The sequence below is a fragment of the Halorubrum distributum JCM 13561 genome, from assembly GCF_000337395.1.
In the GTDB taxonomy this organism is placed as follows: domain Archaea; phylum Halobacteriota; class Halobacteria; order Halobacteriales; family Haloferacaceae; genus Halorubrum; species Halorubrum distributum.
Map to the genome: position 1 here is coordinate 1 of NZ_AOJF01000038.1, position 111,442 is coordinate 111,442.

Genomic DNA, 111,442 nt, shown 5'->3' on the forward strand with positions numbered 1-111,442 from the left:
ATTCCCGGCTCGAAGGGGGTGTTGGCGGGTGTCAATCTCGTTGAAGACGAGAGTTGACACACCATTGCATTGGTCTGTGTGGTGTCCGGCGCATCCAACGGCTTGGATGACACCGAACGACCACGGCTCACATCAGATCACCGCTTACGCCGGAGCGCAGGGGGCGTGATCCTCATCCTTCGCGGACCTGAACGTACCGGACGACGGGTCATAAACCCATCGGAACGGTACGGGTCCAGCGAAACCGGGCCGAGTTGAACGGCCCGAGTCCGCGATGCGTTCTTCGCATTTCTTCGAATGGCCGGGTTGTATTTAACCCCGTCGAACTACCGACGCCACGTCATGCGATTTCATGCCGAGAGCAGCGGCCCAACTGACCGGATCGAGTCGAGACGGAAGCAATCCTACCCGGGACAGTAGCTCTGTGGCGACAGGGTGATCAACTCCGAGACATTCCGGCCGGTCGACGGAGAAAACGAGAGATCGGAACCGGCGGCCCGAGCGTTACTCGTCGTCGAGGTACTCGATGCCCTGCTTCGAGACGTTGGCCTTGGTGATGTCGTCGAGGTCGTTGAGCCAGAAGTCGTCGTCCGCGTCGTCGACTTCGGGAGCGCCGTCTTTCCAGGCCCATCCCTCGTACTCGTGGACCTTCTGGGTCCCCTTCTCCCGGAGACGAAGCGTCGTTCGCTCCGCCTCTTCCTCGGAGGGTGCCGGCTCAAGGGTTCGAGCCGCTTTGAGCGCCGCCTGACGCGGCATGTTGCCCGAGAACTCGCTCGGTTCCGATCCGTCTTCCTCTCGCAGGGCAAAGTTTCGCTTACCGTCTTCACGTACCATGGTTTTGCCTCCGTGTGACACCAGCACACAGTGTGTATTAAATATATCGGGGAAATGAAAGCTGTGCGCCACAATTTTTATATATCACCTCGGCGGCGGCTGGCGATTTGGGGCATCAAAGCGGGAGCGAAACGGTCTATCTGCGACGATCGGCGGAGCGTTCAGCGCGCGCGACACGCCGATTCGGGGTTCGGACGGCGATTTCGGCCGCAGCTCGTGGACGGATCGGTCCCGGCTCCCGAGGCCGTTCATCCCGCGGATCGGCTCTGTTGGTCGCGCCGCGCGCACGCACGATTCACCGGCGGGGGAGTACGCGTAAACAACACTTATGTGTCTGCTATGGCGAAGGGCGACAAGCACACCCGCGATGGTCCGCAAAAAGAAGCTCAGCCCCAGTGGCGCCAAGGACGACGACGGGGAGTACCACAACGTCCACGTGAACCTCCACGAGGACGAGCTCGCCGTCGCCGGCATGGAGATCGGCGACGAGGTGTTCGTCCGGGTCAGAGACGGGAAGATAATCATCCAGAAAGCGGACGCCAACCCGGAGCAGCTCGAACACGACTTCTGACGCGGACCGCGGGAGTTCGACGTATTTTCGCCGCCGAGCGGCCGCGATACGGGCCGCGGTCGGCGGATTGATTGTCGCTCGTGACGAGGCCCAGACGATGGGCGCGTACGACCTGTTGAAGCCAGCACTGTTCCGGCTGCCGCCGGAGACCGCACACGGACTGATCCACCGACTGCTCGGCCGCGTTCAGGGGACGCCGATCGCCGACGCCCTCGCCGAGCGGTACGCGGTCGACGACGATCGGCTCGCGGTCGACGCGTTCGGGTCGGCGTTCCCGAACCCGGTGGGCGTCGCGGCCGGGTTCGACAAGAACGCGCACGTCCCGCGAGCGTTGGCGTCGCTCGGGTTCAGCCACGTCGAGGTCGGCGGCGTCACCGCCGAGCGACAGCCCGGGAACCCGCGCCCGCGACTGTTCCGGCTGCGCGAGGACGAGGCCCTCGTCAACCGGATGGGATTCAACAACGAGGGCGCCGACCGGGTGGGCGAGCGCCTCGACCGCGACCCCCTCCCCGAGGTGCCGGTGGGGATCAACATCGGGAAGTCGAAGTCGACGCCGCTGGAGGACGCCCCGGACGACTACCTGTACACGTACGAGCGCGTCGCGGACGCGGGCGACTACTTCGTGGTCAACGTCTCCAGCCCGAACACCCCGGGCCTCCGCGAGCTACAGAACCGCGAGGCCCTGGAGGGGATCCTCGGGACGCTCGCCGACGCGGGGGCGGACCCGCTGCTCGTGAAGCTCTCGCCGGACCTCCCGGAGCCGGCGGTCGACGACGCGCTCGGCGTCGTCGACGACCTCGACCTCGACGGCGTCATCGCGACCAACACGACGACCTCCCGGCCGGACTCGCTGCGGAGCCACAACCGGGCCGAGCGCGGCGGGCTCTCGGGGAAACCGATCGAGTCGCTCGCGACGGAGCGTGTGCGGTACGTCGCGGAGCGCACCGACGTCCCGGTGATCGGTGTCGGGGGGATCTCCGACGCCACGGGCGCCTACGAGAAGATACGGGCGGGCGCCTCGCTGGTCCAGCTGTACACGGGCCTCGTCTACGAGGGGCCGGGACTCGCGCGCGACATCAACGAAGGACTCGTCGAACTGCTCGAGCGCGACGGGTTCGACTCGGTCGAGGACGCCGTCGGCGCGGACCTGTGACCGAGGGAGAAGCCGAAGGGAGGAGGGAATCTACGCGTCGTTGCGGACGATGACGACGACGTCGTCCGCCTGAAGCAGTTCGCCCTCGCCCCGGTACTGCCGCTCTTCCTCGACCGCGAACTCGTCGCCGACGAGCGTGACGCCCGCGACGTGAAGCTCGTCGCCGTCGATATCGTACTCCTCCTGCGCGAGGGCGGCCTCGATGTCGCCGACTTGGTCGCCGTACTTCGGGCCGACGGTGGCGTAGTCGAGGTCGATGCCAGTGATCACCGTCTCGACGGGCGCGTCGCCGTCGGGGTGGACCGCGAGGTCGTCGACGTGCATTACGCCGGTGATGTCGTCCTCGAAGCCGCGCACGTCGGCGTACACCTCCACCGCGTCGAGCGCGGCGGTGAGGGGGAGCTGGTTCTCGCTCTTGTACTTCCGGAGGGCGCCGACGACGGCGGTCGCGGCGGTCCCGGCGTCGCGGTCGGCCTCGATCCCCAGCGGCTCGGGCCAGTCGGCGAGGTGGATCGAGTCGCCCGCGCCGTCGGCGAGGCCGGTCTCCTCGGCGTCGGCGGAGTCGGCAGCGCCGGCGCCCGCGTCGGGCACGGCGTCGGCGTACATGTCGTGCCACAGCTCCTCGGTGACGTGCGCGAGGAGGGGCGCGAACAGCTTCAGGAACCGGCGGTGCGCGGTCCGGAGCGTGTACGCGGCCGCGTCGTCCTCGCGCTGTTTCGCGATCTCGAGGTAGTCGTCGCAGAACGTGTTCCAGAAGAAGCTCCGGAGCTCGTCCCGGGCCTTCGAGAACGCGCGGTCGTCGAGCAGCTCGGTGAGCCGTTCGACCTCGGCGTCGAGCTCGGCGAGGAGCCAGCGATCGAGCTCGCGGAGCCCGCCCTCGGGCTCGGCCGGGAACGGCTCCGGCGCGAGCGACTCGACGAGCTTCGAGGCGTTCCACAGCTTCCGGATGAGCTTCTCGCCCGCGCGGAGGTCCTTCTCCTTGAACGGGAAGTCGTCGCCGACGGCGGTGCCGGCCGCCCAGTAGCGCGTGGCGTCGACCGGGAACTCCTCCAAGACGGCCTCGGGCTCGACGACGTTGCCGACCGACTTCGACATCTTCTCGCGGTTCTCGTCGAGGACGTGCCCGTTGATCATCGTCTCCTCGAACGGGACCTCGCCGGTGTGCTCGTAACACTTGACGAGCGTGTGGAACAGCCAGAAGCTGATGATGTCGTGGCCCTGCGGGCGGAGGTCGAACTGATACAGCTCCGGATGCTCCATCGTGAACTCCTCGGCCTCCTCGTCCCAGTCCCAGCCGGCGTTGATGAGCGGCGTGAGACTGGAGGTGGCCCACGTGTCGAGCACGTCGTCCTCCGGTTCGAATTCATCGTGCCCGCACGCGGGACAGGCGTCGACCGGCGGGTCGTCGGAGAGCGGGTCGACTGGCAGGTCGGCCTTCTCGGCGATGACCTCCTCGCCGCAGTCCTCGCAGTACCACACGGGGAACGGGATGCCGGAGGAGCGCTGGCGGGAGATGAGCCAGTCCCACTGGAGCCCCTCGACCCAGTGCTCGTACCGGGTGAACATCTTCTCGGGCGACCACTCCATCTCCCGGCCGACCTCGAGGTACTCGTCCGTCTTGTCGAGCATCTCGATGTACCACTGCTCGGTGACGAGGAACTCGACGCTCGTCCCGCAGCGCTCGTGGACGTTGACGGTGTGGGTGATGTCGCGGCGGTCGAGCAGCGCGCCAGCCTCGTCGAGGTCCTCGACGATGGCCTCGCCGGCCTCGTCGGCGTGGAGCCCCTCGTACCCCTCGGCGACGTCGGTCATGTGGCCGGACTCGTCGATGGCGACCCGCAGGTCCAGGTCGTGGACCTGGTACCACTCGATGTCGTTCTGGTCGCCGAACGTACAGCACATCACGACCCCGGAGCCCGTCTCCATGTCGACGCGCTCGTCGGCGATGATCGGCACCTCGTGGCCGAACAGCGGGACCTCGGCGGACTCGCCGACGAGGTCCTGGTTCTCGTCGTCGTCCGGGTGGACGAAGACGGCGACGCAGGCCGGGAGGAGTTCCGGGCGCGTCGTCGAGATGACGAACTTCTCGGGGTCGTCGCCATCGCCGTCACCGCCGCTTTCGGCGACGGAGAAGGCGATGTCGTTGAAGTGGCTGGCCTGCTCGTCGTCCTCGGTCTCGACCTGCGAGATGGCGGTCTCGCACTCGGGACACCAGATCGCGGGGGCCTTCTCGCGGTACTCGCGGCCCTGGTCGTACAGATCGACGAAGGAGAGCTGGGAGACGCGCTGGACGCGCGGCTCGATGGTCTGGTACGTGTGGTCCCAGTCGACCGACACCCCGAGCGACTGGACGTTCTCGGTGAACTGCTCTTCGTACTGCGCGCAGACCTCCCGGCACTTCGCTTGGAACTCGCGCCGTTCGAACTCCTGGTGGCGGATGTCGAGCTCGTCCTCCGTCAGCCGCTCGGAGGCGATCCCGTTGTCGTCGTAGCCGAACGGGAAGAACGTCGTGCCGCCGTTCATGCGCTCGAAGCGCGCGACGAAGTCTTGGAGGGTGAACCCGTACAGGTGGCCCATGTGGAGGCTCCCCGATACCGTCGGCGGCGGGGTGTCGATGGAGAAGACGGTGTTCGGGTCGACCGGGTCGTCGGCGGAGTAGGCGTACGTCTCCTCGTCGACCCAGCGCCGCTGCCAGCGCGGCTCGACGGCGTCGGGGTCGTACTCACCACTGGGCATTTCGGTCACACGTTCCGCCGGTTCCCCCTTAACGGACTCGGTTGTGTGGGCCGATACGACGGTGGTATCCCTCAGACTGTGTCGTCGAGGTCGTGTTCGGTCGCCATCTTCGACGCCTCGGACGCGAACCGCTCGACCTCGTCGGCCGGGCTCTCGCCGAGCGCGCTCTCGTCGACCACGCGGCCGGCGGTGATCCCGTCGCCCGTGACGAGCCGCTGTTCGGCCAGCTCCTTCGTGTGCATCCGCTCGCCGTCCTCCGTGGCGTAGGTGAGCCGCACGAGCCCCTTCGAGTCGAACTGCCGGTCGACGAGCCAGACGGTGGGCATGCGCGAGGATGGGTGCCTGCGACGCTTAAAAAGGACGGTCGCGCTGTGGGAAGTGGGTGGCGAGGGGCGATTCCGGAGCGCGGTTGCGGTGGCGCGTGCCGACGAGCAGCCGTTAGGCTGCGAGTCGCACGCGCGAGGTCGCCGGCGCTACGCGCCGGCTGCCAGAGGGACCTCCGGTCCCTCGCTGGACGCGGCGACCGGAGCGAAGCGGAGGGAGCCGCGAGGCTGGGGAGGTGTGAGGTGCGGTCGCGGGGCGGGACTCGAAGGGGCGGCCGGGAGAAGTTCGGAGGCGACGCAAGCACCGCAGCGAAGGAGCGGAGCGACTGAGCGAGGCGCGCAGCGAGCGTCCGGACTTCTCCCGGCCGGGGCTTTGGAGGAAGTCATCGCCGATCGCCTTTCAGAGCCCCACACCTCTCGTCGTCACCGCTTTGTATCGGCTCATCTAACCGAGAGCCATGTACGTCGAGTTCGACCGCGACACCTGCGTCGGGATGTACCAGTGCGTCGCCGAGTGGGACGCCTTCGAGAAGAACCTGAACGACGGGAAGGCCGATTTAAAAGGGAGCGAGGAAGCAGACGAGGACTTGTTCGTCGTGGAAGTGCCCGACGGCGAAGAGCTCGACGCGAAGTTCGCGGCGCGCTCGTGTCCGGTCGACGCCATCGAAGTGTACGACGACGACGGCGAACAGGTGGTGTGACGGGGTCTGGACGGTGGGGTAGCTGTTTATAAATTGGTGCTGCTGGATCGGTCCAGAGAACCGCCTCCAAAGCCCCGGCCGCGAGGACTCGCGCGACTCGCTGCGGTCCTCTGTCGGTCGCTGGCGCTCCCTCCTTGCGGTCCTTGCGTCGCCGGGCTTCGCCCTCGCGGTCGCCCCTTTGAGTCCCGCCCCGCACAGCAACCGCACCTCTCACCTCCCCAGCCTCGTCGGTGGTCCTCCGCTGCGCTCCGGACCACCGACTCCCTCGCACGCGCTGCGTCGCGGCCGCCGGGGGCGGCCGCTCGCAGGCGCGCGCCGGGGTAAATGGTTGAGGGGACGCGTCTGCGAGCGACCGACTCTATTTATAAGTGATCGGCCACGTCCTCGGCGAAATAGGTAATGATGAGGTCCGCGCCCGCGCGCTTGAGCGCGGTGAGCGACTCCAGCGCGGTCGCCTCCAGGTCGAGCCACCCCTTCTCCGCGGCGGCGTGGAGCATCGCGTACTCGCCGGACACGTTGTACGCCGCGATGGGGCGGTCGAACTCCCGCCGGAGGTCGCCGACGATATCGAGGTACGGCAGCCCGGGCTTCACCATCAGCACGTCGGCGCCCTGCTCGGCGTCGAGCCGCGCCTCCCGGAGCGCCTCGCGGCGGTTCGCGGGGTCCATCTGGTAGTGCCGGCGGTCGCCGAACTCGGGCGCGCCGTCGGCGGCGTCACGGAACGGGCCGTAGAAGGCCGATTCGTACTTCGCTGCGTAGCTCAGGATGGCGACCTCCTCGTGGCCCGCGCCGTCGAGCGCCTCGCGGATCGCTCCCACCTGCCCGTCGGTCATCGCCGAGGGGGCGACCACGTCCGCGCCCGCGTCCGCCTGCGAGACGGCGGTCCGAGCCAGCAGGTCGAGCGTCTCGTCGTTCTTGACGGTGAGCGTCGGGTCCGACTCGGCGGTCTCCTCGATGACGCCGCAGTGGCCGTGGTCGGTGTACTCGCAGAGGCAGACGTCGCCGATCACGGTGACGTCGGTCTCGGCGGAGATCCGGCGGATAGCGCGCTGGACGACGCCGTCGTCGGCGTACGCCCGGCTCCCGGACGCGTCCTTCGACTCGGGGACGCCGAAGAGGATGACGGCCTCGACGCCCGTCTCGCGGATCTCGGCGACGCGGTCGACGGCCTGATCGACCGGGACGCGCTCGTGGCCGGGCATCGTCTCGATAGGCACGCGCTCGTCGGTCGTCGCGTCGACGAAGACGGGCGCGACCAGGTCCGACGCCGAGAGGTCGGTCTCGGCGACGAGCGGGCGAACGCCGTCGGTCCGGAGGCGGCGGGGCCGGTCCTTGAGGTCCATGGAGGGAGTTGGCCCCGCGCGGCCTTTTACCGTTCGTCTCGCACCGACTGGGTCGCTCGGCGGAGGGAGGGGTCGGCCGAGGCGGCTACTCCGAGGACTCGATGTCGATCCGGTCGCGGAGCTCCGCGAGCTCGTCCGACTCCGCGAGCTCCTCGACGCGCTGTTTGAAGTGGGACTCGCAGAGCCCGACGACCACGCCGCCCTGCTCCGCCTCGTACGTGGCCTCCCGGTCGCAGTAGTGACACCGCATGCGTCGTACTCCGTTCGGCGCCGGCTTAATCCTGTTCGTCGGGCTCCGCGCCGGGGGAGGCCCCGACCGCGAACGCCTCGACCGAGACCGGTTCGGGCAGCCGCTCGCGGACGGGCGCGAACGCCGATTCGGTCAGCCCGGCGACCCCGAGCGTCCGCTCGTGGGCGTCCGTCCCGCCGGTTCTGAGCAGGTCGCTCTCGGCGGCGAGGCGGTCGATCCGCGCGTCGTCGACGGCGCGGCCGTACGGATAGAAGCGTTCGATCGCGTCGATGGCCGGCGCCTCCGCGGCGACCCCGAGGGCCTCGTCGACGCGGTCGTAGCGGAACGGGTGCGCGAGCCCGACGAGCGCGCAGGCGTCCGCGAGCAGGTCGAGCCCCTCGTCGAGCGGCGTCACGTCGCGCGCGACGTAACACGGGCCGTCGTTCCCGATCAGCTCGTCGAAGGCCCCGGCGTAGTCGTAGGGCGCGTCCAACGCGTCGATCGCCCGCGCGATGTGGGGGCGCCCGAGCCCGGCGCGCGGTTCCACGTCGAGGTCGACGCCGAGCCGCTCCTCGACGCGGTCGAGGATGGCGGCGCCGCGCTCCCGGCGGTCGCGCTGGAGGCGATCGACCTCCGCGTCGAGCGCGTCGGTGTGCTCGACGCCGTAGCCGAGGAGGTCGAGGCGCTCGAAGCCGGCGTCGACGCGGAGCTCGATCCCGCGGACGACCCGGACGCCGTCGCGCTCGACGACCGGCGCGTCGAGCCCCGGGTGGATCCGGTCGTGGTCCGTGACGGCCACCCAGTCGACGCCGGCCTCGCGGGCGGCCGCGGGCACCTCGCTGAGCGTCAAGGTCCCGTCGGAGACGGTCGTGTGTGCGTGGAGGTCGGCGACGATAGGGTCGGCGGGACGTGCGGAGTCGACGGGGTCACCGGAGGCGGCGGAATCGTCGGAATCGGCGGGCATAGGGGCGAATAGCTGCGCCCGACACTAAGCCGCGGCGGTTCCGAGAACCACCGGAGGCGAACCGATATAAGGCGATATAAGGAATCCCCTCCGACTAAGGTCGTACATGGACAATCATTAAGAACCATCGGCGGTTTCCATCTGTTGATGCGCTTGAACGGCGTCGACGACCGACTCGAACGGCACCAGTACCCGACCACCTCTGAGGAGATCATCGCGGCTCACGGCAACGCGACCGTAGAGCTCGCGAACGGGTCCGAGCGGCTCGGCGACGTCTTGGAGCGGTTCGGCGACCAGACGTTCGAGAATCCGGAGGACGTGTTCACCACGCTCCGGGCCGGCGTCTGCCACCGCGGCGTCGGTCGCCGGTTCTACTCGGACCGCGACCCGACCACCGACGCGGAGGAGGGACCCTCGCCGGTCTCGTTCTGACGCGCCGAACCGCACGGAGTCCATACCCTTTCTTTCGAAACCCGACCGCGGAGAGCCGCAGATCCGCCCAAACCGGGAGCGGCTACGTCACCGCAGAGCGACGCGGCTACGACACGCCGTCGACGACCCCGGAGAGGTCGAGCGGGACCGACCCCTTCCGATACCCCTCGATCGAGCTGTCGGGCTCGGCGCGGTAGACGACCGCGGGCTTGTGACGGACCGCGGGTTCGGCCTCGCGCACGGCCTTCCACTCGTCGGCGGGGAACGACGAGCAGTCGACGAACAGCGTGACGCCGCCCGCGTGGGCCGCGAGCTGGCCGCTCGTCTTCGTCTCGGCGGTGTCGCGGACGGCCGCGACGGGGTCGTTCGCGGAGCGGCCGGCGGTCGGCTGCGGGCGCGTCACCTCGACGAGGTGGCCGGCGCCCGTCTCCGGGTCCGTCGCGCGGAAGTCGAGCGAGTGGCCCGTCGTCACCTCGATCTCCGGGGTGACCCCGTACCCCGCGTCCGTGAGGATCCGGGCCGCGGTGAACTCGGCGATGGCCGCACTCATGCGGACGAGGTCCCGCGAGGCGGAGGTGCCGAGCTTCCCGGCCATTACCTCTCGGTGGTCGTCCAGCGTCCCGGGCCGGAGCGTCTCCTCGACGAACCCGGTGCCGGCCTCCCGGGTCGCGTCCGGGAACCCGGCCGCGTGGTCGCGGAAGAACGCCCGACTCGTCTCCGCGCCGTCCTTCGAGCAGAAGACGGGCAGGAAGTACCACGAGACGTGCGGGTAGTCGGCCAGCCACGGCTCGTCGTCGTGGAGCCCGGCGAGCAGTTCGCGCTGCGCCCACCGCGAGACCGGGTACGGCGCCTCGTCGAACCCGTACTTGTCCGTCCGCCAGAGCTCGCTCGGCGTCTCCGTGTTGCCCAGCCAGTACCCGGCCGGCCCGCCGTCGGCGCCCGGCGGGGGGTCCGCGTCGTCGTCGGTCCAGCAGAACAGCGCGAACGACCCGTCGTCCATGTCGAACCGGCGCGCCTCGTACGCCGGCGGCGGCGCGAACCACGGGTCGCCGGCGATCGCTCCGAGGTTCTCGTCGAGTGGGCGACCGATCTGGGACCGGACGCGGTCCGCGGTCCACCGGTCGGGCGAGCGCCTGAAGCGGAGCGGTTGTGCCACGGGCGTTCGGTATCACGCCGCGGGATTAATCGATTCCGGTGGACCGACCCGATCGTTCACGGTTTATGATACCTTTGCCGACAGGTATATAACAGGAAACGGCCAAGTGTAGTCGTACCATGTCAATGGGTGCCTATGATGAGGCCGAACACGAGCGTCGCGAGAAGAAGACCAGCGAAGTCGACGCCGACTTCGACGCGGAGCGCCCCGAGTACTCCGGATCGCTGACCTACGACTCGGGCGACTCCACGGAGGCACTCCTCGACAAGTTCGAAGAGCTTCAGGGCAAGTGACGCGGCCGCGGCGACGCCGCGCCTTTTAATTCCATCCTCGACGCCGGTAGCGACGGGTAACGGTCGCGACAGCGATGAACGACCGTCCGAACGGAACCGAGAGCTCAGGTGAGTAGGATCGCCGCCGAACAGACGACCGCGACCGCGATGACGTGGCCGACCACCGCGCCGAGCAGCACGGGCTCAGTGAGGAGAAACGGCACGAGTGCGAGCTGAACCGCGGAGAATCCGATGTTCTCGGCGTCGAGCCGCCGGACGGTCGCCCGCTCCTCCGGCGAGAGGTCGACGTGGACCGCGCGCCACAACGCGACGACGGCGCTCCACCAGGAGGTACCGATGCGGTACGTCAGGTCCCAGAGCACGAGCAGCGTGAGGTAGACGACGGGGAGCGGCGGCTCCGGCCCGAACAGCCGGTCGATGAGCGTCGTCCCCACGGCCCCGTCCCACGCGAAGAGGTACGTCACCAGCGCGATGAACGCCAGCACGCCCAACACGATCTCGATGCTCGACCCGAACAGCAGCCGCTTGTGTTCCGGCGGGGTCCCGAGCAGCCGGTTCTTCTCGCCCAGGCGGTGCATCTCGACGCTCCCGACGGCGGCGACGACGACGGCGACCGTGCCCGCGGCGACGGCGTTCCACGTCCCGTAGTACCAGCCGAGCCCCACCACGCCGACCTCGAAGATGAGGAACTGGAGCGCGACCGCCAGCGTCCGCGAGATCCCGAGCCCCGGGATCCCGCCGACGAGGCTCTCGTACACCCACGTCTCGCCGTACTCGCGGCTCACGGCGAAACCCCGGGGAGCGCGCTCAGTCGCGACCCCTCGTCGTCCCCCGACTCGGCCAGCGCCCGCGCGACCGCGAGCTCGAAGGGCGTGCGCTCGACGGGCACGAACTCCCGGACCCGGTCGTCCTCGACGATCACGGTGTTGCGGAGCCCCTCGACCAGCGACCGGGCGAGGTAGGGGTTCACGTCGGTGACGAGGCGGAGCCACCGGGCCGACAGCTCGGGGCTCAACACCGGCACCCTGACGATCCGGAGGCCGCCGCCGAGCTGTCGCCTGGTCCGCCGGAGGATCTCGGCGTAGGTCAACACCTCGGGGCCGCCGATCTCGAAGGTCTCGCCCGCGGTCTCGGGGACGTCGAGGACGCCCGCGAGGTACGCGACCACGTCGGCTATCGCGATCGGCTGACACAGCGTGTCCACCCACTTCGGGGTGACCATCACCGGAAGCCGTCGCGCGAGTCCGGCGATCACCTCGAAGCTCGCGCTGCCCGCGCCGATGATGATCGCGGCCCGAAGCGTCGTGAGCGCCGGGTCGCCCTCGCCGAGGATCCGCTCGACCTCGCGGCGGGACCGGAGGTGTTCGGAGAGCTCCTCGCGGTCCTCGCCGAGCCCGCCGAGGTAGACGATCCGGTCGATCCCCGCGTCGGACGCGGCCGCGGCGAAGTTGGTCGCGCAGTTCCTGTCGCGCTCCTCGTACCCCGGGCCGCCGTCCATCGAGTGGACGAGGTAGTACGCGGCGTCGACCGTCTCGCCGTCGAGTTCGAAGGCGGGCGGGAGCGACTCCGGTTCCAAGAGGTCCCCCTCGACGACCGAGACCCCCTCGGGCGCCGCGTAGCCGTCGGCGTCCCGGACGAGCGCGACCACGTCGTGGCCGCGCGCGCGCAGCGTCGGGATGAGTCGGCTCCCGACGAACCCGGTCGCGCCGGTGACGAGCACTCGCATACCGTCCCCTCGGGCGGCGCGACCATAAGCCCCGGCCCGCGCGGCCGACCTCTCCGGGTTCCGAGAACGCCGCGAGCGCCGAGGTCGTCGCGAGCGCCGGGGGCGCGGACCGATCGCTAGAAGTGCCCCCGGGTCCCTCCTCCGGTATGCGCGCTGGCGAGTTCGAACCGGTTCGCGGCGTCGAGGACCTGTACGTCCACGACACGGGCATGTTCGACACCGACGAGTACGGCGCCGTCTACGTGTACGACGCCGAGCGACCGATCGTGATCGACACCGGGACGGGGGCGAACCGGGAGGCCCTCTTCGAGAGCGTCGAGGAGATCGGGATCGGCCGCGAGGAGCTCGCGTGGATCCTCCCGACCCACGCCCACCTCGACCACGCCGGGGGCGCCGGCTACCTCGCGGAGCGCTATCCGAACGCCGAGGTCCGGGTGCCTGAAAAGGGGGTCCGCCACCTCGTCGATCCCGAGGCGCTCGTCGCGGGCACCAAGTCGGCGGTCGAAGAGCAGTGGGAGCACTACGCGGAGCCGAAGCCGGTCCCCGACGACCGGATCGAAGGCGTCGCCGAGGGCGACCGGATCGACCTCGGCGACCGCGAGCTCGTCGTTCACGAGGCGCCCGGCCACGCGCCCCACCACGCGGTGTACCACGACCCGGAGGCGGACGTCGTGTTCGCCGCCGACGCCGCCGGCATCTACGTCCCCGAGATCGACGCGGTGACGCCGACGACGCCGCCGCCGCAGTTCGACTTCGAGCAGTGCCTCGACGACATCCGGCTGATCGAGGACCTCGACCCGGACACGCTCTGTTTCGGCCACTTCGGACCGCGCGACTGCGACGCGGACCTGCTCGGCGAGGCGAAGCGGGCGTACGTCGAGTGGGTCGAGCGGGTCCGCGAGAAGCGCGCCGACCTCGACGACGACGAGGCGGTCGTCGACCACTTCGAGGCGGCGAGCCGGGACATCGACTACTGGAACCGCGAGCGCGCGAAGGCGAACACGAGCCTGAACGCCCGCGGCGTGTTGACATACCTCGACCGCGTTGACGACGAGGAGTGACTCGCCGGCGAGACGGGGCGGAGCCGTCGAGCGGCCGGCGGAACGCGACGCGGACCCGCCGAGAGAAACGCCCTAAACCCCGCCGCACGTAGGGGCGAGCAGATGGGCATCTTCGACACGATCCGGGCCGTGCTCGGGACGAGCGCCGAGACCGACGCGACCCGCGAGGCGGATCCCGAGGACCTCTTCGGGATGTCGACCGCGTACATGACGATGGAGGCGGACCTCCGCTACGACCACTGCGGCGAGGCCGCCCTGTGTTTCTCCGGGATGGACAGCACGCGCTTCGACGAGGCGGTCGAGACCGTCGAGGCCATCCTGGAGGCCGGCGAGATCGACACCGGCACCGGGTTCCACCGGTACGAGGACGACCACGGCTACCAGTGGTTCGTGCTGGAGGACGACGACCCCGAGGACCTGGTGACGAGCGTCCACTTCGCGGCCGACCAGTTCATGGAGGAGGGGTTCGGGTCGCGGCTGCTCGCGGCCGTGTTCGGCTTCGAGAACGACGACGGGCCGGTGTACTGGGTCTACTCGTTCCGCCGGGGCGCCTATTACCCGTTCGCGCCGCGAGGGACGAACGACCGGAACCAGCGGGTCGAGTTCAAGCTCCAGTCGGTCCTCGACGGCGAACTGGGCCTGGAGGACGACGAGTCGTACTGGTACCCGCTGTGGCCCGACGCGCCCGGGAACCACCCGTGGGAGTGAGCGCGGGTGACGAGATGAACGACGGCTCTGACTCGGATGTTTCCGGGCGAAACACGCCGAAGAAGCGCTTGCTCCGCGGAATTGCGATCCAGACAGCGGCCGTCGCCGCGGCGGTCCACCTGCTGTGGGCGTGGTCGCGCCTCGGATCCCCGCCGGACGCGCGCCCCTACTTCTTCGTCGCCGGGAGCGCGCTCGCGGCCGCGGTCGCCGTCGCGACGCTGCGGGGCGGCGAGTACCGGCGGCTGTACGCGCTCGGCGCGGGGACCCTCGGGGCGTTCCTCGGCGGGTTCCTCGCGTGGCACGGGGGCGACGCGGCCGCCGCGCTCGCGGCGGAGCCGCTGGCGGTCGCGGCGGTGATCGTCGAGGTCGTCGGGGTCGGCGCCTTCCTCGGGCTGTACCGGCTCGCGCCGCCGACGAGCGTCGCCGTCGCGCGGCGGCGCGAGGGCGAACCGGACGAGAAGGGACGGAACGAAGCCGAGGAGGGAGCGCCGTGACGGACGCGTACCGGACGGTGGCCGAGCGCGCGACCGCGCGGTTCGAGGTCCAGGGCTCCGAGTTCCTCGGCCACGTCGCCCCCGTCGACACGGTCGAGGCGGCGGAGTCGTTCGTCGAGGAAGTTCGGGGCGAGTACGCCGACGCGACCCACAACGTGCCCGCGTACCGGGTTCCCGCGGGCGAGCCCTCCGAGCGGGCGCCGGGGTCGGAGCCGATGCTCAGGGAGTACTCCTCGGACGACGGCGAGCCGACCGGCTCGGCGGGCAAGCCCGCGCTGAACGTCCTCCAGCAGCGCGAGGTCCGGAACGTCGTCGCGGTGGTGACGCGGTACTACGGCGGGACGAACCTCGGGGTCGGGGGACTCGCGCGCGCCTACTCGCGCGCGGTGAAAGACGGCGTCGACGCGGCCGGGGTGCTGGAGGAGCGGCCGCACCGGAGCCTCGTCGTCGAGACCGAGTACGACGACTCGGGGGCGGTCCGGGGCGTGATCGAGTCGACGGGCGTCGAGTTCGACGCCGACTACGGCGAGCGCGTCCGGTTCGACCTCCGGGTGCCGGTCGCCGAGGTCGAGGAGCTCCGGGAGCGCCTCAACGACGCGACGAGCGGGCGGGTGGAGATCGGTCGCTGACGCGCCGCCGGTGGGGTACTACGAGAACTTCCGGACGGTCATGTCGAGGGTGTCGAGGTCGAGGATCGGCGCGTAGCCGGCGTCGGGGTCGATGTTGACGGACTTCTGGAAGTCGGTCTGGGCCTGCCAGCAGCCGGAGTTGACCGCGAGCACGTTGTGGTACTTCCCCCAGCCGAGCTTGTGGACGTGGCCGGTGTGGAACACGTCGGGCACGTCCTCCATCACGAGGTAGTCGCGCTCCTCCGGCGCGACGCGGGTGTGGCCGCCGAACTGGGGCGCGACGTGGCGCTTCTTCAACAGCTGGTACATCGCCTTGTGGGGCTCGTCGTAGCTCGCCTTCTCCTCGGGGAGCTCGGCGATCACCTCGTCGAGCGAGACGCCGTGGTACATCAGCACCTCGACCCCCTCGACGGAGACCGTGGCCGGATTCGAGACGATCCGAGCGTCGTGGACGTCCAAAATCTCCCGGATCTCGTCGTCGAACCCGGGCTGCGGCTCGGCCAGGCGGACCGCGTCGTGGTTGCCCGGGATCATCACGACCTCGGTGTCCGCGGGCACCTCCTTGAGGTGTTCCGCGAACGCCTCGTACTGCTCGTAGATGTCGACGATGTCGAGCTCCTCGTCCTGGTCGGGGTAGACGCCGACGCCCTCGACCATGTCGCCCGCGAGCAGGAGGTACTCCACGGGGTCGGCCTCGGGCGTGTGGAGCCAGTCGGTGAAGGAGTGCCACGCGTCGGCCATGAACTCGTCGCTGCCGACGTGGACGTCCGAGATCAGCGCGGCCTGAACGTGGCGGTCGGCCCCCCCGGGGTGATGGGTGCGGGGGACGTCCGGGAAGTGGAGCGAGTCCGCGAAGAGGATGCCGGCGTCGTCCGCGAGCGTCCCCTCGACGGCGACGCACTCGTCCAGCAGGATCTCGTCGACGACGTCGGCGAGGCCCTTGTCCTTCATCACGAGGGCGGGGAAGGTTCCGGTGGTGTCCTCCAACTCGATCAGCCAGTGGCCGGACTTCGTGGAGCGCACGTCGTTGACGAGGCCGATCATCGCGGCGTCGCTCCCGCCCGGCATGTCCGCGATCGCCTCGGCGGGCCGGTGGTTGACGCGCCCGCGGAGGATCTTCGAGAGGCGCTCGTAGCGGTCGCGGAACGTCGTGACGAAGTCGGCGTACTCGCCGGTCCCGGTGCTGCGCCCGGTCATGTCGTTGCCGACCTCTATGTCGCGCAGGTCGGGGTTCCGAGGGGAGTCCGAGTCCCGGGAACTGTCGGCGTCGACGGAGGAGCGGTCGTGATTTCGAGCGGAGTCGGGGCCGGCAGACGAGGGGCCGGAGTCGCCGACCGCCGACTCGGGACCCGACTCGATCTCGCCCGAATCCGGACCTGAAGACCCCTCTGTTTCGACTGGAGATTGTCCGGGTTCGTCCGGAGAGGCGGCCGATCTGTCGGTGTCACCGATCGCCTCGCGGACGTGATCGGCGGTGATCCGGAGGGCGTCGTCGGGGGCGCGATCGACGGCGGCCGCGACGGCGGCGGTCGGATCGGGCGCGCCCGCGAGCAGGGTGACCGCCTCGCGCTCGGCGTTGTAGCCGCGCTCGGCGAGGGCTTTGGCGATCCGGGCGTTCGACTCCAGCGGCACGATACCCGAAAGGGGGGTCGCGGGCAAAACCGTTCCGGAGGCGTCGGCCGGGGCCGGCGGGCAGCGTCGCGAGCGAGGCCGGAGCCCGCGCGACCCGGAAGCTTATGAACGGAACTCCCCAAAGGCGACCTAATGGACGAAGGGGATCGGCCGACGGACACCGACGGGTCGGCCGGTCGAGACGAGCGGGCCGAAGACCAGTCCGAGGCGACTTCCGAAAGGTCGGACGACGAGATTCTCGGCGGGTCGGACGACGAGGTTCTCGACGGGTCGGACGACGAGCTTCCAGACGAACCCGACCGCGTGGCCTCGGGTGGACCGGGCGACGAAGCCGATACCGACCGCGAAGTCGACCTCGGGGACGAGCCCGAATCACCCGGGGAAGCAGACGAGTCCGCTGAGTCCGGCGAATTCGATGCTGGGGGCGACGCGGAGACCACACCGGAGTCAGTAGGGGATCCCGGGTTCGAGACGGCGGAGACGACGGCGGAGACGACGGCGGGGACGACGGCGGACGAGTCGCTGATACACCGGTTCCGTCACGACCGAGAGGGCGCGCTGATGTGGATCCGGGAGATGCTGGCGAGCGTCGCCGTCGTCCTCCTCGTCGGCCTCCTGCTGTTCGGCGTCAGCGGCGTGTGGCCGCCGATGGTCGCCGTCGAGTCGGGAAGCATGGAGCCGAACATGCAGGTCGGCGACCTCGTGTTCGTCACCGAGCCCGGCCGGCTCGCGCCGGACGCGGCCGAGAACGGCGTCGGCGTCGTCACCCACGAGGTGGGCCAGGAGGTCGACTACCGGACGTTCGGGTCCTACGGATCGGTGATGATATACACGCCCCCGGGGCGGACCGGGTCGCCGATCATCCACCGGGCCATGTTCCACGTTACCGAGGGAGAGAACTGGTACGACCGCGCCGACCCCGAGCACCACAACGCCGTCGACTGCGGGTCGCTCGCCAACTGTCCGGCGCCCCACGACGGGTACATCACCCTCGGCGACAACAACGGCGCCTACGACCAGGCCAGCGGCCTCTCGCCGCCCGTCAGGGCCGAGTGGGTGAACGGGGTCGCGCGGCTCCGAGTCCCGTATCTCGGGTACATCCGACTGATCGCGACGGGACAGGTGGAGCTGAACGAGGCGATAGCGGGTGCGGTGGGGAGCGGTCTCCCGGCGACGACGGAGGGCGGTCTTTCTGGGGAATCGCCCCTCGATTCGTCCCCGCCGGCGGCGTAATGGGCGCCTCGACGGCGCGCCTCCGTTGTCGAACTGGGCTTAGTTGTCGAACCGCGCCTGGACGAACGGCTGCGCGTTCTCGATGTCGCCGAGCCGCGAGTCCGACAGGAGGACCGCCTCCGTCTCCTCGACCGGGACGGAGAGGCCCATCTCCTTCGTCCGGCCGTAGCGGCCCTTCGAGACGACGACGGCGTTGACGATCCCGAGCATATCGAGCTCGCTGATGAGGTCGGTGACGCGCCGCTGGGTCAGGACGTCGGCGTCGATCTCCTCGCAGAGCCGCTTGTAGATGTTGAACACCTCGCCGGTGTTGATGTTGTGGACGCCGTTCTTTTCGAGGAGTATCACGGCGAACAGGACGATCTTGCTCTGGGTCGGGAGGGTGCGGACGACCTCGACGACGCGGTCGAGCTCGATCTTGTCCTGTGCCTGCCGGACGTGTTTCTCCGCGACGATCTCGGCCTGCGAGCGCTCGGCGAGCTCGCCGGCGGTGCGGAGGAGGTCGAGCGCGCGTCGCGCGTCGCCGTGTTCCTGCGCGGCGAACGCGGCGCACAGCGGGATCACGTCGTCGGTGAGCGCGTCGGGCTTGAACGCGGTGTCGGCGCGGTGCTGGAGGATGTCGCGGAGCTGGTTCGCGTCGTACGGCGGGAAGACGATCTCCTCCTCGCCGAGGCTCGACTTGACGCGGGGGTCGAGGAAGTCGGTGAACTTCAGGTCGTTCGAGATCCCCATGATCGAGATGCGCGAACGGTCGAGCTCGGAGTTCATCCGGGAGAGGTTATAGAGGGTGTCGTCGCCGCTCTTCTCGACGAGCTTGTCGATCTCGTCGAGCATGATCACGACCACGCGCTCGTGGTAGTCGACCGCCTCGAAGAACGTCGAGTAGACGCGGTCGGTGGGCCACCCCGTCATCGGGACCTCCTCCATCTCGTCGGCGTCGTCCTCCAGCGTCTCGATGCGGTCGTCGAGCTCGGCGACCGAGTCGAACTCGGTGTCGGCCAGGGCGGCCGCCGCGTCGCGACCGGCCGTGTCCTCGGCGTCCGTCGCGTCCTCCCGGAGGGCTTCGAGCCGCTCCAGCCGGTCGGCGATCACCGCCTGGTTCTCCTCGATGAACGTGTTCGCGAGCTGGGCGAGGACGCGGTACTGGGTGTCGGTCACCTCGCAGTTGATGTACTCGACCTCGCAGGGGACGTCGTACTTCTGGGATGTGGACTCCAGCTCCTGGGAGACGAACTTCGCCGAGGCGGTCTTTCCGGTCCCGGTCTTCCCGTAGATGAGGATGTTCGATGGGGTCTCGCCGCGGAGCGCGGAGACGAGGATGGTCGCCATCCGGTTGATCTGGTCGTTGCGGTGCGGGAGCTCGTGCGGGGTGTACGAGGGGCGGAGGACCTCCTTGTTCTCGAAGATCGGCTCGCCGGAGAGGAGGTCGTCGAACAGCCCCTGGTTGTCCTCGTCGTCGTCGAGGACGACGCCGTCGAAGTCGACGTCGGGCGACGACCGGTCGCGACCGCCGTTGTCGATCCCCGCCGTTTCGGGTCGAGCGTCGGCCGAGAGGGAAAGCGTGTCGGCGTCCGATTCGATCGATTCGACGTCCGGCGTATCGTGACTCGTTCCGTCTTCGACGTCGAGGGCGGTATCGGGGTCGGATCCAACTTCGGCGGACGTGTCGGCCTCCGTTTCGGGTCGAGCGTCGGGGTCGGCTTCAGTCGAACCGTCGCCCTCCGTTTCGGTTGGAGCATCGGGATCGAAATCCTCGATGTCAGGGTCTTCGGCTTCGGGATCTTCGGCTTCGGGGACCGCGGCTTCGGGAACTCCGTCCTCGGAGTCGTCGGTTTCGGAGCCCTTGACGGCGAAGCCGTCGGCGTCGGGAGCCGAAGAGCGACTGGGCGACGAGTCCTCGGAGTCGCTACTGTGGTCCGATTCGTCGCCGTCGTCCGGGTCGATGCCGCCGTCGGCCCGCGGTGTGTGTTCGCCTTCGTCCATGTGAACCCCTCTGTTTCAGGTGGAGACGGTCGGTCATATCGCTTGAGACGTCGTCTCCCGCCCGAAATACGCATTCGCGGTCGGATTCGAGACCGACCACGTCCAGTTGATACAGTCGAACCAGATGAAGAGACGGTACAAAAGTGTTCCTCTCTGGAGTTGAAACGACCCCCTCACACGGGATGTCGGGGCGATCGAGAGGCGGTTCGGACCGATCGACGGGACGGTCGAACCGGTCAAGTAGTCGAGAGAATGGGAACGACGAGCGTGGATATCTCGAGTCTCTTTGACAAGGCTACGCCGGTGTGGCGGGTTTTAGACACTAATGCGACGTATCCGTCAGAGTCTTGATCGGGCGTGACTACCTGTCCTCGGACTGGCAGTTCCGTTCAGCGGTTCCGTCGCGTGGGCTTCGCCGCTCGTTTCCCGGCTCCGTCGAGTCGACTTGATCGGGGAGACCCCCACACCCCTTTGTTTCGGGTGGAACGAGAAAACAGGGTGGTGGGGGTGGGAGGCGGGATTTTGGTACCGGTGGTTTTATTACCACAAGATTTGAATAGTGCCCTCGACAATCCCTATTAGAATATATTGGAGTTATTGTGGTTGTTTTATTTAGATCCAAACGCAGAATTATCTGAGAGGATCCGGATCGACCTCACACACCCGACCCACCCCCCGACAGCTTACGCGGTTCCACCCGAAACGAAGGGGTGGGGGGCTCCCGAACAACGACCGGTATCCCGTCGACTCGTCCTGCCAGTCGGCTCCCGACCGCCGGACCGTCCCGTCCAACTCCACCGGACTGTCCCGTCTAACTCCGCTGGACCGTCCAGTCCGACTCCACCGGACTACCAAATATCACGGTCGACGCCGATAGTTTTACCACCTGGTAAGCAAACCGTACACACAGCAATGAGAGGATTCCGAATTCCGGACGAGGTGGTTGGATGACCGATACCGACGACACGGGCTCCGCGGGCTCCCCGGGTAGCGGGCGGATCCTAGACGGCGTCACCGTCCTCGACCTCTCGACGTTCGTCACCGGCGGCTTCTGCTCGGCGATGCTCGCGAACCAGGGCGCGGAGGTCGTCAAGATCGAACAGCCCGGCTACGGAGACGCCGTCCGGCACTCCGGGCCGCCGTTCATCAAGGGCGAGTCGCCGTACTACTGGACGCTGAGCTACGGGAAGAAGAGCCTCGAACTCGACCTGAAGAACGACGACGCCAAGGAGGCGCTGTATGAACTCGTCGAGGAGGCGGACATCTTCATCCAGAACTTCCGCCCGGGAACCGCGGAGCGGCTCGACGTCGACTACGACACGCTGTCCGAGCACAACGACGACCTGATATACCTCGCGATCTCGGCGTTCGGCCAGACCGGTCCGTGGCGCGAGCGGTCCGGGTACGACCTCCTCATTCAGGGGATGAGCGGGATCATGAGCGTCACTGGCGAGGCGGACCGGCAGCCCGTCAAAGTGGGTCTCCCGATGACCGACCTCATCACCGCGATGTGGGCCGCATTTGGCGCGACGACGGCCCTCTACCGCAGGGAGCGGACCGGCGAGGGCGAGTACATCGACCTCGGGATGCTGGAGGCCACCCTCCCGTGGCTCACCAAGCAGGCCGGCATGGTGTTCGCGGGCGAGGAGACGAAGCGCATGGGGACGAAAGACCCCGTCCTCGCCCCGTACCAGACGTTCGAGACGAAGGACGGGTTCATCAACATCTGTATCCTCAACGAGAAGCTCTGGGGCGAGCTCTGCGAGGCCCTCAACCGACCGGACCTCCCCGCAGACGAGCGCTTCGAGATGAACGCCGACCGCGTGGAACACCTCGACGAACTCGAGGCCGAGATCGAGGCCACGCTCGCGGACAAGACGACCGACGAGTGGATCGAGGTCATCGCCGAGGACGCCGGCGTCCCCGCCGGCCCGGTGTACAGCGTCGAGGAGGCGCTCAACAGTGAGCAGATCGACGCCCGCGGCACCATCACCGAGATCGACCACCCCGAACTCGGCGAGGTGCCCGTGATCGAACACCCGCTCAAGTTTCGCAACGCCGAGAGCGGCTTCGAGCTCCCGCCGCCGCTGCTCGGCGAGCACAACCGCGAGGTGTTCCGCGAGCACGGCTACTCGGAGGCCGAGATCGACCGCCTCGCGGAGCTGGGGGTGTTCGGCGACGCGGACGACGCCGACGAGGGCGACGCCGACGAGGGCGACGCCGACGCGGACGACGCCGACGCGGACGACGCCGACGCAGACGACGCCGACGCGGACGACGCCGACGAGGCGGACGATACCGACGCGAATGGCGACTGAGGTCCGCGTCAGCGGCGTCGGCATGACCCCGTTCGAGGGCGACTCCCAGCGCCCGCTCGCCGACCTGGCCGCCGCGGCTGCCGAGAAGGCCCTCGCGGACGCCGGGGTCGACCCCGCCGACGTCGACGCGCTCCACTTCGGCAACGCCCTCGCCGAGGCGCTCGACGAGAGCGCGGGCCTCGCGAACGCACTGGCGGCCGCCCTCGGCCTCGACGGCGCGTCCGCGGACCGCGTCGAGAACACGAGTGCGACCGGGGCGAGCGCCTTCCACCGAGGCGTCGACCGCGTCGAAAGCGGGACCGCCGACGTCGCCCTCGTCGTCGGCGCCGAGAAGATGTCCGCGGGCGACACCCGGAGCGTCACCGAGGCGATCAGCCGGCTCGTCCACCGCCGCGAGTACGCGCAGGGAGTCACGCTCCCCTCCTTCGGCGGTCTCGCCGCCGGTGCCTACCTCGACTGCCACGACGCGCCCCGCGAGGCGCTCGCCGCGGTCGCGGCGAAGAACCACCGGAACGCGGTCCACAACCCCGTCGCGCAGTTCCGCAAGCCGATCGACGTCGAGGACGCGCTCGATTCCCCGGTCGTCGCCGCGCCGCTTCGACTGTACGACTGCTGTCCGATGTCGGACGGCGCCGCGGCGGTCGTGCTGACCCGCGCAACCGACGAGGACGACGACGGGCACCCAGCGGGCCCGCGCGTCGCAGGTACCGCGAGCGCGACGGGAACCCACGCCGTCGCCGAGCGCCCGGACCCGCTCTCCATCGACTCAGTCCGGACCGCGGGCGAGCGCGTCTTCGACCGGGCCGGGATCGCCCCCGACGACGTCGACGTCGCCTGTATCCACGACGCGTTCACCGTCCTCGAACTGATCGAACTCGAAGAGCTGGGCTTCTACGACCCCGGGAACGCGTGGGTGGCGACGCTCGACGGCGGCACCGCGCTCGACGGCGACCTCCCGGTCAACCCCGGTGGCGGGCTCAAGGCCCGCGGTCACCCCCTCGGCGCGACCGGCCTCTCGCAGATCGTCGAGCTCGTGTGGCAGCTCCGGGGCGACCTCCCAGAGAGCCGCCGCGTCGACGGCGCGGAGACGGCGTTCGCGATCAACGTCGCCGGGTTCGGGAACAACAGCGTCTGTACGGTGTTGCGCGCGTGACGGGCTCAAACAGCGGAGTCCCGGAAAACGGCGCCGCCGCGGACCGCGACCTCCCCGCGGACCGCGCCTTCGCCTGCGCTGACTGCGGGCGACGCTGGTACTACGACCGCCGCCGCTGCCCGGACTGCGACCGGTCGGCGGCGGACGCCGCGTCGGTTCGACTCGAAACGGGGGCGGTCGTCGCGACGACGACGGTCGAGACCACGCCGCCGGACGTCCGCGCGCCGAACCACCTCGCGCTGGTACGGTTCGACGAGGTCCAACTGATCGCGCAGGCCGCCGACGCCGACCTGTCTCCCGGCGATCGCGTTCGATTCGACGGCTCCCACCGGCTTCGCGACGGGCGCGACCGGACGGATCCGCGGCTCGTCGCCGTCGAGGAGTCGTAGCGATCGCAGAAACGCGGTCGGGGGTTCGGTTCGGTCGATTTCGGTGATCCCGGCCTACTCCGTCCGCTCCAGCGACTCGAAGATGAACTCGTCCATCGCCTTCCGGGCCTCTTCGGGCGCGTCCTCGTGACCCAGCGAGATCCGGCGCCCGCGCGCGGCGTGGATCACGTCGGTCACCAGCTGGCCCATCCGCTCGGCGTCGACGTCGCGGAAGACGCCCTCCTCGATCCCCTCCTCGACGACCTCGACGATGCTGCCGCGGAGGCGGTCGTAGTGTTCGTTGAACACCTCGCGGTGCTCGCCGTCGTTCTGCGCCTGCGTGTACAGCTCGTGGTACACCTTCATCCGGTCCCAGTGGCTGAACTCCTCGAACTCGGGGCCGAACAGGCACTGGTCGACGCGGGCTCGAAGCTCGGTCCGCGGGTCCGCGTCGCCCTCGACGACCACGCTCCCCTCGTACTGGTCGATGATGTGTTCGAGGAACGAGGACATGAGGTCGTACTTCCCGTCGAAGTGGTAGTGGATCACCTGCCGCGTGAGGTCCATCTCCTCGCCGATGTCGCGCATCCGGAGGTCCTTGTAGCCGTGCTTGCTCAGCGCGCGGAAGGTCGCCTCCATTATCACCTCCTTGGTGTCCTTGGAGGAGACCGTTTCCTCGCCGGACTCGCCGGACCCGTCGGAGGAGGTCTCCGTTGGAGGGTTCCCTTCGGAATCACCCGTTCCAGCGTCGGCGCCGTCGGTCGGGGACTCGACGGATTCGCTCGCCGATCCGTCCCGTGATTCGCTCATACGGGTACTCTACGTGTGAGGTACATAATACGGTTGCCTCTCCGAGCCTACGGTCGCCGCCATCGACCTTTACCGCCCGGTAAAGTTTTAACCTCTTGGTCAAACCCTATTATCGAACATGACACAGACGATCGTGCGAAACGGGACCGTGGTCTCGCTCGACCCGGACGTTGGGGAGTTCGAGGCGGCCGACGTCCTGATCGAGGACGGGGAGATAATCGAGGTCGGTACCGGACTGTCGGCGTCGAACGCGGAGGAGATCGACGCTACCGGGAAGATCGTCGTCCCGGGGTTCGTCGACTCGCACATTCACCTCGCGCAGACGCAGATGCGCGGCATCGCCGGCGACTGGTCGCTCATGGGCGAGTACTTCGACCACATGCTCGGCAACATCACCGGGCTCTATCAGCCCGAGGACATGTACCTCGGCGGCCTCTACGGCGCCTTCGAGAAGCTCTACACCGGGACGACGACGGCCCTCGACTGGTCGTACCCGAACACGCTCGAGCACGGCGAACGCGCGGTCGACGCGCTGCAGGACACCGGCCTGCGCGCGGTGTACACGTACGGCCCGCCGGGCGACGACGCGGCGAAGTGGTGGTACGAGAGCGACGTCGGCCTCCCCGAGGAGAAGATCCGGAGCCTCCACGAGGAGAAGATCCGCGACGACGACCTGCTCAGCCTCGCGCTCGGGCTCCGCGGCCCGGACTTCTGTACCCCCGAGACCGCCCGCGCGGACCTCGAACTGGCCCGGGACCTCGGCGCGCTCTCGACGATCCACATGGGCGCCGCGCTGTGGCCGTCCTCCGAGTACGGCGACGATTATCAGGGCTTCGGCGCCATCGAGGACATGCTCGGCCCCGACGTCAACGTCGCCCACGGGAACCACTTCACCCAGGAGGACATCGACCACGCCGTCGAGCAGGGCGTCTCCTTCTCGTCGACCCCCGAGGTCGAGATGCAGATGGGCCACGGCATCCCCGTCACCGGGAAGGTGCTCGAGGCGGGCGGCCGCCCGGCGTGGGGCGTCGACGTCTGCTCGAACGTCAGCGGCGACATGGGCAGCCAGATGCGGATCGGCTTGCAGCTCCAGCGCATGTTCGACAACCAGGCGGTCTTGGAGGGCGACGAGGAGGTCACCGAGGTGAGCATCTCCGCGCGCGACACCCTGGAGATGGCCACCATCGAGGGCGCGAAGGCGCTCGGCCTCGACGACGAGATCGGGACGATCACGCCCGGCAAGCGCGCCGACCTCGTCTTGTTCGACGCGGACGACTTCATGACCGCGCCCTGCCACGACCCGGTCCAGACGGTCGTGTTCCAGACCGACCCCTCGCACATCGACACCGTCCTCGTCGACGGCGAGGTCGTCAAGCGCGACGGCGACTTGACGAACCCGAAGGTCGACGAGGAGTTCGACCGCTTCGTCGCCTCCGGCGAGCGCCTGCTCGACGAGGCCGGGATCGACCTGTAACGCCGCGGACCGACAACACCCACATTTCACATGCGAATCGGACAATACCGTACGACGGACGAACAGACACCGTGGCCCGGCGTCGCGACCGACGACGGCGTCGTCGACCTCGCCGAGGCCGGCGCCGCCGCCGGGATCCACGTTCCCGACCGAACCAGCGACCTCCTCGCCGACTGGGAGTGGCGCCGCAAGGCCGACCTCGCGGTCGAACACGCCGCCGAGACCGGCGTCGGCGTCCGCGACTCGGCGGACCTCGACCGCGCCGCCCCCGTCGACGACCCGCAGAAGGTCGTCTGCGTCGGGCTGAACTACCGCGACCACGCCGAGGAGGGCGACAACGAGATCCCGGACGAGCCGGTCCTCTTCTCGAAGTTCCCGACCTCGGTCGTGGGTCCCGACGATGCGGTCCGCTGGGACCCCGAGTACACCGAGAAGGTCGACTACGAGGCCGAACTCGTCGCCGTGATCGGCGAGCGCGCCCGCCGCGTCGACCCCGACGAGGCGATGGACCACGTCGCCGGCTTCACCGTCGGCAACGACGTCTCCGCGCGGGACCTCCAGCACGGCGACGGCCAGTGGGTCCGCGGGAAGAGCCTCGACACGTTCGCCCCGACCGGCCCCGACCTCGTCACGACCGACGAGGTGGGCGACCCCCACGACCTCGACATCTTCGCCGAGATCAACGGCGAGCGGCTCCAGGAGTCGTCGACTGAGAACCTGATCTTCGGCGTCGACGAGCTGATATCCTTCTGTAGTCAGGCGTTCACGCTCGAACCCGGTGATCTGGTCTTTACCGGCACCCCGCCCGGCGTCGGCGTCTACCGCGATCCCCCGGTGCTGCTCGGCGATGGCGATTCGGTCACTATCGGCGTCGAGGGCGTCGGCGAGCTCACGAGCGAGTTCGAGACGGAGTAGGATCCTCGCCTCCTCGGGGTTTATAAGAGATTACCGACGTGGCGGCTTCGTCGAAATCGCATTCTTCGGACTCGCTCGTACATCGCTAACTAACCTACAAGTGTCCTCGCGCTGTTACATCGCCAATGGAGGATCTGTACCTCTACACCGGCTCATTCGCCGTTATCGGAACCTCAATCGGAGGGCCAGCGGTAGCGTCGGTCGTCGCTGGCGATCGCAGCATCGCGATACTGCTCATGGCGATCGGTGGGGCTGGAATGCTCGCCGTTGCCGGCTACGAATCCCTTCAAACTGACCCAGAGGAGTTTACTGCCCCTCCTCTCGTCCTTCTGGCGTTGGTCGGTGCCGCCTGTCTGACTCTTCTCGGAACAGTACTCCCTGCGGTGACCGGGTTCTAAATGGCTTGGACCGACCGGAATCGGAATGTCTTCTCTGTAGAGAATCTCAACGGAGCCCGTACAGTGAACTTCTCTACAGCTCCGGCCGTTCACTTATAAATAGCTGATTACAGATCGGCGGTGAGTACCTCCAAAGCCCCAGTCGCGAGGGCGACGTACGCTCGCTGCGCGCTTCACTCGGTCGCTCACTACGTTCGCTCCCTCGTTCCAGTGCTTGCGTCGCCTACGTCGCCCTCGCGACTGCCCCTTTGAATCCCGCCCCGCCCGCACAGCACCCGCACCTCACACCTCCCCAGCCTCGCGGTTCGCGCTCTGCGAGCGCTCACCGCGTCCCTCGCGGGCTGGCTCGCAGCCGCCGGTGGCGGCCGCTCGCAGGCGCGCCACCGCACCGCCTGCCATTTATAGACGCTCGTCGCCGTCGCTCGCCTCGTTCGCGACTCTCCCTCGCACACCGTCGTCTCACGGTCGCTGTCAGCCACGCACGGAATCGCAGTACGTCTCTCGGAGGCTGCGGCAGAGCCACCGGCAACGCCACCGCGACCCCGCGGACCGATTTGAACATCCTACTCCGCCAGCCCGAACACGTCCCGCGGGTTCTCGTACACGACGGTCCGGATGTCGTCGACGTCGATGCCGTAGCGGTACAGCTCGAATATCGCGCGCTTCACCGCGTAGGGGTCCGTGCGTAGCACGTTCGCGGTGTCGGTGTCGATCATGATCCGCTCGGGGCCGTACTCGTCGATGGCGTTCGCCACGTCGGCGGCGTCGACGCCCACGAGCCACGAGTGGCCGATGGTGTAGCTCAGATAGCAGTCCGTCTCCGCCATCAGGTACGCGGTGTTGTTCGCGTCCGCGTGCGAGGCGACGACGCGCTCCTCGTCGAGGCCCGCGTCGCTCGCGGCCTCCACATCGCGTTTCACCGCTTCCAGCGCCGGGTTCTCGCCGTCGAGGACGGGCTCGGTGCCGAGCCCGGCGTTCTTCTCGTAGCCGGGGGTGACGCCGAGGTCGTCGCGGTACTCCCGTTTCGCGTCGGGCGTGGTGTTCGGCGTGTGGAGCAGGACCGGGAGGCCGTGGTCGTCTGCGAGCTCCATCTGCGCCTGAACGACCGCCTGCTGTGCGTCGACGTCCCAGCGCTCGACGTGCTGAGTCGGCGTCACGCCCGTCTCGCCGACGGCGACCACCTCGTCGAGCGCGCAGTAGTCGTCCATCGCGGCCAGCAGCTCGTCGGGGTCCTCGATCCGGACGCCGGTGTGGACGCCGAGGCTCAGCTTCGCCTCGAAGAAGTGGTTGCGCTCGATCGCTCGGCGACGGTTGACCGCGTCGTCCCACAGGAACCGGATGTCGCTGGCCTCGACGGGCTTGTAGGGTGTCCAGTGGTATCCCGACGACACCATCACCATCGACCGGCAGCCGGAGAGGGCGTACCGCTCGCGGTCCTCCCACGAGAGCGTGTGCGCGTGGTTGTGCGGGTCGATCCACGGCAGGTTCAGCAGCTCGGTCGGGAGGTCGGCGGCCGACTCGTTCAGGTGGTCGGCGTCAGTTGGGCGAACGGTGGCGTGAGGTGCGGGCATGGATTCCCCATCGCCCCCCGGACACTTAGCGTTTTACAGGTTGGTAAAACTTTATTGCCCCGCCGACCGACGCCCGAATATGACACTGTTAATCGGGACAGACTCCGGGCTGTACCGAGCCGACGACGTCCCCTTCGAGCGCGACGAGCTCGACCACGTCCTCGACTGCGGGGTCGTCACCGCCGTGAAGTCGTGGGACCACACCGAGGGCGTCTTCGTCGCCTCCTCGACGGGCGCGTACCGCTCGGTCGACGGCGGGGAGACGTGGACCGACCTCGAAGTACCCGTCGGCGACCGCTTCTGGCACGCCGGGCAGAGCGAGGTCTGGTCGATCCTCGCGACCGCGGACGGCGCGCTGTACGCCGGCACCAACGACCCGTACATCTTCCGCTCGGTCGACGGCGGGGAGACGTGGACCGAACAGAAGGGGTTCCGCGAGCTCCCCTCGCGGGGCCACTGGGAGTCGCCGATCGATCCCCACTACGCACGCCTCCGCGCGCTGGAGACGGTCCCCGGCCGTCCCGACCACCTGATCGCGGGCGTCGAGGCCGGCGGGATCCACGTCAGCCGCGACGGCGGCCGCACGTGGTCCGACCACCGGGACGCCATCGTCGACGACGTTCACCAGATCCTCCCCGTTTCGGAGGACGTGTGGCTGGTCGCGACCGGGTACCTCGACCACGACCTGGAGAACCTCGGCCTCGGCCACGCGGTGGGCGAGGGCGGCCTGTGGCGGACGACGGACGCCGGCGAGTCGTTCGAGCGGATCGACACCGGGAACGACTACTCGTACATCCGCCGCGTGTTCGTCCACGACGGGCGGGTTATCTTCTGCGGCGGCGAGGAGGCGCCCCCGGCGTGGGTGAACGACGACCACGGAGTTGCCCTCTTCGAGTCCACCAACTTCGGCCGCGACTTCGAGCGCGTCGACTTCCCCGGCGAGCCCCACGAGGTCATCGAGACGTGGGCGGTCCACGACGGCGACGCCCTCTGCGGCTCCGGCCTCTTCGACGTGCCCGACGAGCGCGACGACGTGGAGGGCCGGATCATGCGCCGCCTCCCCGGCGAGGAGGACGAGGGTCCGACCTACGAGACGGTGGGGCGCGTCGACGCGAACGTCAGCCGGATCGAGGTGGTCTGAATGGCCGCCGACACTGATTCTCCCGACGGGTCGGACGCGGACCGGGGTCGCGACGCGCCGTCGCTGCTCGGCCGCTCGCTGTACGGCGGCGTCCTCGCGTACATGGCCGTCGACGGGTTCAAGAACAACGACAAGCGCGTCGCCGTCGCCGAGGAAAAGGGCGTCCCGATGCCCGACGTCCTCGTTCCGTTCGTCACCGGAATGCTGCTGGTCGCGAACCTCGGGATCGTCCTCTGGCGGCTCCCGCGGGCGGCCGCGGGCGCGATCGTCGTCTTCTTCCTCGGGACGACGCCCGCTATCCACGACTTCTGGACGATGGAGGGGAAGGAGCGCCACGGCAACAAGATCAACTTCCTGAAGAACCTCGCGCTGCTCGGCGGGGCCCTCGTCTTCCTCGACGCCGCGAGCGGGGGCGACGAACCGTAGTTCTGTCTCCCGATTTCGCGTTCGTCCGGCGCCGACGCTCCGGATCGGCGATGTCTGACGCAGTTCTTAAGTGACCGCGGCGTGGATGCTACCGTAATCCCCCGAACGGGCGTCGAGCGTCGGATCGAACGGCGTCGCGGAAACGAACGCGGTGTTCGGGAAAACCACACGGACTGGAGGTCAGGATGGGACTGCTCACGAATCTCAGAGACAGCATATCGCGGGTCACGGACGGCCTGTTCGCGGCCGACGAGCCCAAGCGGATCGGGATCTACGGACCGCCGAACGCCGGTAAAACGACCCTCGCAAACCGGATCGCACGCGACTGGACGGGTGACGCCGTCGGCCCAGAGAGCCACATCCCCCACGAGACTCGCCGGGCCCGCCGGAAGGAGAACGTGGAGATCGAACGCAACGGGCGGACGGTCACCATCGACATCGTCGACACCCCCGGGGTGACGACGAAGGTCGACTACAAGGAGTTTCTCGACCACGACATGGAGAAGGACGACGCCGTCCGCCGGTCGCGCGAGGCGACCGAGGGCGTCGCGGAGGCGATGCACTGGCTCCGCGAGGACGTCGACGGCGTCATCTACGTGCTCGACTCCACGACGGACCCGTTCACGCAGGTGAACACGATGCTGATCGGGATCATCGAGTCGCAGGACCTGCCCGCGCTCATCCTCGCGAACAAGACGGACCTGCCGGGGTCGGACGTCCAGCAGATCGCGAACGCCTTCCCGCAACACGAGACGATTCCGCTGTCCGCGCTGGAGGGCGACAACATGGACGAAGTGTACACCAAGATAGCGGAGTACTTCGGCTGATGCCCGGCCCGAAAGCCAACGTCGACGCGGCGGACGACCCCGACGACGGCGACGACGGCGTCCGGATCGACATGATAAGCGGCGCGCGGATGGAGGGACTCACGAGCATGGAGAAGATCCGGCTCATCCTCGACGGCGTCCGCGAGGGCAACATCGTCATCCTCGAAGAGGGGCTCTCCCCGGACGAGGAGTCGAAGCTCATCGAGGTGACGATGACCGAGATCAGTCCCGACGACTTCACCGGCATCGAGATAGAGACGTACCCGAAGGCCGAGGCGGGCGACCAGAGCTTCCTCGACAAGCTGATGGGCCGCGAGTCCACCCAGAAGCTCACGGTGATCGGCCCGGCGAACCGCATCGAGACCCTCCACAAAGACGAGAATCTCATCAGCACGCTCGTCTCCCGCAAGTAGATGCCCCATCAGTGTACCACCTGCGGGCGGACGTTCCCCGACGGCTCCAAGGAGATGCTGTCGGGCTGTCCCGACTGCGGCGGGAACAAGTTCCAGTTCAAGCCCGCCGGCGCGACGGAGGACCCGACTGCCGACGAGGCCGATCAGGCGTCCGGCTCCCCCGCCGGACCGTCCGACTCCGCCGTCGACCCGTCCGACAGGACGCCGCCGGCCCCAGCCGACGAGCCGGCGCCCGACGAGAGCGCGGCCGACCGTCGTCCGAGCGAGTCCGCGGACGAGACGCCGAACGAAGCCGCCGCGAGCGCCGACTCCGCGAGCGAAGCCGACGGCACGGAACAGATCGCGGACCGGAGCGACGAGGACACCGCGCAGGCGAGCGCGCGCTCCGAGGTGGTGTCGCCGGACGAGCTCGACCGCGCGAGCCGCGACGTCGAGCCCGCCGACGCGCCGCCGGCCGAAGAGGAGCCGAAGCCCGGCATCGACGCGCTCCGCGACGAGCTCAACGACCAGTTCGAGAGCATCCGCATCGTCAGCCCCGGGCAGTACGAGCTCAACCTGATGGAGCTGTACGACAGACAGGAGTACATCATCTCCCTCCAGGAGGACGGCCGCTACGTCATCGAGATGCCCGACGCGTGGGGCATTCAGGACGAGTAGCGCCTCTATCCGTCTTCCCTGCGCGCGTCCCTCCGTCCGTCTTCCCTGCGCGTGTCCCTCCGTCCCCTGCGCGCGTCCCTCACACACCCCGACCTCTGATTCCGAAATGCGCTGATCGTTCGTTTCGTTTTCACCCGCTCGCAGCCGCCGATTCGTGCGGTTCTGCGATTCGGGCGACCCTTGTCGAAGAAGATACTGTTATCCGGCTTCCTCCGCTACGGAGTCGCATGTTTACCGATCGCTTCCGCCGACCGGGCCGGGACTCCGGCGTCGGTCCGGACCCCGCCGTCGCCCTCGAACCGCCTCGACCGTCTCTCGGAGACCGACCCGCACGGACGCGGAACGGAGTAGCCGCATGCGCGTAATCGCCAAGTTCGGCGGCACGAGCCTCGGGAGCGGCGACCGGATCGAACGCGCCGCCGACTCGGTGGCGAGCGCCGTCGCGGCCGGCCACGAGATCGCGGTCGTCGCGAGCGCGATGGGGTCGACCACGGACGACCTCCTCGACGACATCACCTTCGAGACGGACGACGCCGACCGCGCGGAGATCGTCTCGATGGGCGAGCGCACCAGCGTCCGCATGCTGAAGGCCGCGCTCTCCGTCCGCGACGTCGACGCCGTCTTCCTCGAACCCGGACACCCGGACTGGCCGGTGATCACGGACGAGCGCGGCGAGGTCGACGTCGCGGAGACCAAGCGTCGGGCCGAGGAGATCGCCGCCGACATGGACGGCGTCGTCCCGATCATCACCGGGTTCCTCGCCGAGGACCACGACGGCAACGTCACCACGCTCGGCCGCGGCGGGTCGGACACGACCGCGGTCATGCTCGGCAACTACATGGACGCCGACGAGGTCGTCATCGTCACCGACGTCGAGGGCGTGATGACGGGCGACCCGCGGGTCGTCGAGGGCGCGCGCAACGTCGGCCAGATCACCGTCGACGAGCTTCGCAACCTCTCTTTCCGCGGCGCCGAGGTGGTCGCGCCCTCCGCGCTCTCGTACAAGGACGAGGGGCTCGACGTTCGGGTCGTCCACTACCAGCACGGCGACCTGCTCCGGGGCGGCACCCGGATCGAGGGCGAGTTCGAGAGCCTGATCGACATGCGCGAGGAGCCGCTCGCGTGTCTCACCATCGCGGGCCGGGCGATCCGCAACCGACCGGGGATCCTCTCGGAGCTGGCGAACGCGCTCCGCGCCGAGGAGATCAACATCGACGCGGTCGCCTCGGGGATGGACTCTGTCACCTTCTACGTCGACGTCGACGTCGCCGAGACCGCCGAGGCGCTGCTCCACGAGGCGGTCGTCACCGACGAGGCGCTCTCCTCGGTCACCGTCGCCGACCCCATCGCCGTGATCCGCGTCACGGGCGGCGAGCTTCCCAACCAGTCCGGCGTCATCCAGGAGATCATCGCGCCCATCGCCGAGGCCGGCATCAACATCATCGACCTGATCACGAGCGCGACCTCCGTCGCGGTGTTCGTCGACTGGGACGACCGCGAGGAGGCGCTCGAAATCGTCCAAGACCGCTTCGACTGAGCGACCCGCCCGCGGGAGACGGTTCGGTCCGGCGAAACGTCGCCCCTGACCACAGCGACCGCGTTCAACACGCCACGGGAGACACCACGGGGGTTGACACGCGATCGACCGCTCGGCCGACGCGTAACGCGACTCCGTGAGCTATTTCGCATTTTAGCGTGATACGCCGAGTATGACCGAGGAGACCCTGTACGAACGTCTCGGTGGCCACGAGGGGATTCGGAGCGTGGTGGACGACTTCTACGACAGGCTTCTCGACGACGACGAGCTGGGACCGTTCTTCGCCGACGCGGACATGGAGACGCTCCGACGGACGCAAACCGACTTCCTCTGCGAAAAAGCGGGTGGCCCGGAGACTTACGACGCCGCGCCAGTCCGCGAAGCGCACCTTCACGTCCCCTTCACGCCCGATCACATCCAGAGAGCGCTCGAGCTGTTAGACGAGAGCCTCGCGGAGTTCGACGTTCCCGAACGGGACGCGGAGGCAGTCGTACAGGCGGTCGCCGAATACGAACAGGAGCTGCTGGCACGCCCGGACAGCACCGATCGCTGACGGGTGACGGATCCGGCCCGATCGGCCGACACGCGCGCGGTGTCCCGAGGCGCCGCTCCCGCGCGTCGGCACCGGCGGGTTTCGACCGGGCCTCGGATTCGGCGGTCACCGTCTCCGACCTTCACCCGCCCTCCTCCGGATCGAACCGGTACCGCGCCGTCGACGCGCCGTCGATCCGCGGTCCCGAGCCGACCGCCGCGAACCCGACGGCCTCGGCCGCGTCGACCGCGGTTCCGTCGGTCGGGAGGACGGCCTCGACCGTCATTCCCTCCCGGGTCGCGAACCGCACCGGCTCCTCGAACAGCCGCCGGACTGCCTCGGGGTCGCCCTCGACGTTCGTCACGTGGACGACGCCGTCGCGCACGTCGAACGCGACGAACGCCGCGACCGCGTCGACCGGGGTGTCGTCGTCGGCGCTCCGACCCGCCGGGTCCGCCCCGTCGCTCGCGTCGTCGCGCCCGGTCGCCTCGTCCGTCACCCCGACGCGTACCGACCGGTCGTGGATCATGTTTCGGACGACGCCTTCGGGCCGGCCCGTCATCGACCCCAGGGCCGCGGCGTCGGCCTCGACCGCGTCACGAACTCGCATACCTCCGTACTCTCGTCTGGCGACATAAAATCGCCGCACGCTTGCCGCGGACCGGATGATTTTAACGACCGGCGGACGCACGAACGCGCATGAAGAAATCGACTCAGATCGTGGTTGGTACGGTCGGCGTCTCGGCCGTCCTCTCGGTGCTAATCATCCTCTCGTACGTCTTCGCCTGATGTTCTCGCCCCGGTCGCTCGACGACGACCTCGCGGCGGTCCGCGACCGGTACGCGCCGGGGTCGCCCGTCCTCGACGTCGACTCCGACTTCGAGACGCTCCCGCCGGCCGCCGCGGAGGACCTCGGTCTCTTCGTCGACGGGCTCGGCCCCGCGTCGTACCCCGCCGACTGGCTTCCCGAAGCGGTACCCGACCTGCTCCGGAAGCACGCCGGCCCGGCGTTCACCGTCGGGCTCCCCGGGGACGGGACGGTCGTCCGGACGACGCAGACCGACCCGGCGACCGTCCTCGTCAAGCGGCGCGCTGAGGGGACCCCGGAGGACTTCCTCGCGTTCCTCATCGCCGAGCGGCTGGTCCAGATCGGGTGCGAGCCGGCGCCGGGCGCAGTCGGCGGCGACGCCTCGTCGAACGGTGACGCCGCGAACGGCGGCGATTCGTCCGGTCTTCCCGAGTCGTTCCTCCCGTTCTTCGGCGAGCGCTATCGCGACCTCGACGCCGCGATCCGCCGTCCCGACCCCGAGACGGGCGAATCCACGACCGGGTTCGGCCCGACCGACGTCTTCCAGGTCGCGAACGCGCTGTTCGACGCGTGGGTCGGGCTCCACGCCCGCGACGAGTTCGCGTCGTGGGAGGGCGAACACCCCCGCCTGTTCGACGCGTGGGTCGACGCCGGCGAGCGACTCTCCGGCCGGCTGGGCGGCCTCTCCGGCGAGGTCGCACGCGGCGACACCGACTTCCCGAGCGCGACGGAGTACGCCTGCTCGGCGGTCAAACACGGCCTCGACCTCCCGGCGCCGTACGGCGCGCTCGACACGACCGCGTACCGAGAGCGCGGGGCCGACTACGCGGTGGCGTGGGCGGAGAAGACGTTCGCGGCGCTCGTCGACGAGGAGTGAGGAGTCGCGCGTCCCGCGGCGAAGCGGCCGCTCAGACGTCGACGACGACGTTACCCTCGCCGTCGAGGTCGATGACGCCGTCGAACAGCTCGCGGAACCGGTCGAGCGTCGCGACCTCGTGGACCTCCTCCGAGAGGTGGAAGATGCCGACCGCGTCGTGCTCGTTGAGGAGTTCGAGGATCTCGGCGGCGGCCTCGTACACCGCGTCGTCGTCGGCGTAGTAGGCCATCTCGGTGAGCGAGTCGACCGAGACGCGCCGCTTCCCCTCGTTCTCGGTGAGGAACCGCTCCACGCGGTCGACGACGCCGTCGAGGTCGTCCGGCGCGGAGACGTAGTAGACGTCGTCGGCGGTGCGCCGCGAGTACCCGCGCTCGACGGAGAGCGTGTCGAGGATGGTCGCTTTCGTCTCGTCGACGTCGTAGTACTCCAGCTTCTGTTCGACCTCGCGGGCGGTGGTCCGCGTCGAGACGACGAGGAACGCGTCGGTGTCGGTCTTTAAGAAGTCCGTGTCGATCCGGTCCGTCTCGCCGATGCTCGGGTGGACGAGGAGGAGTCCGGTCCCGCCCGGTATCGTCTCCGGCCCGTTCTCGACGGCGAGGGAGTAGTCCATGGGATCGGAACTCGCCCGATGGACTTAACGGTGCGGGCCGGAGCCGTCCGAGACCGTCGGACGCGGCCGGGTCGCTCCCGTCGCGCTCGGTCGGCGTCGTGTCCGTGCGCCACCGACCCCACCGTTTCGTTTGGAGATACAGACACTTATGGGACGATCGCTCCCCGAACCGCTCACGGGCGCTCGCGGACCGACGGCGGTCGCCGCGCGCGGCGGTCGGTTTTTTTGCCCCGCCCGCCGTCGGTGCGTTCGATGCCCGGGCACGACTCCGCGCGCGACATCTATCGGCAGGCGCTCCCGGTTATCTCCGTCAGCCTGATCGCCGGGCTGTTCGCGGGGACGATACTCGCCTCCGACACCATGCGCGCGAACATCGCGGAGGTTCCCGGACTCCTCCTCCTCCTGCCGGCGTTCCTCGCCACCCGGGGCGGGGTGTACGGCTCGCTCGGCGCCCGGCTCTCGACCGGGCTCCATCAGGGGCTCATCGAGCCGCGGTTCCGGCTGGACCGCCGGCTCACGAACGCGGTCGTCGCCTCCTTCCTCAACGGGATGACCGTCTCCGTGTTCATCGCGGTCGTCACCTATCTCACGCTCGTCCTGTTCGGCGACGGCGGGAGCCTCTTCCAGCTGGTCGGCGTGATGGTCGTCGCCGGGTTCCTCTCGGCGGTGCTGATGATCACCGTGCTCATCTCGGTCATCTTCGTCGGCTACCGCCGCGGGCTCGACCCCGACAACGTCATCGGGCCGGTCGTCACGACCCTCGGCGACGTGTTCGGCGTGTTCTTCCTCCTCGTCGGGGTCGCCGCCGTGGGGGCCGTCTCGTGACCGAGCCCCGGTCGACGGCGGTCGACGAGTGGTCGGTCCGCCGGATCGTCCGGACGATGATCCCGCTGCTCGCCGCGCTGTCGGTGCTTCAGCTCGTCTCCGGGACCGTCTTGGAGACCTACGAGGCGGTGCTCCTGCGGTACCCGGCGCTGCTCGTCCTGGTGCCGGTCCAGATCGGGACGGCCGGCAACCTCGCGTCGATCACCTGCTCGCGGCTCACGACCCAGCTGTATCTGGGGACCTACGAGCTCAGTCCCTCGAACCCCGCGCTCCGGGCGAACGCGGGCGCGGTGTTCGCGCTCGCGGCGACCGTCTTCGGCGCCGTCGGCGTCGCGGCGTGGGCGATCGGACTCGCGCTCGGCGGGTCGCTCGCGCTCGGCCGGGTGCTGCTGATCTCGCTGGTCTCCGGGCTGTGTCTCGCCGTCCTCGTCGTCGTCGCCAGCGTCGCCGCCGTCGAGGCGTCCTACCGGATCGGGCTCAACCCCGACGACACGACGATCCCCGTGGTGACGAACCTCTGTGACATCGCCGGCGTGCTGATCCTCTTCGCGGTCGTCTCGGTCGTCCTCTGACTCGGACCGCGCGGGCCCGGATCAGAACACGCTGTCGGCGGTCGCGGCGCCGACGACGCTGAACACCGCGCCGAGCGAGACGGCCTTCGCGGACGTCGCCACCACCGCGCCGTCGCCGATGCCCCCCTCGACGAGGAACGTGTGCGGGGCGTCGAAAAGCAACGCCAGCAGGAGGACGGAGCCGAACGCGACCGTCATCAGCGAGACGAAGCGGGTCGGGATCCCGACCAGCTCCGGCTCCTCGTCGACGTCGCGGCCGGTGTCCGCCCGGTACAGGGCGGCGTACCCGATCAGCCCGACGAGCGCGGCCGTCACGCCGGCCTGAATCCAGTTCATCCCCGCGGCGAGCACCCACACCTCCTCGGTGACGACGAACGGGCCCGCGAGCAGGAACCCCCCGACCGACTGCTGGGCGATGTCGGCCACCCGGAAGTGCGGGCGGCGGAGCGCTCGCGGTCGCTTCATACCCACGAGCGGGAGCGGAGCCGGTAAAACACCGCCGTTTTTCACCGCTCTCCTCCTTCGGCCGGTATGAGCGTCCGCGAGGAGTTCGACGAGTGGGCGGCGAGCGGGAAGGACCGCGGGATGGAGGACCGCCACTGGCACACCGCGAAACACGTCTTGGCGCGGATGCCGGTCGAGGCGGGCGACGCCGTCCTCGATCTCGGCACCGGCTCCGGCTACGCGCTCCGCGCGCTCCGCGAGCGGAGGATCGGGCGCGGGTACGGGCTCGACGGCGCCCCAGAGATGGCGACCAACGCCCGCGGGTACACCGACGACGACGCGGTCGGGTTCTTGGTCGGCGACTTCGACGAACTCCCCTTCGCGGACGACTCGCTCGACCACGTCTTCTCGATGGAGGCGTTCTACTACGCGGCCGACCCCGTACACACGCTCGAAGAGGTCCGCCGCGTGCTGAAGTCGGGCGGCACCTTCTACTGCGCGGTGAACTACTTCGCGGAGAGCGAGACGACCCACGCGTGGCAGGAGAACATCTCGGTCGAGATGACGCTGTGGTCGCGCGAGGAGTACCGCGAGGCGTTCCGTGAGGCCGGGCTGTACGTCGCCGAGCAGGACGCGATTCCCGACCGCGAGACCGAGATTCCCGACGCCTCCGAGTTCCCCGTCGACGGCTACGAGACCCGCGAGGCGATGGTCGACCGCTACCGGACGTGGGGGACGCTGTTGACGGTCGGCGTCGCTCCCTGATCTGCGTTTATAAACAGACGCTGTCGACGCGGTGGCTCTTTCCAAAAACTACGTAATCCGTTTATAAATGGCTGATCGCAGATCGGCGGCGAACACCTCCAAAGCCCCAGCCGATTGCTTATAAATCGCTGATCGTGGGTCGGCAGAGGCGACCTCCAAAGCCCCAGCCGTGAGGGCGGCGCACGCTCGTTGCGCGCTTCAGTCGCTCGCGTTGCTCGCTCCTTCCAGTGCTTACGTCGCCTGCGCCGCCCTCACGGCTGCCCCTTTGAGTCCCACCCCGCACCGCTCCGCACCGCACCTCACACCTCCCCAGCCTCGTCAGTCGCCTCCGCTTCGCTCCGGCGACTGACTCCCTCGCGCGTGCTCCTCGCGGCCTCCGCTTCGCTCCGGCCGCTCGCAGGCACGCGCCACCGCGGATCTGTTTATAAATAAGCGTCGTCGGCGGCGGTCGCGTCCGCGCTCGCTCTTTCCCGCCACCGCCCTGTTCCGACGGTTTAAATCGGGTCGGGGCCCAGACTCCGGTAATGGAACCGAGTTCGCTCTCCGGGCTCCCCGCGGGCGTCGGCGAGGCGCTCGAAGCGGAGGGCGTCGCGGAGCTGTACCCGCCCCAGCAGGCGGCCGTCGAGGCGGGCGTCGTCGACGGCGAGAGCCTCGTCGCGGCCGTGCCGACCGCGTCCGGCAAGACCCTTATCGCCGAGCTGGCGATGCTCTCCTCGATCGAGCGCGGCGGGAAGGCCCTCTATATCGTCCCGCTGCGCGCGCTCGCCAGCGAGAAGAAGGCGGAGTTCGAGCGCTGGGAGGAGTTCGGCGTCACGGTCGGCGTCTCCACGGGCAACTACGACTCCGACGGCGAGTGGCTCGCGAGCAGGGACATCATCGTCGCCACCTCGGAGAAAGTCGACTCGCTGATCCGCAACGGCGCGCCGTGGATCGACGACCTCACCTGCGTCGTCAGCGACGAGGTCCACCTCGTCGACGACTCGCACCGCGGACCAACCCTCGAAGTCACCCTCGCGAAGCTCCGCAAGGTGAACCCCGGCCTCCAGACGGTCGCGCTCTCCGCGACCGTCGGCAACGCGGACGTCATCGCCGACTGGCTCGACGCCGAGCTCGTCGAGTCCGACTGGCGCCCCATCGAGCTGCGGACGGGCGTCCACTTCGGCAACGCGATCAACTTCGACGACGGGAGCCAGCGCGAGGTCCCCGTCGAGCGCGGCGAGGACCAGACCGCGAGGCTCGTCGCGGACGCCTTGGACACCGAGGAGGACGGCCAGGGCGGCTCCTCGCTCGTCTTCGTCAACTCCCGGCGCAACGCCGAGTCGTCGGCCCGGAAGCTGGGCGAGGTCACGGCGCCCCGGCTCACCGGCGACGAGCGCGACCGCCTCCGCGAGCTCGCCGAGGAGATCCGCGGCGTCTCCGACACGGACACCTCCGAGGACCTCGCGGACGCGGTCGAGCAGGGGTCGGCGTTCCACCACGCCGGCCTCGCGAGCGAGCACCGAAGCCTGATCGAGGACGCGTTCCGCGACCGGCTGATCAAGTGCGTCTCCGCGACGCCGACGCTCGCGGCCGGCGTCAACACCCCCGCCCGTCGGGTGATCGTCCGCGACTGGCGCCGCTACGACGGGGAGTTCGGCGGGATGCAACCCCTCGACGTCCTCGAGATCCACCAGATGTGCGGCCGCGCGGGTCGGCCCGGCCTCGACCCCTACGGCGAGGCGGTGCTGCTCGCGAACAGCGCCGACACCCGCGAGGAGCTGTTCGACCGGTACGTCTGGGCCGAGGCCGAGCCGGTCCGCTCGAAGCTGGCGGCCGAGCCCGCCCTCCGGACGCACGTCCTCGCGACGGTCGCGTCCGGCTTCGCGGCCACCCGAGACGGGCTGCTCTCCTTCCTCGATAACACCCTCTACGCGACCCAGACCGACGACGAGGGGCGCCTCGCCGCGGTGACCGACACCGTCCTCGACTACCTCGAAGTCAACGGCTTCGTCGACCGCGACCGCGACGGCGGGAGCGAGGGCCTCGCCGCGACCGGCATCGGCCACACCGTCTCTCGGCTCTACCTCGACCCGATGAGCGCGGCCGAGATACTCGACGGCCTCCGGACCGTGGCGGACGGCGCGGACGACGAGGGCGCCGAGAGCGGCGAGTTCGTTCCGGCGGACGGCGCCGACGCGGGCGCCGACCCCGACGCGGACGAGCCGGGATTCACGACGTACACCAGGGAGGGCGACGAAGGGAGCGACTCCGGCGTCGAGGCGGCGGAGTCGGAAGGCGATTCCCCCGCGGTCACCCCGCTCGGTCTCTATCACCTCGTCAGCCGGACCCCGGACACCTACGAGCTGTACCTCAAGTCCGGCGACCGCGAGGAGTACACCGAGGTCTGCTACGAGCGCGAGGCGGAGTTCCTCGGCGACGTGCCCTCCGAGTACGAGGACGTGCGCTTCGAGGACTGGCTCGCCGCGCTGAAGACGGCGCGCCTGCTGGAAGACTGGGCGAACGAGGTGGACGAAGACCGGATCGCGGAGCGGTACGGCGTCGGCCCGGGCGACATCCGCGGGAAGGTCGACACCGCGGAGTGGCTCCTCCGGGCGGCCGAGACGCTCGCGCGCGACGTGGAGGGGATCGACGGCGACGTGGTCGTCCAGGTGCGGGAGGCCCGCAAGCGGCTGGAGTACGGCGTCCGCGAGGAGCTGCTCGACCTCGCCGGCGTCCGGAACGTCGGGCGCAAGCGCGCCCGCCGCCTCTACGAGGCCGGCATCGAGAGCCGGGCTGACCTCCGTGAAGCGGACAAGGCGGTCGTGCTGGGCGCGCTCCGCGGCCGCGAGCGCACCGCGGAGCGGGTTCTGGAGAACGCCGGCCGCGAGGACCCCTCGCTCGACGGCGTCGACCCGGACCGATCGGCGAGCGCGGCGGCCACCGCGGGCGCGGACGCCGACGGCGACGGCGACGGACAGGCGAGCCTGGGTGATTTCGGGTGACTGATCCCGCTGTCGACGCCGACGGTGAACCGGCGCCAGACGTCGACGATGAGCCGGCGCCCGAGCCCGCGGTCCGCCTCGTCCGCGGCACCTTCGCGATCGACGACCTCGACGCGTTCCTCGCCGACCTCGACGGGGTCGCCGAAGAAACCGGCGCGGTCGTTCAGGCGTTCGACGCCGACCTCGTCGTCTCCGCGACCCAGCTCCGCGAGGCGGCGCGGCTCGCCGCGCGGTCGATCGCCCGCGGCGAGGCGGTCGCGCGCGACCCCGGCGTCGAGGTCCTGCTGTACGCGGCCGGTCGCAGACAGATCGATCGCGCCCTCGAACTCGGCGTCTCCGAGGGCGAGCAGGCCGCCGTCGTCCTCGTCGCGGACTTCGGTGACGTGCCCGGCGCCGACCGACCCACGGCGGACCTCGACGGAGCGGTCGAGGCGGTCCGGGAACTCGCCGTCGGCTCGACCGAGATCCCAGACGGCGACGCGCTCGACGCCGCGTTCGACGAGGGCCGCGTCCGAGAGTTCTACGCCGTCACCGACCGCGAGCTCGCCGCCACGAACGGCGACCTCGCCGACGTCGTCCGCGAGCGCGTCGCGCTGCTGGACGTCGAGAAGTAAGCGGGGGTAGGACCGCTGACCGGGACCCCTTCGTTTCAAGTGGAAACCCCGAGACGGGGACGTCTCTCCGTTCCAGTCGAAGCGAGACGCGAGAGAAGTAGTCCATCCTGGATTCGAACCAGGGTCGTTGCCCCCAGAAGGCAACAGGATTGGCCACTACCCCAATGGACTGCGCACTCTCCGATAGCCCGCACGTCTTTGTAAGCGTTGCGCGTTGCGGCCGCCGTGCCATCGGTTGACGCTCCCGCGTCCGACGGTCTCCCCGTCGCGGGGTCGCCGGTCGCCTCGCTCCGCTGCCGGATCGCGTTCGTGGACATATCGACGCGTTTTACACGACCTAATCCGCACGAAGCTGTATGTACGTCGGACGATTCGTCGTCGTCGCGCCCGGGATCGGCGGCTACCGCGTCTCCTCGCGCTCGTTCCCGAACCGTCGCGTCAGCCGCCGAGACGGGACCCTCACCGTCGGTCCGACCCCGGACGCGCCCGAGACCGACAACCCGTACGTCTCGTACAACTGCGCGCGGGCGGTCGAGAGCCCGACCGGCGAGCCCCTCGCGGCCCTCGGCAACGGATCGCACGTCGACCCGATCGCAGAGAAACTGGAGCGCGGCTACCCCGCCCGCGACGCGCTCGCGTCGACGCTGCTCGCGCTCGACTTCGAGAAGGACCACTACGACACGCCCCGCGTCGCCGGGGTCGTCGGCGCGGACGCGGCGGTGATCGGCACCGTCCGACGCGACGCGCTGCTCGTCGAGGCCGTCGACGAGCCGACAGTCGTCGCGACCTACGAGACGGACTCCCCCGAGCCGTACGACCTGACCGCGACGGACGCCGGCGGCGCCGCGACCGAACTCCTCGAGGCCGACCTCGAACACCCGGTCTGCGCCGCGGGCGCGACCGTCGACGCCGACGGGGTCTCGCTCGCGTTCGACAACGGCGGCGACTGAGCGGGCGCGATCTCACGGGGGACCACCGGAAGCGGCCGATCGCCTTTCCGGCTCCCGACGCCTTTTGCCTCCCCCGTCCGACTGACGCGCATGGAGCGCGTCACCGCCGCCGACTACCACGACCTCGCGGTCCCGGCCGACCCCCGGATCTCGCCGGACGGCGACCGCGTCGCCTTCGTGCGCCGACAGCCGAACGACGACGACAGCTACGAGACGACGGTGTACCTCGTCGACGCCGCGGGCGACGGCGACCCGCGCCGGCTCACCCTCCCCGAGGGCTCGGACGCCGAACCGCGCTGGAGCCCCTCCGGCGACCGGATCGCCTTCACCTCCACCCGCGGCGCGGACGACGACCGCCAGCAGCTGTGGGTCCTCCCGCTCGACGGCGGCGAGGCCCGCCGCGTCACCGACGTCGTCGGCGGCGTCTCCTCGATCGCGTGGTCGCCCGACGGCGAGCGGATCGCGTTCGTCCAGTCGGTGACCGCGGACGACCGCGAGGCCGACCGCGACCTCGCGGTACCGGACGAGTACGAGCCCGAGGAGCACCCCGATCCGCGCGTCATCGACCGGACCGTCTACCGGGCCGCCGAGCGCTACTTCGACGGCCGCCGTCCCGGCGTGTACGTCGTCGACGCGGACGCGACGGTCGGGGGCGTCACGGACCCCGACCCGGCCGAGTCCGGGGCGGTCACGCGGGTCACCGACCGCGACGCCGACTTCGCCGCCCCGTCGTGGGGCGACGCCGACACGCTGTACTACACCGAGGCGGTCGGCGACGACCCCGACGACTCCGTGGAGATCGCGATCCGCGCTCACGACCTCGCGTCCGGCGAGGCGGAGCGCGTCCACACCACGACCGGCTGGGGCGCCGACCTCGCCGCGACGGCCGACGGCCGCGTCGCCTTCACGCACGCGGAGCCGGACAGGGTGTCGATGCAGCCGACGGACCTCCGCGTCCTCGACGCGGAATCGGGCGCCGTCACCGACCTCACCGGCGACCTCGACCGCGGCCTCGGCCGGGGGACGACCCCGCAGTGGGGGCCGGACGACGAGACGATCTACTTCGCGACGCCCGACGAGGGGAAGACGGCGCTGTGGCACGTCCCCGCCGACGGGAGCGCCGAGCCCGAGCGCCTGCTCCGACCGGGAACCGTCTCGGCCGCGACCGTCGGCGGCGAGGCCGGCGGGGGCCCCGAGTCGGTCACCGTCGCCTATGCCGCCAGCGAGTGGGACCACCCGGGCGACGCGTTCGCGTACGACGCCGCGGCCGACGAGACGACCCGCCTGACCGAGCTGAACGCCGACTACCTCGCCGAGCGGGCCGTCGGCGAGCCCGAGGAGCTCCGCTTCGAGTCGGACGACGGCGTCGAGATCCAGGGGTGGCTGCTGACGCCGCCGGAATCCGCTACCGATACCGACGAACCGTACCCGCTCGCGGTCGAGATCCACGGCGGGCCGCACGCGATGTGGTCGACCGCGGGGACGATGTGGCACGAGTTCCAGACGCTCGCGGCCCGCGGCTACGCCGTCTTCTGGTCGAACCCGCGCGGCTCGACCGGCTACGGCGAGGAGTTCATGCAAGCCATCGAACGCGACTGGGGCGCGGTCACCCTCCGCGACGTGATGGCGGGCGTCGAGACGGTCGCCGACCGCCCGGAGATCGACGCGTCGAACGCGTTCGTCACCGGCGGCTCCTTCGGCGGCTTCATGACCGCGTGGGCGGTCGGGCAGACCGACTACTTCCGCGCGGCCGTCTCCCAGCGCGGAGTCTACGACCTCACCGGCTTCTACGGCTCGACGGACGCCGCCTACAAGCTCGTCGAGGGCGACTTCGACGCGGTGCCGTCCGAGGAGCCCGAGTGGCTCTGGGAGCAGTCGCCGACCGGCCACGCCGACGCGGTCGACACGCCGACCCTCCTGATCCACTCCGAGGACGACACGCGGACGCCGATCTGTACGGCGGAGCTGTACCACCGGATCCTCCGGAAGAACGGCGTCGACACCCGGTTCGTCAGGTATCCCCGCGAGGGGCACGAGCTCTCGCGGTCCGGCGAGCCCGCACATATCGTCGACCGCATCGAGCGCATCGCTCGCTGGTTTGACGGCTACTCCGAGTACCACGACGCCGAGCGCGCGCTCGACCGCCCCGAGGACGACGGGCTGACCGCGGGCGAGGAGTCGGACGAGGCGGAGGAGTAGGCCCTCGCCCCGCGAACCGGGCTCAGGTCTCGTCGGGGTCGAACGAGTCGATGGCGTCGTGGACGTCCGTGACCCACTCGTCGAGGGCATCGTGAAGTCGTCGCTTGGCCTCCGGAACCGGGATCGCGGTGTACTGGTAGACGTAGCCGCCGGAGTCGAGGAGCCGCCGCCGGCGCTCGACGAGCCCCTTCTCGCGGAGCGTCGACAGCGACCGATTCACGTTCGACCGGTCGCGATCGAGCGCGTCGGCGAGCTCCGAGACGGTGCTGCCCGGGTACTCGAGCAGTTCGAGGTACGCCCGGCTCTCGTGATCGCGCACGCCGAAGACGCAGGAGAGGACGTGTTCGAAGGAAGGGGAGGCGTCGCCGACGAGGTCCTCAATCTCGGGGTCGCTCATGGGTACCGGTTCGCGCGCGGCGAGGTTAAATGTCGGTCTCCGCCGCTCGGCCGGGGGCCGGCGTTAGCCGTCACTCCTCCGCCGCGTACCCCATCTGGTCGATACAGCCTCGCATTCCCGACTCGTCCGCGTGTCGATGGAGGTTCGTCGGCGTGTCGCAGTGGTACGTCTCCCCGTCGTAGCGGAGGGCGACCTCGTGGCTGGCGCCGGCGACCTCGACGTCGACGAGGATCCGCCGGCCGTCGTTGAGTGCGTCGATGAGTTCGTCGACGGACAGCTCGCCCGCCTCGACTCGGAGTACCTCGCTCATGCGTTTGATTCGACGGTGGGCGAGTTAAAAGCGACCGATGTGTCTCGGCGTTCGCGGCGGCCGCGCCGTCGGCGCGGGCGATGCGCCGGCGTGGTCGGCGGGACCGCTCCCGTCCTCACGTCGTCGTCGAGTCCGGCCCGCCATCCTCGGCCGGCGGTTCGATGCCCTCGGCCGCCGCGACGTCGTCGGTCCGTTTCTCGGTCTCGACGTGCCAGCGGTCGATCTCGGACTCGTACTCGTCGAGGACGTCCGACACCTCGTCTTTCAGCTCGTCGTCGTTGACGTTCACCTCGAAGACGAACGTCTCGCCGTCCTCGGCGCGGGCGACCTCCTGGATGTTGGCGCTGACGAGCTCGTTGTCGAAGTAGTACGGCGCCATCTGGGTCATCACGTTGCGGTAGACGGCGTCCTCCACCTTCCGGAGCGCCTTCCGGCTGGCCGAGTCGGCCGCGCGGGCGACGTGGCCGATCGACTCCCCCCAGCTCTCGCGGGCGCTCTCGGTGTCGTTCTCCTCGACCTTCTCGTAGGACTCCGTGAGCTTCTCGCCGGCCGTCTGGAGGTCGTCGCCGGGCGACTGCCCCGCGCGCTCGCCTTCCCCCTCGTCGACGGAGGCCTGCGCCGCGGTCTTCTCCGAGACGTCCTCGTCGATGCGCTCGTGGGTCTTGGGACGCCACTCGTCGAACTCGTAGTAGGCGTCGCCGTCGACGCCGACCTCCCGGAGCGCGAGGGCGACCCGCTCGCCGTGTTCGACGACGTCCCCCCAGTCGCCGCGCACCTTGAAGCCGGAGATGCTCTCTTCCATCGCTTGTCCCCGTTACGACACGAACGCGTATAAGTTTCCCCGACTGCGCGCGAGCGAGCGTCGGGCGAGCGAACGGGGCCGGGACGTCCGTGAGCCTGCGTGCGCTACTCGCCGTAGGAGAGCCGGCGGCCGAGCTCGTCCACCCGGTTCTTGAGGTCGCTGAGGAACCCGCCCGGCGAGATCTGCCGGAACGACGACTCGTCGACCTCGATTCGCTCGCCGGCGAACGGGTCGCGCTCGGCGCGCTCCTCCGAGTCCTGGTCTCCGCTCACGGCGCCCACGACGGTCGACATCGAGCACCGTCCGCACGCCTCCACCTCGACCACGCCGTCGCCCCCGTCGGACCGGTCTCGCTCGTCTGTCATGGTTTCTCACCCCACGCTACGCCGTCTATCTTCTTAAAAGCGTGCCTCGGCCCCGATCGCGGCCGTTCCGGGCGATCGGTCTCGCCCGCTGCGGGCTTCTGCCCCGGTGCCCCGCTCCGACCCCGGCACACCGCTCCCGACGCGCTTTTTAGCGCTCCGTGGAATTCGTTGGCATGGGATATCGCGTCGTCGACGTCGACTCGGTCGACCCGGAGCCGGACCGACCGTGTGAGTGCCGGAAGCTCTCCGAGCCGGGCGGCCTCGACGCCGCGGCGATCAACCGATTCAGGGCCGAGCCGGGCGAACAGCTCCCGCTCGCGTACCACTACCACGAGACGCAACAGGAGGCGTTCTACGTGCTCGACGGGACGCTCTCGGTGGAGACGCCCGAGGAGACCTACGAGGTGCCCGCGGACGACCTGTTCGTCGTCGACCCCGAGAGCCCGCAGCGCGCGTACAACCCGGCCGACGCCGACGGCCCCGTCACCGTGCTCGCGATCGGCGCGCCGCCGGCCGACGGCGACGCGGTCGCCTACGACCCGAACGATGAGTGAGCGCGCCGCGCCGGAGGGCGGCGACGCGACCGGCGGCGACGGGACCACCTCGGCGGGAGGCGACGACCGCCGCGACCCGGAGGAGCTGCCGGCCGAGATCCGCGAGGCCGTCCCCGACTACGACGACGAGTACCTCGACCGGGTCTCCGACCGGCTGATGTACAGCTACGACCTCGACCGCGACGTCGTCGTCGACGGCGAGCGCTTCGATCTGACCGCGGAGATGCGGGTGCGCAACCAGAAGCAGTTCCTCCACCCGGCGCTGAGCTACGCGGACCACGACATGATGGAGTTCCTGTTCGCTCGGCGCGTCTCGACCCCGTCGGTCGCCGAGCTCGAACGCCTCGTGGCGTTCGCCCACGCGGTGGCCGACGACCGCGTCGAGGGCGACGAGGAACACTACGGGACGGACGTCACCGTCGCGCTCGTCGCGGACCGGATCCCCGACGACGTCGCCGACTTCGTCGACGGGTTCCGCGACAGGACGCTCCTGAAGTTCGGCTACTACGGCCACTACGAGGTGAACCTGATCGTCGTCGCGCCCGACGACGAGGAGCTGGTCGCGAGCGAGGTCGCGGACGTCGCCGGCGCGTTCCGCCTGTGGGAGGCGGTCGCGGAGCCGGACGAGGGGCTCTTCTCGCGGCTCGCGAAGCGGTTCTGGCGGTGACGGTCGGGACGCACTGAAGAATGATCGGAGGGAACGCGGGGGCGGGGACGGCCGTCGGCGTCAGTCGTCGCTCGGTTCCGCCGCGGGACGGTCGCCGCCGCGGACGCTCGTGATGTTGCTGTAGCCGATGCGCACGAGCGACAGCGCGAGGTAGACGAGGACGGCCGCGAGCAGGATGCGGACGACCATCGAGATCTGGCCGCCGATGCCGGTGACGCCGCCCTGGATCAGATTGACGAAGAGCCACTGGTACCCAGCCAGGAACGCCAGGGCGATCACGGTGATCGCGACCATGATCGCCATCGGCACGCCCGTGCTGACGAGCTGTTTCGTCTCGTCCCAGTTGGCGAGCCAGACCGTTCCGGTGAGCAGCGCGAGCGCGGCGAGCAGCTGATTCGCGCTCCCGAACAGCGCCCACAGGGTCGCCCACTCGCCGGAGATGACCAGCGCGTACGCGATGAGCCCCTGAATGACCGGGTTCGTGTACCGGCCGCGGGCGAACGAACCGATGCCGCCCGCGAAGCCGGTCTCGCTCTGGGTCCCTTTCGTCCCGACGATCTCCTCCATCATGTAGCGGCCGAGCCGCGCGGCCGTGTCCGTGGAGGTGAGCAGGAAGCTCACGAGCACCAGCGCCATGAAGGGGGCGCCGTACGCGGTGGGGATGTTCAGGCTCGTGAGGATGATCCCGCCGCCGGTCGCGAAGTTCGGCAGCGCGCCGCCGATGCCGCCGGCCGCGGCGTCGGACGCGAACCCGGCGATGGCGAGCGCGGACAGCGCCGTCGCGGCGAGTAACCCCTCACCGAGCATGCCGCCGTAACCGATGAGCCGCGCGTCGCTCTCCTTGTTCAGCTGCTTGGCCGTCGTCCCCGAGGAGACGAGCGAGTGGAAGCCGCTGATCGTCCCGCAGGCGATCGTCACGAACAGCATGGGGAACAGCGGGTACGGCGCACGGCTGTCGACCCCCATGAACCCCTGGAACGGCTGGATGCTGCTGTCGACGACGAGCGGCTGCGAGGACGTTCCGAGCACCGTGCCGACGATGATCGCCACCAGCGCGCCGCCGACGCCCGCGTACAGCAGGAACGACGACAGGTAGTCGCGCGGCTGGAGCAGCGTCCAGACCGGGAGGGCGCTGGCGATCACCGCGTATATCAGGATGACGGGCACCCACGCGGCCGTGTTGCCGCCGAGCGCGCCCGCGCCGGGGACCCACGACCCCGTGCTCCCCTCGAAGAGGACGAACGTGCCCGCGGCGTGAGAGGCGTCGCCCGCCAGCTCGAAGAACGCGAACGGGTACTGGATGCCGACCCAGACGCCGGCGAACACGCCGGCGACGAACACGACGGTCCCGGGAATGAACGGTCCGTCGAGCTGGTAGAGGTACACGCCGAACACGACCGCGAGCCCGATGTACACGAAGCTCGCTGTCGCCGCCGACGGGAACGCGTTCAACACGATCCCGACGACCAGCGCGAACACGGCGACGACGAGGATGATCGTGAGGAACGCGAACCACAGCAGCAGGTTCTTGCCCCGTTCCCCGACGTACTGCCCGACGATGTAGCCGATCGAGCGCCCCTCGTGGCGGATCGAGCTCGACAGCGAGATGAAGTCGTGGACCGCGCCCATCAGCGGGTTCCCGATCGCGACCCACAGCAGCGCGGGGACCCATCCCCAGATCGCTCCCGCCGTGATCGGGCCGACAATCGGTGCGCCGCCCGCGATGCTTGAGAAGTGGTGCCCCAGTAGTACCGGCTTCTTCGACGGTACGTACTCCTGTCCGTCTTCGTACTTGTGTGCCGGCGTCTCCCGCTCGTCGTCGAGTTCGACGAACTGCGAAAGATACCGCGAGTACCCCATGTACCCCACGGTGAACGTGCCCAGCACGGCAACGACGATCCAAATTACACTTGTCATAGGTTCCCTGCCTCGTGGTATCGGTTCACTATGTTCAACTTAAACGTTACTTTCGTTCATGATGGATAACGTCAATATCTTCCGGTCACGTCGGGGCCGTCGCCGAAACCCGGTTCTTTTCTCTGACTCTCCGGTAAAATTCGCACTATCGGCGCTCCGATCGACCTCGCGCGCGCCCCGGGTCTCCCGGTTCGGTCCGGTGGAACCGCTCCGCCGCGGGAGAGTGAGGCCGACCCGCCGCCCGCGTTCCGCGCGTCACGGTTCCACGTCGAGGGAGGCGGCGACGTCGGCGAGCACGTCTCCGCGGACCTCGGTGGTCCGAGACTCGATCTCGGCGACGAGCGGCGGGTCGAACCCCTCGCGGACCTGCGCGAGTCGCTCGCGCTCGGTCTCGACCTTCTCGCGGAGGTAGCGCGCGCCGCGTCCCTCCTCGTCCTCGTCGGGCGACGGCGTGAGCTTGTTCGCCACCAGCCCGCGGACCCGCAGGTCGCGCTCGGTGAACCCCTCGATCGCCCGGGCCGTCTCGTTGACCGAGAGCTGGTCGGGGTTGAACACGAGGAAGAAGGCGGCCTCGTTCCGCATCGTCTCGCCGGCGTACTCGAAGAACTCCTTGCGCCGCTGGAGCCGCTCGATCACGGGGTCGCCCTCCAGCAGGCGTCGAGGCTCCATATCCCCGACCGCGGCCTTCTCGAACAGGTCGATCGACTGCTTGCGCTTGTACAGCAGCCGGTCGATCCAGTCCCCGAGGAACTCCGGGAGCCCGAGCAGCCGGAGCGTCGACCCCGTGGGCGCGGTGTCGAAGACGACGCGGTCGTACGGCTCGCTCTCCGTGCGCATCACGTCGACGAACGCGTCGAACAGCGCCGACTCGTACGCGCCGGGCGTCCCGTGGGACATCTCCAGCTGGCGGTTGATCTCCGAGACCATCGCGGCCGACACCTGCTCCGAGAGCGCCTCGCGGATCTCGTCCAGATGCCGCTGCATCTCGTCTTCGGGGTCGAGCTCCAATGCGTCCAGCCCCTCGACGCCGGCGACCGACTCCGGCTCGTCGCCGAACTGCTGGTCGAACACGTCCGACACGGAGTGGGCCGGGTCGGTGGAGACGACGAGCGTTCGCACCCCGTCGCGGGCGCAGCGGTGGGCGTACGCGCACGAGACGGTGGTCTTTCCGACGCCGCCCTTGCCGCCGAAGAAGACGAACTGCTCCATCAGTCGCGGAGTGTGCGCCGGTCCGTCATCAGAAGTGGTACTGCTGACCCTTCCGCTCGATCAGCGTCTCGCGGTCCCACAGCCGCCGCTCCCACGCCTCGAACTCGTCTTCGAGGTACGGGAGCAGCTCGGCGGTGTAGTACGACACCGGCGACGGGATCCCGAACGCGTCCGGGAAACACGCGAGCATGAACTCGTCTTCGGTGTCCTCGGCCTCCTTCTCGATCTTCTCGTAGGCCGGATGCGTGATCATCCCGTGGTACAGGCCCCGGAGCCACTCCTCCAGCGTGGCCCGAAACGTCTCGATCCGGTCGGCTACTGTCATCATTTCTCATGACACTCCTCCCGCGTTAAAACCTGTCGCGGCCGGGGCGGCGCAGTCACGGCCCGCGGAACGGAGTCGCCCGCGGAGCGCGGGTCGTCAGGCGGTGTTCCCGTCCGTGAGCTCGCTCGACGCCTCGTCGGATTCGGCGTCGTCGTCGTCCAAATCCGGTCGGTCCTCGTTGCCAGGGCTCGGCGTGTGGATGTCGTCGCCGAGCGCTCCCCAGACGAGATACAGCATCGCGGCGACCATCAGCACGGTCACCGCGACGCTGACGAGCGACACGGCGGAGGCGGACAGAACCATACCGCGAGTTCGACGACCCCCGCCTATCAACGTATCGGCTCGGATCGCGCCGTGGCGGCCCCCGGCGCCCGGTCGCTCCCCCGCGCCGCCCGGGGGTTCAAGAGCGTCGTGGCCGATCCGACCGTATGGACGACCGCATCCCGGTGACCGTGCTCTCGGGGGGACTCGGCGCGGGCAAGACGACGCTCCTCAACCACCTGCTCCGGAACGCCGGCGACCGCGACGTCGCGGTCCTCGTCAACGACATGGGCGACGTGAACGTCGACGCGGACCTGATCGCGGAGGAGTCCGAGGTCGACATTGAGGGCGTCACCGAACTGTCGAACGGCTGTATCTGCTGTGAGCTGCAGGACGACCTCGAAAGCGCCGTGGTGCGGCTCGCGAACGAGCGCTCCTTCGACGCTCTGGTCGTCGAGTCCTCTGGTATCTCGGAACCCGCGCCGGTCGCGCGGCTGTTCACGACCGAGTCTCGCGCGGCGGCCCGCTACCGCGTCGACGCGCTGGTGACCGTGATCGACACGCGGCAGTTCCTCGACGCGTTCGCGGGCGACGAGACGCCGGAGCGGCGCGTCGATCCGGACGCGGACGCAGCGACCGACGACGGCCGCGGGAACGGCGGCGCGGGCGACGGCCGCGGGAACGGCGGCGCGGGCGACGGCGACGCCGACCGCCCGCTCTCGGACCTCCTCGTCGAGCAGGTCGAGGTGTCGAACCTCGTGGTGTGTAACAAGGCGGACCTCTGTACCGACGCGGAGGTCGACGAGGCGGTCGGCCTCGTGGGGGCGCTCCAGCCCGACGCGGAGACGGTCGTCACGGAGTTCTCGGCGGTCGACCCGGACCGGATCCTCGACGTCGGGCTGTTCGACGAGGGCGAGGTCGGTGACCTCCCCGGCTGGAAGCGCGCGCTCGCGGACGACCACGACCACAGCGGCGATTCGGAGGGGAGTCACGTCCACCGCCACCCCGACGAGGTGTACGGCGTCACCTCCTTCACCTACCGCCGCCGGCGACCCTTTCACCCGGAGCGGATCGCCGCGCTCCTGCGGGACCTCCCGGCCGACGTGGTCCGCTCGAAGGGGACGTTGTGGGTGGCCGGCACCGATCAGCGCCAGCAGGTCGGGCAGGCCGGGCGGTCGGTCCGCGTCGAGGCGCTCGGCCCGTGGATCGCGAGCCTCCCGTCGGTCGAGCGCGACATGCTGCGCTCGAACCGCCCGGACTTGGAGTGGGATGACGACCACGGCGACCGCCGGACCGAGTTCGTCGTCATCGGCACCGGGGTCGACGAGGCCGCGCTCGTCGACCGGCTCGACGACGCGCTCCTGACGGACGAGGAGATCGCGGCGCTCGGCGACCCGGGCGTCGGCGACGACCCCGCCGACGCCGATCCCGCGCCGTTCCCGACCGATCAGGGCGAGGCGACGGTGCTCCGCGAGCCCTGATCGATCGGGAGGGCGAGGCGACGGTGCTCCGCGAGCCCTGATCGATCGGGAGGGCGAGGCGATTGTGCTCCGCGAGCCCTGACCCGTTTATAAACCGAGACGTTCGCGCTCAGCAGGCGCAGCCGTGGCCGCTCGCGCGCTCGAAGCGCATCGCGTCGCCGCAGTCCGGACACGCCGGCACCCCATCGTCGTCGCGGTCGAGCCCCGCCTCGTCGACGGCGACGTCGCGGACCCGCACGCCGCAGTCGTCGCACCAGTACGACCCCTCGGAGCCGTCGTCGCCGGCGGTCTCCGGCGCGCTCCGCGTCGGTCCCCGCAACGCGCGCGACAGCCTGTCGAAAACGCTCATACGCCCGCGTACGTCGTCCCGCTCCATTACGCTCCCGCCGCTGTGCGATTGTGACACATTACCGTGGATCGGCGGCGTGGCGGGACCGAACGCTCGGCGTCAGAGCAGCGGGAGCGTGAGCGCGACCAGCGCGACGCCCAGCCCGACCGCCGCGTAGAACAGCCGCTCGACGCGCGGTCCCGGCGGGAGGGGACCGGCGTCGATAGCGGGCGCGCTCCGGACCAACTGCCGGTACGCGAGCGCCGTCGCGCCGGCGAACGCCGCCCCCGACAGCGCCAGCGCGGCCCGCAGCGCGAACCCGTACGCGAGCCCGTATATCGGACCGAAGGAAAACGCGATCATGAACGCGAGCCCGACGGTGACGAGGAAGGGGACGGGGTCGATCCGGTCTCCGTGCTTGTTGTGAACGCGCATCTCGATCGGCGAGAGCCGCTACGGCCCGCGCGGACAAAACGTCGCGGGCGTCGTGGCGAAGAGCTAAGTGACGCTCCGCCCGGCGTAGGCGTATGAGCGACGATCAGCGGGGAGCGGGAGAGGAACCCGAGGGAATTCGCGAGGGCGTCGAGGGGTCGGAGGGTGACCCGCGGGTGGTGTTGCTCCTGAACGCCGTCCTCTCTGGGCTGTTCGCGTGGACCGCGTTCTGGGGGCTCCAGCTGCTCGACGTCGCCGAGGTCACCGCGACGAACGTCGCCTCCCTCGCGCTCGTCATCTTCGCGCTGACGTACGTCGTCGTGCTGCGGTGACCGCGGCGGCGTTCCCTCCGCCCTCACGCGTCGCCCGCCTCCGCGTTCGGACGCGCTCCCTCGAACCGGCGATTTTCGCCATCTTTTAAGCCGAACGCGGCCCGTCTCCCGACAATGACGATCGAAGACCGCGACGACGCGTACCTCATCACCCACGCGCTGGCGACGGACACCCTCTCGCGGCTGCGCGACGTCGAGACGGAGCAGGTGGCGTTCCGGAAGGGGCTCGTGAAGCTCGGCCGCATCTGCGGCTACGAGATCATCGACGGCGCGATGGAGACGGAGTACGTCCCCGTCGAGACCCCCCTCGCGGAGACGACCGGCGAGCGGGTGAAGGGCCTCGACGACGTGGTGATAATCAACGTCCTCCGCGCCGCGACGCCGTTCGTCGAGGGGCTGTTGAAGGCGTTCCCGCGCGCGAAACAGGGCGTCATCTCCGCCGGCCGCGACGAGGAGGCCGGGATGACCGCGGACGGCGAGTTCCCGATCACCATCGACTACGTGAAGCTCCCCGAGATCCGGCCGGAGGACACCGTCATCGTCGCCGACCCGATGCTCGCGACGGGGTCGACGATGGTCGCCGTCCTCGACCACGTCCTCGACGAGGCCGCCGACTTCGAGGACCTGTTCGTGCTCTCGGCGGTCTCCGCGCCCGCCGGCCTCGTCCGCGTGAGCGAGGCGGTCCCCGAGGCGGACCTGCTGACGGTCGCCATCGACGATCACCTCGACGACGACGGGTTCATCGTCCCCGGCCTCGGCGACGCCGGCGACCGCGCGTTCCGGACCGTCTGAGCGGTCGTGTCGCCGCCGAGACGCCTCGGTTCCGTCGACGTACTTTTAAGAGCCGGCGCCGCGACCGATACGACATGAGCGACGCGCCGACGACCGAGCCCTGCGACGCCTGCGGCGAGCCCACGACGGACGCGCTCTCGCGCACCGTCCGGCTGAGCGTCGACCGGGCGAACATCGACACCCAGCGGCTCTGCCCCGACTGCTTCGCCGACTGGATCCAGCGCTACCAGGACCGCCTCGGCTCCGGCGGGGACGAGGGCGACGACACCTCCGAGATCATCGTCGACTGAGACCGGACAGCTTCGTTCCGGCCAGCGACGACCGAACACCTTCGTTCCGGCCGGCAACGTCCGTTCCGACCGCCCGTCTTAAGCCGCGGCGGAACGGACCTCGACGTAATGGATCTCGCTATCGACGCCCCGGCCCCGGCGGCGCCCGACTGCGCCGCCGACGGGACGTGGCTCGCCTGTATCGAGTGCGACGAGACGTTCGCCCCCTTCGAGGCCGTCCGGTACACCTGCGACGAGTGCGACGGCCTGCTGGAAGTCCGGTACGCCGACCCGCCGACGTTCGACGAGTTCGGCGCGGGCGCGCCCTCCGACGGGCCCGAGCGCGGCGTCTGGCGCTACCGCGAGGCGCTCCCCTTCGACCTCGGCGTCACCCTCCCCGAGGGCGACACCCCGCTCCACCGCGTCCCGCGCATCGAGGAGTCGGTCGGCGTCGACGCGCTCCGGATCAAACACGAGGGGATGAACCCCACCGGCTCGTTCAAGGACCGCGGGATGACCGTCGGCGTCCGCGTCGCGAAGGAGCTGGGCGTCGGCGCGCTCGCGTGCGCCTCGACGGGGAACACCTCGGCCGCGCTCGCGGCGTACGGCGGCCGCGGCGGGATGCAGACGCTCGTCCTCCTGCCGGCGGGGAAGGTCGCCGCGGGGAAGATCGCGCAGGCCAGCCTCCACGGCGCGCGAATCCTGGAGGTCGACGGCAACTTCGACGCCTGCCTCGACATCGTCCAGGAGCTGGCCGCCCGCGGCGAGGCGTACCTGCTCAACTCGCTGAACCCCTTCCGGCTGGAGGGACAGAAGACGATCGGCTTCGAGATCCTCGAGGAGTTCTACGCCGACTACGGGACGTTCCCGGACCGGATCGTCCTCCCCGTCGGCAACGCGGGGAACACCTCCGCGCTTTATAAAGGATTCCGCGAGCTCGTCCAGTCGGGCGCGCTCGACGTCGACGAGGTCCCCAAGCTCACCGGCGTGCAGGCCGAGGGCGCGGCACCGATGGTCGAGGCGATCGAGGAAGGGAACGACGAGGTCCGTCGCTGGGAGGAGGTCGAGACGCGCGCGACCGCGATCCGCATCGGCAACCCGGTCAACGCGCCGAAAGCGATCCCCGGGATCCGCAACACCGGCGGCACCGCGGTCGCCGTGAGCGACGCGGAGATCACCGCCGCGCAGCGCCACCTCGCCAGCGAGGGCGTCGGCGTCGAGCCCGCCTCAGCGGCGAGCCTCGCGGGCCTCAAGAAGCTCCGGCGTTCGGGCGTCGTCGACGACGACGAGCGGGTCGTCTGCCTGACGACCGGCCATCTCTTAAAAGATCCCGACGCGGCCTACGAGGCCGGCGGCGACCCGGAGCCGGTCCCGAACGACGTCGACTCGATCCTCGACCTCTTACACGACTGATCGGGTCGGCCGCGCGCGCTACTCCCAGTTGTACAGCGCGTCCCGGAACACCTCCTCGACGTCCTCCGCCGTCACGGGCCGCGGGTTACACCGGAGCAGCCGCTGCTGGCTCTCCACGGTGCTCTCGGCGAGTACGCCGATGTCGTCGTCGGTGATTCCGGCCAGTTCGTTGAGTCCGCTCGGGAGCACGTTGAGGTCGCGCTGGAGCCGCACGAACTCCTCTCGGGCCTCGTCGGCGGCCTCCCGGGTGCTCATCCCCGAGGTGTCGGCGCCGAGCATCTCCGCCACCTTCGCGAACCGCGGCGGGTCGCTGGCGACGTTGTAGCCGAGGGTGCTCGCGGGCGTGAGCGCCGCGATCGTCTCCCCGTGATAGGTGTGGTAGTTGTTACCGACGGGGTACGCCATCGCGTGCGCGAGGCTCGCGCCGGCGGTGAGCCCGGCGATCGCGCCGAACAGCGCGCCCTTCAGCATCGCGCCGCGCGCCTCGACGTCGTCGCCGTTGTTGACGACGCGGCGCACGTTCGAGGAGAGCAGGTCGATCGCCTTCTCGCTGAACATCTCCGTGAAGCCGGTGCGGCCGGCGTACACCGGGCGGTCGGCGGGGTCCTCGGGGCGGAGCAGGTCGTCGTACCGGTGAGTAGTGTACCCCTCGATCGCGTGGCCGAGCGCGTCCATCGCGGTCTTCGCCGTGAGGTCCGGCGGCAGCGTCGTGGTGAGCGTCGGGTCGAGCACCGCGGCGTCGGCGCGGACGTGCGGGCTGGAGATCCCCTCCTTGATGTCCTTCTCGGGCACCGAGAGGATCGCGACGGGGGAGATCTCGGAGCCCGTCCCCGCCGTCGTCGGCAACAGGATCAGCGGCGGGCCCGACTCGGTGAGGTCCTCGCCCGCGCCCGTCGGCGCGGCCACGTAGTCGAGCACGTCGCCGCCGTTCGCGATGACGGCCCGGGTCGCCTTCGCGGTGTCCATACAGCTCCCGCCGCCCAACCCGAGGTAGAAGTCGTACCCGTCCTCGCCCATCTCTTCGCGGACGAACGCGATACACTCCCCGACCGCCTCGACGCTGGGCTCGCGCTCGACCCCGTCGTACACGTCGACGTCGAGGCCGTCGGCCGCCAGCTCGTCCGCGACGCGGTCGACGTGGCCCAGCGAGACGAGGTCCGAGTCGGTGACGATCAGCCCGCGCTCGTCGCCGTCGAGCCCGAGCTGACCGAGCTGGTAGCCGAGCTCGTCGGCCGCGCCCGCCCCCACGCGGACCGCCGGCATCTGGACCTCCCAGACCGTCTCCGGCGAGAGCTCGTGCGGGTCGGCGGAGACGGAGCGCTCGTAGCTCACACACCCCACCCCGGTTGGATCGCCTCGAACTGCTCGGGGTCGTGGCCGAACACGACCTCGGCGTCGTGACGTCGCTCCAGCTCGCGGATCCGGTTCAGGCTCTCTGCCCACTCCGTCTTCCCCCAGACGAGGGGCCCGCCGAGCGGCGTGCCCGCCTCGTAGTTCTCGTCCATGTACACCTGATCGCCGGTGAACACCAGCGTCCCCTCGTCGTCGAGGTGGATCACCGAGCCGGTGAGCCCGGGCGTGTGGCCGGGGAAGCGGACGAACTCCAGGTCGGCGAAGCGCTCCTCGCGGTCGCGGTGGAGGACCCGCCAGTTCAGGTCGTGGTCGAAGTCGTCGAGGACGTACGCGCTGCTCCCCTCGTCGGTCTTCGCGCTGTAGTAGGCGAACTTCAGCTCCTCCTCGTGGACGTACACTGGCGTGTCGGTGCCCGCGAAGAACTCCAGGCCACCGGCGTGGTCGAGGTGGAGGTGGCTCTGGAACACCGCGTCGATGTCGTCGAGCGAGTAGCCCGCGTCCTCCAAGTCGTCGTCGAGGCGGTGCTCGCTCGCGTCGTGCGGATAGAACGCCTGAACGAGCCCCTCCGGCCAGTGGCCGTCGGCGGCGTCGTGGTGCGATCCGGTGTCCCAGAGGACCGTCGCCTCCGGGTGATCGATGACGAGGTTCCACACCGGGATCTCCCCGTACTCGGTGTCGGGGTTGGGTTCGTCGTGGCTCCCGATAGTGTTCGCCTCCATCATGTAGTTCATATCGCAGTACAACCCGCCGCGGTCGATGACGTGGACCTCAGCTTCCACCATACAGATCAGCGTTCTTAATGATAGTTCATAAACATACCTCTCCGACGGGTCGCCGACCTCTGGCCCCGCCGGTCGCCCGGGTTCGACGCGTCGCGCGCGGGCCGCGCCGCCGATATTCAGGCGCGATACGCCGACGGTTTGTATTATATAGTAGCGTATTGAACAACAAACAAGTTGATAGACGTCTCGCTGACGGCGCCGCTCGCCGCGCTCGCCGCGACCGTGGCCGCCGGCGCCACCGCGGCCGCGTTCGAGTACCGCGACGAGCCGGGCGGGCTCGCCGCGGCCGCGTTCATGGGCGCGATCTTCTGGTGGTCCGCCGGGCTGTTCGGCGAGGCGGTCGCGGCGACCGAGGCCGGCAAGGTGTTCTGGCTCAACGTCCAGTACCCCGCGACCGCCGTCGTCCCGGTCGCGGCGGTCGCGTTCGTCGCGTCGTACCTCGGCTACGACGCGTGGATCTCGCGGCGCCGGCTGCTCGTCCTGGCTGCCCCGCTCGCCGCGCTGACGCTGCTGAGCTGGACGAACGACTACCACGGGCTGGTCCGGGCCGGCACCGACGTCGTCGCGTTCGGCTCCGGAACGGTGCTGGTCCGGGAGCTCGGCCCGGCGTGGTGGGCCGGCTGGCTCTACTCGCAGCTCCTGCTCGTCGCGACGTTCGCGACGCTCGCGTACGGCGTGTACGACTCGGCGCCCGCGTTCCGCACCTCCGCGGGGCTGCTGCTCGTCGGCGCCGGCGCGCCGTGGGCCGCGCAGTTCGTCGTCCTCGGGGGCGGGCCCGCGTTCCGGCCCGAACTCCTGTTCGTGCTCACGGGCGTCGCCTTCACGGCCGCGCTCCGGCGCGGGCCGACGCTCGGCGTGACGCCCGTCGCCCGGCAGGTGACCCTGAAGGCGATCCCGGACCCCATCGTCGTCGTCGACCGGAGCGGTCGGATCGCGGACACGAACCCGGCGGCGCGCGCGTGGCTCGGCGACGACGTCGCGGTCGGCGCGACGGTCGCCGACGCGCTGTCGAGCGCCCCAGAGGTCCGCGCCGCGTACCGGCGCGGGGAGGCCCCAGACGAGCCGCTGCGCGTCGAGGTCGACGGGGAGACCCGCTTCGTCTCGCTTTCGGCCGTCCCGCTCCCGACGCTCGGTAGCCGCTCGCAGGGCACGGTGCTGCTGCTGCGGGACGTGACCGACTCGGAGCGCAACCGGCGGGATCTGGAGGTGGCGAACGACCGGCTCCAGACGCTGACGCACGCGCTGGCGCACGACATCAAGAACCCGCTGGCGGTCGCGGACGGGTTCACGGACCTCGCGACCGGGGGCGACGAGGCGGCGATCGAGCGCGTCGAGGGGGCTCACGACCGGATATTCGAGATCGTCGACGAGACGCTCGCGGCCGTCGACCACCCGGACCCCGACACCGACGCCGAGTCGTTCCGGTTCGCGACGCTGGCCGAGGACGCGTGGCGGACCGCGGAGACGGCGGCCGCGACGCTGACGGTCGCGGGCGACGAGTCGTACGTCGCGGACAGGGCGGCGGTGCGCAGCGTCCTTGAGAACCTCTTCCGGAACGCGGCGGTCCACGCCGGTCCCGACCCGGCCGTGACCGCCGTCGCGCTCGACGGGGGCTTCGCGGTCGTCGACGACGGCCCCGGGATCCCGCCGGCGGAGCGCGACCGGGCCTTCGACCGCGGCTACACGACCGCCGACGACGGCACGGGGATCGGCCTCGCGTCCGTCGCGACGCTCGCCGCGTCGCACGGGTGGACTGTCGCCGCCGGGCGGGGTCGCGGGGAGACGGACGCGGTCCCCGACGCGGGGGCGATGGCCGTCGGCGACGGCGCGGCGTTCGTCGTCGGCTTCGGCGACCGACCGGTCGCTGAGGTCGCGGCGCCCATCGTCGCCGACCCGGACGCGCTCGCCACGCCCTCGGAGCCGCTCGCGACGGAAAAATAGCCGACCGGGCGCGCTACTCGTCGGCGCGCCCGTCTGCGCCGTCCAGCGTGATCTCGGTGATCTCGACGACCCGATCGTCCGCGAGCAGCTCCTCGACCGCCGCGTCCGGGACGGCCGAGTCGAGGTTGTAGACGGTGAGCGCCTCCCCGCCCTGCGTCTCGCGGCCGTTGAACATCCCGGCGATGTTCACGTCGTGGTCGCCGAGGACGGTGCCGATGAGGCCGATGACGCCGGGCTCGTCGGTGTTGCGCGCGACGAGCATGTGGCCGTACGGGACCGCGTCGACACGGAACCCGTCGATCCGGACGATGCGGGCGTCCTCGCCCGCGAACAGCGTCCCCTCGACCGCGATCTCGTCGTCGCCGTTGCGGACGGTGACGCGGACGAGGCTCTGGAAGTCGTCGGTCTGTCGCGTCTTCGACTCGGTCACTTCGATGCCGCGCTCCTCCGCGAGCCGCGGCGCGTTCACCGCGTTCACCTGCCACTCCAGCGGCTCGAAGACGCCCTTCAGCGCGCTCGCGGTGACGAGGTCGACCTCCTCCGCGGCGATGTCGCCCTCGTAGGTGGCCTCCACCTCGGTGATACGGCCGTCGAGCAGCTGTGCGGCCACCTTTCCGGCGGTCTCGGCCACGTTGATGTACGGCTCGATCCGCGGGAACGCGCTCTCGTCGACGGAGGGCGCGTTGAGCGCGGTCAGGACGGGCTCGTCGTCGAACGCCGCGAGGACGGCCTCCGCGGTGTCGACCGCGACGTTCTCCTGGGCCGCCTCCGTCGAGGCGCCGAGGTGGGGGGTCACGACGATCTCCTCGACGTCGAGCAGCGGCGAGTCCTGCGGGAGCGGCTCCTCCGCGAAGGAGTCGAGCGCGGCGCCCGCGAGGACGCCGTCGTCGACCGCCTCGGCGAGCGCGCCCTCGTCGACGATGCCGCCGCGGGCGCAGTTGATGAGGTAGCCGCCCTCCAGCTGTGCCAGCTCGGCCTCGCCGATCATCCCCTCCGTCTCGGGGAGGAGCGGGGTGTGGATCGTCGCGAAGTCGCCGGCCGCGAGCGCGTCGTGGAGGTCCTCGACGAGCTCGGCGCCCATCCGGTCGGCGCGCTCCTCGGAGATGTACGGGTCGTAGACGACGAGGTCCATCCCGAGCGAGTCGAGGCGCTTGGCGACCTCCTGGCCGACGCGGCCGAGCCCGACGATGGTGAGCGTCTTGTTGTTCACCTCGGTGCCGAGGAACTCGCCTTTCGCCCACTCGCCGCCGACGAGGCGGCCGTGGGCCTGCGGGATCGAGCGCGCGACGGCGAACGTCATCGCGACGGTGTGCTCGGCGGCGGCGCGGACGTTCCCCTCGGGCGCGTTCGCGACGATGACGCCGTGGTCGGTGGCGGCCTCGATGTCGATGTTGTCGACGCCGATGCCGGCGCGGCCGACGATGACCAGCTCGGTCGCGGCCTCGAAGACGGCCTCGTTCACGTCGGTCCCGGACCGCACGATCAGCGCGTTCGCGTCGGCGACGGCGTCGAGCAACGCCTCCCCCTCGCTCTCGTAGTCGGTGACGACCTCGTGGCCGGCGTCTCTGAGTCGGTCCAACCCCGCGTCCGCGATGGGGTCGGTCACGAGTACCTTCATGTCGAAACGCACCCGCGGCGCGGGGTTAACGCTTTCCGAATCGCGCCGTTTTGCCGCCCGAACGGATCCGCGCTCGTGTGTATCGACCCCTCCGTTTCCGGTGGAGAATGCGCGTTCGTGGGTATCTGCGGCGTCGGTACTCCCTTTTATACCCGCCCGCATGTGACGGTATGGACCTCACGATCGCGTTCGTCGGCGTCGGCGCCATCCTCGCGCTGACCGCGGTGAGCGCCTTCTTCTCCAGTTCGGAACTCGCGGTGTTCTCCGTGCCGACCCACCGGATCGACTCGCTCGTCGCGACCGACGTCCCCGGCGCCCGGGCGCTGTCGGCGCTGCGCGACGACTCGCACCGCTTCCTCGTCACGGCCCTCGTGAGCAACAACGTCGCCAACATCGCCGCGGCGTCGGTCGCGACCGCGGTGTTCGTCCGGTTCGGCTTCTCCGGCGGCGAGGCGGCCACGGGGTCGACGCTCGTCACCTCGCTCTTCGTCATCGTCTTCGGCGAGATCGCGCCGAAGTCGTACGCGGTCGCCAACGCCGAGCGGCACGCGCTCCGCGTCTCGCGGATCGTCGTCGCGATCCAGCGCGTCCTCCGCCCCGTCCTGTACGTGTTCGAGGCGCTCTCCGGGGTCGTCAACCGCTTCACGGGGGGCGAGTCCGCGATCGAGTCGTACCTCACCCGCGAGGAGATCGCGACGCTCGTGCGGTCGGGCGAGGCCGCGGGCGCGCTCGACCCCGACGAGGGCGCGATGATCCGCGGCGTCCTCGATCTGGAGACCACGACCGTCGACGCGGTGATGGTCCCCCGGACCGACGTGGTCGCGCTCCCGCGGACGGCGACGCCGGCGGACGCGCTCTCGCGGGCCGCGAGCGAGGGCGTCACCCGGATGCCGGTGTACGGCGAGAACCGCGACGACGTGATCGGCGTCCTCGACGTCCGCGACGCGATCCGCGCCGAGGAGACGGGCGCCGACCTCGCGAGCGTCCTCAGCGAGCCGACGTTCGTCCCCGAGACGAAGCCGCTCGACGAGCTGTTCGCGGAGATGCGCGCGAGCGAGGCGCGGATGGTGATCGTCGTCGACGAACACGGCGCGGTCGTCGGGATCGCGACGCTGGAGGACCTCTTCGAGGAGGTGGTCGGCGAGCTGGTCGGGCGGTGGGAGACGGACGCCGTCGACGTGGTCGCGCCCGACGCCGCCGTGGTCCGCGGGTGGACGACGGTGGCCCACCTCAACGAGACGCTCGGGCTCGCGCTGCCCGCGGACGCGGGCGCCGAGACCGTCGCGGGCCTGATAACCAGACAGCTCGGCCGGCTGCCGTCCGAGGGCGACCGCGTCGCGGTCGGCGACGTCACGCTCGCCGTCACCGGTGCGACCGCGACGCGGGTCACTCGGGTCCGCGTGGAACACGCCGACGAGAACGGGTTCGCGTCGGGGGCGGTCGACGGCGACGGGTCGGTCGATTCCGCGTGACCGCCGTCGTCGCGCCCGTCGCGCCCGCCGAGCCCGCCGCGCGCGGCGGCCGGCCACACGTAACACAACATACATGTACTTCCGACGGGTCTCGTGAGGTACGTTCTCGACCATGGTGAGCCGCTGGGCGTGTGACCGGTGCGGGTTCGTCGCGTGGACGCGGGACCGGTCGGAGATGGCCGAGGTGACGGGCTCGCACCTGCTCGCGCACCACTCCGACGCCCTCTCGAAGTCGGACTTCCGCGTGAGTTGGGACTGTCCGTACTGCGCCACGGCCAAGACCGCCTACGACACTGACGGGGCCGTCGCCGAGTTCAAGACGCACCTCCACGAGCACGTGGCCGACCGGATCGCCGGCGGGGCTCACGTGGCGGACCTGGTGGGCTGGGACGGCGTCGTCCGCGTCGACGGGCCGGCCGCCGGCGACGAGGCCGACCCGCTCCGGGCGCATTTCCACGGCGCCGCGGGGCTGGCGGTGGCCGTGACTCCCACCCCGGAGCGGCTGGTGCGCGCGCTCGACGGGGCCCTCGACGCGTGGCCCCGGCGGACGGTTATCGTCTCGACCGGCGAGTACGACTTCGAGGCGACGCCCGACGTCGACTTCGAGGGACGCAACGCCGAAATCGTCGAGCTCGACCCGCGTCTCTCCCCGGACGAGGTCGGCGAGACGGTCTCGCGGATCCTCGACGCCAACCACGAGCCCGGCGAGCGCATCTCGCTGGAAGTGAGCGTCTTCCACCAGATCGTCGCCTCCTTCGACGTCGAACGGGCGGTGGCGTTCGTCCGCATGCTCGCCGCGCGCCTCGACGACGCGGGCGGCGCGTTACAGCTGTACGTCGACGCCGACGCGGACCCCAACGTCGCCACCGTCCTGAACTTCCTCGACGAGACGATCGACCTGCGGGTCGCGGTCGACGACGGCCGATTCGTCCGCCGGCCGTAACTCCCGGCTTCGCGCCGCCGCGGCGGCCGGTGCGGGCTCCGCCGGCGCGTCCGCGTCCGCGTCTGCGGACGCCCGGTCCCCCGCCGTCTCGTCGCTCGGTCACTCGCTGTAGCTCTCGGTGTAGTCCGCGGGCCAGCGGACGTAGACGTACTCCACGTGGCGGTCCGCGGCCGCCTCGACGACGGCCCGCTTGAACCGCCGCAACACCGCCCTGGCGCGCTCGCGGGCGCTCTCCGAGGCGGTCTCGTCGCTCGCGAGCGCGCGCAGCCGCCGCTCGACGTCGACGCCGAGCGGGGACTCGGTCGCGCCCTCTGAGGGCGCCTCCTCGGTCGCGGCCGCCGAGACGATCCGCGGCAGGTAGGCCGCGGCGAGGTCCGCCACCAGCCGGTCGCGGTGGTCGAGCGTGTCGATCAGCCACTCGACGGCCGCCGACCGGTCGGCCGCGTCCGGGTCGGCCGCTTCGAGGAGCTCGCAGTACAGCCACGCCGCGTACCGCCTCGTCTCGGCGTCGACGGCCTCTCGCGGCCGATCGGGCGCTCCTCCGCTCTTCCCGGTCCGGCCGGACGCGGTCCGCTCCGCGGCGACCGCCCGGAACACCGCGAGCAGGCCGTCGGTCTCGAACGGTCGCTCGGCGAGGAGGCGGTCGCGAACGTCGCCCGCGGGGACCGCCTCCGCCTCGGCGGTCACCGCGGCGACGGACCTCGCGGCCGCCCGGCTGACCGTCTCCGAGGGGTCGCGCAGCGACCCGATCAACACCCCGGTCGCGTCCCGCCGGTCGAGCGCATCAAGTCGGTCGACGACGGCGAGCCGGAGCCGCTCGCTGCCGCGACGCGCCGCGAGCGCCAGCAGTTCGACCGCGTCGTCGCTGTCCATCGCGACGAGCGCGTCGACCGCGGCGCCGCGCACGAGGTCGTTCGGTGCGTTCACCAGCGGTCGGATCGCCTCGACCGCCTCGCCGCCGACTCGCGCGTACCCCCTGACGGCCCGAGCGCGGACCCGAGCGTCGTCGTCGTCGAACGCCTCGCGGAGCCGGGGCGCGGCCCCCTCGCCGCCGACGGCCGACAGCCCGGTCGCGCCGAGCATCCGATACGCGGCCCGGTCGTGTTCCAGCCAGCGCGAGAACGTCTCGGCGACGCCGGGCCCTGCCGCCCGTGACCCGCTGCCCGCGCCGTTCGCCCCGCCTGCGCCGCCGCCCCGCCGCTCTGTGATCCGGCGCGCCAGCCGATCGACGTGGTCGTCGCCGTGGAAGTACAGCGACTCGATCGCCGCCGCGCGGACGGCCTCGTCGGGGTCGTCGAGCGCGGTCGAGAACAGCGCCTCGACGATCCGGCTCGCGTCGGCGCTCATCGAACTGGAGGGGTTGCCGAGCGCTTCGGCCGCCTCGCGTCGCGTCGACGCGTCGAACCGGCGGCCGAGCCGCGCCACCGCCGGGGAGCGACCCCCGTCCGTGCGCCCGCGGTCGGGAGGGCCGTCGCCGTCGCGCCCGGCACTGCCGTCGCGCCCGGCACGGCCGCTCTCCGTCGACCCCGCGCTTCCCACCGTTCGCGGCCCGTCGTCCATCTGTGAACCCCTCACCGATCCGGTACGTTAAACGTACGGCCGCGGCTATCAGCGGTGAGAATCTCACCGGCGGCGCGTGTCGGCTCGCCTCACCCGAGGTCGAACTCCCGGACGACGTCGTACTCGGGTCCCGACTCGGTCAGCGTCGATTTCACCAGTCGGATCTCGTCGACCGAGAGCGTCCCGACCTCGGGCCGCTCGGCGTCGAGCGCGTCGCGGACCGCCTCCGCGCCGGTCGCGTTCTCGACCCGGGCCAGCGTGACGTGCGGCGTGAACTCGTGGTCGGCGGGGTCGACGCCGAGCGCGGTCGTCTCCGCTTCGAGGGCCTCGTGGAGCGCGGTGAGCGCCTCGGCCCCGCTGTCGACGCCGGTCCAGACGACCGAGACGTACTCGCGGTTCGGGAAGACGCCGAGGCCGGCGACGGCGCATTTAAATGGGGCGACGCCGGCGCGGTCGACGGCGCGCTCGCCGGCCGCGATCACGTCGTCGACCGTCGGTTCGGTCTCGTCGTCGCGTCCGCCGACATCGCCGAGGAACTTCAGCGTCACGTGCGCCTGTTCGGGGTCGACCGGGTTGACGCCCGACGCGTCCGCGAATGGGGCCTGTGCCTCCGCGACGGCCGGCGCGAGGGAGTCCGGGAGGTCGACGGCGAAGAACGCGCGCATTACGGGTGAGGCGTTGTGGATGATGGTTTATAAATAGTTTATTACGGATCGGCGGTGAACACCGCCAAATCCCCAGCCACTTGCTTATAAATAAGTCACCGTGGATCGACCGCGAACACCTCCAAAGCCCCCGCCTCGCCGGCTGCCCCTTCGAGTCCCGCCCGACCGCAACCGCACCGCAGCCTCACGCCTCCCCAGCCTCGCCGTTCGCTCCGGGCTCCCTTCGGTCGCCCGTCGCTCACGGCGTCCCTCGCGCGTGCGACTCGCGGCCTCCGCTTCGCTCCGGCCGCTCGCCGGCACGCGCCACCGTGGACCTATTTATAAACGCTCGCGGAGCGTGTCGGCGGTCGCGTCCCCGACGCCGTCGACGTCGGTGAGGTCGTCTCGCGAGGCGTCGCGGACGTTCTCGACCGAGCCGAACCGCCGGAGCAGTCGTCGTCGGGTCTCGGGGCCGACGCCGGGCACGTCGTCGAGGACGGTCGCCACCTCGTCGCGGACGGTCTGGTGGTAGGAGACGGCGAAGCGGTGCGCCTCGTCGCGCACGCGCTGGAGCAGGTGGAGCTCTGGGGCGTCGTCGTCCCACCGCCGGGTGCCGGTCGGGGTGACGACCAGCTCCTCGGCCTTCGCGAGGGCGACGACGGGCACGTCCCAGCCCGTCTCCGCGAGCGCGTCGCGGGCGGCGCCCAGCTGTCCGTCGCCGCCGTCGATCAGGAGGAGGCCGGGGTCGGGGCGGTCGTCCCGCCCCTCGACCGCGCGCTCGGCGCGCCACCGGATCAGCTCCCGCATGTTCGCGTAGTCGTCGTTGCGCTCGGTGAGCTTCTTCCGGCGGTAGTCGGCCGTCTCGGCCGACCCGTCGACGAAGCACACGTCGGAGCCGACGACGGCGGTCCCCTGCGCGTGGCTCACGTCGAACCCCTCGATCCGCTCGGGGCGGTCGATCCCGAGGCGCTCGCCGAGCGCGCCCACGGGGTCGTCGCGCCCGCCGCGCTTCCGGGCGTTCTTCAGCGCCAGCTCGACGAGCTTCGCCTCGCGGCCGGCGCCCGGGACCCGGACCGCGACCCCCTCGCCCTCCAGCCAGTCGACCACGTCCGAGTCCGCGGGGCGCTCCGCGAGGAGGACCGCGTCCGGGAACTCCCGCTCGGCGTAGTACTGCGCGAGGAACGCCGCGAGGACGGCCGCGGGGGTGTTGGCGTCGGCGGACGAGGAGCCGCCGTCCACGTCCTCCACCGCCGCGGCGTCGAGTCGGTGCCGGCTCCGGTCGACGAGCTGGCCGCGCTCGCTGTGGAGCCGGGCCACGCGGGCCGTGTCGCCCTCGACCGCGGCCGCCAGCACGTCGACGGTGCGGTCGTCGCTCCGGTCGCTGACGGCCTCGCCGCCCTCGCCGTGGAACGCCTCGACGGCCTCGAGGCGGTCGCGGAGGTTCGCGGCGCGCTCGAACTCGTTCGCCTCCGCCGCGGCCTCCATCCGGCGGCGCAGGGGGTCCGCGAGGACGCCGGTCTCTCCCTCGAAGAAGCGCCGTGCGGCGGCGACGTCTTCGGCGTATTCTTCGGGGGAGATCTCGCCGGTGCACGGCGCCGAGCAGATCCCCATCTCGTAGTCGAGGCAGGGGCGGTCGCGCCCCTCGTACTTGTGGTCCGAGCAGCCGCGGAGGCCGTACACATCCCGCACCGCCTTCACCACGGTCTCGACGCGGCCAACGTCGGTGAACGGGCCGTACGCGACCGCGCCCGCCTCGGGGTCGCGGGTCACTTCGATTCTGGGTACCTCGTGGTCCGAGAAGGCGACCAGGGGGTACGACTTGTCGTCCTTCAGCCGGACGTTGTACCGCGGCCGCAGCCGCTTGATGAGGTTCGCCTCCAGCAGCAGCGCCTGCGTCTCCGTGTCGGTGACCGCGAACTCGATCCGGTCGGCGCGCTCGACCATCCCGCGGATGCGCCCCGAGCGCGGGTCCGCGTACGACCGCACCCGGTCGCGGAGGTCGAGCGCCTTCCCGACGTACAGCGTCGTCTCGCCCGCCCGGAACTGGTAGACCCCCGGCTCCGTCGGGAGGTCTCGGGCCCGCTCGCGCACCGCGTCGGCGTCCATCGGTCTCGGATCGCCGTAGCCGCCCGACGCCATTGAACGCTGCGGGCCCGGCGCTCTCGACTCGCCGCCGCGGGCCGTCCCCGCTGCGGGCCGTCCCCGCCGCCGCCCGGCCCCTCTGATTATCAAACTCGAATACCGGGACGTGCGGTTTATGATGACGGTTGGGAGACGGTGACGTAGACATGACGGGACTTCGCGAGCGTCTGCGGCGGCTACTCGGACGGGGGACCGACTCTCGGTCTGTCCCCGACGGGGGCGTCGTCGTCGAGAACGGACCCGACTCCGCCGGATCGGCCGGCGGGACACCGACTGACGCCGCCGACCAGACCGGCGACCACACGTTCACCGACGCCGACGGCGTGAACCGCGCGGCGACGCTCGCGGGCGCCGGCTTCCAGCAGGTGTTCAACGCCACCAGCGTCCCGACGTTCATCCTCGACTGCGAGGGGAACGTCGCGGAGTGGAACGAGGCGATCGCGTCGCTCACCGGCGTCGAGCGCGAGGAGGCGGTCGGTCACGACCACGTCTCGGAGCTGTTCTACCCCGACGGCCGCCGAGCCGACACGCTCGCCGACAAGGTGCTCGACGTGCCGGACACCGCCGACGAGGTCCACGGCGTCGAGCGTCGCGAGGCCGGCCGCAACCGCTACCGCGACACCAGCACGATGGTCGACCGCCACGGCGACGAGCGGCACATCGAGTTCACCGCGACCGCGATGTACGACGAGGAGACCGGAGAGCTCGTCGGCGTGACCGAGGTCGTCGTCGACCGGACGGAGAACGTGAACCAGCGCGACGCCACGGGCGAGCTGGTCGCCGAGGTCCGGGAGACCGCGGAGGCGATCGGCGAGGGGAACCTCGACGCCCGCGCGAGCCGCCGCGACTCCTTCGAGCACCTCAGCGCCGACCTGGTCCGCGTCATCGACGTCGTCAATCAGATGGCCGAGAACCTCGACCAGCTCTCCTCGGGGGTCCACGAGAAGGCGCGCGACCTCGACGAGACCGTCGAGGAGGCGAGCGCCGCGGCCGCCGACATCGCCGAGAACGTCGACGAGCAGAACGAGCTCCTCGAAGAGAGCGTCTCCGAGATGCAGTCCTTCTCCGCGGGGATGGAGGAGGTCGCCGCGACGGCCGACGAGGTCGACTCCGCCGCGGTCGCGGCGGCCGACGCCGCCGACGAGGGGCTCGACGCGAGCGAGGACGCCCGCGAGGCGACCGAGGACGTCGTCGAGATCGGCGACGAGCTCGTCGAGAGCGTCGGCGCGCTCTCCGAGCGCATGGACGACATCGAGGAGGTCATCGAGGTCATCTCCGACGTGGCCGAGCAGACGAACCTGCTCGCCCTCAACGCCAACATCGAGGCCGCCCGCGCCGGCGAGGGCGGCGACGGCTTCGCGGTCGTCGCCGAGGAGGTCAAGAAGCTCGCCGACGAGACCCGCGGCTACACCGAGGAGATCACTGAGAGCCTCGACAAGCTGCAGGCACAGTCCGCGGAGACCACGACCGCCGTCGAGCGCTCCCACGACCGCATCGAGGACGCGGGCACCGAGATCGAGACGGTCCTCGACTCGCTGGAGGAGATCGCCGACGCCGTCGACGAGGCGGCCGCGGGCGTCGCCGAGGTCGCGCGCACCACCGACGACCAGGCCGCGACCGTCGAGGAGCTCACCTCGTCGCTGGAGGCGGTGCGCGAGCGCTCCGACCGCACCGAGGACGCGACCGAGCGCATCGTCGACGCCACCGACGACCAGGAGGCGGCCGTCGACGAGCTGATCGCCCGGGTCGAGCAGCTCGACGCGCGGTAACGCTCCGACGCTCCGCGCTTGCCGCGCTCCGACGCCCCCGATCCCGTCCGGTTTCCTTCCTTTCTCGCGCTTCGTTCTCCCCCTGCCGAACGTTTAACCCCGCTCAACCCCCAGAAATCGTATGTCCGTTACCCCGCCCGGACCGCTGGGCGACCCCCTGTTCGGCAACGGTCGCCAGTTCGCTGACGACCCGTTCGGCTTCCTGCGCGCCTGCGCCGACAGCTACGGCGACGTGGTGCGGCTCGACCTCGGCCCGAGAGAGACGTACCTGCTCACGAACCCCGCCGACGTCGAGCGCGTGCTCGTCGCCGACGCCGAGCGCTACCGGAAGCCCCAGTTCGGCGACGACGCGATGGACACGCTGCTCGGCGACGGCCTCCTCATGAGCGAGGGCGAGACGTGGCAGCGCCAGCGGAAGCTGGCGAACCCCGCGTTCCACAACCGCCGCATCGGCGCGCTCGCCGGCGTGATGGCCGACCACGCCGAGTCGCACGTCGCCGACTGGGAGGACGGCGACGTCGTCGACCTCCAGCTGGAGCTGGCGCGGCTCACCGTGAAGATCATCGTCACGGCGATGTTCGGCGCCGACATCGACGACGAGGAGGTGAAGACGGTCCAGGAGAACCTCGAACCGCTCGGCGCCCGGTTCGAGCCCGACCCCCGCCGGTACCTGATCCCGGACTGGCTGCCGACCCGCGAGAACCGCGAGTTCGACGCCGCCATCGACACGCTCGAATCGGTGATCGACGGCATCGTCGAGCGCCGCCGCGGCACGGAGCGCGACCCGAGCGTCGACCCCGCCGGCCCGGACGGGACCGGCGTCCGCGGCCCGCCCGGGGACCCCGACGCCGACCTCCCGATGGACCTGCTCTCCGTCCTGCTCCGCGCCCGCGACCGCGGCGAGCAGACCGACGAGAACCTCCGCGACGAGCTGGTGACGATGCTGCTCGCCGGCCACGACACCACCGCGCTCGCGCTCACCTACGCCTTCTACCTCCTCTCGAACCATCCCGAGGCCCGCGAGCGGGTCGAGGGCGAGGCCGAGGAAGCCGTGAGCGGCGGGTCCCTGACCGCGGGCGCCGTCCGCGACATGGACTACACCGAGCGCGTCCTCAACGAGTCGATGCGGCTCTACCCGCCCGTCTACACCCTGTTCCGCGAGCCGAAGCTCGACGTGAAACTGGGGGGCTACCGGATCCCCGAGGGGTCGGCGTTGATGGTCTCCCAGTGGGTGATCCACCGGTCCGAGCGCTGGTACGACGACCCCGAGGCGTTCGACCCCGACCGCTGGACGCCCGAGCGCCGGAGCCAACGGCCCCGGTTCGCCTACTTCCCGTTCGGCGGCGGCCCGCGCCACTGTATCGGGAAGGCGTTCTCGCTGCTCGAGGCGAAGATCATCCTCGCGACCGTCTGCTCGCGGTTCGAACTCGACTACGAGGGGCCGAGCCTCGCCCTGCGCGGGTCGCTGACGATGCACCCGAACCACCCGGTGCCGATGCGGATCCGCGAGCGCTGAGGGATGACCGGCGCCGACGAAAGGGCGACAGCGGACGCGCCCGACGGCGGGGCCGACGCGTACTGCGCCCGCTGCGGCGAACCGCTCTCGAAGGGCCTCGTCGCGGGCCAGCAGCGCGCCTGCTGTCTCAACGCGACTCCCATCGCCGGCGTCTGCCCGACCCACGGGCCGGTGGGGCCGCATCACGCGGTCGAGGAGCCTAACGGGGTCGACGACGCGTAGTCGGTCGCGGCCGTCGCTCATTTATATACAGTACCCTTGTCCGGTCGGCGCGTGCCTCCGAGCGTCCGAAGGACGCGAGGAGCACGCGCGAGGGAGTCAGCCGGCCGGAGCGANATTTATATACAGTACCCTTGTCCGGTCGGCGCGTGCCTCCGAGCGTCCGAAGGACGCGAGGAGCACGCGCGAGGGAGTCAGCCGGCCGGAGCGAAGCGGAGGCCGGCTGACGAGGCTGGGGAGGTGTGAGGCGCGGTTGCGGTGTGGGGTGGAGTGGGACTCAAAGGGGCAGCCGCGAGGACGAAGCACACCGACGTAAGCACTGGAAGGAGCGAGCGAAGCGAGCGACTGAAGCGCGCAGCGAGGTGCGCGAGTTCTCGCGGCTGGGGCTTTGAAGGTGGTCGCGGCTGATCCGCTATCAGTTATTTATAACCGATCGGCTGGGGCTTTGGAGGTAGTCGCCGACACCCCGAAATCGATCACTTATAAATCGACGCTCGCCGCGACCTCCCGGAACTCCGGGTCCCACACGTCGAGCGCGTGGACCCGCCACCGGACCGGCTCGAACTCGGCGTCGACGAGGTCGGCGACGACGCCCGGTCCCGGATTCCCGCCGCGCGCCAGGGTGACGTGCGGCACGTAGTCGTCGCCCTCGATCCCCTCGACCGCGCCGAACGCGTCACAGAGCCGCCGGTGAACCCGAACCAGCTCGTCGCTCTCGACGGCCAAGTACACCACCGGCCGCGACCCCGACCGCGGCGCGTCGAAGACGTCGACGCCGGTCACGGCGACCTCGAAGGGCTCGACCGCGGCGAGGGGGCGGCGAAGTCGCTCGCGCAGGCGGTCGACGGCCTCCTGTCGGGGCGGAGGGCCTCGCTCGCCGGTCTCTTCGTCTCCGTCTCGCACGTCTCCGACCCCGAACCGCTTACAGACGAGCGTGCGCCGCTCGCGCACCCTGTCGAACCCCGTTCGTTTCGGGTGGAGATCGGTCGCGAGCCGGTCCACCGCGGGCGGCAGCGGGACGTTGAGGCTGAACACGTCGCCGCCCGCCTCAGATCCGATCGGTGAGGTGCAAGGCGATCAGGACGACGAGCGCGACCCCGATCAGCGTCGGGATGGCGTCGAGCAGCCAGAAGGCGATATCGAGGACGGCCCCGACGATCTCCAGGAGAAGCCACACGACGACGAGCAGCAGCACGACCTTCAGGAGGTCGTCGGTGTCGATCTCGGCGCGGTTCATGCTCCGAGGAGCGCGCGGCAGCGGTAAAAATCCGGTGGCTGGCGGCGATCGATTCCGAGAGGCGCCCTACGCGATCTTCTCGTACTGCTCGGAGAGCTTCTCTGCGGCCTCGTCGAGCAGCTCCGACTCGTACTCGTCGAGGTCCCACTCGACGACCTCCTCGACGCCGTTCGAGCCCAGCTTCGCGGGCACGCCGAGCGCGGTGTCCTCGTACCCGTACTCGCCGTCGAGCACGACGGAGCAGGGGAGCACCTCGCCGGTGTCGTTGAGGATCGCCTCGACGGTGTGCGCGACGCCGGTCGCGGGCCCCCACTGCGTGGCGCCCTTCCGGCTGATCACGTCCATCGCGGACTCCTGGAGGTCCGCGAGGATCTCCTCCTTCTCGTCGGCGTCGAACGACGGGTCGCGGCCGTCGACGCGGACCTTCGAGAAGACGGGCGCCTGCGCGTCGCCGTGCTCGCCGAGGATCGTCGCCTCGACGTTCTTGACGGGCGCGTCGAAGCGCTCGGAGAGGACGTAGCGGAAGCGCGCGGAGTCGAGCCGGCCGCCGAAGCCGACCACCTTGTGGCGGTCGCGGTCGCCCGCCTCGTACAGGTGGCGGTTGAGCAGGTCCACCGGGTTCGACGTGGTGACCGTGACGAAGTCGTCGTTGTGCTCGGCGATGGAGGCGCCGATGTCCTCCATGATCGGCGCGTTGTCGCCGGCCAGATCGATGCGGGTCTGGCCCTCCTTGCGCGGGATGCCGGCCGTGATGACGACGACGTCCGAGCCGGCGGTGTCCGCGTACTCGCCCTGCCGGACGGTCGTGTTCGAGTCGTAGGCGACGCCGTGGTTCGCGTCGGCGGCCTGGCCGATCGTCGTCTCGCGCTGGTCCGGGATGTCGACGAAGACGAGCTCGTCGACCACGTCGCGTAACGCGAGGTTGTAGCCGGCCGCGGCTCCGACGGTCCCCGCCGCACCGATGACACTCACTTTTGTCATACCGTGTGAAGTCGCGGTCGGGCGGCGAGTAAACGTTTCGGAACCCCCACGAACGTCCGTGCCGATCCCGGCGCGTCGCTCCCGGCGAACCGTCGCGAAAACCCTAACTCCGGCGGCCGCACACACCCATCCAGTGCCGACGTTCCGCTACCCGTGTCCCGGCTGTCGGACGACGAACAGCCTTCACGACGCCGACTGCGAGTTCGAGGGCGTGAGCTGGCCGACCGTCGAGAAGGCGTACACGGACCTCCTGTCGGTGCTGTCCGCGGAGCCCGACGGGCTCTCGGAGGCGGCGCTGCGGGACGCGATTCCGGCGGACTGGGGCGGGCTCCACAAGGCCGCGCTCGGGGCGCTCCGACGCGACCAGCGCGTCGTCGAGGACGGCGACCGCCTCCGCCTGCTCACCGCCGCGGAGTTCAAGGAGCGCGTCTCCGAGCCGACCCGCGAGCCGATGCGCACCGTCTACGAGCACGGCTCCGTCCCCGGCTGCCACGACAACGCCGTCTTCGCGATGGTGGCGTGGTACGAGATGGTCGGGCTCTCGTGGCCCGAGACCCGGGAGAACGTGATCGAGTGGCTCCGCGAATCCGGCGCGTGGGACCGCGGCGGCTTCGAGGAGTCGACGCCCGAAGAGCTCGTCGACGCCAAGCGCCACGTGTACGAGGAGGGGTACGGCTGGAAGGAGAAGGGACAGGCCGCGAAACGCGTCATCGAGCGGCACCTGTAGCGCCCGTTTAAGTCTCCGCGCGACGTCTCGCCACCGTGACGCATCCGGAGTCCGGGGCCGTGTCGACCGGGGACGATCCCGAGGCCGATGGAGGCCCCGACCGATCCCCGGCCGTCGCCAACCCCCGCCGCGCGCTCGCGGTCGTGATCGGCGTCGTGTTCATCGACCTGGTCGGCTTCGGGATCGTGATCCCCATCCTCCCCTTCTACGTCAGGTCCTTCGGCGTCAGCGACGCGTTCATCGGGCTGCTCGCGGCCTCGTACTCGCTCGCGCAGTTCCTCGCGGCGCCCACGCTCGGCCGGCTCTCCGACCGGATCGGGCGCCGGCCGGTCCTCCTCGCGTCGCTCGCGACCGCGGGGGTCGCGTGGGTGACGTTCGGCTACGCCGGGGCCGCGGGGGCGCGCTTCGGCCCCGTCGCCGCGCTCGCGGTGCTTTTCGCCTCCCGGACGCTCGCGGGCGCGATGGGCGGCAACATCGCCGCCGCGCAGGCGTACGTCGCCGACATCACGCCCCGCGACCGGCGGGCGGGCGCGCTCGGCCTCGTCGGCGCCTCGTTCGCGCTCGGGTTCGTCTTCGGCCCGGCGATCGGCGGCCTCCTCGCCGCCGACGCGGTGGTGTCCCGCGCCGACGCCCTCTTCCCGGCGTTCGTCCCGGCCACCGCCTACTCCCTCCCGAGCTTCGCGGCGGCGGGGATGAGCCTCCTCGCGGTCCTCGTCGGGTTCGCCTTCCTCGAAGAGCCCACCCGGACGCGTCCGGCGGGCGACGCGGAGGGGTCCCGCGGCCGCCGGACGACCGCGATCGGCCAGTTCCGCGACGCGCTCGCCTCCGCGTCGCTCCGGCCGCTGACGGTCGCGTACTTCGTCGTCGCCGTCGCGTTCGCGGGCGTTCAGGTGATGTTCATCCCGTACGTCGCGGACGCGTTCGGCTACGACGCGACGGCCGCGGCGTTCCTCCTCACCTACGTCGGCGTCCTCGGCGCGGTCAACCAGGGCGTCCTCGTCGGGCGGCTCTCGCGGGTCGTCCCCTCGCGGACGCTCGTCGCCGTCGGATCGGTCGTCCTCGGCGTCGCGCTCGCGGCGATCCCCGCGACCGGCCTCGTCGACCGGGTCGCGGGCGGCGTCGCCCTCGGCGGCCCGGGGTGGCTCACGCTCCCGCTGGTCGCGCTGCTCGCCGCGCTCGCGGCGCTCTCGCTCGGCAACGCCCTCGTCAACGTCTCGCTGGCGACGCTCGTCTCCGCCTCGGCCGACGACGCCGACCAGGGGGCCGCGTTCGGCGTGACCCAGGGCGCGTCCAGCCTCGGCCGGACCGTCGGGCCGCCGCTGATGGCGGTGCTGTACACGGTCGCCGTCGCGTCGCCGTTCCTGATCGGCGCGCTGCTGCTCGCGCCCGTGGCGGTCGCGTTCGCCCGGTCCGCCGACTGAGCGCGGGCGGGCGCCGCCGCCCGCGACAGTTTTACCTCGCGGCTCGCCCTCGGGACCGACACATGTTCGACGCCGTCCCCGCGTGGCCGGTCGCCGGTTCGTTCGCGGGCGGCGCGGGCGCGGTCCTGCTCGCGTGGGCGATCCGCGAACGCCGCGGTCGCCCCGGGGTCGACTGGTTCCTCGCGGTGTTCGCCGCGCAGGCGACGTGGTGTTTCGCCTACGGGACCGGGCTGCTCGTGGCCGACCCGGCCCTCCGTGCCCTGCTCGAAACGGCGACGTGGCTCGGCATCATCTGGACCGGCGTGACCTTCCTCGGCTTCGCCTTGGAGTACACCGGCCGGAGCGACGTCGTCCGGAGCCGCCTGTTCGCGACGATCGTTGGGTTCGGCCTCCTCTCGACGACTCTGCTGGTCACGAACTCCCTCCACGGCGCCTTCTGGACCGACTTCGGACCCGACCCGGCCTTCGGCGTCGAGACCGTCTCCTACGCGCTCGGGCCGTGGGCGTACCTCACCGTCGCCGCGGAGACCGTCCTCGTGGCCAGCGCGGTGTTCCTCCTCGTCGACACCCTCCTGAGCTACGGGCCCCTCTACCGCCGGGAGAGCGCCGCGGTCGCGCTGAGCCCCATTCCGCCGGGGTTCGCCCTGGTCGCGTGGGCGCTGTCGCTCGGTCCGGTCCCGCAGCTCCAGCTCGCGCCGATCATGTTCGTCCCGCACGTCCTGCTCGACGCGTACGCGTTCGACCGCGCGGAGATGTTCGAACGGAACCCGACGACCAGCCGCGCCGCCGAGCGCACCGCAATCGACGACCTGCGGGACCCCATCGTCGCGCTCGGGCTGGACCACCGCGTCGTCCGGCTCAACCCCGCGGCCGAGGCGGTGTTGGGCGTCGGCGCAGAGACCGCTCGCGACCGGCCGCTCGCCGACTTCCTCGACCTGCCGGTCGGAGTCGACGAGGCGGAGACGGGGGCGTCGGACGGCGACGCCGACCCCGACGACGGCGCCTCCCGCGAGACGGTCCGGATCGACGCGGCCGACGCCGCCGGCCGCCGCACGTACGCGGTGTCCGTCTCCCGGCTGACCGACCCCAACGAAACGCACGTGGGGTACACGGTCGTCCTCTCCGACGTCACCGAGCGCGAGCGCCGCCGCCAGCAGCTGGAGGTGCTCAACCGAATCCTGCGCCACAACCTCCGCAACGACGCCGGCGTCGTCCACGGCTACGGCGAGATCCTTCGCGACCGCCTCGAGGACCCGGAGCTCGTTCGGATGGCCGACGCCGTCGAGCGCCGGGCGGGCGCGCTGGCCGCGCTCGGCGAGAAGGCCGGCACCGTCGAGCGGCTGCTCGCCGAGAGCGATCCAGCGGAGACGGACGTCCGCGACCTCCTGAAATCGGTCGTCGCGGACGCCCGAGACGACGCGGCGACGGTCGAACTCGTCGTCGAGGGGGGTGCGGAGGGTGACTCCGACTGGACCACGCGCGTCAGGCCCGCCGCGCTCCGCGCGGTCGTCGAGAACACCGTGGAGAACGCCGTCGACCACCACGACGGCGAGGGCGTCGAGCGCGAGGACGGCGGGGCGTGGGTACGGGTCGCGCTCCGCAGGGAGGGAGGCAACGCTGAGCGGGAGGCTGACGGCGACGCCCGCTTCGTCCTCACCGTCGAGGACGACGGCCCCGGCATCCCGGACCACGAGGTCGACGCCGTCGAGTCCGGACGCGAGACCGCCCTCGAACACGGCTCGGGGCTGGGGCTCTGGGTCGTCGCGTGGGGCGCCGCCGCCGTCGGCGCCGACGTGGAGTACGCGGAGCGGGAACCGCGAGGGACGCGGGTGGCGGTGTCAATTCCGGTGGTCGCGGCGGAGTAAACCGAGAGAAGTTAAGATTACTTATAATTCCAAACGTCCCGAATTTGCGTTCTTCAGTCGCTCTGAATCCGAGGAGCTAACATGAATGTCACATTTCCAAGTCCCTCTGCGAAGCCGTAGTGGAGCTTGACGGGGAACTCCTCGCCGAGCTCGACGGTGACCTCGGCGTCGGAGGGGATCGCCTTGTTCATGTCCTTCAGGTAGTCGAGGCTGAACAGCGAGTCGGCGGGGCCGGCGGTGAGCGCGATGAGGTCCTCGCGGTCGAGCTTGAGGTTCACGTCGTCGGTGTCGCCCTCGGCCTCGATGAAGAACGCCTCGTCGGTCTCGTCGACGCGGAGGCGGATGTGGTCGGAGACCATGTCGGCGGCCTTGATCCCGCGGTCGAGCTGCGCGCCCTCGACGACGATCTCGGAGGCGAGATCGAGGTCCGGGATGTCCGGCTCCTGGCGGATCGAGTCGGGGTCGATGAGCGCGAGGGTGTACGAGAGGCCGTCGATCTCGATGTGGAGCTTGCGGGTCTCCTCGTCGAGTTCGAGGTGGATCAGGTCGCCGGAGTTGGCCATGCCGGCGATGTCCTCCAGCCGGGCGAGGTTGACGCCGATGACGCCGCCGTCGGCGTCGTAGGACTCGAACGCGGCCGCCTCCAGCGTGAGGTCGACCATGCCGACGTTGGCGGGGTCGACGGCGCGAATGGAGAGCTCCTCCTCGTTCAGGCGGATCTTACACTCGTCGACCAACACGCTCACCGAATCGAGCGCGTCCTGAAACGTCGACGCGCCCACGATGGCCTTGAACATATACGTTCAGCTTGGGCGGTATCACCTAAAAAGGCACCCGATCGGAGCGGCGACCGACCGCTCACAGCGACCGGACGAGGCGGGCGACGACGACCGCGAGCGTGACGACGGTCCGCCACAGTCGGAGCCGTTCGAGCCGGTATTCGCGGGCCTCGGATTCGTCCGACTCGTCGCTCTCGCCGTCCGGTTCGCGGTCGCGTTCGCAGGCCGCGTCGCGGTCGGACCGGTCGGGCGGCGGGCGGGTGGCGCGGTCCGGTTCCTCACGCGGGTCCCGGCCGGGCGTCGCCGGCTCGCGGGACGGGTCGGAGGGGTCGCGGTCGGAGGGGTCGCGGTCGGAGGGGTCGCGGTCGGAGTGATCGCGGCTCGGCGGCTCGCCCCGAGCGGTTTCGCCGCGCTCGGTCGGCTTCGGTTCCGCGTCGGTGCCGTCGGGGGCCGGCAGTGGCTCGTCGATCATGTTGGCTCTCGGCCGGGGGAGGCCGTACGCGACGATACGGGGTTAATTTATAAATAAACGAGCCGAACGCAAGGCGAAACTGAAACTCGTCCGGGCGGGCGGGTTCCGACCGGTCAGTTCCCGCCGTTCGTACCGGCCTCAGATCAGCGGTTCGACGAGGTCGCGGCCCTCGGCGAGTAGTTCGTCGACCGCCTCGTCGCTGTCGGACTCGGCGTACACTCGCAGCTTCGGCTCGGTGCCCGAGGGCCGGACGAGAAGCCACGAGCCGTTCTCTAAGAGCAGTTTAAACCCGTCGAGGGTGACGACTTTCGCGACGGGAGAGCCGCGGACGGACTCCGGAATGTGGTCCTCGAGCTCGTCGAGGACCTCCGCCTTCCGGTCGTCGGGGCAGTCGAGCGACACCTTCCCGGCCGCGATGTGTCCGTGTTCGTCCAGCAGGCGGTCGACGCGCGCGTCGAACGGCTCGGCGGCGTGCGTCGCGGCCGCGAGCAGCGCCATCAGGACGCCGTCCTTCTCGCGGACGTGGCCGCGGAGGGTGAACCCGCCCGACTCCTCGCCGCCGAACAGCGCGTCGTGCTCGCCCATCGCCTCGGCGACCCACTTGAAGCCGACCGGGGTCTCGTACACCGCTTCGCCGTGCGCCTCGGCGATGCGGTCGACGAGGAACGTCGTCGAGACCGTCCGAACCGCGGGGCCGGAGTCGGTCTCCAAGAGGCGGTCGTAGCAGGCCGCGTAGAAGAGGTTCGCGTCGAGGACGCCGCGCTCGGGCGTGACGACCGCGATCCGGTCGGCGTCGCCGTCGTTGGCGACCCCGAGGTCCACGTCGCTTTCGGGGTCGGTGACGCGCTCGGCCAGTCCTTCGAGGTGTTCCGCCGAGGGCTCCGGGGAGTCGCCGCCGAACGTCACGTCGCGCTCGCAGCGCAGGCGGACGACCTCGGCCCCGGCGGATTCGAGGAGCGCGTCGGTGACGCCGCGTCCGCTCCCGTGCATCGCGTCGTACGCGACCGTGAGCCCGGAGAGGTCGACCGCACCGCCGTCGCCCCCGGTCCCGCTCCCGGCGACGCGCCCGACGACCTCGCGGGCCGCGTCGGCGTGGTCGCTCACGAGGTCGACGCGCTCGACCTCGCCGCGCTCGGCCTCGGGCAGGAGGTCGGGCTCCGCGAGCCGGTCGACGACGTCCTCGGTCACGTCGGGAAGCGCGGGCGCGCCGTCGTGGGGGATGAACTTCACGCCGTTGTACTCGGGCGGGTTGTGAGAGGCCGTGACCATACACGCGCCGGCGAGCCCGCGGTTGACGATGGCGTACGCGATGACGGGCGTCGGCGCGTCGCGCTCGGGGAGGAGCACGTCGAAGCCGTTGCCGGCGAGCACCTCGGCGAGGCTCTCGGCGAACCCCTCCGAGGTCTCGCGGGCGTCGTACCCCACGGCGACCGGCTCGTCGCGGCCCGCCGCGTCGAGGTGGTCCGCGACCGCCTGTCCCACGATCCGCACGCGCTCGTCGGTGAAAGTGTCGAGCGTCGCCCGCCAGCCGTCCGTGCCGAAGGAGATCTGATCCATGTCGGCCACGTCGGCGGCGGGGACAATAATGCCCGGTGTCGGTCGCGAGGCTTGCGCAGGCAAGCCGCCACCTGCTATTTATAAATGAACCGCGGCGGCGCGTGCCTGCGAGCGGCCGCCATCGGCGGCCGCGAGNAGGGAGGCCGACGAGGCTGGGGAGGCGTGAGGCGCGGGGCGGTGCCGTGCGGGGCGGGACTCAAAGGGGCAGCCGTGAGGACGACGCAGGCGACGTAAGCACCGCAGCGAGGGAGCGGTAGCGACCGAGTGCGGAGCGCAACGAGCGTGCGTCGTCCTCACGGCTGGGGCTTTGGAGATATTCACCGCCGATCTCCGGTCTCCCACTTATAAACAATCGACTGGGGTTTAAAAACACGAACCGTTCCCCAGAGCCGCTGACGAACCGGCGCCGATCAGAACTTCGTCTCCGGACCGCTTCGATCGCCTCCGTTTTTATTATTCGCTACCGAACCCGGCGTATGACCCGAATCGTCGCCGTCTCCGGCAGTCGGAGCGCGGACAGCACCACGCGGGCCGCGCTCCGCGTCGCGCTCGACGCCGCGGCCGACGCCGGCGCGGAGACCGACCTGATCGACTTGGCCACCGTCGACCTCCCCCTCTACCACCCGGACGAGGGCGCGCAGGGCGACAGCGAGGCGCTAAAGCGCCGCGTCCGCGAGGCCGACGGCGTCCTCGCGGGCACGCCCGTCTACCGCGGCTCCTACTCGTCGACGTTCAAGAACTTCCACGACTTCTGCGGCTCCGACGAGTACGCGAACACCGCCGTGGGGCTGCTCGCGACAGCGGGCGGCGGCTCCTACGGCGGGACGCTCGAACACCTCCGCTCGACGTTCCGGAACGTCCACGCGTGGACCGTCCCGCACGAGGTCGGGATTCAGGGCGCCTCCTCGAAGGTCGAGACGGGCGCGACCGATCCGGGGGCCGGCCCCCGGATCACCGACGAGGACCTCCGGCGCCGCACCGAGCGACTCGGGCGAGTCGTCGTCGAACACGCCGAGCGGGTGCGGGAGTGAGGACGGTGCTGGTCGCCGAGTAGCGGCCGCGGTCGGCAGGGATTTCCCCCGCGAGGCCGACCCTCCGCCGATGAGTCGCATCCGCCCGGACGAACTGGACGAGCGCCTCGGCACCGACGACGAGCCGTTCCTGCTGGACATCCGCCCCGAGGGGGACTTCGAGGCCGGCGCGATCGACGGGAGCCGGAACGTGCCGGTGTACGACGAGCTCCGCGGCGGCGACGACGACGCGCTCCGCCGGCGGCTCGACGAGGTCCCCGCCGGCCGCGAGGTCGTCACCGTCTGTAAGATGGGGATCGTCGCCAAGCGCGCGACCCGGGTGCTCGACGAGGCGGGCTACGAGGCGTCGACGCTCGCCGGCGGGATGAGCGGCTGGAACGGGTACGAGCGGGGATCGGTCGGCTACAAGATCCGGTCGCTGTGGTGGCGGTTGCGCGGGTGACGGCGCGCGGTCGCAGTGGCTGGAAGCCGAAACCCGCCGGGCTTTTGCCCGGCTCCCGTCTACGACCCCCATGACCGAACCGGGTGACGACGACCGTGTCCGCTAACCGGAAGGGTGACCGCCGCGAGCGCGAGCTGGTGAACGCCTTGGACGAGGCGGGGTTCGCCGTGATGCGCGCGCCGGCCAGCGGCTCCGCCACGGAGCGGGAGCTCCCCGACGTGCTCGCGGGCGACGGCGAGACGTTCTACGCCATCGAGGCGAAGTCGAGCGCGGGCGACCCCATCTACCTCACCGGCGAGGAGGTGGAGGCGCTCCTGTTCTTCGCGCGGAACTTCGGCGCGAAGGCGCGGATCGCGGTGCGGTTCGACCGCGAGGACTGGTTCTTCTTCCACCCGGGCGACCTCTACACCACCGACGCCGGTTCCTACCGCGTGAAGAAGGAGACGGCGCTCGCTGACGGCACCGACTTCCCCGAGTTCGTCGGCGAGACGGAGAAGGTGACGCTCGCGGAGGTGGGCGAGGGCAAGGCCGGCGACGACGCGGACGCGGTCGACCCCGAGACCGAGGAGCGGCGGACGATCTTGGAGGCCGTCCGCGACGGGCACATGCCGGTCGAGGACGCGATGGACGTGCTGTAGCGAGGTCCGAACCCCCTCTGCCGTCCGCGGACCCCCTCGCTTATCCCTCGCGGCGCCGAACCCTGCCACGAATGAGCGAGGACTTCGGCCTGCTCGAACCCGCGGACCAGCCCGGCGACGAGTGGGAGCAGCTCGACGTCTCCGACACCGAGGCCGACCGGATCGCCCGGCGGCAGGACCGCGAGTTCGACGAGTTCCGCAAGCGGATCAAAGACACCGAGCAGTTCAAGCTCCAGGAGTCGGTGTTCGACGACGCCACGCTCGCGGCCGTCTACAAGCTGGTCCAGGACGGCTACGTCGACGCGTTCGGCGGGCCGGTGTCCACCGGCAAGGAGGCGAGCGTCTTCGAGGCGCTCGGCGGGCAGGCCGGCGAGCGGCCGGAGCCGGGGTCAGAAGCGGCGGGCGGCGGGCCCGAGGGGGTCACGCCCGAGCGCGAGGTCGCGGTGAAGGTGTACCGGATCAACTCCTCGAACTTCCGCCAGATGCGCGACTACCTCGAGGGCGACCCGCGGTTCGAGGGGATCGCGAGCGACAAGAAGGCGGTCGTGCTGGCGTGGACCCGGAAGGAGTTCGCGAACCTGAAGCGCGCGCGGAAGGCCGGCGTGCGCGTCCCCGAACCGATCGCCGTCCAGCGCAACGTTCTCGTGATGGAGCTGGTCGGCCACGCCGAGGAGCGCGCCCGGCGGCTGAGCGAGGTCGACGTGGAGAACCCCGAGACCGCCTACGAGGTCGTCCGCGAGTACATGCGCCGGCTGTACGGCGCCGGGCTGATCCACGGCGACCTCTCGGAGTACAACATGATCATCCACGAGGGCGAGCTGGTGATCATCGACCTCGGGCAGGCGGTGACGGTTCACCACCCCAACGCCGGGGAGTTCTTGGCGCGCGACTGCGAGAACGTGGCGGCCTTCTTCACGCGACAGGGGATCGACGTCGACCCCGACGACCTCCGCGCGTACGTGACGGAGCCGGACCCCGACCCGAGCGGGGAGCCGGACGGAGAGCCGGGCGAGGAGAGCGGGCCGGACGGGGAGCGGGAGTCGGGCGGGGAGGCCGACGAGGCGGCCGAGTCCGACACGGAGTGACTCCGGCGCCGGTGAGCCAGATCCCCGGCGAGAACCGTCATACCGGCACACACCGTCCGCGGCGGAACACGCTTAAAAGGCTCCGCCGGGTATCCCGTGGTATGCAACACGTGACGGTTCCGCAGGACCGTATCGGCGTCGTCATCGGCGCCGGCGGCGAGACGATGCGGGAGATCGAAGAGCGGGCGAACGTGCGGCTCGACATCGACTCGGAGTCGGGGAGCGTCTCTATCGAGGAGCGCGACGACCCCGTGGCGGCGATGGTGGCCCCCGACGTGATCAAGGCGATCGGGCGGGGCTTCAAGCCGGAGACGGCGCTGTCGATCCTCGACCACGACCTCCGGACGCTCGACCTGATCGACCTCTCCGAGCACACCCGCAACGACAACGACCTCCAGCGCAAGAAGGGTCGGATCATCGGCGAGAACGGCCGCACGCGAGAGCTCATCGAGGATCTGTCGGGCGCCAACGTCGTCGTCTACGGGTCCACCGTGGGCGCGGTGGGCCAGCCCGAGGAGCTCGAAGTGGTCCGGCGGGCCGTCGGGATGCTGCTGGATGGGGCGCCCCACGGCGCGGTGTACTCCTACTTGGAGCGGATGTCGAACGAGCTCGACGACGACGTGAGCTTCAACGCACCGCAATAAGTGGAGTTCTGTGCTGGCGTCGCCGCCGTCGTTCGTTTATAAATCGTTGTTACCAGCGATGTGGTAAACGCCTCCAAAGCCCCAGCCGTGAGGCGGGCGCACGCTCGCTGCGTTCCTCGGTCGCTCACTTCGTTCGCTCCCTGCGGTACTTGCGTCGTCATCAGAACGCAGAGCGTTCTGATTGGCTCACGAGAGCTTTGCTCTCGTGAACGCCTGCGCCCGCCTCACGGCTGCCCCTTTGAGTCCCGCCCCGCACGGCAGCCTCACGCCTCCCCAGCCTCGTCGCTGGCACCCTCCGCTTCGCTCCGGGAGCCAGCGACTCCCTCGCGCGGTGCTGCTCGGCCGCAAAGCGGCCTCGCAGGCACGCGCCACCGCGGCTGTTTATAAACAATGTACGCCCAGCAGTTGATCTGGAGTTCTATATAAAGGACCGTGTGAACGCACCGCATACCGGCCGATACTCCCCCACCGTGTTGCGGTTCCGCACGATACGAGCGAAGGGTTTATATAGAATCACAATCAATCAATGGCTGTAATGTCACAGCGTCAGCGGATGGGCAATCAGCCCATGATCGTACTTTCTGAAGAGTCGCAGCGTACCTCCGGAAAGGACGCGCAGAACATGAACATCACGGCCGGCAAGGCGGTCGCGGAGTCCGTCCGCACCACGCTCGGCCCGAAAGGGATGGACAAGATGCTCGTCGACTCCGGCGGGTCCGTCGTCGTCACGAACGACGGCGTCACCATCCTGAAGGAGATGGACATCGACCACCCGGCGGCCAACATGATCGTCGAGGTCTCCGAGACGCAGGAGGAGGAGGTCGGCGACGGCACCACCTCCGCGGTCGTGGTCGCCGGTGAGCTCCTCGACCAGGCCGAGGAGCTCCTCGACCAGGACATCCACGCGACGACCCTCGCGCAGGGGTACCGACAGGCCGCCGAGAAGGCCAAGGAGATCCTCGACGAGGAGGCCATCGACGTCTCCGCGGACGACCGCGACACGCTCGTCGAGATCGCCGAGACGGCGATGACGGGCAAGGGCGCGGAGAACTCCAAGGACCTCCTCGCCGAGCTCGTCGTCGACGCCGTCCTCGCGGTTCAGGACGACGACGGCATCGACACGGAGAACGTCTCCGTCGAGAAGGTCGTCGGCAGCTCCATCGACGAGTCCGAGCTCGTCGAGGGCGTCATCGTCGACAAGGAGCGCGTCGACGAGAACATGCCCTTCGCGGTCGAGGACGCCGACGTGGCGCTGTTCGACGGCGCCATCGAAGTGAAGGAGACGGAGATCGACGCCGAGGTCAACGTCACTGACCCCGACCAGCTCCAGCAGTTCCTCGACCAGGAGGAGGAGCAGCTCCGCGAAATGGTCGACCACCTCACCGACATCGGCGCCGACGTCGTCTTCGTCGGTGACGGCATCGACGACATGGCCCAGCACTACCTCGCGCAGGAGGGCATCCTCGCCGTCCGCCGCGCGAAGTCCGACGACCTCAAGCGCCTCGCCCGCGCGACCGGCGGCCGCGTCGTCTCCAACCTCGACGACATCGAGACGGACGACCTCGGCTTCGCCGGCTCCGTCGCCCAGAAGGACATCGGCGGCGACGAGCGCATCTTCGTCGAGGACGTCGAAGAGGCGAAGTCCGTCACCCTCATCCTCCGCGGCGGCACCGAACACGTCGTCGACGAGGTCGAGCGCGCCATCGACGACTCGCTCGGCGTCGTCCGCACGACGCTGCTCGACGGGCAGGTCCTGCCCGGCGGCGGCGCCCCCGAGGCCGAGCTGGCCCTCCAGCTCCGCGACTTCGCCGACTCCGTCGGCGGCCGCGAGCAGCTCGCCGTCGAGGCGTTCGCCGACGCGCTGGAAGTCGTCCCGCGCACCCTCGCCGAGAACGCGGGTCTCGACCCCATCGACTCGCTGGTCGACCTCCGCTCCCGCCACGACGGCGGCGAGTTCGGCGCCGGTCTCGACGCCTACACGGGCGACGTGATCGACATGGAGGCCGAGGGCGTCGTGGAGCCGCTCCGCGTCAAGACCCAGGCCATCGAGTCCGCCACCGAGGCGGCCGTCATGATCCTCCGCATCGACGACGTCATCGCGGCCGGCGACCTCAAGGGCGGCGGCACCGACGACGGCGGCGACGACGGCGGCCCCGGCGGCGCGCCCGGCGGCATGGGCGGCGGCATGGGCGGCATGGGCGGTATGGGCGGCGCGATGTGAAGTTCGGCGAGAACTCACACAGCCCCCTGATTCCGACCTGACGCCGAACCGCACCGCCTCTCGACCGACCGTCGCGCGCCCCTTCGGGCCTCGACGACACGCGATTTTTATCGACGACCCGACCGCGTAGCGTCCCGCTCGCCCGCGTTCGCAGCCACCCCACCCGGCCACCACGCCACTGCCTCCCACATTCGCCTCGTACGACACGAGGGTAACACCCGCGTAACCACCGGACGGCGGTGTCCGCGAGCGGTTAAGTGACTCCCGGCCCTCCGATCTTCCGACGAGGTTCTCACGTTCACCATGCCACAGCAGAAAGCCGACTACGCAGACGACGCCGAGATCGACGCGGAACTGGACGAGCTGCCCGACGACGAGACGGTCGAGGCGACGGTCGCCAACTTGGAGGAGCGCGGCTTCGACGTGGTCGTCGTCGACGACGCCGACGAGGCGCTGGAGGCCGTGAAATCCCAGATCCCCGCGGGGGTCTCGGTGATGAACGGGCACTCGACGACGCTCGAAGAGATCGGGTTCGACGAGTTCCTCAGCGGGGGCGACCACGAGTGGGAGAGCCTCCCGGACCAGATCTGGGGCATCGACGACGACGCGGAGCGACAGACCGCGCGGCGCGAGTCGCAGACGGCCGACTACTTCCTCGGCGGCATCAACGCGGTCGCGCAGACGGGCGAGCTCGTCGCCGCGGACCTCTCCGGCAGCCGGATCGGCGCGTACCCGTTCGCCGCGGGCAACGTCGTCATCGTCACGGGGATCAACAAGATCGTCCCGACGCTCTCGGACGCCTTCGACCGGCTGGAGTCGGTCGCGTACCCGCTGGAGAACGAGCGCGCGCAGGAGGCGTACGGCGTCGAGTCGTCGATCGCCAAGCAGCTCGTCTACCGCCGCGAGACCGAGGAGGGCCGCACGACGGTCGTCCTCGTGCGCGAGCAGCTCGGCTACTGAGCGGATCGGCTCACTTTGGCGCGTCACGAGACGACGCGTCACGCGCTGACGCGACACACGCTTTCTTCCCCCTTTCGACGACCGCGAGCGACGCCGCTCGCGGGTTCGGGCTCCCGAACCGCAACCCGTTTTCCGCTCCTCCGAGAACCGCCGCGTAGGTCCCACCATGCCGCCCGATCCAACGCAGCTCTCGACGGACGCGTGTACCCTCCCCGACGGACGCACCCTCTCGTACGCGAGCGGGGGCGACCCGGACGGGGTCCCGGTCGTCGTCCACCACGGCACGCCCGGGTCGCGGCTGTTCGGTGCGCTGCTGTCGGGTCCCGCGGCCGAGGCCGGCGTTCGGCTCCTCGTTCCCGACCGCCCCGGCTACGGTCGTTCCTCGCCGCCAGCGGCCGAGTGGTCGTGGGAGGACTGGCCGGCCGACCTCGGCGGACTCCTCGACGCGGAGTCGGTCGAGCGAGCCGGCGTCCTCGGCTTCTCCGGCGGCGGCCCGTTCGCGCTCGCCGCCGCGAGCGACGACCGCGTCGCTCGGGTCGGGCTGGTGAGCAGCGTCGTCCCGCCGGCCGAGAACGCCCTCGCGACGCTCGCGTCGGTCCCGTTCGCGCTGCGCGCGATGTTCCGAATCTCCGACGCGGTCGCGTCGATTTCCGGGCCGAGCGCGGTCGTCTCGCAGTACACGGACCGCTCCGTCTCCGACCCGGTCGCCGAGGCCGTGGCGGCCGACTTCCACGAGGCCCTCGACCGCGGCGCGCGGGCGGTCGAACGCGAGAACCGGGCGTTCGCGAGCGCGTCGCTCGACGCCGATTCGGTCGGTGTCCCGGTCCGTGCGTGGCACGGCACGACCGACGAGAACACGCCGCTTTCCCCCGTCCGGTCGCTGATCGACGAACTCGACGGGACCTTCGAGACCGTTGAGGCCGACCACCTCGGCACGCTCCTCGACCGTCGGGCGGCGGCGCTGGAGTGGGTCGCCCGGGAGGAGTGACCGCGGGTTAAATTCTTTCAGCACAGCGCCGCCGCTCGCGGTTTTGCTCGGGGCGGTACAGCGGGCCGGGAGGGATTCGAACCCCCGACCGTCCGGTTAAAAGCCGGACGCTCTCCCTAACTGAGCTACCGGCCCAGGCGACTCGGGATAGGGTCAGCCGAGGGATAAACGTTTAGAACCGCGGTAGGGGTCGGCGCCGCCACCCGAAACGGTTTCCCGGCCCCAGCCGTCGCCGCGAGCATGGAGTTCGACATGCGCGCGTTCGCGGCCGACCTCTGTCGGCACCGCTCGACCGCCGGCGAGGAGGCGGCCGCGGCCGCGTTCGTCGTGGAGCGGCTCGCCGATCTCGGCTTCGAGACGTACGCCTGGGGCGCCGACCCCGCCGTCCTCGCCGACCACCCCTCCTTCCCGGACGACCTCGACGCGGCGGCCGTCGAGGGACGGCGCAGCGTCGCAGGCGTCCTCGAACTGGGCGGTGCGTGCGGCGCGGGCGACGCTGACGACGCGGGCGACGCGGTCGGCGAGAACGGCGGCGATCCGGTCCCCACCCTCGTCCTGAACGGCCACCTCGACGTCGTCCCCGCCGAGCCGTCCGAGTGGTCGAGCGACCCCTTCGAGCCGGTCTGGCGCGACGACGCGGAGGGGGCCGCGTCCGCGAACGCGGACGGCGGCGGCGACGAGGGCGTCGAGACTCTCACCGCCCGCGGCGCGGCCGACATGAAGTGCGGGCTCGCGGCCTGCGTCGGCGCCGCGGTGGAGGTCCGCGAGGGGGTCGCGGACGGGTCGATCGACCTCCCGCCCGCGGGCCTCCGGCTCGTCGTCGAGGTCGTCGCGGGCGAGGAGGACGGCGGCTACGGCGCGGCGACCGCCGCGCTCGCGAACCCGTATCCCTTCGAGCGCGACGCGGCGATCGTCGCCGAGCCGACCGAGCTGCGCCCGGTCGTCGCGTGCGAGGGGTCGCTGATGGCCCGGCTGGAGATCGACGGGCGGAGCGCGCACGCGGCCACCCGGTGGCGCGGCGAGGACGTGCTCCCGCGGTTCGAGGCGATCCGTGAGGCGTTCATGGAGTTGGAGACGGAGCGTAGCGAGTCGGTCTCACACCCGCTGTACGGGGAGTTTCCGGTCCCGTGGCCGGTCGTCTGCGGCCGCGTCGAGGCCGGCTCGTGGGCGTCGACGGTGCCGGCGACGCTCGAAGCGGAGTTCCGGATCGGCGTGGCGCCCGGCGAGACCGTCGAGGAGGTGGAGGCGGCGTTCCGCGAGCGGCTGGAGCGAGTCGCCGCGGACGACCCCTGGCTGCGCGACCATCCGCCCCGGTTCGAGCGGTTCTCGGTCCAGTTCGAGCCCGCGGAGATCGCCGTCGACGAGCCGGTCGTCGAGGCGGTCCGCGCCGGCCTCGTCGCGACCGGACTCCCGGACGTCGAGCCGCGAGGAGCGACGTACGGCGCCGATTCGCGACACCTCGTCGCGGCCGGGATCCCGGCGGTGCTGTTCGGCCCGGGCACCATCGACGAGGCGCACTACCCGGACGAGACGATCGCGTGGGAGGAGGTCGTCCGAGCGCGGGCGGCGATCGCCGCGGCCGCGGAGCGGTTCGCGAACGACTACGCGGCGTAGTCGATCGGCGGCGCTCAGTCTCCCCGGTCGTCAGCGAGGTACTCGTCGACCGCGTCGGCGACGATCTCGCCCGGCTCGACGTTCTCCATCGAGGCGCGGCGGCGCAGTTCCACGTACGTCTCGGCGGGGAGCCGGAGCTGAAGCCGGCCGAGCTCGACGCCCGCCTCGCGGACCGCGGCCTCGATGTCCTCCCCGTCGTTGACGGCCGAGGCGATCGCGCGCACCTCTCGGACCGTGAGATCGCCGTCGATCGCCGCCCACGCGAGCAGGTAGCGGTCCCGTCCGCCGAGCCGCGCGACGTGTTTCGCGGCGCTCGGCGCGATCCGCCCGTTGGCGACCTGCCGACGGATCGCCTGCGGGAGGTCGTGGACCCGCGCCCACTTGCGGATGAACGCGACGGAGACGTCTTCTCCCGCCCGCTCGGCCGCCTCCTTGTACGAGCCGACGCCGCGGACGAGCGCCGCGCAGGCGGCGGCGCCGCGCAGCATCAGGACGTTGTCGCCGTCGCCCACGTCGCCGGCCGCGAAGCGGCCCACCGTCTCCGCGGCCTCGGCGACGCTGTCGGGGTCGTTCGGGTCGAACCCCACCGCGTCCGCGGCCCGGTCGCCCGTCACCGCCGGGTCCGCCCGGACCACCGGCTCGCCGACGGGGGACCGCCGGTCAGCGCGTGACTCCTCGGTCATACACGTCTCTTCGGGGCCGCGGGTATAAACGCCGGGCACCGGGGCGGAATTCGCCCGAGCGACGGACGCCCGTCGCCGGCCGTCGACGCTCTCTCCCACCTCGCGGGCCGTCGGCGCCTCGCCCTACTTCGCGGTCCGGGGCGCGGCGTCGCCGTCGTCCCCCTCGCTCGCGCCTCTCGCGTACAGGACGTAGGAGTACGCGACGGTGACCGCGGCGGTCGCGAGCGCGGGGCCGACGAGGAAGTAGACCGCGTACTCGCCGGCGAAGAGGCCGGCGACCGCGATCAGCGCCGAGAGCTTGAACAGCCGGGCGCCGAGCGCGTGAGTCCGCTCCCAGACGGCGTCGTCGCTGAGCGTCCACGGCGTCCGGATCCCGACGAACCAGTTCGGCTCGACGTGCGGGAGCAGCGTCCCGACGTAGTAGAACAGCGCGGCTCCGCCGGCGACCGCGAGCGTCGTCACGTCGACCGCGTAGCCGAGGTTGAAGCCGAGCACGGCGAGGTGGAGCGCGACGAGGAACGCGGTGAACACGACGACGAACCGGTCGTAGTGGACCCGGAACGCCGCGATATTCTCCCCCAGGGGGTCGATCCGCGGGAGCAGCGCGAACAGCCCGAGCAGCCCGGCCGCGAGTCCGGGCACGAGCCACATCCCGAGGGTTCGGGAGAGCGTTTCGGTCGGCTCGCCGGCCGCGTTCCACCGCGTTACCAGCTGTTCGGGGAGGTCCGGTGCGACCGCGAGGCTGGCGGCGGCGCCGACGGCGACGAGGAGGGCCGCGACGCCGAACCGGAGCCGCGTCGAGAGTCGAGGCGTGGTGGGCGGAGATTCGGAGGGCATGCGCGCGGAGCAACGGTCCGCAGCGGTAAAAGCGTCTACCCGTGGGAGTCGCCCCCGTGGGACGCGGCGCGACGCAACCCTTACGCGTCGTGACCGCCAATCCGCGGGTATGACCGACGAACGCGACGACGACGGCCACGAGTTCTCCTCGGGGCAGGGCGTCGACGCCGACTACGACGCGTTCACGCTGGACCCGCCGGAGCTCGGCGAGGACCCGAGCCGCGTCGACCCCGTCGACTCCCGCGTGTTGACCGAGGAGCTGGACCGCCGGAACATCGGCAGCGAGGACGTCGACGTCGAGCAGCTGATCGACGTCGGCCTCTCGTACATGGGTATCAACCGCTTCGAAGAGGCGACGGAGACGTTCGAGCGCGCCGCCAACTTCGCCGAGGAGGACTCGCTCGAGGCCCAGGAGGCGTGGGTAAACAAGGGGGCCGCCCACGCCCAGCTGGAGGAGTTCGACCAGGCGATCGGCGCGTATCAGGAGGCGCTGCGCATCGACGAGGAGTCCGAGCACGCCGCGACCGCGGAAACGAACCTCGCGTACGCGCTCTGGGAGTCCGGGCAGGGCGAGCAGGCGCTCGAACACGCCGAGCGCGCCGTCGAGACCGACCCGCGCTTCGCGGAAGCGTGGTACAACCGCGGGTTCCTGCTGGTCGAGCGCGGGCTCGCCGAGGACGCGGTCTCCTGTTTCGACAACGCGATCCGGCTCGGCTACCGCGACGCTGGCGTCTTAGAGGAGAAGGCGCGGGCGCTCGAAGAGGCGGGCGAGCACGAGCAGGCCGAGGAGGTCGCCGATCAGGCCGAGGAGCTCCGCCGCGAGACGGAAGAACAGATGATCGAAGAGCAGACCGGCCAGGCGCCAGGTCCCGGCGGACAGCCGCCGCAGGGCGGTCGCGGCGGACAGGGCGGCGCCGGCGGCCCCGGGGGCCAGCCCGGTGCCGGCGGGCGCGGCGGGCAGGGCGGCGGCCGCGGCGACCGTACCGGGCAGGACGGCGAGGCCGAGGGCCCGGAGCGAGAGCTTCAGGGCGAGGGGCCCGAGGGCTTCTGAATGCTGCTGCGCGAGCGCGAGACCGCCGAGGGACGGCTCGTCTCCGTCTGCGACCCAGACTGCCTCGGCGAGACGTACGACAACGGGAGCGCGACGCTCACCGTCAGCGAGGAGTTCTATGGCGGGGACGACGCCGTCGAGGCGACCGCCGAGGAGGTGATCGCGGGCCTTCAGCGCGCGCAGGTTGCGAACATCGTCGGCACCGAGGCGGTCGGCGTCGCCGTCGAGGCCGGGCTCGTCGACGAGGAGACGGTCCTGGAGTTCGACGGCACGCGGCACGCGCAGCTGCTCTGGCTGTAGCGGGCTCCGATTTCGCCGGATTCCGAACCGGCTAAGGGCGCGCGCGACGAGTCGAACCCGATGAGACGACTCACGCGGAGCGAGTTGGCGTCGCGGGTGGGGCCGCGGCCGCCCTCGGACGCCTTCTGGCGGCGCGCGATCGACCGGGGAGCGGCCGCGCTCGCCGTCGGCGCGGACGCGGTCGTCGGCGAAGGGGAGGGGGAAACCGACGGGCCGACGGAGCCGCTCGACACGGGCGACATCGTCGACGTCGGCGACCGCGCGTTCGTCGTCGTGGGCGCGGAGCGAACGGAGAGCGGCGGCCGGATCTACAGGATCGAACTCGTCGCCGACCGCGACGAGGGCTGAGCGGGGCGGGTCGGCGGGTTCGCGGGGACGCGCCCGCTCAGAGGTCCGCGACGTCCTCGATGGCGTCGGTGAGCTCCGTCACGCTCTCGACGGTGTGTTCGCCCATGTGACCGATCCGGAACGTCTCCTCGCCGAGGTCGCCGTAGCCGTTCGAGAAGGCCATGTCGTACTCCTCGTTCACTTCCTCGATGGTCGCGGCCACGTCGATCCCCCGCGTGTTCTCGACGCAGGCGACGGTCTGCGACTCGTACCCGTCCTCGGGGAACATCGCGAAGTGCTCGTCGGCCCAGTCGTGGACGTACTCCATCATCTCGCGGTGGCGCTCGTCGCGGGCGCGGTGCCCCTCGTCGAGCATGTGCTTCATCTGCTGGCGGTACGCCAGCATGATCGGGATGGCGGGCGTCGAGTGGGTCTGGCCCTTCCGGTCGTAGTAGTCGATCGTGCGGCGGAAGCCGCCGTACCACGAGGAGTCGCCCTTCTCGACCTCGCGGTCGTAGGCGTGGGCGCTGACGACGCAGACGGCGAGCCCGGGGGGCATCGCGAACGCCTTCTGGGTTGACGCGAAGATGGCGTCGATGCCGTGGGCGTCGATGTCGATGTAATCCCCGCCGAGACAGGAGACGGCGTCGACGGCGAAGTAGGTGTCCGGGTACTCTTTGAGAACGTCGCCGATCTCTTCGATCGGATTGCGGACGCCGGTCGAGGACTCGTTCATCACGCCCGCGACCATGTCGTAATTGACGTCGGCGGTCTCGATCGCCTCGCGGACGTCCTCCGGCTTGACCGCCTCGCCCCACTCGTACTCCAGACGGTGGACGGTCTTCCCGAGGCGCTCGGCGACGTTGGCGTAGCGCTCGCTGAACGCGCCACAGGTCGGGACGAGGAGGTGTTCGTCGACGAGGTTCAGCGTCGTCGCCTCCCAGAACTCAGTGCCGGAGCCGGTGAGGATGACGACCTCGTTGTCGGTGCCGAGGAACTCCTTCGTGTCCTCGACGATGGTGGTGTAGAGGTCGGTCATCCGGTCCATCCGGTGGCCGAACGTCGACTCCGTCATCGCCTCGATGACGTCGTCGCGGACCTCCGTCGGGCCGGGGATGTACAGCGTCTTGTCGTCGTAGTCGTCGCGGTATTCGCGTTTCTTCGTCACGGGATCCACCTGTTGGATCGTACCGGGACGCGTGCGGGTATGGACCTTGTGTTCCGTTCAAAAGGCGCGACGGTCGAACGCTCCGTGACCGGGCGGCTCCGGACCGCCGAACCCCGCGCTCCCTTCCGGAAACGGCGCCGTCGCCCGGATCAACCGGGTTTATACGAACGGAGGAGAGAAAGAACGTATGATACACGCCCGAAGAGTCACAACCGCCCGAGGTGGCCCGCCGTGAGCGGCGACGAGGAGCTCGCGAAGGACCTGGGGCCGCTCGCGGCGCTCACCATCGGGATCGGGACGATGATCGGCGCCGGGATCTTCGTGCTGCCCGGCACCGCGGTCGCCCGCGCCGGGCCGCTCGCGGCGTTCACCTTCGTCCTCGGCGGCGTGATCGCCTTATTCACCGCGCTGTCGGCCTCCGAGCTGGGGACCGCGATGCCGAAGTCCGGCGGGGCGTACTTCTACGTCAACCGCGCGCTCGGCCCCATGTTCGGCTCCGTCGCGGGGTGGGCGAACTGGCTCGGGCTGGCGTTCGCGTCCGCCTTCTACATGTACGGCTTCGGCGAGTACGTCAACGCCCTCCTCGGCCTCGGGCCGGTCGGACTCGGCTTCGTGACGCTGGAGGCGGCGCAGGTGATCGGTCTCGCGGGCGCGCTGCTCTTCATCGCGGTCAACTACTTCGGCGCGAAGGAGACGGGCGGGCTCCAGATCGTCATCGTGATGTCGCTTCTGGGCATCCTCGCCGTCTTCACCGTCGTCGGGCTGCTGAACGCCGAGATGTCGTCGCTGCGCCCCCTCGCGCCCCCGGGAACGACGAGCCAGGTGCTGCCGGTGACGGGGATCATCTTCGTCTCGTATCTGGGGTTCGTCCAGATCACCTCGGTCGCGGAGGAGATCAAAAATCCCGGGCGGAACCTCCCGCTTGCCGTCCTCGGCTCGGTCGTCATCGTCACGGTCGTGTACGCGCTGTTCCTCCTCGTGCTGCTCGCGGCGGTGCCGAACGACCTCGTCGCGAACAACGAGACCGCGGTCGTCGACGCCGCCCGGCTCCTCTTCGGGCAGTACGAGGTGTTCGGCTTCTCGCTCGGCGCCGTCGGCGCCGGCATGCTGCTGATCGGCGGGCTGCTCGCGACCGCCTCGTCGGCGAACGCCTCGATCCTCTCGTCGTCGCGGATCAACTTCGCGATGGGCCGCGAGAAGATCGTCACCCCGAAGCTCAACGAGATCCACGAGCGGTTCGGCACGCCGTACAAGTCGATCGCGCTCACCGGCGCGCTCATCCTCGTCTTCCTCGTCGCCGGCGGCGTGGAGTCGCTGTCGACGATGGGCTCCGTCCTCCACCTCATCGTCTACGGGCTGCTCAACCTCGCGCTGATCGTGATGCGCGAGTCTGAGGTCGAGGGGTACGACCCCGACTTCGAGGTCCCGTTCTACCCCGCCGTCCCGATAATCGGGACGATATCGTCGTTCGCGCTGATAATCTACATCGAGCCGACGATCATCCTGATCTCGTTCGGCCTCGTCGCCTTCGCGGTCCTCTGGTACCTGCTGTACGCCCGCGGGAAGGTGGAGTCCCGCGGCGTCCTCGGGACGTGGATCCTCGACCGGTCCGACGAACTGCCCGAGCAGGCCGTCTCGGCGGCGACATCCGTCCAGCCGAGCGGCGGCGACTACCGCGTGATGGTGCCGCTCGCGAACCCCAAGACCGAGGAGCACCTGATCACGCTCGCCTCGGCCATCGCCAAACAGCGGGACGGGACGGTCGTCGCGGTCAACATCGCGAACGTCCCCGACCAGACCTCGCTGGAGGCGGCGCGCGACCGCGGCGCCCACGAGGCGGCCCACGGCCTCCTCGACCAGGCCCGCGAGGACGCCGAGACGTTCGGCGTCGACGTGGAGACCCACGTCGTCTTATCGCACCGCGTGTTCGAGGAGGTGTTCGACGCCGCGCGCACCTACGGCGCGGACATGACCGTGATGGGCTGGGGCGAGGACTCCCACGGCGCGCCCGGCCGCGCCGAGTCCGCCGTCGACGAGCTGGCGTACTCGCTCCCCTCGGACTTCCTCGTGTTCCGCGACCGCGGGTTCGACGCCTCGCGCATCCTCGTGCCGACCGCGGGCGGTCCGGCCTCGGATCTGTCCGGCGCCGTCGCGAAGATGCTCCAGACCGAGTTCGGCGGCGAGGTGACCCTGCTCCACGTCGCCGAGGACGGCGAGGAGGCGGGCCGCGCGTTCCTCGCCGAGTGGGCCGACGCCCACGACCTCTCGGACGCGACGCTGCGGATCGAGACCGGCGACGTGGAGGACAGCATCGAGCGCGCCGCCCGCGACGCGACGATGCTCATCATCGGCGCCACGGAGAAGGGGCTGCTCTCGCGGCTGGTCGGCGGCTCGCTCGTCCTCCAAGTGCTCGAAGAGGTCGAGTGTTCCGTGCTGCTCGCCGAGCGGAAGAGCGAGCGCGGCTTCCTCGACCGGCTGTTCGGCAGCGGCGCGCGGTCGAACGACGTGACCGACGCGACACCGACGCCCGCCGAGACCGGCGTCGAGCCGGAGCCGTCGACGCCCGAGATTAACGAGGAATCGGACGCGGGCGAGGAAGGGAAGGCGGACTGACGCGGCGGCTTCTTTTTAAATAGCGGGTGGCGCCTGAACGGTCCCGCTCAGCCCCAGTGCCAGAAGTGGTTGCCGTCCTCGTCGACCGGGTCGGTGCGCTCCCGGAGGTCGGCGACGTCCTCCGCGGTCGGCTCGTGGTCGTCGGGCAGTTTCTCCATGCAGTCGAAACAGAGGAAGAACTCCGAGCCGTCGGTGAGTTCGAGCGTGAGCCCCTGCGTCGACTCGAACGCGAAGTTCCACAGGTCGCCGATCCCGCCGGCGATCCGCACGGACCGCTCGCAGACGTCGCACGCCTCGGAGGCCATACTCGTGGGTAACGGGGTCCGCGGGGTAAGGCGTGTCGCCTCGATACGTGTACGTCGTTGACGGGTTCGGTGAGATGGTCCGATAGCTCGCCGTCGCGGGCTGATCGGTAACTGCTTTTTAAGAGTGAATAGTTTATTTATAAATCGTTGCTAGCAAGCCCGCGGACGACGCCCCCAAAGCCCCAGCCGCTTACTTATAAACTGCTGCTACTAACTCGACGGACGACACTTCCAAAGCCCCAGCCGGCGAGGCGGGCGCACGCTCGCTGCGCGCCTCACTCGGTCGCTATCGCTCCCTCGTTCGGTGCTTACGTCGCCTGTGCCCGCCTCGCCGGCTGCCCCTTTGAGTCCCGCCCGACCGCGACCGCACGGCACCTCACGCCTCCCCAGCCTCGTCAGTCGCCGTCGCTTCGCTTCGGCGACTGACTCCCTCGCGCGGTGCTGCTCGGCCGCATGGCGGCCTCGCAGGCACGCGCCACCGCATCTATTTATAAACAAACGTCGCTGTTCACCGCGATTCGACTTCGATCACGTGTGCGTCTTCGGGATCGAACCCGACCGCGACCGCGCCGTCGATCGGGTCGACGACGCGGACGACGAGCTCGCGGCCGCCCCAGTCGAGCGTGACGCGCGTCGTCTCCCCGAGGAACTCCGCGCTGGCGACGGTCGCGCGCAGGGAATTCTCGGTCGTAGGGGCCGCTGCGTCTCCGGGATTTCCGTCCGCGCCCGCGACGCGGAGGTTCTCCGGACGGACGCAGAAGGCGATCCGGTCGCCGACCGACGGGGCCGTGCCGGGGTCGGCGTCGGTTCGCACGCGAAGCGTCTCGTCGCCGCCGTCGACGTCGACCGCGAGCTCTCCGTCGGCGGGCGCGTCGACCACCTCCCCGGCGAACACGTTGTTGTCGCCGACGAACGCCGCGACGAACCGGGTCGCGGGCTCGCGGTAGACCGTTCGCGGGGGTGCCACCTGCTCGGGGGCGCCGTCGTTCATCACCGCGACGCGGTCGGAGATCGCCAGCGCCTCCTCCTGATCGTGAGTGACGTAGATCGTCGTGATTCCCAGCTCGGACTGGATCTCCTTCACCTGCGCGCGCAGTCGCTCGCGGAGCCGCGCGTCGAGCGCGCTCATCGGCTCGTCGAGGAGCAGGACGTCGGGGCCCGGGGCGAGTGCCCGCGCCATCGCAATCCGCTGTTGCTGCCCGCCCGAGAGGCTCTCGGGGTCGCGGTCGGCGGCGTCCGGGAGGTCGACGAGTTCGAGCAGCTCCGCGACGCGCTCGTCGCGCGTCGTCCCCTCCGGCGGGTCGGCGAAGTTGAGCCCGTACGCGACGTTCTCGCCGACGGTCATGTGCGGGAAGAGCGCGTAGCTCTGGAAGACGACGCCCACGTCGCGGTCCTCGGGCGGGACGCCGGCCATCGATTTCCCGCCGAACCGGACCGTCCCCGCGGTCGGCTCCTCGAACCCCGCGATCAGCCGGAGCGTGGTCGTCTTCCCGCAGCCCGAGGGGCCGACGAGCGTGAAGAACTCCCCCTCGCGCACTCGGAGGGTCACGTCGTCGACGGCGGCGGTCTCCCCGTAGCGCTTCGTCACCCCGTCGAGTTCGACGGCGACTGAGGGGTCCGTGTCGTCGCCGTCGAATTCCGTGCTGCGCTCAGAGCCCACGGTGCTCACCCCCCAGCCGCTCGATGACGACGAAGCTGAGCCCGGTTACGACCAGCAGGACGACGCCCATGGCGGTCGCGGGTCCGAGCCGCCGCCCGATGAACCGTTCGATCGCGACGGGCATCGTGTACGTGTCGGCGCCGGTCGCCAGCACGACCGTCGAGGTGAACTCGCCGATGGAGATGGCGAACGCGAACGCCGCCCCCGCGACGACCGCGGGCCAGACGAGGGGGAGCTCCACGTCCCGGATCACCCGCGCCCGCGACGCGCCGAGCGCCCGCGCGGACTCGACGAGCGAGCGGTCCAGCCCGGCGAGCCCGGGCGAGACGGTGCGCACGACGAACGGGTAGCCCGAGACCGCGTGCGCGACCACGACCGCGACCGCGCCGCTCGCGGCGATCCGCCACCCCGCGATCTCGACGCCGAAGACGAGCCCCCGGAGGAGCCCGAGCCCGACGATGATCCCCGACACCGCGAGCGGCGCCATCGCGGCCGCGTCGACCAGCGTCCGCCCGCGGTACCGCCGCGTGGTCAACACCGCGACGACGACGCCCATCGGGAGCGCGAGCAGCGTCGCCCCCGTCGCGAAGAGGAGCGAGTTGCGGATCGCGGGCCACGGCCGCACCTGAAACGCCGCCCCCGTCTGCTGGCGCTCGACGAGGAACCGGTAGTTCTCGAGCGTGAGCGCGCCGTCACCCCCCGTGACGCTCGCGAGGATCATCGACGCGATCGGCGCGAGGAAGACGACCCCCGCGACGGCGACGTACGCGGCCAGCCCCGCCCGCGGCAGCAGTTCGCGGAGGGTCGGCGCGGGCGGGACCAGCGAGCGCCGGGGGAGGGGTCGCGCCCCGCGCGTGCTGGTCGAGCTTCGGGCCTCGTACCGGAGGTACGCCAGCAGGACCCCGAGCGAGATCACGAGCTCGACGATCGCCAGCGCGGCGGCCTCGGCGTAGCTCAGGTCGCGCACGAGCCGGTAGACGAACACCTCGACGGTCGCCAGCTGGAACCCGCCGAGCGCGAGCACGATGGGGAAGGTGCCGAAGGTGAACACGAAGGTGAGCGCCGCGCCCGTGAGCACGGCGGGGTACACCTGCGGCGCGACCACGTCGACGAACGCCCGGACCGGGCCGGCGCCGAGGCTCCGGGCGGTCTCGACCGCGCTCGCGTCCACCGACTCCCACGCCGCGGTCGTCACGCGCGCCACGAGCGGCGCGTTGTAGAACGCGTGGGCGATCACGACCGCTTCGAGCGTGAACAGCAGGTCGACCCGCGGGAGCCCGAACGCGGTCAGGGCGGCGTTTAACGTGCCGTTGTCGCCGAACGTCGCGACGAACCCGACCGCGACCATGATCGACGGGAGGACGAACGGGACGATGGTGAGCGAGCGCAGCGTCTTCCGGCCGGGGAACTCGAACCGCGCGAGCAGGTAGGCGGCCGGGAGTCCGAGGGCGACGCTCGCGATAGTCGAGAGGACCGCCTGGTACGCGGTGAAGCCGACGATCCCGAGCCGGCGGTCCGGCGAGAGCAGCGAGCGCGCGACCGCCGCCGGCGACTCGCCCGACAGCAGCCGCGCCAGCTCGCCGAAGTAGAACGGGTCGGTGAGCACGTCCGCGAAGACGCCGAGGGTGACGGCGCCGTCGACGACGACCGCCTCGACGAGGACCGTCGCGGTCGGGTAGTAGAAGGCGACGACGAGCGCGGCGCTGGTGATGACCGCGAGCGCGGTCAGCGCGTGCGACTCGACGCCCTCGCGGAGGCGGGCCAACCGATCCCCGTGGTCGCCGCGGCCGCCGCGGTCGGCCGCGCGATCGCCGTCGACTCCCGTCACGCGCTCGGTCCCTCGTCGCGCACGCGGCTTAGTTCTCGGCGAACTGCCGCTCCCAGGCCTCGACCCACGCGTCGACCGATCCCTGGAGCTCGTCGTAGGTGAACGTCACCGGGTCGGCCGGCTCTTGGGCCAGCTCGGCGTAGTCGCTCGGGAGCTCGGCGCCGCCGGTCGCCGGGAACGCGACGTTGCGCTGGGCGATCTGTCCCTGAACGTCCGGCTCCAACATGAACGACATGAACTGCCGGGCGAGGTCGGGCTCGGCGGCGTCGGCGAAGACGGCCATCCCCTCCGGGTTCGCGTACGCCTGGTCGTTGAGGAAGCGGATCTGGTGTTTGTCGAGGTCCTGGCCCTCCATGTCCGCGAACACCTGATCGGTGGAGTAGGAGACGACGATCGGCGCCTCGCCCTCGCTCCAGGCCGCGTACGCGTCGTCCCAGCTCCCCAGTACGCGCACGTCGTTCTCCTGGAGGTCCGCCCAGTAGTCGAGGTAGTCGTAGTCGGGGTCGCCGTCCTCGCCCTCGATCGCCTCGCCGTCGCCGTCGCTCGCGACGCCGCCGTCGCCGAAGCGGCTGACCGTGTGGAGGAGGAACGCGCGGCCGGTCGAGGAGGCGCCGGGGTTCTGCGCGATGAGCGCCCCCGCGTGCTCGTCGTCGAGCAGCCCGTCGAACGTCTCGGGCGCCTCGATCGTCGTGCCGTCGTACACGAGGCTCACGTAGCCGGTGTCGTACGGAACCGCCCGGTCGAACGGATCGAACCGGAGCCCCTCCTTGACGGCGTCGCGCCCCTCGATATCGCCCGCCTCGGCGAAGAGGTCCTCGTCCAGTTGCTCGTCGACGCGCACGAGGTCCTCCGTCGTCAGGCCGACGTAGAGGTCGGCGTCGATGCCCGCGCCCGAGGCGGCGCGCTCGACGTAGTAGTTCACCTCGTTGTCCGGGGTCGCCCACTCCAGCTCGGCGTCGTACCGGCTCTCGAACTCCTCTTTGAGCCACTCGCCGGGGCTCACCGAGGGCGCGTCGATGAAGCTCGTGTAGGTCGCCACCGTCAGCGTCGGGGTCTCGTCGTCGCCGCCGTCGCCCTCCCCGTCGCCGTCGTCGGTGTCGTTTCCGTCGCCCGTCCCGTCCCCGTCGCTCCCGGAGCCGTCGCCGCCGTCGTCCCCGTCGCCGGTCCGCTCGGCGCTACAGCCGGCGAGCGCAACGGCTCCCGCCGTCCCGGCCGCCGTCAGGAACCGCCGTCGGGTGCGTGGCCGGGCCGATCGCCGCCGCGTCTCGCTCTCGTCGGTGGTCATCACCTGGTTGTTGTACTCGGTGGTTACATAAGGGATCCGTCCGCGTCCCGACGCCGTCGCCGAGCGACGTCCCCGAGCTGCTCCGCCCGATCTCCCCTTCGTGTCCGAACACTGGCCCGCCGACACCCATTTACTCCGGGACGACCACCCGGATCCATGGACGAGCACTCCGGAGCGCGGTCGACGCGGACGACCCGGCGGCGGCTGCTCGCCGGCGGCGCGGCGATCGGAACCGTCGGTCTCGCGGGCTGTCTCGGCGGGCGCGACGGGCCGGTGCCGGAACCCGAGGTGACGAGCGACCGGATCGAGGACTGGCGGCAGACCGACGGGTCCGAGAGCACGGTGTTCGAGCAGTCGTACGGCCCCGTCACGGTTCGGGCGCTCGAACGCACGCGGATCTTCGAGTACGCGCCTGTCGCGGACGCGCTCGCCGAGACGATCGACGCGTCGGGGTCGCCGGTCGTCTTCTTCGCGACGCGGATCGACCTCCGGCCCGCGGTCGACCAGCTCCCGGCCGGCGTCGGCCGCGACCGGGTGATGAGCGAGGTGGAGACGGCGGCGACCGACGCGTTCCGCGCGCAGCTCCGGACCGCCGGCATCGAGGACGTCGAGGTCGCCGAGGAGATGACCACCACCGTCCGGTCCGGCCACACCGCGACCGCGTGGCGGCTGACGGGCGAGTACCCGATCGACGGCGGGATCCCGCTTCCGACCGGGTCGACCGCCGAGATCGATCGGCCCCTCGAGATCGAGGCCCGGCTCGGCGTCTGGCACGACGGGACCGACGTCATCGTCGCCGGCGGCGCCTACCCGACCGAGCCGCTCCTCGAGGTCTTCGACGCGGCGCTGCCCGACTCGGTCGACGCCGAGACCGCTGTGACGCAGCTCGCCGACGCCGAGACCGCCGAGGCGCTTGCGACCGACCCGGCTGCCTACGACGAGGACGTCTCGCAGCTGCTCATTTCGGTGGCTTGAGGCGGTCGAGAATCCGGAATACTCGGTTTCGCTGAAATTCTATCATTTATAACTCGGGTGCGGTGGCGCGTGCCTCCGAGTGGCCGCCGGAGGCGGTCGCGAGGAGCACGCGCGAGGGAGTCAGTCGGCCGGAGCGTAGCGGAGGCCGGCTGACGAGGCTGGGGAGGTGTGAGGATGCGGTCCCGCGAGCGACCGGAGGGAGCGAGCGGGAGTACGGAAGACGCAGCGCCGAGCGAAGCGAGGCGACCGTCTTCCGGCGGTGCTGTGCGGCCGGGGTGGGACTCAAAGGGGCAGTCGCGAGGACGCCGTAGGCGACGTAAGCACCGCAGGGAGCGAGTGAAACGAGCGACTGAGGAGCGCAGCGAGCGTACGGCGTCCTCGCGACTGGGGCTTTGGAGGTGTTCGCCGTCGTTCTCCGGTCAATCACGTATCGCCGAGCGACTGGGGCTTTGGAGGCATTTGCCGTCGATACACAGGTGGCCATTTATAAACAATCGACTGAGGATTTGGAGACGATCAGTTCACTGGTTCGCCCTCTGTTTCATCTCGAATCGACCAGTTTAATCACCGGCCGCGACTCCCCTCCAGTATGAGCCAGTTCCCCGAGTTCGAGGTGATCCCCGCCGTCGACGTCCAGGACGGCGAGGTCGTCCAGCTGGTCGGCGGTGAGCGCGGAACGGGCAAGCGCTACGGCGACCCCGTCGCGGCCGCCGAGCGGTGGATCGAGGCGGGCGCCGGCACGCTCCACCTCGTCGACCTCGACGGCGCGTTCGAGGGCGAGCGCGTCAACGCGACGGCGATCGAGGCGGTCGTCGAGGCCGTCGGCGGCGACGACGGGGACGGTGTCGGCCTCCAACTCGGGGGCGGCATCCGGACCGCTGACGGCGCGCGCGACCTCCTGGACTTGGGACTCGACCGCGTCATCCTCGGGACCGCGGCGGTCGAGACGCCCGAGATCGTCGCCGCGATCGACGAGACGCACCCGGGGAGCGTCGTCGTCAGCCTCGACGCGAAGGACGGCGAGGTCGTCGTCTCGGGCTGGACCGAGGGGACCGGACTGGACCCGGCCGAGGCCGCGGCGCGCTACGAGGAACTGGGCGCCGGCGCGATCCTCTTCACGAACGTCGACGTGGAGGGCCAACTGGAGGGGATCGACCGCGAGGCGGTGGCGAGCGTTGTCGAGGCCGTGGATATTCCCGTGATCGCGTCCGGCGGGGTGGCGACGGTCGAGGACGTCGTCGACTTAAAAAGGGCCGGCGCGGCCGCCGTCGTCGTCGGCACCGCACTGTACGAGGGCGAGTTCACGCTCCGAGAGGCGCAGAACACGGCTGACGAGGTTTAAATAGTAAGCGCCGGACGTGTCGTTGATTACTTATAAATAAATGACTTCGGATCGTCGGCGAACACCTCCAAAGCCCCAGCCGGGAGGACTCGCGCGGCTTGCTGCGCTCCTCGGTCGCTCGTTTCACTCGCTCCCTGCGGTGCTTACTGCGCCGGGCTTCGTCCTCCCGGCTGCCCCTTTGAGTCCCACCCGACCGCGACCGCACCGCTGCCTCACACCTCCCCAGCCTCGTTGGTGGTCCTCCGCTTCGCTCCGGACCACCGACTCCCTCGCGCGTGCGACTCGCGGCCTCCGCTTCGCTCCGGCCGCTCGCAGACACGCGCCACCGCACCTCTTTTATAAATGCTTCTTCGACTCCCGCATCGCGTCCGCTCTTCTGTCACGGACCCAGACCCCCGCCCCACCCGCAACCGACTTACGAATCCCCCGCGACGGGCCGGTATGAGCGAGCACGACCGGACCGCGGCCGTTACCCGCGAGACGAGCGAGACGACGATCGAACTCACCCTCGCGCTCGACGGCGACGGCGACAGCGAGGTCTCGACGGGGATCGGCTTCTACGACCACATGCTCGAATCCTTCGCCAAGCACGGCCTCTTCGACCTCACGGTCCGCTGCGACGGCGACCTCGACATCGACGACCACCACACGGTCGAGGATGTGGCGATCTGCCTCGGGGAGGCGTTCGACGAGGCGCTCGGCGACAAGCGGGGAATTCGGCGGTACGCCGACCGCCGCGTGCCCCTCGACGAGGCGGTCGCGAGCGTCGTCGTCGACGTCGCGGGGCGCCCCTACTACGAGTTCGAGGGCGCCTTCTCCCAGGAGTCGGTCGGCGAGTTCACCAGCGTCATGGCCGACCACTTCGCGCTCTCTCTGGCCCACAACGCCGGGCTGACGCTCCACGCGACGGTCGAGCAGGGCGACAACGCCCACCACGAGGTCGAGGCGCTGTTCAAGGCCGTAGCGCGCGCGCTCGACGACGCTACCCGCCTCGACGAGCGCCGCAGCGACACGCCGAGCACGAAGGGCGAGCTCTGAGTGACCGCCGGCCGGCGAGCCGCCGCCGCGACCGACCGTCCCTCGACGCGCCCCCCGCCGCCGCCGATCGCTTATCCCCGCGCGAACCGTTAGCACGGACGTATGGAACTCGACTGCGAGGGCTGTGCCGGCTGCTGCGTCGACTGGCGCCCGCTCGACCCGGCCGCCGCGGGCTCGGACCGCACCGGCCCGCGTCCCCCGCTCGACGACGCCTACGACCTCGTCCCGCTCACCCGCGACGAGGTCGCCCGGTTCGTCGACGACGGCCTCGGCGACGCCCTGATCCCTCGGCTGTTCGAACCTGCCGAACGGGACGACAGCGTCCGGATCGACGGGGTCGAGCTCGCCGCCGTCGACGACCGGCCCGTTTTCGTCGTCGGCCTCCGGAAGCCCCCCAAGCCGGTCGCGCCGATCGGGACCGACGAGCCGCGCTGGCTCGACGCGTGCGCCTTCCTCGACCCGACGACGCTCCAGTGCCGGATCCACGACACCGACCGCTACCCGCGCACCTGTTCGACGTACCCGGGACAGAACCTCGACCTCGGCGCCGAGACGGAGTGCGAGCGCGTCGAGGCCGCGGGCGGCGGCGAGCGCCTCCTCGACGACGAGCCGCCCGAGGACCTCCCGGCGCCCGCGTTCGGTCCGCAGGCCCTCGGCGCGACGGTGTTCGCCTACCCGGATCCGGACGGCCTCGACGGCGCCGTCGTCCGCCTCCGCGACGGCGCCGGGACCGCCGACGACCGCGCGCGCTTCGCCGGCGCCGCCGTCGGCTCCCGCCCGGGGTCGCTGTCGGTGAACCGCGAGCGCATGACTGAGGCCCGAGAGCGCGCCCGCGAGGCCGACTCGTGGGTCGGCCGAGCGATCGGGGCGTGGACCGAGCGCGCCGGCGACGACGGCGAGCGCGTCGCCCTCGACCGCGAGGCCCGCGACCGACTCGTCCGCGAGACGGAGGACGACGCCGGCGCGCCCGGGACGCCGGGCTGGGACTGACGCGGCCGCTCGGTCGCCGGATCGGAGCCACCGACGCGTCTCTCACGGGCCGTCAGCAGCGCGCATCGCCTCTCTCGCAGGTCGCCGGCGACTCGGGCTCCGCTCTGCCTCGCGTGCGCGCACACGCGCGTGAGGCTTACCCGTGTCCGGCCCCTCCCCTACGGTATGAGCGAACGCCAACCGATCGACGCCGAGCCGGTCGAATACGACCGCGAGGACGTCTCCGTCCTCGTCGTCGGCGCCGGCGCAGCGGGCGCCCGCGCCGCGATCGAACTCGCCCAGCGGGGCGTCGACGACGTGCTCGTCCTCGGCAAGCGCGGCCACGGCGACGCGCACACGACGTGGGCCCGCGGCGGGATCAACGGCGCGCTCGTGACGCACGACCCCGAGGACTCGCCGGCGATCCACGCGGCCGACACCCTCAACGAGGGTCACTTCGTCAACGACCCGGCGAAGGTCGAGACCGTGACCGAACAGATGCCGGAGCGGCTCCGCGAACTCGACGAGTGGGGCATGGCGTACTCCCGCACCGAGGACGGCGAGATCGACCAGCGCTTCTTCGGCGCGCAGTCGTTCCGGCGGACGGCGTTCGCCGGCGACCACACCGGGGAGTCGATGCTGAACGCGCTCGTCGATCGCGCGCAGGAGCTGTCGGTCCCGTACCGCGAGAACGTGATGATCACGAAGCTCGTCTCGGACGGCGACGCGGTCCACGGCGCCGTCGGCTTCGACATGGACACGGGCGAGTTCGTCCTGTTCAACGCGGGGACGGTCGTCCTCGCCGCCGGCGGTCACGCGGCGATCTACAACCGGCACACCTCCAGAGACGACGAGAACAACGGCGACGGCGCGGCGCTGGCGTACGACGCCGGGGCGTCGCTGATGGACATGGAGTTCATACAGTTCCACCCCACGGGGATGGCCGTCGACGAGGACGACCCCGAGTGGGCGCCGTGGAGCGGCCGGCTCGTCACCGAGGCCGTCCGCGGCGAGGGCGGTCGCCTGTTCAACGCCGAGGGCGAGCGGTTCATGGAGCGCTACTCGCCGGATCAGATGGAGCTCGACGCCCGCGACGTTGTCGCCCGGGCCATCGCGCAGGAGGTCGCCGAGGGGCGCGGCACCGAGAACGGCGGCGTCTTCCTCGACATCTCCCACCGGGACGCGGAGTTCATCCAAGAGCGCCTCCCGCGGATGTCCGAGCGGTTCCACGACCTCGGCGTCGACATGGCCGAGGAACCCGTCGAGGTGGCGCCGACCTCCCACTACGGGATGGGCGGCGTCGCCGTCGACGATCACGGCGAGACCGACGTCGACGGCCTGTTCGCGATCGGTGAGACGATGGCCGGCGTCCACGGCGCCAACCGCCTCGGCGGGAACTCACTGGCCGAGACCGTCGCGTACGGCGTCGTCGCCGGCGAGCGGATCGCCGACCGCGCGGACGGCCCCGGGACGGTCCCGGACGACCTCCGCGAGTCGCTCGTCGAGCCGCACTTCCGCGAGCTGCGCGCGATGGCGAACAACGACGGCGAACACGACGTGGGCGCGGTGCTCGCCGACCTCCGCGAGCTGATGTGGGACCACGCCGGGATCCTCCGCGACGAGGCGTCGCTCCGGGAGGGGCTCGACCGCCTCGCCGCCGTCCGCGACCGCGCGACCGATCTCGACGTCGGACCCGTCACGAGCGAGTCGTTCGAACTCGCGGTCGATCTCGGATTCATGACCGTCGCCGCCGAGGCGGTCCTCCGCGGCGCGCTCGAACGCGAGGAGTCCCGCGGCGCCCACTTCCGCACCGACTACCCCGACGTCGACGGCGACTGGCGGCGCAACGTCTACTTCGACGCCGCCGACGTGGGCGGCATGCGACTCCGCACCGAGCCGGTCGACGAGCCGAGCGAGGCGGTCCAGGCCGCCCTCGACGAAGGCCACGAGCTGGACTACCACCAGCTGGAGTAGCGGCGTCGACGCCGGCGGGGACTCGCTCTATCCGCTCACCTACCCAGCCCGCTCACCCGCCCCGCTTCCGATACCAGACGCGCTCGCCGATCGGCGACTCGCCGTCGTCGATCGGGAGCCGGCTCACGAACAGGTCCCGCACGGCGAGCGTGAGCGTCAGCTCGACCGGCTCTCCGCGGTCCGCGTCCTCCGCTGGCTCGTCTCCCGCTTCACCCTCCGGCGCGAC

112 protein-coding genes and 1 tRNA gene (1 of these 113 cut by a window edge) are annotated in these 111,442 nt (G+C 70.4%); 66 read left to right on the top strand and 47 right to left on the bottom strand.

Translation table 11 applies throughout. From position 1 onward, the window contains the following. Window positions 1-504: 504 nt before the first annotated feature. A complete protein-coding gene (locus C470_RS08700; RefSeq protein ID WP_044965795.1) occupies window positions 505-834 on the bottom strand; it encodes a non-histone chromosomal MC1 family protein in 330 nt (109 codons plus the stop codon). A 367-nt stretch (window positions 835-1,201) separates the two neighbouring features. Between C470_RS08700 and C470_RS08705 the strand changes: the two genes are divergently transcribed. Continuing rightward, on the top strand, window positions 1,202-1,405 hold the full coding sequence (locus tag C470_RS08705; protein ID WP_004599199.1) for a hypothetical protein: 204 nt from the start codon (window positions 1,202-1,204) through the stop codon (window positions 1,403-1,405). Window positions 1,406-1,502: 97 nt separating this feature from the next. Next, on the top strand, window positions 1,503-2,558 hold the full coding sequence (locus C470_RS08710; protein ID WP_008366668.1) for a quinone-dependent dihydroorotate dehydrogenase: 1,056 nt from the start codon (window positions 1,503-1,505) through the stop codon (window positions 2,556-2,558). Window positions 2,559-2,588: 30 nt separating this feature from the next. Here the strand turns inward: C470_RS08710 and C470_RS08715 are convergent, their stop codons facing one another. Both C470_RS08715 and C470_RS08720 read right to left on the bottom strand, forming a co-directional pair. Continuing rightward, on the bottom strand, window positions 2,589-5,294 hold the full coding sequence (locus C470_RS08715; RefSeq protein ID WP_008366669.1) for a valine--tRNA ligase: 2,706 nt from the start codon (window positions 5,292-5,294) through the stop codon (window positions 2,589-2,591). A 71-nt stretch (window positions 5,295-5,365) separates the two neighbouring features. Then, complete coding sequence (locus tag C470_RS08720; RefSeq protein ID WP_004599202.1) at window positions 5,366-5,620, bottom strand: hypothetical protein; 255 nt, start codon at window positions 5,618-5,620, stop codon at window positions 5,366-5,368. A 455-nt stretch (window positions 5,621-6,075) separates the two neighbouring features. Between C470_RS08720 and C470_RS08725 the strand changes: the two genes are divergently transcribed. Then, a complete protein-coding gene (locus tag C470_RS08725) occupies window positions 6,076-6,318 on the top strand; it encodes a ferredoxin (RefSeq protein WP_004599203.1) in 243 nt (80 codons plus the stop codon). Window positions 6,319-6,680: 362 nt separating this feature from the next. On the opposite strand, the gene hemB is transcribed toward C470_RS08725, so the two are convergent. The 3 genes from hemB to C470_RS08735 all read right to left on the bottom strand — a co-directional run bounded on the left by hemB (window position 6,681) and on the right by C470_RS08735 (window position 8,854). Continuing rightward, window positions 6,681-7,661, bottom strand: a complete 981-nt coding sequence (hemB, locus tag C470_RS08730; protein WP_008366670.1) for a porphobilinogen synthase — start codon at window positions 7,659-7,661, stop codon at window positions 6,681-6,683. A gap of 85 nt (window positions 7,662-7,746) precedes the next feature. Then, window positions 7,747-7,911, bottom strand: a complete 165-nt coding sequence (locus C470_RS16110) for a DUF6757 family protein (protein ID WP_004599205.1) — start codon at window positions 7,909-7,911, stop codon at window positions 7,747-7,749. 25 nt (window positions 7,912-7,936) lie between these two features. Next, window positions 7,937-8,854: a PHP domain-containing protein gene (locus C470_RS08735; protein WP_008366671.1), complete on the bottom strand. Its 918-nt coding sequence runs from the start codon at window positions 8,852-8,854 to the stop codon at window positions 7,937-7,939. 147 nt (window positions 8,855-9,001) lie between these two features. Between C470_RS08735 and C470_RS08740 the strand changes: the two genes are divergently transcribed. Then, on the top strand, window positions 9,002-9,286 hold the full coding sequence (locus C470_RS08740; RefSeq protein WP_004599207.1) for a DUF5789 family protein: 285 nt from the start codon (window positions 9,002-9,004) through the stop codon (window positions 9,284-9,286). 106 nt (window positions 9,287-9,392) lie between these two features. Here C470_RS08740 and C470_RS08745 read toward each other — a convergent pair whose 3' ends face one another. Next, window positions 9,393-10,442, bottom strand: coding sequence for a DUF5784 family protein (locus C470_RS08745; RefSeq protein WP_008366672.1), 1,050 nt, complete (start codon window positions 10,440-10,442; stop codon window positions 9,393-9,395). A 125-nt stretch (window positions 10,443-10,567) separates the two neighbouring features. On the opposite strand from C470_RS08745, the gene C470_RS15935 reads away from it, so the two are divergent. Then, window positions 10,568-10,735 (top strand): DUF5786 family protein, encoded by a 168-nt coding sequence (locus C470_RS15935; RefSeq protein ID WP_004599209.1) that lies wholly within the window; start codon window positions 10,568-10,570, stop codon window positions 10,733-10,735. 104 nt (window positions 10,736-10,839) lie between these two features. On the opposite strand, the gene C470_RS08750 is transcribed toward C470_RS15935, so the two are convergent. Together C470_RS08750 and C470_RS08755 are read right to left on the bottom strand one after the other, a co-directional pair. After that, on the bottom strand, window positions 10,840-11,520 hold the full coding sequence (locus C470_RS08750; protein ID WP_004599210.1) for a DUF7530 family protein: 681 nt from the start codon (window positions 11,518-11,520) through the stop codon (window positions 10,840-10,842). Continuing rightward, window positions 11,517-12,461 (bottom strand): NAD(P)H-binding protein, encoded by a 945-nt coding sequence (locus C470_RS08755; RefSeq protein WP_004599211.1) that lies wholly within the window; start codon window positions 12,459-12,461, stop codon window positions 11,517-11,519. Before C470_RS08755 ends, C470_RS08750 begins: the two co-directional genes overlap by 4 nt. Window positions 12,462-12,607: 146 nt before the next feature. Between C470_RS08755 and C470_RS08760 the strand changes: the two genes are divergently transcribed. From C470_RS08760 to C470_RS08775, 4 genes are all read left to right on the top strand, one after another. After that, a complete protein-coding gene (locus C470_RS08760) occupies window positions 12,608-13,522 on the top strand; it encodes an MBL fold metallo-hydrolase (protein ID WP_007345695.1) in 915 nt (304 codons plus the stop codon). Window positions 13,523-13,624: 102 nt separating this feature from the next. Next, window positions 13,625-14,230 carry a PspA-associated protein PspAB gene (gene pspAB, locus C470_RS08765; protein WP_004599213.1) on the top strand — a complete coding sequence of 202 codons (606 nt, stop codon included), beginning with the start codon at window positions 13,625-13,627 and terminating at the stop codon, window positions 14,228-14,230. Window positions 14,231-14,244: 14 nt separating this feature from the next. Further along, a complete protein-coding gene (locus C470_RS08770; RefSeq protein ID WP_159359195.1) occupies window positions 14,245-14,724 on the top strand; it encodes a hypothetical protein in 480 nt (159 codons plus the stop codon). After that, window positions 14,721-15,353: an IMPACT family protein gene (locus tag C470_RS08775; RefSeq protein WP_008366674.1), complete on the top strand. Its 633-nt coding sequence runs from the start codon at window positions 14,721-14,723 to the stop codon at window positions 15,351-15,353. Before C470_RS08770 ends, C470_RS08775 begins: the two co-directional genes overlap by 4 nt. An 18-nt stretch (window positions 15,354-15,371) precedes the next feature. Here C470_RS08775 and C470_RS08780 read toward each other — a convergent pair whose 3' ends face one another. After that, window positions 15,372-16,985, bottom strand: a complete 1,614-nt coding sequence (locus C470_RS08780) for a DNA-directed DNA polymerase II small subunit (protein WP_008366675.1) — start codon at window positions 16,983-16,985, stop codon at window positions 15,372-15,374. 132 nt (window positions 16,986-17,117) lie between these two features. On the opposite strand from C470_RS08780, the gene C470_RS08785 reads away from it, so the two are divergent. Further along, complete coding sequence (locus C470_RS08785; protein ID WP_008366676.1) at window positions 17,118-18,218, top strand: S26 family signal peptidase; 1,101 nt, start codon at window positions 17,118-17,120, stop codon at window positions 18,216-18,218. 39 nt (window positions 18,219-18,257) lie between these two features. Here the strand turns inward: C470_RS08785 and C470_RS08790 are convergent, their stop codons facing one another. Next, window positions 18,258-20,201 carry a Cdc6/Cdc18 family protein gene (locus C470_RS08790; protein ID WP_008366677.1) on the bottom strand — a complete coding sequence of 648 codons (1,944 nt, stop codon included), beginning with the start codon at window positions 20,199-20,201 and terminating at the stop codon, window positions 18,258-18,260. Between the two features lie 947 nt (window positions 20,202-21,148). Between C470_RS08790 and C470_RS08795 the strand changes: the two genes are divergently transcribed. From C470_RS08795 to C470_RS08805, 3 genes are read left to right on the top strand one after another with little or no spacing between them, the layout of a single operon-like run. Then, window positions 21,149-22,519 (top strand): CaiB/BaiF CoA transferase family protein, encoded by a 1,371-nt coding sequence (locus C470_RS08795; RefSeq protein ID WP_008366678.1) that lies wholly within the window; start codon window positions 21,149-21,151, stop codon window positions 22,517-22,519. After that, on the top strand, window positions 22,509-23,672 hold the full coding sequence (locus C470_RS08800; protein ID WP_008366679.1) for a thiolase C-terminal domain-containing protein: 1,164 nt from the start codon (window positions 22,509-22,511) through the stop codon (window positions 23,670-23,672). Before C470_RS08795 ends, C470_RS08800 begins: the two co-directional genes overlap by 11 nt. Then, window positions 23,669-24,061 (top strand): hypothetical protein, encoded by a 393-nt coding sequence (locus C470_RS08805; protein WP_008366680.1) that lies wholly within the window; start codon window positions 23,669-23,671, stop codon window positions 24,059-24,061. Before C470_RS08800 ends, C470_RS08805 begins: the two co-directional genes overlap by 4 nt. Before the next feature lie 54 nt (window positions 24,062-24,115). On the opposite strand, the gene C470_RS08810 is transcribed toward C470_RS08805, so the two are convergent. Next, on the bottom strand, window positions 24,116-24,850 hold the full coding sequence (locus C470_RS08810) for a TetR/AcrR family transcriptional regulator (protein WP_004599222.1): 735 nt from the start codon (window positions 24,848-24,850) through the stop codon (window positions 24,116-24,118). Between the two features lie 118 nt (window positions 24,851-24,968). Here C470_RS08810 and C470_RS08815 point away from each other — a divergent pair, with 118 nt between their 5' ends. The 3 genes from C470_RS08815 (at window position 24,969) to C470_RS08825 (ending at window position 27,637) form a co-directional block, all read left to right on the top strand. After that, window positions 24,969-26,324 (top strand): amidohydrolase family protein, encoded by a 1,356-nt coding sequence (locus tag C470_RS08815; RefSeq protein WP_008366682.1) that lies wholly within the window; start codon window positions 24,969-24,971, stop codon window positions 26,322-26,324. A 30-nt stretch (window positions 26,325-26,354) separates the two neighbouring features. Further along, complete coding sequence (locus C470_RS08820) at window positions 26,355-27,239, top strand: fumarylacetoacetate hydrolase family protein (RefSeq protein WP_008366683.1); 885 nt, start codon at window positions 26,355-26,357, stop codon at window positions 27,237-27,239. 125 nt (window positions 27,240-27,364) lie between these two features. Beyond that, window positions 27,365-27,637 carry a hypothetical protein gene (locus tag C470_RS08825; protein ID WP_008366685.1) on the top strand — a complete coding sequence of 91 codons (273 nt, stop codon included), beginning with the start codon at window positions 27,365-27,367 and terminating at the stop codon, window positions 27,635-27,637. A 563-nt stretch (window positions 27,638-28,200) separates the two neighbouring features. On the opposite strand, the gene C470_RS08830 is transcribed toward C470_RS08825, so the two are convergent. Next, window positions 28,201-29,208 (bottom strand): TatD family hydrolase, encoded by a 1,008-nt coding sequence (locus tag C470_RS08830; protein ID WP_008366687.1) that lies wholly within the window; start codon window positions 29,206-29,208, stop codon window positions 28,201-28,203. Window positions 29,209-29,287: 79 nt separating this feature from the next. Here C470_RS08830 and C470_RS08835 point away from each other — a divergent pair, with 79 nt between their 5' ends. From C470_RS08835 to C470_RS08865, 7 genes are all read left to right on the top strand, one after another. Beyond that, a complete protein-coding gene (locus tag C470_RS08835; RefSeq protein WP_008366689.1) occupies window positions 29,288-30,349 on the top strand; it encodes a WD40/YVTN/BNR-like repeat-containing protein in 1,062 nt (353 codons plus the stop codon). After that, entirely contained in the window at window positions 30,350-30,775 is a 426-nt protein-coding gene (locus tag C470_RS08840; protein WP_008366690.1) for a DoxX family protein, read from the top strand. 185 nt (window positions 30,776-30,960) lie between these two features. Next, a complete protein-coding gene (locus tag C470_RS08845) occupies window positions 30,961-31,602 on the top strand; it encodes an Era-like GTP-binding protein (RefSeq protein ID WP_004599231.1) in 642 nt (213 codons plus the stop codon). Further along, window positions 31,602-32,015, top strand: coding sequence for a DUF2073 domain-containing protein (locus tag C470_RS08850; protein ID WP_004599232.1), 414 nt, complete (start codon window positions 31,602-31,604; stop codon window positions 32,013-32,015). Before C470_RS08845 ends, C470_RS08850 begins: the two co-directional genes overlap by 1 nt. Continuing rightward, on the top strand, window positions 32,016-32,672 hold the full coding sequence (locus C470_RS08855) for an OapC/ArvC family zinc-ribbon domain-containing protein (protein WP_008366693.1): 657 nt from the start codon (window positions 32,016-32,018) through the stop codon (window positions 32,670-32,672). It abuts the gene before it with no gap. A gap of 355 nt (window positions 32,673-33,027) precedes the next feature. Next, window positions 33,028-34,209 (top strand): aspartate kinase, encoded by a 1,182-nt coding sequence (locus tag C470_RS08860; RefSeq protein ID WP_004599234.1) that lies wholly within the window; start codon window positions 33,028-33,030, stop codon window positions 34,207-34,209. 172 nt (window positions 34,210-34,381) lie between these two features. Further along, window positions 34,382-34,762: a truncated hemoglobin gene (locus C470_RS08865; RefSeq protein ID WP_007345677.1), complete on the top strand. Its 381-nt coding sequence runs from the start codon at window positions 34,382-34,384 to the stop codon at window positions 34,760-34,762. Between the two features lie 121 nt (window positions 34,763-34,883). On the opposite strand, the gene C470_RS08870 is transcribed toward C470_RS08865, so the two are convergent. Next, window positions 34,884-35,351, bottom strand: coding sequence for a hypothetical protein (locus tag C470_RS08870; RefSeq protein ID WP_008366694.1), 468 nt, complete (start codon window positions 35,349-35,351; stop codon window positions 34,884-34,886). A gap of 89 nt (window positions 35,352-35,440) precedes the next feature. Between C470_RS08870 and C470_RS16505 the strand changes: the two genes are divergently transcribed. Then, a complete protein-coding gene (locus tag C470_RS16505; protein ID WP_421644314.1) occupies window positions 35,441-35,530 on the top strand; it encodes a hypothetical protein in 90 nt (29 codons plus the stop codon). Further along, complete coding sequence (locus C470_RS08875; RefSeq protein ID WP_008366696.1) at window positions 35,530-36,426, top strand: DUF7089 family protein; 897 nt, start codon at window positions 35,530-35,532, stop codon at window positions 36,424-36,426. Before C470_RS16505 ends, C470_RS08875 begins: the two co-directional genes overlap by 1 nt. A gap of 31 nt (window positions 36,427-36,457) precedes the next feature. On the opposite strand, the gene C470_RS08880 is transcribed toward C470_RS08875, so the two are convergent. Beyond that, window positions 36,458-37,036, bottom strand: a complete 579-nt coding sequence (locus tag C470_RS08880; RefSeq protein ID WP_008366697.1) for a DUF7090 family protein — start codon at window positions 37,034-37,036, stop codon at window positions 36,458-36,460. A 252-nt stretch (window positions 37,037-37,288) separates the two neighbouring features. Here C470_RS08880 and C470_RS08885 point away from each other — a divergent pair, with 252 nt between their 5' ends. Then, window positions 37,289-37,861: a magnesium transporter gene (locus C470_RS08885; RefSeq protein ID WP_004599239.1), complete on the top strand. Its 573-nt coding sequence runs from the start codon at window positions 37,289-37,291 to the stop codon at window positions 37,859-37,861. Continuing rightward, window positions 37,858-38,433, top strand: a complete 576-nt coding sequence (locus C470_RS08890; protein WP_004599240.1) for a magnesium transporter — start codon at window positions 37,858-37,860, stop codon at window positions 38,431-38,433. Before C470_RS08885 ends, C470_RS08890 begins: the two co-directional genes overlap by 4 nt. 21 nt (window positions 38,434-38,454) lie before the next feature. Here C470_RS08890 and C470_RS08895 read toward each other — a convergent pair whose 3' ends face one another. Further along, window positions 38,455-38,898 (bottom strand): DUF2391 family protein, encoded by a 444-nt coding sequence (locus C470_RS08895; protein ID WP_004599241.1) that lies wholly within the window; start codon window positions 38,896-38,898, stop codon window positions 38,455-38,457. Window positions 38,899-38,964: 66 nt separating this feature from the next. Between C470_RS08895 and C470_RS08900 the strand changes: the two genes are divergently transcribed. From C470_RS08900 to C470_RS08925, 5 genes are all read left to right on the top strand, one after another. Next, window positions 38,965-39,642 carry a class I SAM-dependent methyltransferase gene (locus tag C470_RS08900; RefSeq protein WP_008366700.1) on the top strand — a complete coding sequence of 226 codons (678 nt, stop codon included), beginning with the start codon at window positions 38,965-38,967 and terminating at the stop codon, window positions 39,640-39,642. A 524-nt stretch (window positions 39,643-40,166) separates the two neighbouring features. Further along, a complete protein-coding gene (locus C470_RS08905; protein ID WP_008366702.1) occupies window positions 40,167-42,623 on the top strand; it encodes an ATP-dependent DNA helicase in 2,457 nt (818 codons plus the stop codon). Then, window positions 42,620-43,237: a KEOPS complex subunit Cgi121 gene (gene cgi121 / locus C470_RS08910; RefSeq protein WP_008366704.1), complete on the top strand. Its 618-nt coding sequence runs from the start codon at window positions 42,620-42,622 to the stop codon at window positions 43,235-43,237. Before C470_RS08905 ends, cgi121 begins: the two co-directional genes overlap by 4 nt. Window positions 43,238-43,593: 356 nt before the next feature. Further along, on the top strand, window positions 43,594-44,187 hold the full coding sequence (locus C470_RS08920) for an IMP cyclohydrolase (protein ID WP_008366706.1): 594 nt from the start codon (window positions 43,594-43,596) through the stop codon (window positions 44,185-44,187). A 90-nt stretch (window positions 44,188-44,277) separates the two neighbouring features. Then, window positions 44,278-46,386: a S9 family peptidase gene (locus tag C470_RS08925; RefSeq protein ID WP_008366709.1), complete on the top strand. Its 2,109-nt coding sequence runs from the start codon at window positions 44,278-44,280 to the stop codon at window positions 46,384-46,386. A gap of 22 nt (window positions 46,387-46,408) precedes the next feature. Here the strand turns inward: C470_RS08925 and C470_RS08930 are convergent, their stop codons facing one another. From C470_RS08930 to C470_RS08945, 4 genes are all read right to left on the bottom strand, one after another. Beyond that, window positions 46,409-46,783 carry a helix-turn-helix domain-containing protein gene (locus C470_RS08930; protein ID WP_004599247.1) on the bottom strand — a complete coding sequence of 125 codons (375 nt, stop codon included), beginning with the start codon at window positions 46,781-46,783 and terminating at the stop codon, window positions 46,409-46,411. 70 nt (window positions 46,784-46,853) lie between these two features. Further along, a complete protein-coding gene (locus tag C470_RS08935; protein WP_004599248.1) occupies window positions 46,854-47,093 on the bottom strand; it encodes a hypothetical protein in 240 nt (79 codons plus the stop codon). A gap of 115 nt (window positions 47,094-47,208) precedes the next feature. Next, window positions 47,209-47,895 carry a DUF5828 family protein gene (locus tag C470_RS08940; protein WP_008366712.1) on the bottom strand — a complete coding sequence of 229 codons (687 nt, stop codon included), beginning with the start codon at window positions 47,893-47,895 and terminating at the stop codon, window positions 47,209-47,211. 104 nt (window positions 47,896-47,999) lie between these two features. Continuing rightward, a complete protein-coding gene (locus C470_RS08945) occupies window positions 48,000-48,260 on the bottom strand; it encodes a hypothetical protein (protein ID WP_008366714.1) in 261 nt (86 codons plus the stop codon). Window positions 48,261-48,433: 173 nt separating this feature from the next. On the opposite strand from C470_RS08945, the gene C470_RS08950 reads away from it, so the two are divergent. Next, complete coding sequence (locus C470_RS08950) at window positions 48,434-48,814, top strand: cupin domain-containing protein (RefSeq protein ID WP_004599251.1); 381 nt, start codon at window positions 48,434-48,436, stop codon at window positions 48,812-48,814. After that, window positions 48,807-49,481, top strand: coding sequence for a hypothetical protein (locus tag C470_RS08955; RefSeq protein WP_008366716.1), 675 nt, complete (start codon window positions 48,807-48,809; stop codon window positions 49,479-49,481). Before C470_RS08950 ends, C470_RS08955 begins: the two co-directional genes overlap by 8 nt. A gap of 60 nt (window positions 49,482-49,541) precedes the next feature. On the opposite strand, the gene C470_RS08960 is transcribed toward C470_RS08955, so the two are convergent. The 4 genes from C470_RS08960 to C470_RS08975 all read right to left on the bottom strand — a co-directional run bounded on the left by C470_RS08960 (window position 49,542) and on the right by C470_RS08975 (window position 53,235). Next, entirely contained in the window at window positions 49,542-51,398 is a 1,857-nt protein-coding gene (locus C470_RS08960) for a carbon starvation CstA family protein (protein WP_007345668.1), read from the bottom strand. 255 nt (window positions 51,399-51,653) lie between these two features. Further along, window positions 51,654-52,607: an ArsA family ATPase gene (locus C470_RS08965; RefSeq protein WP_008366720.1), complete on the bottom strand. Its 954-nt coding sequence runs from the start codon at window positions 52,605-52,607 to the stop codon at window positions 51,654-51,656. Between the two features lie 28 nt (window positions 52,608-52,635). Further along, window positions 52,636-52,932, bottom strand: coding sequence for a hypothetical protein (locus tag C470_RS08970; RefSeq protein WP_004599256.1), 297 nt, complete (start codon window positions 52,930-52,932; stop codon window positions 52,636-52,638). A 96-nt stretch (window positions 52,933-53,028) separates the two neighbouring features. Further along, a complete protein-coding gene (locus C470_RS08975; protein WP_004599257.1) occupies window positions 53,029-53,235 on the bottom strand; it encodes a hypothetical protein in 207 nt (68 codons plus the stop codon). 125 nt (window positions 53,236-53,360) lie between these two features. On the opposite strand from C470_RS08975, the gene C470_RS08980 reads away from it, so the two are divergent. Continuing rightward, on the top strand, window positions 53,361-54,674 hold the full coding sequence (locus tag C470_RS08980) for a CobW family GTP-binding protein (protein WP_008366723.1): 1,314 nt from the start codon (window positions 53,361-53,363) through the stop codon (window positions 54,672-54,674). 109 nt (window positions 54,675-54,783) lie between these two features. On the opposite strand, the gene C470_RS08985 is transcribed toward C470_RS08980, so the two are convergent. Then, entirely contained in the window at window positions 54,784-55,050 is a 267-nt protein-coding gene (locus C470_RS08985) for a hypothetical protein (RefSeq protein ID WP_008366724.1), read from the bottom strand. 72 nt (window positions 55,051-55,122) lie between these two features. Then, entirely contained in the window at window positions 55,123-55,437 is a 315-nt protein-coding gene (locus tag C470_RS08990; RefSeq protein ID WP_008366726.1) for a hypothetical protein, read from the bottom strand. A 92-nt stretch (window positions 55,438-55,529) separates the two neighbouring features. On the opposite strand from C470_RS08990, the gene C470_RS08995 reads away from it, so the two are divergent. From C470_RS08995 to thrC, 4 genes are all read left to right on the top strand, one after another. Continuing rightward, the gene (locus C470_RS08995; RefSeq protein WP_008366728.1) at window positions 55,530-55,766 is read left to right on the top strand and encodes a hypothetical protein; all 237 of its coding nucleotides are present in this window, start codon (window positions 55,530-55,532) and stop codon (window positions 55,764-55,766) included. A 114-nt stretch (window positions 55,767-55,880) separates the two neighbouring features. Continuing rightward, window positions 55,881-56,558 (top strand): uracil phosphoribosyltransferase, encoded by a 678-nt coding sequence (gene upp / locus C470_RS09000; RefSeq protein WP_004599262.1) that lies wholly within the window; start codon window positions 55,881-55,883, stop codon window positions 56,556-56,558. Between the two features lie 74 nt (window positions 56,559-56,632). Next, window positions 56,633-56,848, top strand: coding sequence for a DUF7569 family protein (locus tag C470_RS09005; RefSeq protein WP_004599263.1), 216 nt, complete (start codon window positions 56,633-56,635; stop codon window positions 56,846-56,848). A 108-nt stretch (window positions 56,849-56,956) separates the two neighbouring features. Next, entirely contained in the window at window positions 56,957-58,240 is a 1,284-nt protein-coding gene (gene thrC, locus C470_RS09010; RefSeq protein WP_008366730.1) for a threonine synthase, read from the top strand. A gap of 18 nt (window positions 58,241-58,258) precedes the next feature. On the opposite strand, the gene C470_RS09015 is transcribed toward thrC, so the two are convergent. Next, window positions 58,259-59,572: a hydroxyacid-oxoacid transhydrogenase gene (locus C470_RS09015; protein ID WP_008366732.1), complete on the bottom strand. Its 1,314-nt coding sequence runs from the start codon at window positions 59,570-59,572 to the stop codon at window positions 58,259-58,261. Beyond that, window positions 59,569-60,375, bottom strand: a complete 807-nt coding sequence (locus C470_RS09020) for an N-acyl homoserine lactonase family protein (protein WP_008366734.1) — start codon at window positions 60,373-60,375, stop codon at window positions 59,569-59,571. Before C470_RS09020 ends, C470_RS09015 begins: the two co-directional genes overlap by 4 nt. A gap of 174 nt (window positions 60,376-60,549) precedes the next feature. Between C470_RS09020 and C470_RS09025 the strand changes: the two genes are divergently transcribed. Beyond that, the gene (locus C470_RS09025) at window positions 60,550-62,316 is read left to right on the top strand and encodes a histidine kinase N-terminal 7TM domain-containing protein (protein ID WP_008366735.1); all 1,767 of its coding nucleotides are present in this window, start codon (window positions 60,550-60,552) and stop codon (window positions 62,314-62,316) included. A 13-nt stretch (window positions 62,317-62,329) separates the two neighbouring features. On the opposite strand, the gene serA is transcribed toward C470_RS09025, so the two are convergent. After that, complete coding sequence (serA, locus tag C470_RS09030; RefSeq protein ID WP_008366737.1) at window positions 62,330-63,934, bottom strand: phosphoglycerate dehydrogenase; 1,605 nt, start codon at window positions 63,932-63,934, stop codon at window positions 62,330-62,332. Window positions 63,935-64,104: 170 nt separating this feature from the next. Here serA and C470_RS09035 point away from each other — a divergent pair, with 170 nt between their 5' ends. Both C470_RS09035 and C470_RS09040 read left to right on the top strand, forming a co-directional pair. Then, window positions 64,105-65,406: a hemolysin family protein gene (locus C470_RS09035; protein ID WP_008366739.1), complete on the top strand. Its 1,302-nt coding sequence runs from the start codon at window positions 64,105-64,107 to the stop codon at window positions 65,404-65,406. A 112-nt stretch (window positions 65,407-65,518) separates the two neighbouring features. Continuing rightward, complete coding sequence (locus C470_RS09040; protein WP_004599270.1) at window positions 65,519-66,349, top strand: DUF7504 family protein; 831 nt, start codon at window positions 65,519-65,521, stop codon at window positions 66,347-66,349. 99 nt (window positions 66,350-66,448) lie between these two features. On the opposite strand, the gene C470_RS09045 is transcribed toward C470_RS09040, so the two are convergent. From C470_RS09045 to C470_RS09055, 3 genes are all read right to left on the bottom strand, one after another. Then, window positions 66,449-67,909: a HEAT repeat domain-containing protein gene (locus C470_RS09045; RefSeq protein ID WP_008366742.1), complete on the bottom strand. Its 1,461-nt coding sequence runs from the start codon at window positions 67,907-67,909 to the stop codon at window positions 66,449-66,451. Between the two features lie 89 nt (window positions 67,910-67,998). Continuing rightward, complete coding sequence (gene thpR, locus C470_RS09050; protein WP_008366744.1) at window positions 67,999-68,574, bottom strand: RNA 2',3'-cyclic phosphodiesterase; 576 nt, start codon at window positions 68,572-68,574, stop codon at window positions 67,999-68,001. Between the two features lie 318 nt (window positions 68,575-68,892). Further along, window positions 68,893-70,659, bottom strand: a complete 1,767-nt coding sequence (locus tag C470_RS09055; RefSeq protein WP_008366746.1) for an excinuclease ABC subunit C — start codon at window positions 70,657-70,659, stop codon at window positions 68,893-68,895. A 182-nt stretch (window positions 70,660-70,841) separates the two neighbouring features. Here C470_RS09055 and C470_RS09060 point away from each other — a divergent pair, with 182 nt between their 5' ends. From C470_RS09060 to C470_RS09070, 3 genes are all read left to right on the top strand, one after another. Next, a complete protein-coding gene (locus C470_RS09060; RefSeq protein ID WP_004599274.1) occupies window positions 70,842-72,464 on the top strand; it encodes a methyl-accepting chemotaxis protein in 1,623 nt (540 codons plus the stop codon). A gap of 121 nt (window positions 72,465-72,585) precedes the next feature. Then, window positions 72,586-73,980 carry a cytochrome P450 gene (locus C470_RS09065; protein WP_007345656.1) on the top strand — a complete coding sequence of 465 codons (1,395 nt, stop codon included), beginning with the start codon at window positions 72,586-72,588 and terminating at the stop codon, window positions 73,978-73,980. A gap of 3 nt (window positions 73,981-73,983) precedes the next feature. After that, a complete protein-coding gene (locus tag C470_RS09070) occupies window positions 73,984-74,202 on the top strand; it encodes a hypothetical protein (RefSeq protein WP_008366748.1) in 219 nt (72 codons plus the stop codon). A 477-nt stretch (window positions 74,203-74,679) separates the two neighbouring features. Here C470_RS09070 and C470_RS09075 read toward each other — a convergent pair whose 3' ends face one another. From C470_RS09075 to mdh, 3 genes are all read right to left on the bottom strand, one after another. Continuing rightward, window positions 74,680-75,234, bottom strand: a complete 555-nt coding sequence (locus C470_RS09075; protein ID WP_008366750.1) for a 2'-5' RNA ligase family protein — start codon at window positions 75,232-75,234, stop codon at window positions 74,680-74,682. Window positions 75,235-75,247: 13 nt separating this feature from the next. Continuing rightward, the gene (locus tag C470_RS09080) at window positions 75,248-75,436 is read right to left on the bottom strand and encodes a DUF7554 family protein (RefSeq protein WP_004599278.1); all 189 of its coding nucleotides are present in this window, start codon (window positions 75,434-75,436) and stop codon (window positions 75,248-75,250) included. A 66-nt stretch (window positions 75,437-75,502) separates the two neighbouring features. Continuing rightward, a complete protein-coding gene (mdh, locus tag C470_RS09085; RefSeq protein WP_008366751.1) occupies window positions 75,503-76,417 on the bottom strand; it encodes a malate dehydrogenase in 915 nt (304 codons plus the stop codon). 133 nt (window positions 76,418-76,550) lie between these two features. On the opposite strand from mdh, the gene C470_RS09090 reads away from it, so the two are divergent. From C470_RS09090 to C470_RS09100, 3 genes are all read left to right on the top strand, one after another. Continuing rightward, window positions 76,551-77,144: a DUF7474 family protein gene (locus tag C470_RS09090; RefSeq protein WP_008366753.1), complete on the top strand. Its 594-nt coding sequence runs from the start codon at window positions 76,551-76,553 to the stop codon at window positions 77,142-77,144. Window positions 77,145-77,179: 35 nt separating this feature from the next. Beyond that, window positions 77,180-78,565, top strand: a complete 1,386-nt coding sequence (locus C470_RS09095) for an MFS transporter (protein WP_193365836.1) — start codon at window positions 77,180-77,182, stop codon at window positions 78,563-78,565. A gap of 62 nt (window positions 78,566-78,627) precedes the next feature. Then, window positions 78,628-80,430: a sensor histidine kinase gene (locus C470_RS09100; protein ID WP_008366757.1), complete on the top strand. Its 1,803-nt coding sequence runs from the start codon at window positions 78,628-78,630 to the stop codon at window positions 80,428-80,430. A gap of 53 nt (window positions 80,431-80,483) precedes the next feature. Here C470_RS09100 and C470_RS09105 read toward each other — a convergent pair whose 3' ends face one another. The 3 genes from C470_RS09105 to C470_RS09115 all read right to left on the bottom strand — a co-directional run bounded on the left by C470_RS09105 (window position 80,484) and on the right by C470_RS09115 (window position 83,238). Continuing rightward, complete coding sequence (locus C470_RS09105) at window positions 80,484-81,227, bottom strand: DNA polymerase sliding clamp (protein WP_004599283.1); 744 nt, start codon at window positions 81,225-81,227, stop codon at window positions 80,484-80,486. 61 nt (window positions 81,228-81,288) lie between these two features. Further along, window positions 81,289-81,681: a hypothetical protein gene (locus C470_RS09110; RefSeq protein WP_008366758.1), complete on the bottom strand. Its 393-nt coding sequence runs from the start codon at window positions 81,679-81,681 to the stop codon at window positions 81,289-81,291. Window positions 81,682-81,819: 138 nt separating this feature from the next. Then, window positions 81,820-83,238: a phosphoglucomutase/phosphomannomutase family protein gene (locus tag C470_RS09115; RefSeq protein WP_008366760.1), complete on the bottom strand. Its 1,419-nt coding sequence runs from the start codon at window positions 83,236-83,238 to the stop codon at window positions 81,820-81,822. Between the two features lie 476 nt (window positions 83,239-83,714). Between C470_RS09115 and C470_RS09120 the strand changes: the two genes are divergently transcribed. The 8 genes from C470_RS09120 (at window position 83,715) to C470_RS09155 (ending at window position 91,247) form a co-directional block, all read left to right on the top strand. Continuing rightward, window positions 83,715-84,269 carry an NADPH-dependent FMN reductase gene (locus C470_RS09120; protein WP_007345649.1) on the top strand — a complete coding sequence of 185 codons (555 nt, stop codon included), beginning with the start codon at window positions 83,715-83,717 and terminating at the stop codon, window positions 84,267-84,269. Window positions 84,270-84,339: 70 nt separating this feature from the next. After that, window positions 84,340-84,711 carry a rhodanese-like domain-containing protein gene (locus tag C470_RS09125; RefSeq protein WP_008366763.1) on the top strand — a complete coding sequence of 124 codons (372 nt, stop codon included), beginning with the start codon at window positions 84,340-84,342 and terminating at the stop codon, window positions 84,709-84,711. 83 nt (window positions 84,712-84,794) lie between these two features. Then, complete coding sequence (gene hjc, locus C470_RS09130; protein WP_004599289.1) at window positions 84,795-85,349, top strand: Holliday junction resolvase Hjc; 555 nt, start codon at window positions 84,795-84,797, stop codon at window positions 85,347-85,349. A gap of 71 nt (window positions 85,350-85,420) precedes the next feature. Further along, window positions 85,421-86,434: a serine/threonine-protein kinase Rio1 gene (rio1, locus tag C470_RS09135; protein ID WP_007345647.1), complete on the top strand. Its 1,014-nt coding sequence runs from the start codon at window positions 85,421-85,423 to the stop codon at window positions 86,432-86,434. A gap of 101 nt (window positions 86,435-86,535) precedes the next feature. Further along, window positions 86,536-87,078: a KH domain-containing protein gene (locus C470_RS09140; protein WP_008366765.1), complete on the top strand. Its 543-nt coding sequence runs from the start codon at window positions 86,536-86,538 to the stop codon at window positions 87,076-87,078. A gap of 568 nt (window positions 87,079-87,646) precedes the next feature. Beyond that, window positions 87,647-89,299: a thermosome subunit alpha gene (thsA, locus tag C470_RS09145; protein ID WP_080506002.1), complete on the top strand. Its 1,653-nt coding sequence runs from the start codon at window positions 87,647-87,649 to the stop codon at window positions 89,297-89,299. Window positions 89,300-89,602: 303 nt separating this feature from the next. Further along, window positions 89,603-90,259: a lactate utilization protein gene (locus tag C470_RS09150; protein WP_007345644.1), complete on the top strand. Its 657-nt coding sequence runs from the start codon at window positions 89,603-89,605 to the stop codon at window positions 90,257-90,259. Window positions 90,260-90,425: 166 nt separating this feature from the next. Next, window positions 90,426-91,247 carry an alpha/beta fold hydrolase gene (locus C470_RS09155; RefSeq protein WP_008366767.1) on the top strand — a complete coding sequence of 274 codons (822 nt, stop codon included), beginning with the start codon at window positions 90,426-90,428 and terminating at the stop codon, window positions 91,245-91,247. A gap of 61 nt (window positions 91,248-91,308) precedes the next feature. Here C470_RS09155 and C470_RS09160 read toward each other — a convergent pair. Then, window positions 91,309-91,382, bottom strand: a tRNA-Lys gene (locus C470_RS09160). Window positions 91,383-91,487: 105 nt separating this feature from the next. On the opposite strand from C470_RS09160, the gene C470_RS09165 reads away from it, so the two are divergent. After that, window positions 91,488-92,861 (top strand): M20/M25/M40 family metallo-hydrolase, encoded by a 1,374-nt coding sequence (locus C470_RS09165; protein WP_008366768.1) that lies wholly within the window; start codon window positions 91,488-91,490, stop codon window positions 92,859-92,861. 14 nt (window positions 92,862-92,875) lie between these two features. Here the strand turns inward: C470_RS09165 and C470_RS09170 are convergent, their stop codons facing one another. Both C470_RS09170 and C470_RS09175 read right to left on the bottom strand, forming a co-directional pair. Continuing rightward, window positions 92,876-93,544, bottom strand: a complete 669-nt coding sequence (locus C470_RS09170) for a DUF7119 family protein (RefSeq protein ID WP_004599296.1) — start codon at window positions 93,542-93,544, stop codon at window positions 92,876-92,878. A gap of 123 nt (window positions 93,545-93,667) precedes the next feature. Beyond that, window positions 93,668-94,381, bottom strand: a complete 714-nt coding sequence (locus C470_RS09175; RefSeq protein ID WP_008366771.1) for an SdpI family protein — start codon at window positions 94,379-94,381, stop codon at window positions 93,668-93,670. A 109-nt stretch (window positions 94,382-94,490) separates the two neighbouring features. Between C470_RS09175 and C470_RS09180 the strand changes: the two genes are divergently transcribed. From C470_RS09180 to C470_RS09190, 3 genes are read left to right on the top strand one after another with little or no spacing between them, the layout of a single operon-like run. Next, window positions 94,491-95,432 (top strand): tetratricopeptide repeat protein, encoded by a 942-nt coding sequence (locus C470_RS09180; RefSeq protein WP_004599298.1) that lies wholly within the window; start codon window positions 94,491-94,493, stop codon window positions 95,430-95,432. Further along, window positions 95,433-95,732: a DUF424 domain-containing protein gene (locus C470_RS09185; protein WP_004599299.1), complete on the top strand. Its 300-nt coding sequence runs from the start codon at window positions 95,433-95,435 to the stop codon at window positions 95,730-95,732. A 60-nt stretch (window positions 95,733-95,792) separates the two neighbouring features. Then, window positions 95,793-96,080: a hypothetical protein gene (locus C470_RS09190; protein WP_008366773.1), complete on the top strand. Its 288-nt coding sequence runs from the start codon at window positions 95,793-95,795 to the stop codon at window positions 96,078-96,080. Between the two features lie 37 nt (window positions 96,081-96,117). Here the strand turns inward: C470_RS09190 and C470_RS09195 are convergent, their stop codons facing one another. After that, window positions 96,118-97,227, bottom strand: a complete 1,110-nt coding sequence (locus C470_RS09195; protein ID WP_008366775.1) for a pyridoxal-phosphate-dependent aminotransferase family protein — start codon at window positions 97,225-97,227, stop codon at window positions 96,118-96,120. A 231-nt stretch (window positions 97,228-97,458) separates the two neighbouring features. Here C470_RS09195 and C470_RS09200 point away from each other — a divergent pair, with 231 nt between their 5' ends. Beyond that, window positions 97,459-99,840 (top strand): amino acid permease, encoded by a 2,382-nt coding sequence (locus tag C470_RS09200; RefSeq protein ID WP_008366776.1) that lies wholly within the window; start codon window positions 97,459-97,461, stop codon window positions 99,838-99,840. 47 nt (window positions 99,841-99,887) lie between these two features. Here C470_RS09200 and C470_RS09205 read toward each other — a convergent pair whose 3' ends face one another. From C470_RS09205 to C470_RS09220, 4 genes are all read right to left on the bottom strand, one after another. Beyond that, a complete protein-coding gene (locus C470_RS09205; protein ID WP_007345634.1) occupies window positions 99,888-100,145 on the bottom strand; it encodes a DUF7561 family protein in 258 nt (85 codons plus the stop codon). A gap of 508 nt (window positions 100,146-100,653) precedes the next feature. After that, a complete protein-coding gene (locus C470_RS09210) occupies window positions 100,654-101,805 on the bottom strand; it encodes an ABC transporter ATP-binding protein (RefSeq protein WP_007345633.1) in 1,152 nt (383 codons plus the stop codon). Then, the gene (locus C470_RS09215) at window positions 101,795-103,633 is read right to left on the bottom strand and encodes an ABC transporter permease (RefSeq protein WP_008366778.1); all 1,839 of its coding nucleotides are present in this window, start codon (window positions 103,631-103,633) and stop codon (window positions 101,795-101,797) included. The genes C470_RS09210 and C470_RS09215 overlap by 11 nt, the downstream gene beginning before the upstream one ends. Before the next feature lie 28 nt (window positions 103,634-103,661). Further along, on the bottom strand, window positions 103,662-104,918 hold the full coding sequence (locus tag C470_RS09220) for a thiamine ABC transporter substrate-binding protein (protein ID WP_007995653.1): 1,257 nt from the start codon (window positions 104,916-104,918) through the stop codon (window positions 103,662-103,664). A gap of 156 nt (window positions 104,919-105,074) precedes the next feature. Between C470_RS09220 and C470_RS09225 the strand changes: the two genes are divergently transcribed. The 5 genes from C470_RS09225 (at window position 105,075) to C470_RS09245 (ending at window position 111,216) form a co-directional block, all read left to right on the top strand. Continuing rightward, entirely contained in the window at window positions 105,075-105,893 is an 819-nt protein-coding gene (locus tag C470_RS09225; protein WP_008366780.1) for a hypothetical protein, read from the top strand. 589 nt (window positions 105,894-106,482) lie between these two features. Next, entirely contained in the window at window positions 106,483-107,235 is a 753-nt protein-coding gene (gene hisA / locus C470_RS09230; protein WP_008366782.1) for a 1-(5-phosphoribosyl)-5-[(5-phosphoribosylamino)methylideneamino]imidazole-4-carboxamide isomerase, read from the top strand. 441 nt (window positions 107,236-107,676) lie between these two features. Further along, window positions 107,677-108,273: an imidazoleglycerol-phosphate dehydratase HisB gene (hisB, locus tag C470_RS09235; protein WP_008366784.1), complete on the top strand. Its 597-nt coding sequence runs from the start codon at window positions 107,677-107,679 to the stop codon at window positions 108,271-108,273. Between the two features lie 102 nt (window positions 108,274-108,375). Next, the gene (locus C470_RS09240; RefSeq protein WP_004599310.1) at window positions 108,376-109,263 is read left to right on the top strand and encodes a YkgJ family cysteine cluster protein; all 888 of its coding nucleotides are present in this window, start codon (window positions 108,376-108,378) and stop codon (window positions 109,261-109,263) included. Window positions 109,264-109,428: 165 nt separating this feature from the next. Beyond that, window positions 109,429-111,216, top strand: coding sequence for an L-aspartate oxidase (locus C470_RS09245; RefSeq protein ID WP_008366786.1), 1,788 nt, complete (start codon window positions 109,429-109,431; stop codon window positions 111,214-111,216). A gap of 52 nt (window positions 111,217-111,268) precedes the next feature. On the opposite strand, the gene C470_RS09250 is transcribed toward C470_RS09245, so the two are convergent. After that, window positions 111,269-111,442, bottom strand: the 3' portion of a protein-coding gene (locus C470_RS09250; protein WP_008366788.1) for a DUF7861 family protein. The gene runs 117 nt beyond the window's last position; only the last 174 of its 291 coding nucleotides appear in the window; its start codon lies off the right edge, out of view; its stop codon occupies window positions 111,269-111,271.

Coding starts and splice junctions, on each gene's coding strand:
- C470_RS09180 (WP_004599298.1), top strand. CDS start 94,491: ATGACCGACGAACGCGACGACGACGGCCACGAGTTCTCCTCGGGGCAG.
- hemB (WP_008366670.1), bottom strand. CDS start 7,661: ATGGACCTCAAGGACCGGCCCCGCCGCCTCCGGACCGACGGCGTTCGC.
- C470_RS08970 (WP_004599256.1), bottom strand. CDS start 52,932: ATGACAGTAGCCGACCGGATCGAGACGTTTCGGGCCACGCTGGAGGAG.
- C470_RS09100 (WP_008366757.1), top strand. CDS start 78,628: ATGTTCGACGCCGTCCCCGCGTGGCCGGTCGCCGGTTCGTTCGCGGGC.
- C470_RS08935 (WP_004599248.1), bottom strand. CDS start 47,093: ATGAGCGAGGTACTCCGAGTCGAGGCGGGCGAGCTGTCCGTCGACGAA.
- C470_RS09115 (WP_008366760.1), bottom strand. CDS start 83,238: ATGGATCAGATCTCCTTCGGCACGGACGGCTGGCGGGCGACGCTCGAC.
- C470_RS09125 (WP_008366763.1), top strand. CDS start 84,340: ATGAGTCGCATCCGCCCGGACGAACTGGACGAGCGCCTCGGCACCGAC.
- C470_RS09105 (WP_004599283.1), bottom strand. CDS start 81,227: ATGTTCAAGGCCATCGTGGGCGCGTCGACGTTTCAGGACGCGCTCGAT.
- C470_RS09140 (WP_008366765.1), top strand. CDS start 86,536: ATGCAACACGTGACGGTTCCGCAGGACCGTATCGGCGTCGTCATCGGC.
- thrC (WP_008366730.1), top strand. CDS start 56,957: ATGGATCTCGCTATCGACGCCCCGGCCCCGGCGGCGCCCGACTGCGCC.
- C470_RS08840 (WP_008366690.1), top strand. CDS start 30,350: ATGGCCGCCGACACTGATTCTCCCGACGGGTCGGACGCGGACCGGGGT.
- C470_RS08940 (WP_008366712.1), bottom strand. CDS start 47,895: ATGGAAGAGAGCATCTCCGGCTTCAAGGTGCGCGGCGACTGGGGGGAC.
- hisA (WP_008366782.1), top strand. CDS start 106,483: ATGAGCCAGTTCCCCGAGTTCGAGGTGATCCCCGCCGTCGACGTCCAG.
- C470_RS09245 (WP_008366786.1), top strand. CDS start 109,429: ATGAGCGAACGCCAACCGATCGACGCCGAGCCGGTCGAATACGACCGC.
- C470_RS08735 (WP_008366671.1), bottom strand. CDS start 8,854: ATGCCCGCCGATTCCGACGATTCCGCCGCCTCCGGTGACCCCGTCGAC.
- C470_RS08975 (WP_004599257.1), bottom strand. CDS start 53,235: ATGGTTCTGTCCGCCTCCGCCGTGTCGCTCGTCAGCGTCGCGGTGACC.
- C470_RS08835 (WP_008366689.1), top strand. CDS start 29,288: ATGACACTGTTAATCGGGACAGACTCCGGGCTGTACCGAGCCGACGAC.
- C470_RS08965 (WP_008366720.1), bottom strand. CDS start 52,607: ATGGAGCAGTTCGTCTTCTTCGGCGGCAAGGGCGGCGTCGGAAAGACC.
- C470_RS09155 (WP_008366767.1), top strand. CDS start 90,426: ATGCCGCCCGATCCAACGCAGCTCTCGACGGACGCGTGTACCCTCCCC.
- C470_RS09165 (WP_008366768.1), top strand. CDS start 91,488: ATGGAGTTCGACATGCGCGCGTTCGCGGCCGACCTCTGTCGGCACCGC.
- serA (WP_008366737.1), bottom strand. CDS start 63,934: ATGAAGGTACTCGTGACCGACCCCATCGCGGACGCGGGGTTGGACCGA.
- C470_RS08705 (WP_004599199.1), top strand. CDS start 1,202: ATGGTCCGCAAAAAGAAGCTCAGCCCCAGTGGCGCCAAGGACGACGAC.
- C470_RS08860 (WP_004599234.1), top strand. CDS start 33,028: ATGCGCGTAATCGCCAAGTTCGGCGGCACGAGCCTCGGGAGCGGCGAC.
- C470_RS08950 (WP_004599251.1), top strand. CDS start 48,434: ATGGGATATCGCGTCGTCGACGTCGACTCGGTCGACCCGGAGCCGGAC.
- C470_RS09120 (WP_007345649.1), top strand. CDS start 83,715: ATGACCCGAATCGTCGCCGTCTCCGGCAGTCGGAGCGCGGACAGCACC.
- C470_RS08995 (WP_008366728.1), top strand. CDS start 55,530: ATGAGCGACGATCAGCGGGGAGCGGGAGAGGAACCCGAGGGAATTCGC.
- C470_RS08820 (WP_008366683.1), top strand. CDS start 26,355: ATGCGAATCGGACAATACCGTACGACGGACGAACAGACACCGTGGCCC.
- C470_RS16110 (WP_004599205.1), bottom strand. CDS start 7,911: ATGCGGTGTCACTACTGCGACCGGGAGGCCACGTACGAGGCGGAGCAG.
- pspAB (WP_004599213.1), top strand. CDS start 13,625: ATGGGCATCTTCGACACGATCCGGGCCGTGCTCGGGACGAGCGCCGAG.
- C470_RS09205 (WP_007345634.1), bottom strand. CDS start 100,145: ATGGCCTCCGAGGCGTGCGACGTCTGCGAGCGGTCCGTGCGGATCGCC.
- C470_RS08810 (WP_004599222.1), bottom strand. CDS start 24,850: ATGAGCGAATCACGGGACGGATCGGCGAGCGAATCCGTCGAGTCCCCG.
- C470_RS09070 (WP_008366748.1), top strand. CDS start 73,984: ATGACCGGCGCCGACGAAAGGGCGACAGCGGACGCGCCCGACGGCGGG.
- C470_RS09150 (WP_007345644.1), top strand. CDS start 89,603: ATGCCACAGCAGAAAGCCGACTACGCAGACGACGCCGAGATCGACGCG.
- C470_RS08885 (WP_004599239.1), top strand. CDS start 37,289: ATGCCCGGGCACGACTCCGCGCGCGACATCTATCGGCAGGCGCTCCCG.
- C470_RS09020 (WP_008366734.1), bottom strand. CDS start 60,375: ATGGTGGAAGCTGAGGTCCACGTCATCGACCGCGGCGGGTTGTACTGC.
- C470_RS08700 (WP_044965795.1), bottom strand. CDS start 834: ATGGTACGTGAAGACGGTAAGCGAAACTTTGCCCTGCGAGAGGAAGAC.
- C470_RS09175 (WP_008366771.1), bottom strand. CDS start 94,381: ATGCCCTCCGAATCTCCGCCCACCACGCCTCGACTCTCGACGCGGCTC.
- C470_RS08905 (WP_008366702.1), top strand. CDS start 40,167: ATGGAACCGAGTTCGCTCTCCGGGCTCCCCGCGGGCGTCGGCGAGGCG.
- C470_RS08990 (WP_008366726.1), bottom strand. CDS start 55,437: ATGCGCGTTCACAACAAGCACGGAGACCGGATCGACCCCGTCCCCTTC.
- C470_RS08895 (WP_004599241.1), bottom strand. CDS start 38,898: ATGAAGCGACCGCGAGCGCTCCGCCGCCCGCACTTCCGGGTGGCCGAC.
- hisB (WP_008366784.1), top strand. CDS start 107,677: ATGAGCGAGCACGACCGGACCGCGGCCGTTACCCGCGAGACGAGCGAG.
- C470_RS16505 (WP_421644314.1), top strand. CDS start 35,441: ATGAAGAAATCGACTCAGATCGTGGTTGGTACGGTCGGCGTCTCGGCC.
- C470_RS09190 (WP_008366773.1), top strand. CDS start 95,793: ATGAGACGACTCACGCGGAGCGAGTTGGCGTCGCGGGTGGGGCCGCGG.
- C470_RS08870 (WP_008366694.1), bottom strand. CDS start 35,351: ATGCGAGTTCGTGACGCGGTCGAGGCCGACGCCGCGGCCCTGGGGTCG.
- C470_RS08980 (WP_008366723.1), top strand. CDS start 53,361: ATGGACGACCGCATCCCGGTGACCGTGCTCTCGGGGGGACTCGGCGCG.
- C470_RS09185 (WP_004599299.1), top strand. CDS start 95,433: ATGCTGCTGCGCGAGCGCGAGACCGCCGAGGGACGGCTCGTCTCCGTC.
- C470_RS08815 (WP_008366682.1), top strand. CDS start 24,969: ATGACACAGACGATCGTGCGAAACGGGACCGTGGTCTCGCTCGACCCG.
- C470_RS08760 (WP_007345695.1), top strand. CDS start 12,608: ATGCGCGCTGGCGAGTTCGAACCGGTTCGCGGCGTCGAGGACCTGTAC.
- C470_RS08930 (WP_004599247.1), bottom strand. CDS start 46,783: ATGAGCGACCCCGAGATTGAGGACCTCGTCGGCGACGCCTCCCCTTCC.
- C470_RS08795 (WP_008366678.1), top strand. CDS start 21,149: ATGACCGATACCGACGACACGGGCTCCGCGGGCTCCCCGGGTAGCGGG.
- C470_RS08985 (WP_008366724.1), bottom strand. CDS start 55,050: ATGGAGCGGGACGACGTACGCGGGCGTATGAGCGTTTTCGACAGGCTG.
- C470_RS08710 (WP_008366668.1), top strand. CDS start 1,503: ATGGGCGCGTACGACCTGTTGAAGCCAGCACTGTTCCGGCTGCCGCCG.
- C470_RS08880 (WP_008366697.1), bottom strand. CDS start 37,036: ATGGACTACTCCCTCGCCGTCGAGAACGGGCCGGAGACGATACCGGGC.
- thsA (WP_080506002.1), top strand. CDS start 87,647: ATGATCGTACTTTCTGAAGAGTCGCAGCGTACCTCCGGAAAGGACGCG.
- C470_RS09005 (WP_004599263.1), top strand. CDS start 56,633: ATGAGCGACGCGCCGACGACCGAGCCCTGCGACGCCTGCGGCGAGCCC.
- C470_RS08865 (WP_007345677.1), top strand. CDS start 34,382: ATGACCGAGGAGACCCTGTACGAACGTCTCGGTGGCCACGAGGGGATT.
- C470_RS09080 (WP_004599278.1), bottom strand. CDS start 75,436: ATGAACCGCGCCGAGATCGACACCGACGACCTCCTGAAGGTCGTGCTG.
- C470_RS08845 (WP_004599231.1), top strand. CDS start 30,961: ATGGGACTGCTCACGAATCTCAGAGACAGCATATCGCGGGTCACGGAC.
- C470_RS08800 (WP_008366679.1), top strand. CDS start 22,509: ATGGCGACTGAGGTCCGCGTCAGCGGCGTCGGCATGACCCCGTTCGAG.
- mdh (WP_008366751.1), bottom strand. CDS start 76,417: ATGACAAAAGTGAGTGTCATCGGTGCGGCGGGGACCGTCGGAGCCGCG.
- C470_RS08825 (WP_008366685.1), top strand. CDS start 27,365: ATGGAGGATCTGTACCTCTACACCGGCTCATTCGCCGTTATCGGAACC.
- C470_RS08855 (WP_008366693.1), top strand. CDS start 32,016: ATGCCCCATCAGTGTACCACCTGCGGGCGGACGTTCCCCGACGGCTCC.
- C470_RS08785 (WP_008366676.1), top strand. CDS start 17,118: ATGGACGAAGGGGATCGGCCGACGGACACCGACGGGTCGGCCGGTCGA.
- C470_RS08945 (WP_008366714.1), bottom strand. CDS start 48,260: ATGACAGACGAGCGAGACCGGTCCGACGGGGGCGACGGCGTGGTCGAG.
- C470_RS09170 (WP_004599296.1), bottom strand. CDS start 93,544: ATGACCGAGGAGTCACGCGCTGACCGGCGGTCCCCCGTCGGCGAGCCG.
- C470_RS09060 (WP_004599274.1), top strand. CDS start 70,842: ATGACGGGACTTCGCGAGCGTCTGCGGCGGCTACTCGGACGGGGGACC.
- C470_RS08725 (WP_004599203.1), top strand. CDS start 6,076: ATGTACGTCGAGTTCGACCGCGACACCTGCGTCGGGATGTACCAGTGC.
- C470_RS08850 (WP_004599232.1), top strand. CDS start 31,602: ATGCCCGGCCCGAAAGCCAACGTCGACGCGGCGGACGACCCCGACGAC.
- C470_RS08755 (WP_004599211.1), bottom strand. CDS start 12,461: ATGCGAGTGCTCGTCACCGGCGCGACCGGGTTCGTCGGGAGCCGACTC.
- C470_RS09225 (WP_008366780.1), top strand. CDS start 105,075: ATGGACGAGCACTCCGGAGCGCGGTCGACGCGGACGACCCGGCGGCGG.
- C470_RS08790 (WP_008366677.1), bottom strand. CDS start 20,201: ATGGACGAAGGCGAACACACACCGCGGGCCGACGGCGGCATCGACCCG.
- C470_RS08955 (WP_008366716.1), top strand. CDS start 48,807: ATGAGTGAGCGCGCCGCGCCGGAGGGCGGCGACGCGACCGGCGGCGAC.
- C470_RS08920 (WP_008366706.1), top strand. CDS start 43,594: ATGTACGTCGGACGATTCGTCGTCGTCGCGCCCGGGATCGGCGGCTAC.
- C470_RS09040 (WP_004599270.1), top strand. CDS start 65,519: ATGGTGAGCCGCTGGGCGTGTGACCGGTGCGGGTTCGTCGCGTGGACG.
- C470_RS08960 (WP_007345668.1), bottom strand. CDS start 51,398: ATGACAAGTGTAATTTGGATCGTCGTTGCCGTGCTGGGCACGTTCACC.
- C470_RS09220 (WP_007995653.1), bottom strand. CDS start 104,918: ATGACCACCGACGAGAGCGAGACGCGGCGGCGATCGGCCCGGCCACGC.
- C470_RS08875 (WP_008366696.1), top strand. CDS start 35,530: ATGTTCTCGCCCCGGTCGCTCGACGACGACCTCGCGGCGGTCCGCGAC.
- C470_RS09240 (WP_004599310.1), top strand. CDS start 108,376: ATGGAACTCGACTGCGAGGGCTGTGCCGGCTGCTGCGTCGACTGGCGC.
- C470_RS08720 (WP_004599202.1), bottom strand. CDS start 5,620: ATGCCCACCGTCTGGCTCGTCGACCGGCAGTTCGACTCGAAGGGGCTC.
- C470_RS09055 (WP_008366746.1), bottom strand. CDS start 70,659: ATGGACGCCGACGCGGTGCGCGAGCGGGCCCGAGACCTCCCGACGGAG.
- C470_RS08740 (WP_004599207.1), top strand. CDS start 9,002: ATGCGCTTGAACGGCGTCGACGACCGACTCGAACGGCACCAGTACCCG.
- C470_RS08925 (WP_008366709.1), top strand. CDS start 44,278: ATGGAGCGCGTCACCGCCGCCGACTACCACGACCTCGCGGTCCCGGCC.
- rio1 (WP_007345647.1), top strand. CDS start 85,421: ATGAGCGAGGACTTCGGCCTGCTCGAACCCGCGGACCAGCCCGGCGAC.
- C470_RS15935 (WP_004599209.1), top strand. CDS start 10,568: ATGGGTGCCTATGATGAGGCCGAACACGAGCGTCGCGAGAAGAAGACC.
- C470_RS08715 (WP_008366669.1), bottom strand. CDS start 5,294: ATGCCCAGTGGTGAGTACGACCCCGACGCCGTCGAGCCGCGCTGGCAG.
- C470_RS08770 (WP_159359195.1), top strand. CDS start 14,245: ATGAACGACGGCTCTGACTCGGATGTTTCCGGGCGAAACACGCCGAAG.
- thpR (WP_008366744.1), bottom strand. CDS start 68,574: ATGCGCGCGTTCTTCGCCGTCGACCTCCCGGACTCCCTCGCGCCGGCC.
- C470_RS08900 (WP_008366700.1), top strand. CDS start 38,965: ATGAGCGTCCGCGAGGAGTTCGACGAGTGGGCGGCGAGCGGGAAGGAC.
- C470_RS09110 (WP_008366758.1), bottom strand. CDS start 81,681: ATGATCGACGAGCCACTGCCGGCCCCCGACGGCACCGACGCGGAACCG.
- C470_RS09035 (WP_008366739.1), top strand. CDS start 64,105: ATGGACCTCACGATCGCGTTCGTCGGCGTCGGCGCCATCCTCGCGCTG.
- C470_RS09045 (WP_008366742.1), bottom strand. CDS start 67,909: ATGGACGACGGGCCGCGAACGGTGGGAAGCGCGGGGTCGACGGAGAGC.
- C470_RS08830 (WP_008366687.1), bottom strand. CDS start 29,208: ATGCCCGCACCTCACGCCACCGTTCGCCCAACTGACGCCGACCACCTG.
- upp (WP_004599262.1), top strand. CDS start 55,881: ATGACGATCGAAGACCGCGACGACGCGTACCTCATCACCCACGCGCTG.
- C470_RS09065 (WP_007345656.1), top strand. CDS start 72,586: ATGTCCGTTACCCCGCCCGGACCGCTGGGCGACCCCCTGTTCGGCAAC.